Raw genomic sequence first — 101,712 nt, forward strand, 5'->3', positions numbered from 1 at the left:
TGGGACGTCCGTAGCGCTCGACCACACGCGTGGCAACAATTCCGATCACGCCGCGGTGCCAGCCGTCGCCATCGAGCACCAGGCAGTAAGGCTCGCGCTGCGCGGCATCGCCATCGAGCCGCTCCTGTAGTTCTTTAACAATGCGCGCCTCTTCGTTTTGCCGCTCGGCGTTGAGCTGGTTCAGCTTGGCAGAAATTTTTTGTGCCTGCTCCGTCTCGCGCGTAGTGAACAGTTCGATGACGTCGTTGGCTACATCCATGCGCCCAGCAGCATTGAGACGCGGAGCGATGCGAAAAGCCACATCCGATGCCGAGGGCGCGCTTCCGTTGCCGCCAACTGACGCCACTTCGAAGAGCGCTTTCAATCCGGCATTCACCGGTTTGCGCAAACCTGCCAGGCCGAGCTTCGCCAGTACGCGATTTTCGCCGATCAGCGGCACGGCATCGGCAATCGTCGCAATAGCGACCATCTTGATAAATGAAGGCAGCAGGCGTTCGAGTCCGGCGCCTTCGAGCAGAGCTTGCGCCAGCTTGAAGGCGACCCCGGCTCCGCACAGTTCCTTGCAGGGATATCCGCATCCTGGCTGGTTGGGATTCAGCACCGCAAGGGCCTGGGGAATTCCTGTAACTTCGGGCAGATGGTGATCGGTGACGATCAGGTCCAACCCCAGGCGGTGTGCGGTTTCGGCGGCGGCGAAGGCGCGTATGCCGGTATCAACACTGATGATGAGGCGCACATCAGCGGCGGCGGCCTGCTCGATCACATCGCTCTTCATGCCGTATCCATCTTTGATGCGGTGGGGCACGTGAAAATCGGCGACACCGCCGCAAAGTTCAATCGCCTTCTTAAGAATTACGATGGCCAGGGTGCCATCCACATCGTAGTCGCCGTAAATCAGGATGGTGTCTTTGCCGGCAATTGCGGCACGCAGCCGCTCGACAGCAGCGCTCATGCCCAGCATCAGGTAAGGCGAGTGCAAATGCGACAACGCCGGCTTCAGGAAGAGTTGCGCCTGCTCGGCGCTGGTGATTCCCCGCTGTAACAAGAGATGCGCGATCAGGGGCGAGACTTGCGCTTCTGAACTTAAACCCCTGGCAGCGGCGGGGTCCGGCGGCTTCACGATCCAGCGCATGTGAGGAATAGATTACAGCAGGAGTGCGACAGTAACACTGTGGAAAACGGGGATGCTCCCACTTGACCCCCACTTGCTGGAGTGCCCTAAACCACGTCTGACCCGCGTCTTTACTGGCGAAAATCGGTCAAGAGTGGGGGCTTGCTGGCTAGTACTCAGTCCTCAGTACTCAGAAAAGCAACCGAAAAATCTTTCACCGCAGATGAACGCGGATCAACGCTGATTTTCAGAGTGGGACTGTGCCCCCCACGCACTTGCTAGCTTATGGTTGACGTGCCCAAAATTGCGTCTGACCCGCGTCTTTACTGGCGAAAATCGAGCTGGGTTGGGGGACTTGCTGGGTAGTTAAAAACAGCTCCAAGTTGCAAACTTCAAGTTCCAAGGATCAGGCGGCTAACGTTCTTGCCATCGCTCGCGCTCGTCCGGCAGGCACCAAGTTTTCAAAGAGCTTTTAAGGGCTCAGCAAACCTCGACTCGTTCGAGGCAGGTTTCTCCCTTACCCTTGTTCTAAGGGTTCTGACACTTCAAGGGCAATGATGCGCCAAAACCGCTTAAAGACCAAGAGTTTGGTGCCAGAATGATATCAGTTTTTCCTGGTGATACCAGGGAAACAGGGTGAGATGAAATCTGCGGTCAGCAGTAAGCGATCACTCTTCCGGTTCGTCGATCATGAAGCCGCCGATTTCATCGGCGAGGTCCATGAGCCGCTGGTAGCGGTCATACCACTCGGTGGAGACTTCGTAGAGAAATACAACTCCCTGGCAGGGCCAGCCGAGCTGGATAAATCCGGTTTTGCCGCTGTAGACGCGCAGCATGCGCGCCTCTTCCTGGTCTTCGTCGCTGGGATATCCGCCGTTGCGCAGGCGTTCGATAAGGAAATCGAGCTCTTCCTTTTCCAACACCACGTCGCTCATGGTAAGAAAAGATGCGCCACCAGCCTTGGCGAGCTCGACAAAATCTTTCCAGGAATCGGGGTTGTCGCCCGGCTCCCAATTCACGGTCGAAATCTCTTCGGTCACATAGCCGAGGAAGCGCTTCAGCCCGTGACCTTCAATGAAGGCGGTCATGTCGTCTTTTACGCTATGCAGGTCGTCTAACATGCGCGGATGATGAGCAGGAAATCTCACAGAGGGTTACGCTAACACGCAGGCAGAGCAGGGGTCAATGTATTCCCCGCCTTAAATTATAAATTCTTGCACTCGCCTGAGAAGCGAAATTCCACCGCGGAGACGCGGAGGCGCTGAGAAAGACAAATGCTAACCACAAAGGGCACGATGTGGAGCCGGGAGGATTCTTTTTTGCAACGAGTCATGCCGTTGAACATCTGGGATAATCGTGGTGATGCTCTGTTGGCCTGATTAGACTGCAGGGTAGAACCGAAAATAAGGAGCCGACCTTGGCGAATCCCGAGTTCTTTGATGTTGCGGACAAATTCATTCATTTGGCTAATGAGTTGAGTAAAAAATGGCCAACTACTCGTATCAGTGCAGCCATCATGTACGCCTCGGCGAGGTACAATGCATTTAATTTCTTCGTCAAAGACGGCAAGGATGAAACCCAACAAAAGGCCATCGAATACTACTGTGAGCAGTACAAAAAAATGCTCAAGGAAAACATGGCCAACATCCAGAAAGAGTTTGAGGAAAAGGGAAATGACAGTGTAATGTGAGTTTTAATATGACAGGCCTGCCTGCACTTTCAATCCTCTGAAGGAATTAATGAATGTAAACGCGAAGCTGGGCTATGGCGAAAAACTATGAATCCTGATCGTCAGACAAAGAGTAAATCAGCCGATGCATAGAGCACTGTTGTTGTATTTTCTGCTGGCGACCGCTGCTTGGAGAGCAGAGGCTTCGCCTGCCACGCTTCAAGACGGCGATATCATCTTTCAAACGTCGCAATCATCCCAGAGTGTGGCCATTCAGCGGGCTACTGCTTCGCCGTACAGTCACATGGGGATCATTTTCTTCCGCAACGGCAAACCCTACGTGTTCGAGGCGATTGCAACGGTTCGCTACACTCCCCTCACAAGCTGGATTGCCAGAGGTAAAGGTGGCCACTACGTCATCAAGCGGCTCAAAGATGCGCCTACGCTCTTAACCAGCGACGGGCTCGCAAAACTTCGCGCAACGACCAGCCAATTCGAGGGCCGGCGCTATGACCTGACGTTTGAGTGGTCTGATGATCGAATCTATTGCTCTGAGCTGGTGTGGAAGCTTTACGACCGGGCCCTCAATATTCATATCGGCGAACTGCAACACCTCAAGGACTTCAACCTCAACGATCCAGTGGTCAAGGCCAAGATGCGGCAGCGCTACGGCAACCACGTTCCGCTGGAGGAACCAGTCATCTCACCGGGTGCAATGTTTCGGTCACCTCTTCTGGTGACGATCGCTGAGAATTGATCCCTCGCGATCTCCCGCTACTCTCACGCGGCGCGAGTTTTTCTTTGATACAGCGGAACAAATTGCTCGGCAACAAAGACTTCGTACGAAGTTGGGGTTGTGTTTCGCGGTGAGCGTGGTTCGAGCGTCCGCATGTGACCTGAATTCAAGGCTGCTGCCATCTCCAGGATGAGGTTCGCCATGTCCAGCGACATGCCCATCTGGACCATCGCCGCCCGAACTTGCTCGTCGGGAAGCTGTTTGTAGACGACGCCGGGTTTGCCGATAGCTTTCCCGATCGTCGCCGTGACTTCGGTCATGGTGAGGTCGCGCTGGCCCAGAAGTTCGCGCGTCTGCTTCTGCTGAAAACCCAGTTTCAGCAGCTCTTCGGCAGCGGCGGCGCCAATGTCGCGCGCGGCAATCATGGGCAGCTTCAAATCCGGACGCAGCGGGCCAGCGGTGATGCCCATGGCTTGAATGATGTCAATTTGCGAGAAAGTGTTCTCCATAAAATAACCGGGGCGCAGATGCAGAACATTCAGTCCAGCGATTTGGTTGAGTTTCTGCTCAAGATTGTGCAGCCCGACGACCGGGCCGGTCTTGTCGGGCTTATCGGCGCCGAAGCTGCTGAGCGTCACGGCGTATGGAACTTTTGCCGCGGACAGGGCGGCGGCAATGGCATCGCTGATGCGGTCCTGATACGCACGATAATCCTGGGTGTTGGCGCTGGGCGGCGGAACCATGGCATAGACCGCGCGCGCGCCGGTGAAGGCTTTGGTGAGGGCCTGCTTGTCAATTAGATCGGCTACGAAAGGTTCGGCGCCCTCGGCTGCGATGGCCTGCAGGCGGTCGGCACTGCGACCGACGGTTCGCACCTTCTGACCATTGACTAATAACTTCTGGGCGACGACGTGGCCGGTGTTTCCGGTAGCTCCAGTAACGACGTACATAATCACCTCCTAATGTTGCTATTGATGCAATCGGAGCTGGGGATGCTGCTTTAAAATTTTCGCGGGTGCTGCCTCTAAGGCTTTCGGATTTCCATGCTGCGGATCAGGCCGTCTGCAAAGAGATAGATGTGTTGGACCATCTGGTCTACCACGACGTTTCCCGCCGGGTCGCGGACAGTGGTGTGGACATCCACAACTGTTCGACCCGATTCGCCGGCATGAAAGCGCAGGGGTTCGACATGAGGATTGATGGCGGCCCATTGCCGCGTCCAGTATTCGCGGACGCCGTTGTGGCCGTGAACCCGGCCTCCCTCCCAGCCGTTGGGCCAATCCACATCAGGATGCATCGTGGTCAAAACCGTATCAATGTCCCGGGCGTTGAACGCATCATAGGCTTTCTTGAGGACCGACTGCTGGGTTGGCATCACTACGCTTGGTTTTGTAGACACAGAACTGCCTCTAAATTGAGTCTACATCGAACCGATCACCCCAGGGAAACCGCGGCCTGCGGAGACCGCACCCGGCCATCCACCTGCCCAGTATTGTCTCAGGTTGAATTTTGGCTACGAGAAGGGAGGCGCATGACGAGGTCGAGACGTTCAACGAAGGAAATGGCATTGCCATCGGGATCTCGTACGTGAAAATCAGTTCCACCCCAGGCCTGCTTGGTGAGTGGTTGCGCGAACTCCACGCCTCGCGCCTTGAATTCCTCAAATAAACCCTGCACGTTTGAGACTTCAATAGAAGCGCAGATCACCGATTTCTCCTGAACGGCGGCTTGTGCGAAGAAGGGTTGCTGCACGTAGCGGATGTGCAGACAAACGCCGTCTCGCGATACCGCGCCGTAAAACGGAGGAAGACCATGGAGGAAGTCGATCTCGAAGCCAAGCTTCTGTTGGAAGAAGGCGGCGCATGTCTTAACATCCCGCACGAGCAGGACCGGCCTCACATTCATCAGGAACTGCTGACCGGACGAAGTGCGCGGCGTCTTGGGTGCTCCGGCCGTTGCCGCTTTCAGCTCCGCCCAACTCTGATAACCGGCTTCCATCGCGACGATCTCCTGCGCCACGGTAAGAGTGAACTTAAGCGCCAATACTTCGCGGTCGGTCAAAGACTGGTAGCGTTCGAGCCTGCGTACCCTCCCGCCAATGGAATAGTCCCCTTCGCGATGCCAGCGGAGCAGCAGCTTCGCTTGCTTGCGGTATGTCTCGATGGTTGGCATAGGCACATTCCTGCTGAGATTTTTCAGCGGGCGGGCCTAGCCCTTTCGGCAGGGATGCCGACGTGCCCCACAGGGGAACAGATTTATGCTAGACCGGAACGCAACCTACTGTCAAAACAGCATAACTCGTTTTCCCGCCAACGTCTCAATGTGGCCGCTGAAATTCAAGCTGAGACATTATCACCTGCCCTGAGCGCCGCGCTGGCTGCTTGCCTGTGTTAAAATTTTTAATTCGGCACTACATCGCAAAACACCCATGCTCTTTTCTAAGGAATATGTGGGCTATCTGGCCCGTGAAACCGTAAAAAAACTAATTGCAACGGAGATGATTGAGACCTCCGACGTGGCCGGCGTTACTGAAAAAGTGCATGCCGCCATGCAGGATGAGCTGGGCCTGGAAGACCGCATCCATGACGAGGTGAGGGCCATCCTGGAGCAATATTCCGACGAAATGCGTAAATCTGGCGCCAGTTACCAGGAGATGTTCAAAAAGGTCAAGAACGAACTGGTGCGCAAATACAAGGCGGTGCTGTGAGGCTCTCGCGCGACAAGATGAACAAGGTGGCCCACGTTGTGGCCGATAAGCTGGCTGAAATTGACGGCGTGGAATTTGTAGAAGACCGCAACACCATCCGCATGGAGGTGCGCAAGATCCTGGAAGACCTGCTCGGCAAAGAAGCCAAAATTGACGCCGCCGCCCGCCAGAAGATCGAAAGCCAGAAACGCACCATCATGGAAGGCACTCCTGAGTGGGACATTCTCTATAGGAAGTATTACAACGAAGAAGTGAAGAAGCTCGGGATATAAACCTGATCACCGAGTACCCGTCTTGTTTCATGCATTCTGTTTTTCTGCCGCCAGCATAGAACGCCTACAATAGTTCTTCAGGCTTTTTCTCTTCCCCTCTTCGCTGCCTATGAAGCAGTTCTCCGAAGTCGCCAAACGCGCCGCTCAAGAGGCCGGCTTTGAGCTTTGTGGTGTGGTCGCGCTCGAGGGCACAGGGTTTGCTGAGCTTGAGTACTTCCCTTCCTGGATCGAAGCGGGCTACGCCGGCGAAATGGATTACCTCAAGACGCGGGATGAACAAGGCAAATTGAAGCGTGCTTCCTTGCAATCGGCGGTGCCCTGGGCGCGCTCGGTCATTGTTTGCGGCATCAACTACAACACTGCCCAGCCCTATTCCACCGAGGTAGCGCACAACAAAACTCGCGGCTGGATCGCGCGCTATGCCTGGAGCGCGGAAGACTACCACGATTCCCTCCTTCGCAAGCTGCGGCGGGTGGAGGCACGCATTCGCTCTGAGGCAGAGAGCGCGGGCGCGGACGAAGGCACAGAAATTTCCAAGATCACCACACGCTGCTACGTGGGTACCGGTCCGCTGGTCGAACGGGTTTACGCCAAGTACGCCGGGTTGGGCTGGATCGGAAAGAACACCTGCATTCTCAACCAGCAGTGGGGGTCGTGGATATTCCTGGGCGTGATTCTGACTTCAGTCGAACTTGATCCTGTTTTGCCGGTCCCGGATTCGCCTGTTCCCAATTTTCCTGTTCCCGATTTGCCTGTTGAAGACCGCTGCGGAAGCTGCACGCGTTGCATCGAGGCATGCCCTACGGGCGCCCTGGTGGAGCCTTATAAGCTCGATGCCACGCGCTGCATTTCTTATCTCACCATTGAAAAACGCGGGAGCATTCCCCAAGAGTTGCGCTCCGGCATGGGGAACCATATTTTCGGGTGCGACATTTGCCAGGACGTTTGCCCGTGGAACGGTGGGGCGACGAACCATTTGCCCAAGGCTCCGGCAACCGAAGCCACAGAATTCCAGCCGCGACCGGGATTGGTGAATCCGCCGCTGGAGCAGATCGCTGGCATGAGCCGGGAAGATTTTCAGAAGGCCTTTCGACGTTCGCCCATTAAGCGCGCCAAGTATTCCGGATTGCGCCGCAACGCGGTGATTGCCATGGGGAACAGCGGAGAGAGCAGCTTTTTACCCCAGCTTCGCGAGCTGGCGGAAGATTCGGATCCCGATGTGGCGCAACATGCGCAGTGGGCCATCGAACAAATTCAGAAAAAATAAACTCGCTGCAAGGCCCTAAAAATCATGCGGGCAAACTTCCTACGCGACAACCGGCGCTGCCCGGCCCGTCTTTCATGGTTTCTTCAGGAAGAATGTAAGTGTTTACTTACTTAGCGGCACAACTTACACGAAGCTAATTTGGCTCGAATGCTAACTCATCCACTATCAGTCCTTTACTCGCGCCAGCACTTTGGCACACCATCTGCACTAACAGGAGTAGTTTTTGAATTGGATTTACCCATAGGGAGGTTGATATGAAAAGTACATTGCTTCGTAACACGATTGTGACAGCAGCGCTGGCGATAGGCATGGCTTGCGCCATGCCGCTGAGTGCCGCGGCACAGGAGAGGGACGGCAACGGGCGCGGGAATGACGCGCGCTATTCGCAACGGGACGACTCTTATCGTAACCAGCGTGATCAAAGCCGCGACGCGAATGATTTTCGCCGTGACTGGCGATCCTCGCGCGACGACTCTTATCGGGCGCCACGTGAACGAGACGGCCGCGACCGTAACTGGGACCGGGGCCGGGGCGATGACTGGCAGCGCTCGGATTTTCGACACGACCGTGGCGAACACATCCGGGATGATGGCCGGCGCCCTTCGGGAGTCTTCTTCCGGGTAACCATTCACTAAAACCCCGGATCGGAGGGATAAAAAGCCTCTCGCAAGAGAGGCTTTTTTATTGGATTGCTCAGTTCATTGCAGGTGGCACCCTGCCCAACCAACCCAGCAGGCACCGCTTCAGCAATCCTTCAGAAAGAATGTAAGTGTTCACTTACTTACTGAGAACAACTTACATAGACGCGATTTCACTCGAAGGCTAACCTGTTCGCCATCAGCGGCTTGCTCATCCAGGCACTTTGGCACGCCGTCTGCACTAGCAGAAGGTAGTTTTTAGAATGGGATTCACCACAGGGAGGTTGATATGAAAAGCCCATTGTTTCGTAACGTGATTGTGACATCGCTCGTGGCTGGACTCTTGGCTTATGCCATGCCGCTGAGTGCCGCGCCGCGAGACCGGCAAAACGACGGCCGCAACGGAAATGATTCTTATTATTCGCAGCCGGACAGAAATTATGGCCAAGCGCAGAATGACTCTTATCGTGCTCCCCGTGACCAGCGCGACCAGGGTCAGGGCGGAGATGACTCACACTATTATTCTCAGCCGGACGACCGTGCCCGGCAGCGGGACGATTCTTATCGTACTCCACGTGGGCAAGACAGCCGCGACCGCAACGGGAACTGGAACCAGGGAGATGACAGGCAGCGCTCGTATGCTCAACCCACATATTCGCCGGATTATAACCAGCCGGCCCCCCAGCCGGTGTATCAGCAGCATCGTTCGCTGGGCAAATCTGTGCTGATTGTTGGCGGCTCGGCGGCGGCCGGAGCTGGAATCGGCGCACTGGCCGGCGGTGGCAAGGGCGCAGGTATCGGGGCGATCGTCGGGGGTCTTGGAGGTTTGATCTTTGACCGGGCAACCGCCCATCACTAAACCCCGGTTCGGAGGATAAAAAGCCTCTCGCAAGGGAGGCTTTTTATTTTGATCGCTTCGGCTCGTCCAAGGACAGCTCAATGCCGAACATGTTCCAAGAGGCTCCCTTTCAGCGATTTTTCAGAAAGAATGTAAGTGTTTACTTACTTAGTAGAACTTACATACTGCAGAGCCTCCCGCCGGCATTCAACCCGCCGGATATCAGCAACTTACCGGGAAGACAAATTTGGCATGGCAACTGCGATTATCCCTGGCAGTTGGATGGAGGTTGAATATGAAAAGCTCATTGGTTCGTACCGCGATTGTTACATCACTGGTAACGGCAATCACGGTTTGCGCACTGACTTTGTTCGCCTATCCACGGCTGATGAACAACAACCCCAATGATTCGCAGCCGCTGGCGAGCAACACTCCGACGCAAGACGACACTTACGTCACGCCGCCGCCGCATGCGCGGCTGCGCCGGGCGTATTACAATTCACAACCCACATATTCGCCGGCCTACTCCCAGCCAGCTCCTCAACCAGTGGTGAGTCATCACCGCTCGACGATGCACTCCGTGCTGATCGTCGCCGGCTCCTCGGCCGCTGGAGCTGGAATTGGCGCGCTGGCGGGTGGCAAGAAGGGCGCAGGCATTGGGGCGATAGCCGGTGGTCTGGGCGGTTTTATTTATGACCGCGCAACCGCTCATCACTAATCCGGCTGGATGTGGGTGAAAAAGCCCCTCGCAAGAGGGGCTTTTTTTATATTCATTAAAACTTCTCGCCAGGGATTCACACGGACCAATATGAATTTAAATATTTGTTCGCAAAGCAAGTTGACAGGCACGATGCCGGAACAGGCAATCAAGAAAACAAGCCATTGCAAAATTTTTGTATCCTCGCGAGCGAGGAGGTATCCTCTTGATGTAAGCTTTTATCTCCTCTCTCCTGGAGATGTAAGCCATGCTTGGAAACAAGCCTTTTGTAGCCGTTGTTCTCGCCGCACTTGTTCTGATTGCGCTTCCCTGCCGCGCCAAAGATCCAGACTGGATTGAGGTACATTCGCAGCATTTTTCCGTGGTCTCCGACGCCGGCGACCGGCGTGCCCGCGAGGTCGCCCTACGCTTTGAGCAGATGTACTTTGTGTTCGGGACGCTATTTTCCAAACAGACGGTCAACACTCCGGTGCCGCTCGAAATTGTTGCGTTTCGCAACACGCACGAGCTGCGTGATTTTGTTCCGCTCTGGAAAGGCAAGCCTGTCCAGGTCGCGGGACTCTACCAGGGGGGCCAGGACCGCAACTTCATCCTGCTAGATCTCTCGGTGGAAGACCCCTACCAGGTTGTGTTCCACGAGTATGCGCATTTACTTCTGAACGGAAATTATCCGCCCACGCAGCTCTGGTTCGACGAGGGTTTCGCCCAATATTTCTCAACCATCCAAGTGCAGGTGAAAGGGAACCAGGTACAGATGGGCCTTGCGCCTCAAGGCGCCTATGAAACGCTGCGGGGAAATCCTTTGTTTCACACCACCGACCTGTTCAGCGTGCGGCACGATTCCAAGGTCTACAACGAGAACGGCGATTACCGCTCGTTGTTCTACGAACAATCCTGGCTCTATGTCCACTACCTCTTCGACACCAAAAAAATGGACCAGGCCGCCAAATACTTTAGCCTGACGCAAAGCCAGCAGGTGCCTATTGCCCAGGCCCTGCAACAGGCGTTCGGGATGGATGCTGCGCACTTCGACCGTGAAATCCACGATTACCTCAACGGCGATCGCATGTACGGCTACACAATTGACCTGCCAGAGATGGAAACCATGATCTATACATCGGAGAAGCTGCGGCCGCTGGATTCACAGGCGATCCTGGCAGACGTTCACCTGCACTCTCCCGATTACATTGAGAAATCGGTCGACGAATTCCAGCAAATTCTCGGCGCCGATCCGGATAATGCCGTGGCTCATCGTGGCCTGGGCTATGCCTACCTGCTGCAAAATCAGTTCTCCAAAGCTGCGCCGCACTTCGAGCGGGCCGCGGTGCTGAACTCGAAAGATCCGCGGGTACACTATTACTCGGCTTACCTGATGCACGAGCAGGCGGAAGCTTCAGGCACCGAGGAGAATTGGCCGGGCATGCTGGCTCACCTGCAGACGGCGATCAGGCTTGACCCGCAGTTTCCCGATGCCTACAACCTGTTGGCTTCCGTGCAGATAGAGCAGGGCGCAACCGACGCGGCCCTGGAGAGCAGCAAAGCTGCTATCGGGCTCAGTCCGCGCAATCTGCAGTTTCAAACAGTCTTTGGCCAGTGTCTCATCGCCGCCGGCAAATGGGACGACGCCGAAGCTATCTTCCAACGGCTGAAACTGAGCGACGACCCGGTGATCAGCGCGAATGCCAGCAAAAACCTGGAGTTGATTGAGCAGTATAAGACTCACGGAGCGCCGTCCCACATGGTGAGGGATTATCCGGTTTATAAGGAGAAAGAGTGGGGGACAAACGGCACACAGATGACACAGGCCGGTTTCAAAACGACAGAAAATCCAGCGGAGACCTCGGCGGTTCCCACCGCGGCTTCAGCCCAGAAGCCAGCGCCGTTAAAAATAGACAAGCGCCCCATCAGGTTCCTCAAAGGCACGCTGGTTAATGTTGATTGCGCCAGAGATTCCTCCGCTCTGCTGCATGTGGCGGTTCACACCAGCACCGGTCAAAAAGTCTGGAGTATGTCGATTGCAGACCGCGACAAGCTGGTGCTGGTCGGCACCGATTCTTTCTCCTGCGAATGGAACGGCCAGAAGGTTGCGGTGAATTATCGCGAGGCCTCAAGCGATAAGGGCGATCTGGTGTCTTTAGAGATTCAATAGCAGAAATTCAACAGCCGAAAATACAGTAAACTTGCAGTATTGCGCTATGACTTCTCTTTCACAAACCTCAAGCGCCCGCTCCTGGCTGCAGATTGAGGACTATCGTTATCCCGGCGGCTGGAGCGCTTCTCAGCCCGCACAGCGCTCGCTGGAATATTGCCACGAGCTCGAAGCCGGACGCATCTTGTTCTTCCCCGGCGTGCCTTTTGATTTGCCGGCCGCGGATTGCGCTTTTCTCATCTCGCAAAAGCAAACCGGCTCGCGCTTTCACAAAAATATTTCTTATCGCCCCAAGCAGGATATTTTGCGCGGCGCTTCGGCAGAAAACTCCAGTGACCAGCAGCGCCTGCACAGCATCATGCGGGAATATTCCCGGCAGATTACGCAGTTCGTGGCTTCGTTTCTTGCGCCCTACGCGGGGAAGTTGGTCCTCGATTTCGCCAGCTTCCGCCCCCTGGAAGAGCAAGGACGCGATCTGCCCCTGCACAAGCGCAATGACCTGTTGCACGTGGATGCATTCCCCACGCGCCCTACACGCGGGGCGCGCATCCTGCGGGTTTTTAACAACCTGAATCCCACCGTGCCCCGCATCTGGCGGACAGGCGAACCCTTCCACGAACTGGCTCCCCGCTTCGCCAAAGATGCGGGATTGAGCTACTACGCCATGCAGTCGCGCTCGGCGCTCTTCCGTTTGCGCCGCAGTGCAACCCGTGCTTTTCGCGGACTGGGCCTGCCGCTCGCCGACCGCTCCGCTTATGACCTCTTCATGCTGCACTTCCACGATTGGCTGAAAGAAAATGGGCCGTATCAGAAGGAAGAGCATGCCCGCTCGGAGTTCCCGCCTAATTGCACCTGGATGGTTTACACCGATGGCGTCCCACATGCCGCTCTCAGCGGACAATACGCCCTGGAGCATACCTACATCGTGCCACGAGAGGCGCTGGTCGCGCCCGAAGTGGCGCCGATTGATGTGCTGGAAAAGATGAGCGAAACGGCGCTCGGGTAAAAACTCAGACGCTTAAGCATTCATGAAAGCAAATAAACCTGTACGCTCGGCTGTAGCGCTCTGCTTTGTTGTTCTGCTGTTGCTCACCGCCTGCAGCAAGAAAAAAGCGGAACCCGATCATCCCCGTCTCACTCCCAAAGTGGCTTTGCGCGACGTCACGTTTCATAGCGCCGCGCTCAATCGCGACATGCAGTATCGCGTTATCCTCCCGGCAAGCATCGCTCGCGGAGAAAAGCTGCCGGTGATCTATCTGCTCCATGGGGGCGGAGGCGGGTTTCACGACTGGTCGAACTACTCCGATGTTGCGTGCTACGCCGAGCACAACGTGATTCTGGTCATGCCGGAGGGCAACTCCTCGTACTACACAAACTCGGCCGAGCGACCGCAAGACCGCTACGAAGACTACATCGTGAACGATCTCATCACCGATGTTGAAAGCAAATTCCCGGTAGCAGCAGGCCGCAACAACCGCGCCATCGTCGGGGTTTCCATGGGAGGCTTCGGAGCAGTCAAGCTGGCTCTCCGCTATCCAGAGCTATTTGTCTTCGCTGCCGGCATCAGTCCTGCGGTTGATGTTCCCAGCCTCCCCTTCTCCATCAAACGAATTCAACAGTGGCGATTCCACAGCTCGATTTTTGGGCCATGGGGAAGCCAGACGCGGCACGATAACGATCCCTTTGTGCTCGCCCGCTCCGCCGATCCTGCAAAAATGCCGTACCTGTTTCTCACCTGCGGCGAACAGGAAGGCCTGCCGCCCTCGAACCGCGCCTTCGCAGCGCTGCTGGCCAAGCGCCAATTTCAATATGAGTTCCACACTACTCCCGGGGATCATAACTGGAACCAGTGCGAGGAGTGGCTGCCCAGCGTCTTTCGAAGCCTGTTCGAGCACGTCAATCCAAAAGGCTGATCTGCGCCTGGCTGGAAGTAAAACCTTCTCTGATGTGCCGGAAAAGCTGCGCGGACCGACATAGACGTAGGAACCCAAGAGCTAATGGCTAAAAGCTAATAGCTGAAAAACAAAAAACCCTCTCCGCCGGAGAGGGTGAGCAATTGAGTGGTTTGAGTTTTTGCGAGGTTCTATGCGCCGCGGCCGACGTTGGCCGCCTGGAAGCCCTTTGGCCCCTTGATGCATTCGAACTCTACCGTTTCGCCTTCGTTGAGTGTGCGATAGCCGTTCCCCTGGATGGCGGAGAAGTGCACAAACACATCCTCGCCGGTTGACCTTTGAATGAAGCCATATCCCTTGGCTCCGTTAAACCACTTCACTGTACCCTTCTCTTTCACAGACAACTCCTTTCGCCTCTCTCAAATGAAATCCTCTTCTACCGTGGTCGGTTTTGCCGCTCCTACGGAGACGAAGAGCTAGTGATCAATGGGCCGGCTCGCCTCCTAATCATCCCAGGAAGAGACTGCTCGCCGTGCGGAGCAGCTTGGCCAGTTCTTGCGATGAAAACTGGAGAGGAAAAGCCGAAACATCAATCACAACCGTCTGGCCTGTGGCCAGGTTTTGCGCCGGAACGAACGCAAAAACGAAAAGCGATGATACAAGAACCCTGAGTTTTGGCAATAGCTTTTGAGCAAACCTGAGCGGAGATTCAATGTAACATTTCAGTAATTACCGGTCGGGCCATTTTTTCTCATAGTCTGGTAACATCGCTTCGTGCCCCAGGCTGACTCGCGCCAAACCCCACCCAAGAAGCCCTTAGGAGGCCCCTGGCTCTCTCTTGGCCGGTATCTCATAACTCCGGAGGCGCAGACCTTCTCTTTGGCGGTGGCCGCCTATGCTGTGCTGGCCTTTTTCCCCTTCATGATCGTCATCATCATGATTGTCCGCAGGGTATTCGAGTCCAAGGCCATGAACTATGTGTTGCTGCAGATCCTGCGGGACCACCTTCCCATCGGCCAGGACCTCGTCATCAAGGCCCTGGACGACCTGGTAAACGCCCGTAAACAGGTGCAAATAGGTTCCTTGATCCTGTTGTTCCTGGCGACACGCGGGGTCTTTATGCCGCTGGAGGTGGCGCTCAACCACATCTGGAAATTTGAGGAGAGCCGCCCGTGGTGGCGCAACCAGATGGTAGGGGCCATGCTGGCCCTGGCGTGTGGGGCATTGGCGCTGCTTTCCATTGGCGTGACCGCTGTCGGAAACCACTACCTGATAGCCGAGTTCGTTGGGGGCCCCCGCCATAATCCCACCTTCCACCTGGGCGCATTCGTGGTCATGAAGCTGGTGACCACCACCGCCAGCATTGGCATGTTCTTTTTGATCTACTGGCTCGTGCCCAGCGGCAAAGTCAAGATTCGCCGCGTTCTGCCGGCGGCAATCATCTTCGGCATTCTCTGGGAGCTGATGAAATACGCCTACATAGCCGCCCTGCCCCACATGAATTTTCAGGAGGTCTATGGACCCTTCTCAGTCTCGGTAGCGCTGATCTTCTGGGCGTATTTATCGGGATTGCTGCTGCTCGCGGGGGCCTACAGCGCCGCCTATACGCCGGATTAGCTCGAAGCTCTCAGCTTTTAGCCCTTAGCTTTTAGCGTGTGGTCGGTGGAAGCCCCGTACCAAAACCTCATACCTTTGTTGCGCGCTTGTGCGCGCATCGGTGGGAGCCCCCGGCTTTAGCCGGGGGTAAGGCTCGTGGAGTTTTGGGCTTTAGCCCTGGTCTCTTTGTGAGCGGGACATTATTTCTGCAGCTATTTTCAATTACCCGATTGCCCAATTTGCAATTACACAATCACTTCAAGTACTGATCCACCCAACCATTTACTGTCTGGTACCACAGACGGCTGTTCTGAGGTTTGAGCACCCAGTGGCCCTCATCCGGGAAATATAGCATTTTGGATGGCACCTTCAAACGTTGCAGCGTTGTGAAGAGCTGGAAGCCCTCGGAGACATCCAGCCGGTAATCCTTCTGGCTGTGAATGACGAGCGTTGGCGTCTTGAAATTTGCAGCAAACAGATGCGGAGACCACTTGCGGTAGAGCGCGCGATTCGTCCAGGGCATGCCTTTAAACTCCCACTCGTTGAACCAAAGCTCTTCCGTGCTGCCGTAAGCGGACTCGGTATTGAACATACCATCATGTGAGACGATGCACTTGAAGCGGTTGGTGTGGCCCATGATCCAGTTCACCATGTATCCGCCATAGGAGGCGCCCAGGGCGCACTCGCGGTTCTTGTCAATGAACGGATAAGTACGCTCGGCATAGTCGAGTCCCAGCATCAAGTCCTGATACGGCTTGCCGCCCCAGTCGCCGCTGATTTCGTCAACAAACTTCTGGCCGTAGCCGGTAGAGCCGCGCGGATTGATCAGGACCACTACATAGCCGCTAGCCGCGAAGAGTTCGAAATTCCAGCGATAGGACCACCAGTTACCCCACATGGTCTGCGGCCCGCCATGAATGATGAACTTTACTGGATACTTCTTGCTGGGGTCAAAGCCCGGCGGCTTGAGGATGAAGCCCTCGACTTGGGTCTTCCCAGCGCCCGTGAACATGAACGGCTCCAACGGCTGCATGGAAATCTGGGAAAGCACGGAATCGTTGAGATGAGTAAGCTGCTTGCCCATTCCCGGCTTGAGCAATTCTTCCTCGGTTCCGGCGATGACCTTTAGCGCGCGAGTGTCTGCGATATTGACGCCGTAGATTTCGTTTGGCGCTTTAACCGACATGCGCGTGAATAGCAGCGTCTTTCCATCCGCGGTAATGGTTAGGTCGTCATTGTGTCCCGCCACGATCGCGACGAACGGCCCATTGCCTGCTGCCACATTAACTTCGAAGATTGGCGATTGGCCCGCCTGTTCCGACGTAAAGTAGATCATCTTCGAATCCAAAGCCCAGACGAACGAACCCACCCAAAGATCAAAATTCTCTGTCAGGTTTTTGATCTCGCCGCTCTTGCGGTCATAGATCACCAGATTGAACTTGTCGCTCTCGAATCCGGCGCGCTTCTGCATGCGCCAGGCGATGTACTTTCCGTCGGGTGAATAGAGCGGCGTGTCGTCACTGCCCGGACTGGTGGAAATCTTCTTCGCCTCTCCGCCCGTTATGGGAACGATGAAGATGTCGTTGTTGGTGCTGGCCGCTTCTACCTCGTCGTGGTTGCTGGTGTAGGCGACTTCTTGCCCGTCGGGAGAGATGGCGTACATGTCCTGCCCGCCAAGGTTGAACGGCGGCACCTCGTGATCGCCCGGAGTAATATCGTGCGGCGTTCCCCCATCGGCAGCAATTATAAAAAGATGGCTGCGCTTGAATGAGGTGTAGCTGTTCCAATGGCGGTAGAAGAGCCGGGTGAAGATCTTGGCCTGCACCTTGGATTTGGCGCGCTCGTCATCGCGCTGCTTGTTGCAGGCATCGTCCGGACAATCGGGATACACACTGGAGACGAACAGAATATTTTTGCCATCGGGCGACCAGACAGCGCCATCGGCTTCGGTGGAGATTGAAGTTAATCTGTGGGCGCCGCTCAGCGTGCCACTCTCAGCGTCAAAATCGGCGACCCAGATTTGCGAGTTGCCATCTTTGGCCGAGGTATAGATCAGCCGCTTGCCATCGGGCGAGAAGCGCGGACGGTCTTCCCCGGCAGGATCGTCGCTAATCTTTTTCGCGTCGCCGCCGGCGAGAGGAACAATCCAGATATGCGGGGTCTTCTTGTTCGCCTCCAGGTCAACATCCTGCGCGGCGAAGACCACCCACTTGCCATCGGGAGAAGGCACGGGCTCGGCTACGCGCTTGAGCGCCATCATGTCCTCAAAGGTGAATGGATGTTTGGATTGGGCAAAACCGGCAGAGCTGAGAAGCAGGAAGAAAACAACTGCAAAACGAAGTCTCATGGGAACTCCAGACAAACTTAGTAGTCTAGAAGAATCAGAGCAGCTTGTCATGCAACGCCCCTTGGTGACGTTCGGTTTCCGTTACGGAACAAAGAGCCTGCGGTTGGTGTCTACCGTTAGCATTGGTGGCGGTTGCCGCGCGTATGCTAAGAATTATGTGGATGACGAAAGATCGAAAACAAAAGCTGTTGCAGGCCGCGAGTTGTCTGCTGTGTGCGATCGTGGCATGGAGATACCCTAGCCTTCTTGAAGGAACCGAGTTTAGCGGAGGCAGGGTCACCGGCCCTGTGCTCGGCCTGTTCGACAGCGGAACCTGTCTGTTTGTTCTCGCGCTGTTCCTGACGTTTGTGGTTCGACGAGTTGCTGCGGCGATGGCGCTTACGGCCTCACTGCTCTGCTTGCCGCTTTATCTCTACTTCACAGCTCCCGGTCCTTTCCGTCGAGTTTTCAGGGGTGAATACTCGGTCCCGCTACAGGCGAGTTTCGTATGGGATGGGCGGACGATTGCGGGAATGCTCGCCATCGCGATTTTGGTATACGTTTGTCTTCGCAGTTTTTCCGCTATTGATCGTGAGTTCGTCCCAGAGCGACAGTAGCCCAGCGCGGCAAGCCGCGAGGAAGAAGAGCAGCGTTTCTGTAAAGCCTCCACGCGCCATGTTCCTCCCCTCTGTCATGTTGAGCGGAGCGCCACGACTCCATGGGCAAGCTTACAGAATCTCAAGCGCGCAGTCGAAACACCCCGAAAAGGTGCGGTCTAGATTCCGCATCAGGGAATTTTCCCGATGCCGCCGCCAGCGCAACAGGCTGGGCGCGCGCAACCGCTTCCCGCCCTACATTCCGGGATTATGCGCAACGATCGCCGCGAGTAGAAGTCACGACCTGCGGTTGCGGGGACACACTCTGGGGAGAATTCCCTACGGCGGCATTTCTTTCGCAAGGCTTTGTCGGGGCGTTTCGACTGCGCGCCCATCCCTCTCGAGGCTGCAGATTTTCTCCAGGCTCTCCGCTCAACATGACAGTAAGGAGATGGTTTGGCAGGTACCTATAGCCCAGTTTATCGGGTGATCGCGGTGCCGCTGCGGGTCACTCTGATCGCAAAGATCCGATCCATTTGTTTTTGCCCAGCCTCTGTTAGGCGTACAGCTCGGCTTGCCTTCCGCCGAACAATGGCCCGCGAGCGCAGTAGCCACTCCAGAAGGGCAGCTCCCAGAGCTCCGCCGAGATGGGGCACGCGGTGGCTCCAATCCAGGCAGGCGTAAGCGAAGCGCCGCCGTTGCGCCTGCGCACCGCTCGAGTCAATTCCCAAACCGCGCAAAAAATTCTCTCCGGCTCTGGTCAGGTGGAAGTCGCCGGTACGCTCGCGCAGGTAATCCTTGTCTTGCAGCCGGTGCAATATGGCTACGCTCAGTTCACCCGCCAGGTGGTCGTAGCAGGTACGCGCAAATACGAGTTCCGGGGCGGTGTGGTACGCGGCGCCATCGGAGGCTCTCTTGCCATGGACTGCAACGGCTAAAGATTCCAGGGCCGCGGCCACAGGTGGGCCGCCCAAGCTGTAGAACTTGTTCCGGCCCATCGCCTTCATCTTCACGAAACCGGCATCAAGAAGGAGCTTTAAGTGATTGCTGGCGGTTTGGGGAGAGACGTTGGCCAGCATGGCCAGCTCGCTGGCCGGCCGCGACTCGCCTCCCAGCAGGCTCCATAACATGGCTGCACGAGATGGCTCGCCAATCAAAGACCCGGCCCGAGATAAATAGTTGCCTGCATCCATACTTCGATCATACATGAACTATTGTGGAAGCGTGCACATGCAAAATAATTCAACGACATGCCGATCCCGCCGATCCCGATCCCAATTCCGATTCAAAGTCCCGCGAAGCTGCAAGACCCGGTCGCTGCCGTGACCGATCCAGATCCGTATCCTTACTATGCCGAGTTGGTTGCCTCGAGACCGATCTACTGGGAGGAATCCACGCAAACCTGGGTGGCTGCAAGTACCGAGGCAGTAACCGCAGTCTTGACCAATCATCTTTTACGGGTTCGTCCAACGGCGGAGCCGGTTCCCAAAGGGCTGCTGGGAACGCCGGCAGAGAATATCTTCCGGCACCTGGTGCGCATGAACGATGGCGCGGCGCACTGTCCCTTCAAGCAGGCGGTCGCGGCGACTTTGCATGCGGCTGCCTCAGTTCACGTGGAGGCAGTGGGCAGCAAGTGTGCGCAACAGCTTTGGAGAGAAATGCGAGGGGAAGAGATCGAGCCGCAATGTGATCTGCGGCGCATCGCGGATTTCGCCTTGCGGTTGCCGGCATATGTCATGGCGAGCTTGCTTGGCATTCCTGAAGACAAGCTACCCCAGACCGCTCAATGGACCGGGGAATTCGTACGCTGTCTTGCGCCTGCCGGCCGCCCCGAAGAAATCGAGCGCGGCAAAGTTGCCGCTGCTCACCTGCTTGATCTGTTCAGGTCTTTGTTGGCATCACGTCATGGGTTGGCATCGCGTTGCGGGTTCGCATCACAACCAGCCACGCCGGCAGGCTTGCTGGCCACGCTGGCCTTGGAAGCAAAACGCGTTGGAGAGGAAAACCTCGACGTAATTCTGGCCAACGGCATTGGCTTCCTCACCCAGGCATACGAGGCCACCGCGGGATTGATTGGCAATACGCTGCTGATGCTGGGCACGCACCACGATGTGCTTGAGCAGATTAAAGCAGACCGCAGTCTGCTGGAGAACGCCGTCGAAGAGACACTTCGCTACGATGCGCCAGTGCAGAACACGCGCCGCTTTGCTGCCCACAGCGGAATCATCGCCGGCCAGCCCATGAGCGCCGGTGACACAGTTCTTGTACTTCTGGCGGCCGCCAACCGGGACCCGGCGGCAAATCCAAATCCCGAGAAGTTCGACATCCACAGAAAGAACCGGCGCATATTCACGTTTGGTGCGGGCGTGCATGCCTGTCCGGGTGAAGCCTTCGCTAAAAAAATTGCCCAAGCCGGCGTCGCACAGTTGCTGGAATCAGGAGTTGATCCCAGGCAACTTGCCGCAACCGTGACCTACCGCCCCTCGGCCAACACCCGGGTTCCAATTTTCGTGGACGCGAACTGATCGTACATTCATGTTACCTTTGTGGTGGCTGACGACAGCACGGTGATGCGTCACGGCAAGCCGCTGAAAACCACATCCATGGACGTTCTCGAAAAGCTTTTTGAGCAGCACTTTCACGCACCGGTCAAGCGGTCGCAGCCGCTGCAGGGGCAACTGGGCGGGTCGGGGCGTCAAATCATCCGGCTGGCTGGGGAAAAACTCAGCGCCATCGGCATTCGCTACGGCGTGCGCGAAGAGAACATCGCTTTCCTCGAGTTCTCGCGGCATTTTCGCAGGCACGGCCTGCCCGTCCCGGAAATCTATGCGGAAGATTTGGGCCAGGGGGCGTACCTGGAAGAAGACCTGGGTGACATCACGCTTTTTGAGTTCCTCTCGCAGAACCGCGATGGCGACGACATTGCTCCTGAGGTCATTGAAGCCTATCGCAAGGTTGCGGCCACGTTGCCGCGCTTTCAGATCGAAGCCGGGCGCGACCTGAATTACAAGCGCTGCTATCCGCGCCACAGCTTTGATCGCCAGTCCATCGCCTGGGACCTGAACTATTTCAAATATTATTTTCTCAGGCTCGCCAGCATCCCCTTCAACGAGCAGGCGCTGGAAGATGATTTTGCCCGCCTGACCAGGTTCCTGTTGACCGCCGAGCGCGATTACTTTCTCTATCGCGATTTTCAGTCACGCAACGTCATGTTGCGCGACGGGCAGCCATTTTTTCTGGATTACCAGGGCGGCCGCAAAGGCGCGCTGCAATACGATATCGCTTCTCTTTTGTATGACGCCAAGGCCGATCTGCCGTCTGAGCTGCGCCAGCAACTGCTCAATCACTATCTCGACACGCTTGCCGGTTTTATCAAGCTGGAGCGGGAAGTATTCATGCGGCACTACTATGGCTACGTTTATGTCCGCATCATGCAGGCGCTGGGCGCTTATGGCTTTCGCGGCTTTTACGAGCGCAAGCCTCATTTTCTGCAAAGCGTGCCCTATGCGCTCAAGAACCTGCGCTGGCTGCTGCACAACGCCGAGCTGCCTATTGCACTGCCGGCGCTGATGGAAGCATTCAAAAACATGCTGGGGTCGGAGAAGTTACAGAGCCTGGCGCCCGAGGGAAACAACCTGACGGTGCGGATTTTCAGCTTCTCATTTCACCACGGGATGCCGACCGACGAGACCGGGCACGGTGGTGGATTCGTCTTCGATGCGCGCAGCATTCCCAATCCGGGACGCGAAGAGCGTTTCAAGGACCTCACCGGCAGAGATGTACCGGTGATCGAGTACCTCAATCAGCAGGAGAGCGTGCATCACTTTCTTGCCAGCGTGATGTCGCTGGTAGATGCGAGCGTGAGCGATTATCAGCGCCGCGGCTTTAAGAACCTGATGGTATCGTTCGGCTGCACCGGCGGCCAGCATCGCTCGGTGTACCTGGCGGAGCGGCTGGCAAAACATCTGCACGGCAAGAGTGGCGTGGAGGTCGTGGTGCGGCATCGTCAATTAGAGAAGCTGGGTCTGGAAAAGTTGAGCGTGGAGACGCCGGGCCAATGAAAGCCATGGTTCTGGCCGCCGGCCTGGGCACGCGCCTGCGGCCGCTCACCGACACCCGGCCCAAGGCGCTGGTGGAAGTCGGCGGGCGCACGCTGCTCGGGACCACGCTCGCCCGTCTGCGCGACTTTGGGATTGGCGAGGTGATCATCAATGTGCATCACTTTGCCGACATGATCGTTGACTACCTGAATGGCAACCATAACTTCGGCATGCGCATTGAAGTTTCGCGCGAAGAGGTTCTGCTCGATACCGGCGGCGGGCTGAAAAAGGCTGCCTGGTTTTTTCTCGAGGATTCCAGCCGCTTAGACACGCCGTTCATTTTGCACAATGTGGATGTCATCAGCACGATTGATCTGGCGCGCATGGTGCAATTCCACACTGAAAATCAGGCCCTGGCCACGCTCGCAGTACAGGAACGCCAGAGCTCCCGACACCTGCTCTTTGATGAGCAGCTTCAGCTTTGCGGCAGAGGGCGCGGGCAAAATCAGAAAGACGAATTGGTTGGGTCTTCATCGCAAGCGCAGATGAAAGCACTGGCGTTTTCGGGTATCCACGTTATCTCTCCTCGCCTTCTTACCATGATGACGGAAAACGGCGTCTTTTCCATCATTGACTCCTATTTGAATCTCGCTGCCCGTGGAGAAAAGATCATCGCGTTCCGGGCGGATGAATATCAATGGCGTGATCTCGGCAAGGTGGAAGATTTGAGGCAAGGCGGCAATTAATCCCCTATCTCTCTAAATAACAGGGGCATAGATTCTGGCCCTGTTAATGCGCTATAATTCGCGCTCCCCATCACTTCATAATTTCAAGGAGTCACAATATGACCCGGCCTTGCTCGCGCAACAGCCTTGTGGTTTCCCTGTTCGTTTTCCTGGCAGTTACGCTTTCTGCTGCCCAGATGCAGGTGGCCAGCCTGCATTCCGATAACGGATTGGTGTGGCAGCGCACGTCGCCCACGGCACAGAAACCGGATGGCCCGGTGCTCTACCAGTTGCTGTTCAGCACCGCAGGCATACCGAACCAGATTTCCAAGTTCGATACCAACCCGCGCCACCTGACCAACTCGCTGCTCAGCGACAACGGCAGCATTCGTGTGGGTACGGGCAATCTTTTCGCCATTGCCAGCAATGGCATCATCACCTTTGCCAGCGGCCAGACTTTTCCCGGCGGCGGTGCGGGTACGGTGACCAGCGTAGGTCTGGCAGCGCCGGTCTCGGATTTCATTGTCAGCGGATCGCCGGTCACCGGTACCGGCACACTGACCTTCAACTGGAACATAGCGCCAGCAACCGCCGACACCGCTAGCGCCATCGTCAAGCGGGACGCGAGCGGGAATTTCGGCGCAAACACAATCACGCTGGATGGCAACCTGGCGCTGCCTTCCACTGCTTCTGGCACTGTGGGCGTGCTCACCATCGGAGGTGCACCGTTCCTGCACAGCTTCGGGTCTCCGGCTAACACCTTCGTGGGCCTGGCGGCCGGGAACTTAAGCCTAACGGGAGCCCTGAATACAGTAGTGGGCAACGGTGCACTTTCCCATGAGACGAGCGGCGACAGCAACACAGCTATCGGCGTGAACGCTCTCTACACCAACACGATTGGCGTTGGCAACACTTCCACAGGAGTGAGCGCTCTCAACTCCAACACTCAGGGCGGCTTCAACACCGCCATCGGAATGGCGGCCCTCTTCTCCAATACGGCCGGGAACTACAATGTCGCCATCGGCCGCGATGCCGGATACACCGGGACTCCCGCCAATGCGAACACTACAGGCTCGCAAAACACGTTTGTCGGCTACAGCGCCGGCCCAGGGACATCCACCCAACTGACGAATGCCACCGCGATCGGCTCGAATGCCAAGGTTTCATCCAGCAACTCGCTGGTGCTGGGAGATGGCACTGTCAACGTAGGCGTCGGAACGCCCACTCCTGGAGCGAAGCTTGATGTCTCGGGTACAGTCCGCGTCGGCAATGCCACGACCACAGGCACAACCATCGGCGCTATTCAAGCTGGGACGGCGACGCTTGGGACGAGCCTCACCCAGGAAGCGCAATTCACGGTAACGTTCCCTTCGACTTTTGCCAGTGTTCCCCACGTCATCGTCACGGCGCGCGCTGCAGATGCCACCGTCGCCGACGTTTTTGCAGTTTCAACGCGGAGCATCTCGACCACTCAATTTGTGATCAACATCATACGGCTAGACATGAACGCAGGCTGGGGACAAAACCTGCAGCTCGATTGGTTCGCGTGGCAGTAAATATAAAAGCCCCGGCATTGCTGCCGGGGCCGTGATTCACGATGAGCGGCGTGATTTTTTTGGAACCACGCCGGCCTATCTCCCCGTGAAATCTGGCCTCTTGGAGCGCAGGGGAACTCTTCGTTCCCGTGGCTACCCCAGGAAACCAAGCTTGGGTGTACTGAAGTTCGCGAGGTTCGGGAAAATTGAATTAATCGAACCAGAGTGCCAGCGTGGTGGCACGAGCCGCCGAGCGTCTACCTGCGCCAGAACAGCCGCCGATCTCCCAATAAAAAACAACGCAGTGAATGCTGCGGCTGAACTCCATGGTCCCACAGTCGGCTCCGATTACCATTCTGTGATGTGGGCCGGGGGAAGCCAGAGCTTACGCTCATCACATCTTTAAAAACAGATACTAGTGTTGAAGAACAGATGCTAATGGAGTCTTCCTATCTGGCAAACATTACGTTGGTTTTCGTCCGCTGAGAATTAGGACGATGACTCAGTGGCCAGTGAGGTCCAGACACGTTATGCGCCGATGGGCCCGGTGCCCGGGCGGACTGCTCGTAGTGATATCTTGAGTTTCAGCCTGCTTTGTAGATTTGCCGCAAGGAATGCAGATATGCCTTTTGTCTCGATTACGCGTCTTCGTATACGATCATGGCGGTTTCTGCCCATATTCTTCATACAAGTCTTGCGAACGGCGCGACAGGCCAAGTCTGCTGAAGGCAGCCTCGCTGTCTCGATGCTCCGCGAAGCCAAGAACACCTTTTGGACGCGGACGGTGTGGAGCTCCGAGCAGGCCATGAAAGCGTATATGCTGTCCGGCGTTCACGGCAGAGTCATGCGCCGATTGATGAAATGGTGCGACGAGGCCGCCGTTATCCATTGGACCCAGGAATCGGCACAGCCACCCACCTGGGAGGAAGCGTATCAAAAGCTTCTGGAAACAGGGCGGCCATCCAAGGTCAATCATCCTACTGAAGCCCATCGCCTGCACCAGATTCCGTCGCCCAAGGTTCGGGCAAAATCGGAACTGCTGTTTAAGTAGCATTTTCCCTAACGCTGCGGAAAAACGTTTTTCTGGGCGCTTTGCTGCGCGCATGCCTGCGGCAGCAAGGAAGTGTTATTTCCCAACGACTTATGGCACAGTTAATCCGCAACCTCTAAATCCGTGCCCTGACACAACCTTGAATTATGAAACTAGTCTTTGCCAACAAATCTTTACATTGCCTGGCCGTCAACTCTGATGGAACATTACGCATCTAATCTTGGTAAAATTCCTTTAGGTACAATCTGCATGACTTACACGGCTTCATGGTGCTTTCGGAGTTTTGTCTTGGCGGCAATGGCTGCCCTGCTGTTCATCGTCGTCCCGGCGTTTGCCGATGAGGGTGAGGGTCCGCTGAAGCCGGCTGAGCCCACGGGCATAACTCCCGACGAAATCATCAAGAAGTTCGCGACGAAAGAAAAAGTGTTCAAACAGGCGCGCGACAACTATACCTACCGGCAATCGGTCACAGTCGAGACGCTGGATGGCGATACCGTGGATGGCGACTATCGGATCGTGACCGACATCCTGTTCGACGACAAGGGCCGGCGTATCGAAAATGTTGTCTTTGCGCCCCAGCCGACCTTAACCCGCATCGGAATGACCCGCGAAGATACGGATGACATTCAGAACCGCCTGCCTTTCGTGCTCACCAGCGACGAACTTCCGGAATACAGCATTCTGTATGTCGGCCAGCAGAAGGAAGATGATCTCGACACTTACGTTTTCGACGTCGCCCCCAAGCAGATGGAGAAGAACAAACGTTATTTCCAGGGGCGGATCTGGGTGGATAATCGCGACTTCCAGATCGTGAAGACTTACGGCAAGAACGTTCCCGATATCCACAAAGGCCAGGAAAATTTATTCCCCAAGTTCACCACCTACCGCGAGCAGATAGACGGCCAGTATTGGTTCCCGACCTACACCTACACGGATGACACCCTTCACTTCAAGAACCAGGATGTACACATCCGCCAGATCGTGAAGTACACCAACTACAAGCGCTTCGGATCGAAGAGCAAGATCATCTACGAGGGCCAGGAGCTGCCGCCGGGCGAGAAGCAAAATCCACCGCAACAGACTCCACCGCCAAGCACGAAGTAAGAAGTGGAATTTTTGTAGAGACGCAGCATGCTGCGTCTCTATTTCTTCTCCGATTTCTCCAGTTTGCTCAGCTCGCGCTTGAGGCGCACGTGTTTCACCGCCAGGAACGAGAGATAGGCGATGTGGATCACCCAGGTCACAGCATAAGCAAGATAAAGATGGCGTAACATCATCGCGCACCTCCTACGGCGGCGAGCGCGTGCAATTCTTCCACGCGCTGTTGTTGGCGCTCCAGCAGGTAACGCACCCAGACCAGCAGAGCGCCGAAAGCAGAAAAAGCAATAAGGTTGATGAAGAAAGCGTGCAGCATGGCGGGATCAAGCCCGCTGCCCGGCCCCCCGGCCAACACCGGCTGCGGGTGCTGCGTGCGGAACCAGCGGATGGACATATACACAAACCCGGTATCCACCGATCCGAAGATGGCGAGCACCGCCGCGAGCACCGGCATAGAGCCGGCGTGCGAGAAGCGGCGCAGCAGCAGATAACTCACATAGATCAACCAGAGCAGCAGCGTGCTGGTGAGGCGAACATCCTCCCAAGTCCACCAAATGCCCCACACCGGACGCGCCCACAGCGGCCCGGTGATCAGCACGATGGTGCAGAACACCACCCCCACCTGCGCCGAGGCCAAAGCCAGGGCGTCCATACGCGGGCTGCGGGTCTTCAAGTAAATCAGCGACGCCGCCAGGTTCACAAAGAAGCACGCAAAAGCCGCAAAGGCAGAAGGCACGTGATAGTAAAAAATTCTCTGGATGTTGCCCATGGTCGCCTCCGTAGGGGCTACGAACATGGCCTGATGGAATCCCCAGATGAGCAACCCAAGGGTAAGAAGAGAAAAAAGAATAAGAGCTGGTTTCATAAACAAATATTCAGGACGTACAGGAAGTCAGATTGGACTCAACCTACAGCAAAACCAGAAGAGGTGCGAATTCTAACGTTTTAATGAACGCAATGCAACTTACTCGGCGTGCAGCACGGTTTCAAACAGTAAAAGCGAAACCGTGGTGAAAACTATATCGTAAACCGCCAGAAACTTGAGTGGCAGGCTGGGAGAACCTTCCCCGGTAAAAATTGCGGTGGTTGCGCCCACCATGGCCAGCAGCGCGGGCACGGAGACGGGAAACAGCAGCAGCGGCAACATGAGTTCGCGGCTGCGCGTGCGCAACGACATAGCTGCAAAAAAAGTTCCGTTCACGATCAGCGCCCAGGTACCCAGCAAAAATACCAGGATCAGCAGGGGCGTATCTCCCAGGGCGCGCAGATTGAAGAACACCACAAACAGCGGCGCCACGACGGCTTCCAGCAGGCAAACAAAAATAAAGTTGCCGATGGTCTTTCCCAGAAAGAGCGCATTGGCTGGGGCGGGCGAACAGCGGAATGCGTCGAGCACCTGATTGCGCAGCTCACGCAGCCAGCTCTGATTGAGCGCCATGGTAGAGGCAAACAGAAACGCCATCCAGATCAGCCCGCCGGTAATGCGGCGCGCCTCTTCGGCAGTGAAATCAAAGGTGAAGCTAAAGACCACCACCACCAGCAAGGAAAAAAATAACATGCCGTTGGTGGCGTCTTTGGAGCGCCACTCCAGGCGCAGGTCCTTGGCCAGGGTCGCTCGGGTGATATCGAACAACTGGCTCATGACGCGGCCCCCTCATTTCGCGAAGCCCCGCCCGAGCTGCCATGTTTTGCCGCCGCTGTTCCTGCTTCGCTGCGCAGCAGTTGGCCCTGGGAAAACAACAGAGAGTAATCAGCTACCCCCTCGACGTGAGTCACCTGGTGCGTGACCACCAGAATGGTCTTGCCCTCGTCACGCAGTTTTTTTATCAGCGCCGCAATGTCGCGCGCCGAAGCCACGTCCAGGTTGGAAAAAGGTTCATCGAGAAGAAGGATTTCCGGGCCGTGCATCAGGGTGCGGGCCAGCGAGAGGCGCTGCCGCATCCCCTGGGAGTAATCACCGGCGTGGCGCTCCAGGTCAGGATCGAGTCCCACAGCCCGAATCGCCGCTACCATTTTCTGCTCTTCTTTGATGCCGTAGAGCGCGGCGAAGTAGCGCAGGTTTTCCATTGCCGAAAGCTCGTCATAGAGCATGCTGGCGTGCGCGACGTAGCCGATTCTCTGCCTCAGCGTTTCGGGCGGACCATCGAAGACCACTTTGCCGGAGGTCGGGCGCGCCAGGCCGGCGATCACCCGCAGTAGCGTGGATTTTCCTGCGCCATTTTCTCCGAAGATGGCATAACAGCGGCCACTGGAAAACTCTGCGGTAACCGAGCGCAAGGCGGCGAAGCGTCCGAAAAGTTTGGTTACCTGCTGGAGCTGGATCATGGGGAGAACATCATACTGGATTGGAGTGATTCGAACCGGTTGAACAGACAGCTTACATCTTTTGCGTGTTCCCTGTGGGATTCTGCCCATTTTGCGCGGGCGCGTACTTGGAGGCACACTTGGCTTGCAGGCCGGTGGCATGAAATACGCCGTCGCGTCCGAACTGGCCTTCGGCCAGTGCCTGCGCGCCGTCTTTGAATGTATCCGGGGGCGCTTCGGTTCCCTGATAAACCACCGGCAGAGTTTTATCCTGCTCAACTAGCTTGAACTCGATCCGCATGCCCTGGCGCTTGATGGATCCGGTGGCAACATTACCCGCTACACGCAGCCGCATTTTATAAATCGCATCACTCTGGCTGGCTTGGGTTTGTAACTCGGAAATAGTTTTGTAATAGCTTTTGCTCTCCTGCACACCGGTGTAGGCGAGGTACGCCAGCGCGAGCACAATGATGACGATCGCGGAGCCGAACTTCAGGTACTTGGAATACTGTGCAGACATTCGCCTAAGACTCTACGCCTCCGCAGCAGAGAGGTCAATTGGGCATTCGACCTCTTGAACTTACCTAAGTCTCATAAGTCCCATTGTCCGGCCGGTGGGCCCACAAACACGCCCAGTTTCAACATCGTATAATTGTCTTTTGCGAGGCTTACCATGACAGTCCCCAACGGCAGCAACGGAGTCAAGCAGAACGGAGCCAGTGTTCCCCAGCCGCGCGCGGAGTGGATCGCGCAACGCCGCACCCAGGCAGAAAAAGCCGGCGACCGGAATTTTTCCCAAATGCACTACGCCCGCAAAGGCATTGTGACCGAAGAGATGGTCTACATTGCCGCCAAGGAAAAGATTTCGCCCGAGCTGGTGCGTGATGAAGTGGCGGCGGGGCGCATGATCATCCCGGCCAACATCAACCACCCTGAGCTCGAACCCATGGCGATTGGTGTGGCTTCGTTGTGCAAGATCAACGCCAACATCGGTAACTCGGCCGTGACCTCGAACGTTGATGAAGAGCTGAAGAAGCTGCACACTGCCGTACACTTCGGCGCTGACACGGTAATGGACCTCTCCACCGGCGGCGATATCCATAATATTCGCGAGGCTATTCTGCGCCACTCGCCTGTGCCCATCGGCACGGTACCGATTTACGAGGCCATCTCGCGCGTGAAGCGCGTGGAAGACCTGAACGCCAGCGTAATGCTGGAAGTCATTGAAGAGCAGGCGGAGCAGGGCGTGGATTACATGACCATCCATGCCGGGGTGCTGATCCAGTACCTGCCGCTCATTACGAAACGTATTACCGGCATCGTGAGCCGCGGCGGCGCGATCCTGGCACAGTGGATGGCACACCACCACAAGCAGAATTTCTTGTACGAGTGCTTTGACGATATCACAAAAATTTTCGCCAAGCATGACGTTTCTTATTCCTTGGGCGACGGCCTGCGGCCAGGATGCATCGCCGACGCCAGCGACGAAGCCCAGTTCGCCGAGCTCAAGACTCTGGGTGAGCTTACAAAAAAAGCCTGGGAGCACGACGTTCAGGTCATGATTGAGGGACCAGGGCACGTCCCCATGGATAAGATCAAAGAGCAAGTGGATAAAGAGATCGAGTACTGCTACGCTGCACCTTTTTATACGCTTGGCCCGCTGGTCACCGATATCGCGCCTGGATACGACCACATCACCTCGGCCATCGGCGCGGCCATGATTGGATGGCATGGCGCTTCCATGCTGTGCTACGTCACACCGAAAGAGCACCTGGGCCTGCCCAACGACAAAGACGTGAAGGACGGCATCATCGCTTACAAAATCGCGGCGCATGCAGCAGACCTGGCGCGGCACAGGCCAGGAGCGCGCGACCGCGATGACGCCCTCAGCTATGCCCGCTACACCTTCGATTGGGAAAAGCAGTTCGCGCTGTCGCTTGACCCCGAAACCGCCCGCGCCATGCACGATGAGACCTTGCCTGACGATTTTTACAAGGAAGCCAAATTCTGCTCCATGTGCGGACCGAAGTTCTGCTCGATGAACTATTCACAGAAAGTCGATGAATACAACCGCACGGTGCACGGGGTGGAGAAGAAAGATTACTCCGAGCTGGTGGAAAAGCTGATCAGCCTCAAATAAAAATTCGCTCGCCTGAAATCACATACGGCTCACGGCCTTTTGCGCAAGAACCTTCTCTGCGTCGGTATTCGCTGTGGCTCCTTTAAGACCACTTACCGACAGATCCATTATTACCTTCGGCGTCAGTACATGCAGGTGACCATTGGGATCAACGTAAGCGTCCTTTCCCAGGCCTGTCACCGTGGTCAGGTTAGTCCCTTTATCTTGCCAGAGTTTTTTCTGCGCCTCCCACATGTTGCTTTCCGCGCCCATGCTGAGGGGACCAAGGTAAATGTAGACCATGGCCATCGAGGTAGAAGCTGTAGCTACGTATGCGCAGGCCTTCGCGCCCAGCGGCGTGGTCGTGTCTCCCTTTCCACGATCCAGCGGCTCGCCCAGCACCGCCTCTGCGTCGACTTTGGTGACCAAGGCACAGGCGTCGTAATCAGCAGGCCCTTGTTTATCGTTCAGCTGTTCGGTTTTGAATTGGTACTCGTAACCGGAATCGGAATTCTTACTGAAGTTGCAAGCCGCCAGCCCAAGCAGAATCATCAACATCAATATGGCAGTTTGATACTTAGTGTTGCGAGTCATGAGTTCGCCCTCCGAAAATTTATATTGGATTGTGACTTCAGGGCCACTGCTGGGAAGGTGCAGTGGGATTCAGCAAAACCGATTATAGAAGGAATCTTGCAATTGCGGAGTGTGTGTTCTCAATCCCGCACACGGGTCAATGAGCGCCATTTGCCGTGCAGCCATATCACCACGCCCAGGGCAACAATTTCGGTAGGACCGCCGTTCGGGAGCGTGACCTCAGACCAGGAAGTGAAATTTTTTGTAATGACGTGGACGGCAAGCACCATCCCGCCCGCTGCAATGAGACTGCCTATGATTGCCTCGCTTCGTGGAGCAATTCTCATACGCCCTCCCTGGATTTTGGGCGCAATGTATCACAAATTTCAGCGTGCAATAAAGTTAAGTGAGTGGATTGTTGACACTCTTGATTTCTGATTTGAATGCCATCCTTTCGTAGCGTTACATATATCTAGGGGCTCCGCGGTAACTGCTGCGCCCTCGCTCACCCTTGGGTATCTACTGAAAGCGATTACTGAAAGCTTTCCAGTTTCTCCGCGCCCCGATTGATGGCAGCGGCCAGTGCAGCAAGCTGCTGCTGGGTGCGGAGGTTATCGCCGGCATCAATGGCTTCATTCACGCCTGGAATCACCACCGCAGCGTAGCCGGTATATTCGCCCGGCGCATAGACCGCATGATGGAACCATGGACGATTAGGAAGGCCTTCAGGAATGAGTAATCCCCGCTCCGCCTCCAGCAGGACGCGGTTTAACCTGGTTGCATCTGTCGCAGCATCTTTCTGTTTTGCTCCGATAGCAGCACCGGCAGCAGCCAAACGTTTCGCGGCATTCAAAGCAGGGAGGAAATCAGGCCCATTCTTTCCCAGCTTTTCCGACGACTTTTTCTGCGCAGCCTCAAGGTAAGAGGTAATCTCCCTGCCATAGTTTTCGTAATCATAGGGCAGCACGTCGGCATCGGCCATGCGCAAGGCTTGCAGGCCGAACACCCGGGCCATCTGCTGCTCATATTCAAATGTCGGATCGCCGAATTTCTTGAACCAGGTAAAGTCGTCGAAGGCCGAGTGATACACCCCGTAATCTCCACCTGATGTGATGTCGCCGGAAGGCACACCCAGGTGTTGCAGAAAGGCGGTGAAGTCAGATCCACTGCCCAGATCGCCTACACGCACCTCGGCAGCAGCGGGCTGTCTGGGACTGCTGATCTCCTCGTGGCCAGCGTCGCGTGGGGCGCTGTCTTTTGTCCGCTTCTCCTTCCATGCGTCATACACAGTTCCCCCAGCCGGACTGGGAACAGCTTTAGTTACGTCACGCACAAACTGTTTCAAACTGGGAACAGCAGAGGCGTTGAAGTTCGGACCGGAGACACCCACATCCATGTTGAAATACACTACTGCGTTGGCCAGCTCTTTCTCATGCTGCTCGGCCCACTCGGTCGAGCCGATGAGCCCTTCTTCTTCCGCGTCCCAGCTTGCAAAGATGAGGGTGCGTTTGGGCTTCCATCCGCTCTTGAGCAACTCGCCGATGCCGTGTACCGCCTCCAGCATGGCGGCCGTGCCACTGTTGGGGTCTACCGCGCCGTAAACCCAGGCATCGCGGTGATTGCCGGCGATCACTAATTGATCGGGCTCCTCGGTTCCCTTCACCTTGGCGGTTACGTCCCAGATGGTGCGGTATTGATAATCCTGCTTCAGATGGATCTTCACGCGCACCGGTCCCGGACCGATGTGATAGGCAAACGGAAGAGCGCCTTGCCAGGGACGCGGCGAAAGCGGGCCGCGGAGGTTTTCCATGATGGGGCGTGCATCCTGATAGGAGAGCGGCGTCGCGGGAATGTGCGGAAGATTGACTGCCTTCTCGGGGGGCACTCTCTGGTTGTCGGGCAATGATGGTACTGACGCTACTCCGGGGGTCGTGGGGTCTCCGGGATACTTGAACATGTACATGATGGAGCCACGCTGCACCGCGCTATCAGGACGCCACGGTCCATCGGGATACTTGTCACCCTTGAAATAGCCATCATCGATGGGATCGGAGTAAATAATCATGCCGGCGGCGCCGTGCTGTTCGGCGATGTACTCTTTGACTCCCCGGTAGTTTTCGCCGTAACGCACAATGACGATCTTGCCGCGCACGTTGATCTTCATGTCTTCCAGCTTCTTGAAGTCTTCCGGACGGCCGTAGTTAGCAAACACAACTTCAGCCTCAACATCGCCCGAGGGTGAGTATTCGTTGAAGCCCGGCGTTACCCGCGGATCATCCTGGAAGGGGTCACCATTGACGTGCTCCGGCCTGGGAGCGTGGTAATCGGGCATCGGCGGATTGACGATGCTCACACTGACCTCGACCGGCAGGTTCATCCAGACTCTGTACTCGGTAATTTCGGCATCGAGTCCGGCTTCGCGGAATTTCTGGAGCACATACTCCGCTGTCTTTTTGTCTTCCGCAGAGCCCGCGATGTGCGGCTCGGCTGTGAGGATTCGCAGGTGCTCTTCCGCCAGCTTAGGATCGGGTACCGCGAGAAAGCGGATTTCTGCCTGCTGCTCGGCGCTGAAATTGCGAAATCCGGTTATCGTGGATACGGACGCCGGCTGTTGCGCTGAAATAACAGAAGCCAAAAAAAACATGGTGACCGGCAAACGCCCTAAAAGAGAAAGCTTCATGAAGTTTCCTGTTCTCGAACCTGAAACTATGAAGATTACACTAAATGCGAGGATCAAGACCATGCGTGACCGAGGAAAGACCGGATAAAACCCGCCGTGCCATCACTTCCCACAGGTTTCTGCACCGCCCTTCCGAATGTGACAATTTGTAGTTGAGGTCAGAGGTTTCCAGGCGCGCCGTCATGTTCGTGAATGAATGATTTAGGGTTAGCTCAACCAGCGCAGGGGGATTTGGAAGATAACGCTTGATTCCGGTCTATTTCCGCGGTGGGCAACGGCTTGATGAAGGACCTTCCAGAGTAGTCCAACCGTCGAAGAGGAGCATGGATGCCACGTGTTTCGAAAAATTCGTCTACCGCATTCCGTGCTCCCTTCCAGTAACCGTAATCGTCGAATTGAATTATTCCTCCGGGAACAACTTTGTCGTACAGGTTTTCCAGACAAGCCTTTACACTTTCGTACCAGTCTCCATCAATGTGTAGCAGGGCAATTTGTGGGATTGGGGCGGTGGGCAGGGAGTCTTGAAAGAGTCCCTTGACGAATTGCACCCGATCAGCCACTGAAAGCTGCTGGAATAAACGCTTTACTTCTTCAAGAGTACCGACGCAATCGCCGGTATAAAGGTTTGCAATTTCGTAATCAGGATCTTTTGTAGTAGGCGCCGGCAAGCCTTCAAAAGTATCAAACAACCAGACTGTACGTTGTGCTTCCAGCCTGCGAAGAGTCATGGCCATCAGCGCCGCGCTGCCACCCTTGGCACATCCGCATTCGACTAAGTCTCCCGGAACCTGTTGGCGTACGACATGGCGAACCCCCAGATACAAGGCCCGTAGCCGAGCATTGCTGCACATGGTATACGGGCGCACCTGGCGATACAGGAGAGAAAACTCGAGCGGGGAGACAAGATCCCACACATTCATCGCTCCCCTTATGGCTGTGTCCATCACGAGCCTGGGGTCCCGCACTCTGTAGAGAACTTCTCTCAACGAATGACGCACTGGCCTCCGCTCCGAGGCCCGCAGACTGCGATGCACTGTTTCGGCCGCTCAGGTTTCATCCGTGCCTCGGAATAAAGTAACCGGGGGGACAGGTTTTTTCTTTGCATTTCAACTCTCCGGGTTTCCGAGCGGAGCTCAACTCAGCCCATTACATCAGGAAATATTGGAAGCGTGCAACCGGGCAATAAAATGGAGCGAAGCCCCAAAAACAAAATCGAACGGCGGCGGATAAAGATTGAGATTGCGTTCCATCCTTTCCGGAAAAAGTTCCAGCTCCTTCCACGCTTGCGCCCAACGAGATCGATTCCAGTAGTTGTAAGGCAAACTCACTCCAAAGCGGGCATTCCCCACCCAATCCATCAACCGCAGCCGCGCTCCGGAAAATATCCCTTCGCGCTCATGGTCCTTGATCACGATAACCTTGCGAGATACCCTGCGCGCCTCGCGCAGCAACACCATGGGATCTTCGGTGTGGTGCAAAACGTCAGCGAACAGAACCGTCTCGAACGCGCCGTCGGGATAAGGAAGGGTGTATCCATCGAACGATCGTACGGGAATGCAGGTTTGTTGCCGGACCAGCACATCCACCCCTTCCAATACGAGATCGGGGCGCAAGGCGAGCAAGCACCCGGCAACCAGTCCGCTGCCACAACCTACATCCAGCACAGTCGCGTTGCGGGGAATAAGCTCAGCAAACCACTTGCTAAGAATACGAACGCGGCGTCCAATCACCAGGCGTTGGTGCATCGAACCTACAATATTCATTCGCGTTTCATACCCAGCACACTCAGAAAAAAACTGGAAAGGATTATTTCAAAACCAAGGGTAAGCGCAACTACGGAAGGACTCACCAGGCGCAACATTTGAAATGGGTTCAACGGGCCGAATTGCCGGGCGCTCCAATCCGACACCGCCAAGACTGAGCCCCCAAATCCCACCAACATCAGGAGAACGCCCACAAGCAAACCTGTTTCCAGCTTAATGTAACGGAACGCCTTCATGAGCCGCGGATCTTCCGGCAAAAGCCCTTCTGAAATTGCGAATACTTTAGTGAAGGTTGCAAATGCAATCGCCTGAAAGCCCAGCAAAATGCTCATCAATGCATAGAGCAGCGTGTGTATGTCGAATACAACTTGCCCCACACGCTGCGGCCCCGGCAAGAGCCAAAAGGTGCCTGCCGCGCCGAAAAGAATTAACAATATTCCCGGATACAAAAACAGCCAGCGCGGACTGTAAAGCAAAAGGAAGCGCAGCGTGCGCCACCCGTCATGCCAGGTGCGCAGATGGGGAGGCCGGTTGCGACCGTCGGGAGAGAGAGTGGTAGGAACCTCAGCGATCTTCATCTTCAGAAGAGTGGCCTTCACGACCATTTCGCAGGCGAACTCCATTCCGGTGGTACGCAGGCCCATTTGCTCGTAGGCAGACTTACGAAAGCCACGCATACCGCAATAAAAATCACCGCACGGTGAATGAAAGAACAACCGGCCGATTGCAGTGATTGCCGGATTTCCCAGGTAACGGTGTGAAAGCGGCATCGCGTTCCGCTTTATGCCTCCCCGAAACCGGTTGCCCATCACCAGATCAGGGCCGGTGCGCAGTTTTTCGACAAACATCGGGGTGTGCCCGAAATCATAGCTGTCATCGGAGTCCGCCATAACGATGAACCGACCGCGAGCAGCGGCGATGCCTCTTCGCAGCGCGTTGCCATACCCTTTGGCCTCAACATGAATTACCCGCGCCCCAGCTTGTTTTGCAATCTCCTGGGAACCGTCGCTTGATCCGTTATCCGCAACAATAATTTCGCCTGCAATATTCGCCTGCCGCAGGGCATCGGCAGCTTTTTTGATACAAATCGCCAGGGTCTCGGCTTCATTGAGGCAAGGCATCACGACAGAAACTTCCAATTCGTCTTCTGTCGCGCCGGTTTGCACCTCTGCGGCGGTCCGCTTTTCATTTTTTTCAAGAGTTTGCACGAAGTTCATTTTGCGTAATTTAGCATTGTAACAAGGTCTTCAGCGCGTCCTGTTCACTCTTGTTGCTTTGTGCAAAATCGGCAAGTATTGCAACAAAGACATAGTTCCAGCCGCTCCAGCAGCATTCCGAAGCGTCATTGCCATGGTATATAATTTCTGCACTTTGTCGCTGAAGGACACTCAAAACTCGCCCATTGGCCGGGAAGCGGCGCCTCGCGATTTGCGTTCATGAAGAATTCCCGCCGCATTCTTCTTTTCATTTGGATTGTTTTTGTTCTTCGCGGAGTATTCTATAGCGCCGTGTTCCCGATATGGGAAGGATACGACGAACCATTTCATTTCGCCTACCTGCAGCAGCTCATCCATCACGGCGAAATTCCCGGCATGTCTACTCCCATGTCGCGGGAACTGTTGCAATCTCTACACGTGCTGCCGCTGCCCTGGGTCCTTTCGCAGGAAGACCTGCCGCAACCGGCCTTTTCGCACGAAGCCTATTGGAAATTGTCCGGAACCGAACGTGAGCGTCTGCAAAAACAGTTCCGGGAGATTCCCCCCTCCTGGGGCGAAGAAGACTCCACCGAAAAGAAAATCAGTAATTATGAAACCCAGCAGATGCCTTTGTATTATCTTGTTTTCTATTTCCCGTTGAAGCTTATGCCAGGCTTTAGTCTGGCATTGCGCGTTTTGGTTTTGCGTTTCCTCAACGTTCTGCTTGCTTCCTGTATCGTCCCGCTCGGATACCTTGTGGCCACACGCGTCTTGAAGGACAAAAGTCCAGCCTTGTCCCTGATGCTGTTGATTGTTGCCTTGCCGGAATTATTCATCGATCTGTCGCGCGTGGGAAATGAGAGCCTTGCCCTGGTGCTTTATACGGCTGCAGTCTACCTGGCGCTGAGGATTGTGGAGGGCCCGCAGAATTTCAAATATTTCCCATGGCTCGGAGTTGTTCTAAGCCTCGGGCTTCTCACCAAGGCGTACTTCCTCACTGCCGTCCCCGCCTTATTTCCGATCATCGTTTGGTGTTACCGGCAATGGCCGCGGGAGAGAAATCGGCTGCTCAAATTTTCAACTTTGACCGGCGCGGCCCTGCTGATAATAGCCGGCCCGTGGTATTGGCGGGTCCATACTCTGACCGGATCGTGGTCGGGTGTAACCGATGATGTCGCCTTGCGGTCACTCTCCCGCTGGCAAATTCTAGCCCAGGTTCCTCATGTGAATTGGGCCGGCGGGATCGTTTCCATACTGCTTTCGCATGTGTGGTTTGGCGCCTGGAGCTTCCTGAAATTCAACAGACCCGTCTATTTATTCTTTGGTTTAATTATTCTTTTGGCGGTCCTGGGAATCTGCAGAGTTGTTCTGCTTCGTTTAAGAAAAAATTCTCCGGATTCTCAGGCAGAAGATAGGGGAGCGATAGAATCCGGCAAATTGCTGGTCCTGCTATCGTTCTATGCTTTCTTTTGGCTGGGATTGATCTACGACATATTGCTTGTCTATATCCATCTGGGTGTTTCTGCGAGCACAGGCTGGTACATGTATTCGCTGATCGTGCCGGAAGCAATTCTCCTGTATCTGGGATTATCTGCAGTTGTCACCAAAAAAAATCGCTCCTGGATTCTTCCGACTTTGACCAGCCTGTTTGTACTGCTCGATCTTTATGGATTGCATTTTCTGCTGGTTCCTTATTACACCGGCGTGATCTCTCACGTTGGTCAGAACCGCGTTGCCGCAGCCGGAGCCGGCCAGCTTATTCAGGTAGGCATTGCTGAATTTGCCCGGCGTTTGAGCATCAACAAGCCTGCTTTTCTGGGCCCTGCGGAAATGATTGTCTTGTGGATTATCTTTTTGTTGGCAACGGTATTCTTAATCTTTGCAGCTTTTGGATTGCGGAAGGCCAGCACTAATCTGGAGTAAGTCCAGGCAAAATCTCAACGGGAGCTGTGGGCGTTTACGTTTCCAAACTTCCCTGCTCAATCACCACATTCTCGCGCACAATCAGACGGTGCGATGCCATCTCGCGCAGCTTGGGTAAAACCCGTTGCACATGCTCTTCGCTATCTACAAAGACAATGACCACAGGCAGCTTGCCTCCGGCATCCACCAGGCTTGAGGTCTTCACCCGGCTGCGTCCGGTGAACCCGGCCACGGCATGAAACACCGTAGCGCCGGCCACGTTTTCTTCGCGCAAATATTTCAGGATTTCCAGATGCAACGGCCGGTGCTGCCACTGATCGGCTTCGTTGAGATAGATGGTGATCTGCACGGCCATACCGATGCCCATTGTATTGCGCCATTCTATAACTACCGCGCTATAGCCATCGCGCCAGGGCCGCTCCGCCGATGACGGCCGCCAGACACAAAATGTTGTTGGCCAGGATGTTGGCCGCCATCAAGTGCCACTGGCCCTGCTCCATGTAGGCGAAGGTCTCAAAGGCATAGCTGGAAAAGGTGGTAAACGATCCACAAAAGCCGATGGCAATGAAAAGACGCCAGCGCGGATCAGCCAGCACGCGCTCCGTGGTCCAGATCAGGAAGAAGCCAAGGACCAGGCTGCCGGAAACATTGATGATGAGCGTGCCGTACGGAAAAGTGGGTGAAAGGACCTTGGCCACATAACGGGAGAGAAAGTAGCGGAACCCAGCCCCTAGAATTGCGCCCAGAGAAACCCAAAGGTATGCCTGCACGATGAAGTCTCCGTCAAAAAATTGTAGGAGTCATCAGCCCGCTGCATCCATGGGCGGTTATGGCGAACCCCATCGCCAAAAGAATTATAGCAACAGGAATAGCTTCAAGCTCTCAGCTCCAAGCTGCAGCCGCACCTCTGAGAGTCTCAGGGCTTTAGCTAGTTTTAGTTATGCTAATCAACTTGTTTGAATTGTTCCCTTCGGCGAGCCGTAAGGGTGATCATAGCGATCCCGTAACCGCTAGGCTTGTTCGTCAAGAGCTCCAGTGTCTCGTCAATCCGGCCAGAAACGGTCCACTGATAACCAATTCGCTGGCACGCGGTAAGCAATTCATACACGACAGTTGACCATTCAGCCTTGACGGGAGTAAGTTGCCAACGAAATGTCCCGACCCAGCCACCGGTCTTCTCGTAGGGCGCCCACTCCGAGTCAGTGGGAGCGAACCCTGCGGCTTCAAGTCTTTGGGCGGCAAACCGTTCAGCCACTGTCCGGTCTTTCGCCGCTACAAAGTATCTAATTGAACAGTCGATCACTTCGGTCTTCATGCTCAACGCTTTCTTTATGAATGCGGAATCGCATAATAACCCTTCCGGGCCTGCACCTTGTAGCCATCCTTGCTGCGGATCTCAATCTTGCGGAAGGTGCCATCTTTTTTGCTGTTGGTGGGTGTATAGCCAACTCCGTATTGGGTGCGCAGCTCAGCAACGATCTGGTCGAAGGCGGTTTTCAGGTTTTCAACCCTGTCAATTTCGAAGACCCGGCCACCTGTATCTTCCGTCAGTTTTTTCATGTAACCCTCGCCTCGGAGCCCATAGATGCCTCTGGAAAACAAAAGAACATAACAGATGGCATCCGCCTTCTGGGCGCTCTCCACGGCTTCCTCCAGGCGCACTTTGCTGCCTTCATCCACCCCATCAGTCATGATAATCATGGCCTTGCGCCCGACCTCGCCCGTGAGCTTTTCCGTGGCCGCCAGGTAAATGCCGTCATAGAGGGCCGTGCCGCGCGCAGAGTTGGAACCGGGAAACGGCCCCCGTGTAATTGATGGACCCGAAGCAGGCTCAACCACCTTGACCGTTTCCATAGCATGCCTGAGTTCGCGAGCCGACGAGGTAAAGTCGTGCTCCAGGTTCACGTCAATATCAAAAGTCATGAAAAAAGCCAGGTCCTTCGGGGTCAGGACATCATTCAGGAAGGCGCCGCCTACCTCTTTTTCAGCGGGGATGACCTGCATCATGCTGCCGCTGGTGTCCATCAGGATGCCCAAGGTAAGCGGCTGATCGGTCTCGGTGCTGAAATACTTGATGTTCTGCTTCACGCCGTCTTCGGTAAGCTCAAAGTCCTCTTTTTTGAGGTTGGGAATCAGGGCGCCGTGTTTATCCTTTACATTGCAGTAAACACTGACCACGTCCACGTTGACTTTTAAGGTGCCCATGGACGGCTCTTCCGGCGTTTGTGCCTGGGATTGCGCCGGCGGGTTTTGGGCCGTACTGCCCTGGGTAGATTGCTGGGCCACGCAGACCAGTGGGCCAATGAGCAGGAGACACCAAAGATGCAACACCATTGTGCAAGAGCGTGCGATGCGTACCAATACCATAAGGGGCCTTTTCTGATAATTTAACAGTATCCTAAGGTTAATAGAGATAATCTAATTAGATGCAGCCATTCAGCCTGGGTTTAGGAAAAGCTGAGATTTTGGGCCCAAGGGACACCGCATATGAACTTTAAGTCGTTCGCGTATCATCTGGTAGTTATAGCCGCTTTTCTCGTGCCGGCATACCCGCAAACTCAGCCGAGCCAGCAGGGCCAAATACCCGATGCTCCTACGCCCAGCAACTCAGCCCCCTCATTCCCCACTACCACGGCGCCGGCTTCGAAGAACGGTGATCGTCCTGTGCCGCCTCCAACCTCGGCCGATGAGCCTCTTCCTCTGCCCCCGCCGCCGACAATGAGCCCAAAGCCCATGCCCACCTCAACCAAGCCGGCCAATGGGGAGAATGACAGTCGCGATGACTTCACCATTAAAAAAGTTGTTAACCTTGTTGTGGTCCCGGTCACGGTAAAAGATTCCGATGGCCGGTTGGTCGAAGGCCTGCTGAAGAAAGATTTCTCCGTTATGGAAGAGGGAGAACAGCAACAGATCAGGTATTTCACCAGCGATCCGTTTCCTTTGTCGGTGGCCCTTGTGCTCGATTCCAATCTGCCGGAGCAGACCATGCGCAAGGTCAAAGAAACCTTGCCGGCACTGGCTGGGGCTTTCAGCGATTTCGATGAGGTTGGGGTCTTTACCTACGGCAATTCAGTCACTGAGCGCCTGGATTTCAGTGGCGCCGGTGACCAGCTTTCAACCGCGCTAAGCCGCTCCGAGGTGGAGTTGCAGGGACGAAATGATGGCCCGCCGGTCGCCTCCGGACCCATGACCGGGGGTCCTTCGCCCTCAGTCAATGGCAAGCCCTTCGAGCCGGGTAAGCCGCACATTACCAATATCCGCCGCGAATCCAGCGTGCTGAATGATGCCATCCTGGCCGCCGCCACGGCCCTGGCCAAGCGCGAGAGCACCCGGCGCAAGATCATCTTCGTCATCAGTGACGGTATGGAATTGGGCAGTAATGCCAGCTATAGCGATGTGCTCAAAGTCTTGCTATCGAACGAAATCGCGGTGTACGCCATTGGCGTGGATTCTGCCGCCATCCCTGGCTACAACACCCTGCAAAACATCCGCATCCCCCGCATTGGGGCCAGCAATGTCCTCGGCAGGTACGTTAACGCCACCGGAGGCTGGCCATTCGCGGAATTTAGCAAGGAAGGGATTGAAGAGGCGTACTCTCGCGTAACGGAGCAGGCCCGTAACCAATACACCCTGGGCTATAGCGCACGGCTCACGGCTGCTAATAACTACCGTAGCATCGAAGTAGTTGTTCACCGCCCAGGGTTGTTAGTCCGCGCCAAAGCCGGATATTATCCGCTGCCTCCCGGGCGCTAGCGCAAGAAAGGTTTATTTTTAGTTATCAATATTAGACACAACCTGTGCATACGGCGCGATACGTATGGTATAAAACATATTCGGTTCGCGCCATATTCTCCAGGTTTTGTGCGGTGAGCTGTTCTCCGCGCCAGTACTCTTCCTTATGCAAGCTAGGCCCAGCCCGTGAGCCGGGACACAAGGCAAGGGTTTGGGCGCCAACTTATGTAAAAGGTCGGACAACGCATTGAGTTTTATTAACTTCGCGGCCCGCGAAATTAACTGCAAAATCGTCTACTACGGCGCCGGTCTTGGGGGCAAGACGACGAACCTGCAGTATATCTACGACAAGACGAACGATAAGGCCAAGGGCAAGATGATCTCTCTGGCCACCGAGACCGACCGAACTCTCTTCTTCGATTTTCTGCCCCTGGACCTCGGAACGGTGCGCGGATTCAAGACCCGCTTTCACCTGTATACCGTCCCCGGACAGGTCTTCTATGATGCCAGCCGCAAGCTAATTCTGCGCGGCGTGGATGGCGTGGTCTTCGTCGCCGATTCCCAGGAAGAACGCATGGACGCCAACCTGGAAGCCCTGGAAAACCTGCACAGTAATCTCAAGGACCACGGCTACGACCTCGTCAAAATCCCCTATGTCCTCCAGCTCAACAAACGTGACCTTCCTAACGTGCTCCCGGTTGACGCCTTGAAGAAAGAGCTGATGCGAAAAAACGAACCCACCTTCGAAGCCATAGCCTTCCAGGGACCCGGGGTGTTTGAAACCCTGAAAGAAGTCGCCCGCCAGGTCCTCATCGAACTGAGGAAAGGCTAGAGACGCGGGCTAGTTGCTCCAAAGGTTTTGAAACGGAATTCCCTCTGCGCTCCTCCGCGTCCTCTGCGGTAAAACCGTAACTACTTCCTGCCCAGAAACCTTATCCTGCCTGTAATTGCTCTCTTCTGAAATGAGCTGAAGGTCAAGAATTGTGGAGAGTCTATGTTGTTGTTGACCACAACAGGATTCCTGCTGTTGGTAATGTTGTTCGAACCGACGCGGAGAGCGAACTCGTATCCATGGAAGCGGAAGCGGCGCTCTACGTGCAAGTTAAGTGCGAAGTAGTCAGGAAAACGGTGGGAGTCGGGTGCTCCCCCAATCTGTTGTTGCTGGTTGACGACGTTGAAGGGAAACCCGGTGTGCCAATCCAATGAATAGGCCCAATCTATTTTCTTCGTGAGAGGAAACCATCCCCAGGAGACGAGGTGGTTCGGAGTGTCCCAGGGCAGCGCCCCTCCGGCCTGCCGCGCAAAAATAGGATTATCCAGCGAGAAATCCAGCACCGCGTTGGAGCGGGCCCGCGAGCGGGTATAGGAGATCATGAACTGGTGGTTCTGGGCAAATTTCTTCTCCGCGGCAATCTGGATTGAGTCATAGCGGCCATTTTGCACATTCAGCAACTGATACACCCCGCCGGTAGTTGCAACCGGATGCACGTTGAAAAAAGCAAAGCCTTCCCGGCCGCGCTTCTCGAGCGTCTCAATCCGCAGGTGAATGGACTTGGGCAACATGCGCTCGAAGCTCAGGCTGGCATTGACAAACTTTGATGGCTGCAAAGTATTGGTATTCACCTGGAACAGGGTCTGCGTGGCTGGTCCGAGGCGCGTAACCCCGTCGGCGGCAAAGTTCTGGTCCAGGCGCACCCCTTGCAGGGAGCGTGTAGCAAAATCAAGGTTCGTGGCATCGTAGAACAGCCCCACGCCGGCACTGATCTTGGTCATGGTGGGTCCATCAAAGAAATAGCTTGTGGCCAGGCGGGGCGAGAACCATGCATCGCGGATAATTTCATCCCAGTCGCCGCGTAATCCATATTCAACAATCCATCGTTCGGCGGGAGACCATCGGTCCTGGGCGTAAGCGCTGCCCTCAAAATTGCTTATCCTGAACCGTGGCGGGCCGGAAAAGGTAGAACGCCGTTCCAGTGTGCCGTCTTCCCGCAAAGTTCTGATGGGTCGGCGCGTATTGAACTGGTGATCTTCAATACTGTCCAGGTCTGCGCCTATGCGCATTTCATGCCGTCCGTGCCATTCCGTCGGGGAAAGATAAAGATTGGCATATCCCTGTACCCGCCGGGCGCGCGAGGCGGTGCGCTCAAAAAAACTGCCCGAGATACCCTCCGGACGAATCGTGAAGGGCAAGCCTCCACGGGGAAGGGTGTCAGTCATGAACTCGCTGACGCCAACCCCGGTTTCAAGTAAAGTCTGCCCGGAATAGGCCGAGTCTCTGATGTCGAACATCTTGATCGAAGCGTGCTGATCGGTAGTACTGGCCGGGGGCGTCAACAGCGACAACCCCAGCCGCTCTACTTTCTGGTGATTGATCAAGAAGCTGGCGGTGAGAATGTTCCCCGGGGTTGCGTTGATCTGCACTTTACTCAGGCTGTCGACACGCCACAAGGGGCTGCTATTGCGGCGTTTAAAGGGCAGGTCTTTATTAAAGTTGCTGTCGTATTCTCCACTGAGCCCTTCGAACCACCACACCCTGCCCTTCTTGATCGGACCGGAAAAGGTAAAACGCGGGGTCCAATTCTCAAAGGTCAAGCCCCTTTGAAGACTGACTCCAGGCGTAAAGTTAGTGGCCGAATATCGAAAGCGGTCGTCACCCATACCGGTTTCCAGGCGCAGCACGCCTCCGGAACCTTTGCCGTATTGTGCCGTATAGCGGCTCTGGTCAACCTCGATCAACCGCAGCGAATCCGGGCTTACGCGCAAATCCAGCAGCCCGGTCACAGGATGGGTGACGTTAAATCCGTCGAGCTGATGAAACAGCTCATATCCCGCCGAGCCTCCCACATGAATCTGTTGGCTGTTATCAACCACCACGCCGGGGATAAACGGCAGCACGTTGCGGAAGTCGCGCGTGGTGGGATAAGGCAACGTAAAGATCTCACGGTTGGTGAGCTGTTCGGTGGAGCTGGTTTTAGCCGGGTCTACGGCCGGCGCTGTATCGTATACGTCAACATTTTCCCGGAACTCCTGCACATGCCGCAACAGGACTGGAATTTCAGCTCCCGGAGCAAACTCCAGCTCTCCCACGGAAACCGGGTAAAATCCCTTCTTTTCCACCTCGAGCGCATATTTCCCGGGCATCATGCCGTAAAAACGATAGTGGCCGCCAAAATCTGTTTCTACCACCAGGGAAAAAGAAGATCCCGGCACAGTCAGGGTTACACGCGCACCGCTGACCGGGTCGTGGTTCTCATCGCGTACAACCACAAGAATGCTGGACTGTTTGGAAGAATGCTGGGGCACACCGCTTTGAGCAGGCTGGCCCTGTGCGAGCGCCATCCAGCTGCATGCCAGGAGAAATGCTGCGAGTTGGAAGCTGCGGTGCATTCAGTTCTCAATTCACGGCTCTCAGTTCTCAGAATCGCAACCAACGCAAAATTGTATACCGCAGCGGGCAGGTTTCCCGCCACAGTGCGGCAAGAAGTACGATTTTAGAATTGATAGACGGATCGGGAGTGGATCGGTTTGGAAAAACATAGCAGCATGAGTATGAGTTGATTTGTTTCCGTGTTGCCCGTTATTCAGAACGTTCGAGTCCTGCGGTAGCAGTTAGCGAGTCGGGAATGGCGAATTGCCGTTTCAGTAAGGTGGTTTTCCGGGGGAGTCGACCCACTGACCACCCTTGCACTCCGCGTATCCATCCGAAAGACGAAGTAAGGCACTGTTATCGAGTGCTACAAAATCATCGATCAGCCACCGATGGCTCTCTAGAATCACGGTCACAACGCCTTCATAATGCTCGTACGCTGTTGGATAGCCGCAGCAATATATTTGTTTGTGAGTGAATCCGAGGTGAACATCGACCCGGTTTTCTCCGATGGCTGTGCTGCCGAGAATCGAGAACTTCATTGGACTAAGTTTCGAGTCGCCCGTGATTCGGAGTCTCTAACGCGGCTTCCTTGCTGAGCACTCGACAACTTTCGGCGGGTGATCCCGCTGAAATCCGCTCTCGACGTTTTACACCGGAGCTGTACCGCCTAATTCACTTTGGCTCGATGATTGGGCCATTCGTGATGAGCTTCGAATCCACTATGCCGATCTCGACCCGGCGGTTGGCAGCACGCGCTTGGTCGCTGTCGCCCGGAACGCGCGGGTCGGACTTGCCAAAACCCTTGGCGCTCATGATTTTCGGGGAAATTCCGGCCTGTACCAAGAAGTCGCGGACAGCTTCGGCGCGACGCTGCGACAGTTGCAAGTTGTACTTCTGCGTGCCGATGTCGTCCGTATATCCGTAGACAGCAACCGAATATCCCTTAAGCGCCATCAGGATCCCGGCGATGCGATTGAGGATGTCGCGGTATTCCGGTTTAATGGCTGCCTTATCAAAGTCGAAGCGAATTGACTTGCTGTCCAGCGTCATCACCAAGCCCATCGCGGTACGACGCGTTTCGGCGATTTGCCCGAGAGCCTGTTGCAGCTGTTGAAGTTCCGCCTCTCGCTGCTGCCGATACTGTTCAGCCTGCTGTGTGGCTTGATCCGCCTTTTGCTGCTCAGCGGCGGCCTGCTGCCGCGCAAGTTCCGCCTGAGCCTCCGAGTTCGATTGAGCCTGCTTCGCCAAGTCGCGCTCTTGAGCGGCTGCTTGCGCGTTCGCAGCCGCTTGCGAAGCTTGCTGAGCGGACGTCTGCGATTGTTCCTGTACCCGCTCGACCTGCCGGCTGAGAGCCTCCGTCTGCTGGCTGAGAGCCTCCGTCTGCTGGCTGAGCTGTGCCACCTCGCGCTCCAGGCGACGAACCGATCTTAGATAAACAAACCCAAGAATCAAGCTGAGCGCGATTGCGATCACTCCCAGAGCCAACGCCAACTTCCCTTGAGACTTGCCAGGTGCATCCCCAAGTCCACGCTCATTCAGCTTTAGCGGCACTCGTGAAGAGTCCATCATTGGCCAATCTTAGCTTGGAATTCTAGATAGAAGCAAAACGAAATAGCTCGCGGATGGTCGGCAATCCGGGCCTCCTAAATTGACCACTACTACCGATCAAAAAGTGAAGCTAGAAGTTAGAAAGAAGTCACAAAGCAGGAGTTGGGGAAGGGTTAACGCAACCGCAAACTGCGAAGCATGGCCTCGAAAGTCCCATGCATCTGATTGAAATCGGGGTCAGGGGAAATGAACACCAGATAGAGTACGTGCTGGCCGTCGCTGAGTGGCAGGGTCACCAGCCAGTCGCGCTCGCGCAAGGGGTTGCCGCTCTGGTCTTTGACGGGTGACACGCCAACCAGGTCTGCCGATTTGGCTGCAATTCCGTTCACCCGTATATCTTCGTCGGTACCAATTTGCTTGAGCTGCGGATTCCCCTGGCGCAGCCGGGCTATCAGCTCATGTGTGGCCTGGTCGAGTGAATTTGAGTTTTCGGGCTGGAATCCACTCACAATCACGCCGTAGGCCACCTGGTCCTGGGTCACACCCGATTGCGGGGCAATGGTCACAGCCGTGGTATTGTCGCCGTAAACCTGCCAGTTATCGGGATAAGAAATCGTGTAAGCATCGTGCTGAAAATCGCGGACGTTCCCGCTGGGCGCCACCCCTTCGATAGCGGTGCTGGTAAGTTTGTTCCCCGATTTTTGCTGCTGTTGCTGAATCTGCTGCTGGGTAAGGGGCTTCATGCCCATGGCGCGCTGCTTGATTTGCGCGAACTCCGGGGTGCTGTCAGGCAGATATTGCTTGGCAGGCAGCGTGGCGACCTCCTTGGAGACATATTGATAACGGTTCGCAGGAATGGGGTGATCGCTGAAAAACTGCGAGGTGCTGGCCCCGCCCTGCTGCTGCAGTTTGCGGAAGAACTCGGCCATCCATCTGGGGTTGTAGCCGGTGTCATACATGATGTCCGTGCCCAGCAAGTCGGCCTCTTGCTCGTTCTGGCGTGAATTCTTGAGGAAGTAGGAGCCTGCTCCAAACTGAATCCCAAGCTGGGCAAGCTGGCTGCCGATGCCCTTGCCGAGAAAACCTCCTAAGATGGAAAGCGGAAGCTGGGCCTCCATCTGCTTGGTGGCCGCGCGCGTGGAGTGGCGCTGCACCACGTGCGAGATTTCATGCGCCATCACCGCCGCCACCTCGGCCTCGTTGTCCGCTGCCTGGATTGTCCCCAGATTGAGGTAGATCGGCCCGCCCGGCATGGCAAAGGCGTTGATCTCCTTCTGGTTGACCACGTGGAAGTTATACGGCCACTTTGCGCCGGGAGCATGCGCCGCCAGGTTGGCTCCCAGCCTTTGTACATATTTGGTGATGGGGTCAGAGTCACTCAGAAGCGGGAGCTGCTTGTTGGCATCAGCCGAGGCCTGCTGCCCCGCCGCGATTTCCTCTTGCGAGGAAAACAGGTTGAAGCCGCTGGTGGGTTTCACGCGCGCCTGCATCACGAGCGGAACCACCAGACCCAGGATTAGGATGACTGCCAGGCTTTGGGATAAAAAAGGTTTTCGGTTGTCAGTTGCCAGTTGCCGGAAGAGCTTTCCTCGTATGCGGTTCTTCATGATCTATCTCCTCGTACACATTACGAAGTAGGCATAGCTTTCACGTGGAGAATTATATAGTGCTTCCACAATTACTGTATCCACTACCGTGGAAGAGCACGGCTTTCAGAGTTTGTGGAAAAAGTCGGCTTTTTTGTCATTCCGAACACGCAGTGGAGGAATCCCTATTGTGCCGAGATTCTTTGCTTCTGCGTTTGTCAGGGCACGGGATTTTATCAGTGCCTCATGGGCTTTTAATGTAAATGTGTGGAAAACTCAATTTTGTGGGCACCTGAAGGGTGAACAACCCCGAAGGGGTGACGTATTATGCCCAGCGTTTCCAGCGCTGGGTATCGTAGGAAACGATTCGTAGTCCCGTTAGGGACGACGCTATCGCGCGTTATTTCTCAAGCCTACGAGAGCTATGGCAATGGTCCCCAAGAATCCTGTTATTCCTGACGACTGAGGACTAACGACTGAGGACTACTTGTTATTCGGGACGCTGAACTCGCGGGTTTTGGCCCCCGCACGGGCAGCGCGGGCCTGCGGAGGTGTGCCCACTTCCTGTCCGTACTTCTCAAGCATTACGGGAACCATGGCCCCCTCAGCTTCTTTGACGAAGGCCATCTTGCCTTCCGCATCCATATCAATGCGCACATAGTCGCCTAGCTTCACCTGGCTTGTAGCAACCAGGTTGGCCAGTGGAAAGACGATAAAACGCTCAATGGCACGCTTGAGGTGGCGTGCTCCGTACTTGAGGTCGGTGCCTTTTTCCAGCAGAAAGCTCTTCACCCGGGGCATGCAGTTAAAGACAAACTGGCTGTTCCCCGTCGCCTGCAGAATGCGCTGTTGCACCATGCCCAGCTCGATTTCGAGGATGCGCTCGAGGTGCGCGGGCTGCAACATCTTAAAGACCACCATCTTATCAATGCGGTTCATGAACTCAGGGGAGAACTTGCGCCGCGCCGCCTCCTGGGCGGTGCGGGTGATCTTGTCGTCGAGCTTGGAATCCACTAAGGCCGGTCTCTGGGCAAAACCCATGGCCCCGTGGATAAGCTCGTTCGTCTCACTGGCGCCGAGATTCGAGGTCATGATGATGATGCAATGGGAGAGGTCCACGCGGCGGTTGTCACCCAGGGTGAGTGTGGCTTTATCCAGTATCCCCAGCAGAAGCTGCCAGAGCGCGTCGCTGGCCTTTTCGATCTCGTCGAACAGCAGCAGGGAGAGGCGAAGTTTTTCCGTGTGCCACTCGTTCAGGGCCTCCTGGGTCAGCAGCGGATGGGTTTCGCGATGGCCGAGGTAGCCCGGTGGCGAGCCAATCAGCTTGGCAATCTCGTGGCTGTGCTGAAATTCAGCGCAATCAATCTTGATGCAGGCCTTGGGATCTCCGAAGAGCGCCTCGGCCATGGCCTCGACCACGCGCGTTTTGCCGGAGCCGGTGGGCCCCAGAAACAACAGATTGCCCACGGGGCGCCCTGGGGGAGTCAGGCCGGCCAGAAACATCTGGTAGATTTGTGTGACCTTCTCAATGGCGGCGTCCTGGCCCACGATTTTCCGCCGCAATGCCGCTTCAAAATCTAGTGCGTCGTTGCCGCGCCGGGTGGGATCCAACGCTGTATTCAATCCTGTCCTCATAATGCCTGTGCCCCTTCCTGTCGGGCAGTTATTCTGACTGCGTCTCTCTCCCTAATACATTTGATGCAAGATGGGCAGCTTTGGAATCACCCTTTTGGAAATCTTGGGTACACTGCCTTGACTGTCCGCTTGCCCGGTCTCCCCTGAACGAACATCTTTGCGAAATACAACCTGCTTCTAAGGTATACACCGGGGTTGCAGGCTGCTTGAGAAGTGCTAGTATGCGGATTCTCCCCGAGAAGAATTGGAAGTACTTTACATGGAGCCTCGCAAGTTATCTCTTGGTGTATCTCACGTCAATTCATTTTTTGTTTTTCTGATTCTGATTTTGCTCGGCGGATGCGGGTTTTCGCGTTCCCAAATCGGGCAAACCGGAAATCCTGCGCCGGCACAGGCAGCGGCCACCTCCGCTACGGTGGCAACCACCGGCCTTCCATCCGGAGCTGCGCCGTTCCATTACACCGTCAAGCGCGGTGAAAGCATTCCGGCAGTGGTGCGGCAATTTATTTCGCACACGTCGTATATGACAGGCGCCGAACTGGAAAGCGCCTTGCGCGAGGCCAACAACAAGCCTAAAGGAAATGGTCTGAAGCCGGGCGAAGACCTTATTATCCCCGGCTATGAGACGGAGCCGATTGTGGAGCACTCGGTTACGGTGCCGAAAAATTTTGAAGTGCGGGCCATTTACCTGACGGGAACGATGGCGGGCAGTGACCACGGCATACGCATCATCCGGCGATGGCACGATCTGGGCGGGAACGCCGTGGTCTTCGACATCAAAGACAGCGATGGTTCGGTAAATATTGCCTTCGACCATCCCCTGGCCCCCAAGGTCAAACACCATTCCATTGCCAACCTGCCTAAATTCATCCGGTTTCTGCATTCCGAAAACATGCATGCCATTGCGCGCATCGCTCTCTTCCGCGATGAACACATTGCGCGCGACTACCCGGAGCTGGCCGTGCAATCAAAGCGTGCTCTGGCAGGCACGCAGACTGCACCTAAGCCGAATAAGGCTGCGCAAGACAATGCAGCCGCGCAGAATAATGTAGTCGCGCAGACTCCAGCTAACCAGAATCAAACCACCCCGGACCAAAGCACGCAAGCTCAGGCAACCCAGACTCAGGCTGCGCAAAATGAATCCGCACAAAATCAAGCTGCGCAAGCCACGACTGTGCAGAAAGAAGCTCCGCAGAAGAAAGTTGCGCAAAAGAAACCTGCGCAGAACAAGACCGCCCCTCAGCCCTGGCGGGAGAACGGCAAATTGGTCTGGGCCGATACTTCAAATCCCAAAGTTCAGGAATATAACCTGGCGCTGGCGAAATTTGTTGCCGGCTCAGGGGCCGATGAAGTTCAATTTGACTATGTCCGCTTCCCCGCCGAAGGCGACCAGAAAGATGCTTGGTTTGCTTTCATGAAAAGCCATCCCGAGTGGCAGCGCGCCGATGTGATTGCCGATTTTCTGTCGCGCGCCTACTCAGAGCTGCATCCTGCAGGCGTGCTGCTCTCGCTCGATGTTTTTGGTGTGATGGCGTGGCAGCGCTCGGTTGACCTGAACCACACCGGCCAGGACATTGTTCGCATGGCAAAATATTGCGACGTGCTCTCGCCTATGATTTATCCTTCGCACTTCTTTGGCATGGATGGTTACAGGCGGCCGGGCGATGCGCCGGAACACTTTATCTCCAGTTCAATGCAGCGCTTCGAGAAGGTAACGCAGGGCAGCGGTGTAGTGCTGAGGCCGTGGCTGCAGGCCTTTGGCTGGCGCACCAGCACATATTCGCCACAGTACATCGAAACCCAGGTAAAAGTCGCCAAAAACAACGGCGGAGTCGGTTTCCTGTTCTGGAACGCGCGCAACGACTATGGCCGTCCCTTCACAGCCATGCCGGTGATGACCCACAAAATGGATGAGTACTTCCAGGCAGCCACCAAAAAATCATAACCGGAGCCGCTGTGAGCAAAGCGAACAGCAGCTATTGCGCCGGCTTGCGGCGCGCGGTGGGAGCCCCCGGCTTTAGCCGGGGGTAAGGTTGTAGCGTTTTGGGGCTTCAGCCCCGGCGTTTTTGTAAGTTAGGACATTTGCTATGCAGCCCCGAGGTAGTTCCTTCCTGCGCTCCAAGCGTTTATGAAGTGGCCCCATTGTGGTATCAAACTCTTGATTCCGGGAAAACACGGACTAACATATGTCTCAGAACTGTATTCAGCATTCCAGAAATGCGGAGGCTCTTGCCTTCAAGGATCTTTGAAAACTCGCCAACAATTCCCAGACCACCAAGCTAACAGGGGGTAGGGGCGCTAACTGGATACCGTCTCTCCGAAGGCGAATCCGGGGCTTTCCTGATGACTGAGGACTTTCTTTTTGAGCAGCCAGCTCCTTCGAGAACTGAGAACTGTTTTGAGGACTCACTCACGGCACTAGCTGCTAGTGCACCATATTTCCTCGATATGTCATTGATTACTAGTAACTTAGTTTCAATAAGGCTATTTCAGCAAGTGCGGTCTTCTGAGAACTGAGAACTCTCCTTTACCGACGACTGAGGACTCTCTGAAGGGCGAAGCCGGGTTGCTAAGGACTCACTTGACGGCACTACCTTGCTAGTGCACCATATTTCTTGGATATGCCATTGATTATAAGTGACTTAGTATCTATAAGACCTATTTCAGCAAGGGGGGTCTTCTGAGAACCAAGAACTGTTCTTTAGCTTGTAGCCTGGCTACGGATGTGGCGGATGGCGTTTTTGCCTTGATGTTTGACCGTGTACATGAGTTCGTCTGCCTTTTGCACCATCTGCTCGGCGCTCTCGGGCGCCACTTCATAGGTCACCAGGCCCATGCTGAAGGTGACCGGCGAGCCCTTTTCCTGCATGGCGGAGGTCAGCAGGCGATGCAGCTTGGTGATCACGAAGGCAGCCGCGGCGTGGCCAGACTCGGGGAGCAGCAGCGCAAACTCATCTCCTCCCAACCGGGCGGCAAAATCCTCGGCGCGCAGATTGTTTTGCAAGACGCTGGCAACGCTGACCAGCAGTTGATCGCCGGCCTCATGGCCACTGGTATCGTTGACCTGCTTGAAGTTGTCGAGGTCAATGTAGGCCAAGCTTAAAGGACGAGTATAACGAATGGCGCGCTTTCGTTCCGATTCGGCCCTTTCATAAAAGGCGCGGCGGTTGGCCAAACCGGTAAGAGCGTCGCAGCGCGCGAGTTTCCTCTCGGCTTCGATCCGCGCCTCCTGGCTTTCATGAAGCTTCTTCTGCATCTCTATCGTCTGAGTAATATCCTGGGCATGGCCCAACACATACGGAGCGGTGCCGGGTTCCTGGAACAGGCGGTTGGTGAAATACCAGATGTGCTTCTCCCCTTTGCTGTCCACGACGGCCATATTTCCTTTAGCAATCTGCTTTTGCTCGATCTCTTTCAGATAGAGGTCAAATTCGGGCCTGGCCCAGTGAATCATCATGTCTCGAAGGTTTTTTCCAATGCATTCCTCCACCGTATACTGCAGACCCCGGGCAGCAGCCGGGTTAATGGAAAGTATTTTGCCTTCCAGATCATGGGTGCAAATCAGGGCTGTGCTGTTTTCTACCAGGTTGCGATAGCGCTCCTGGGCAACAATAAGACGCTCTTGAAAAGAGACGATTCGCTCGGCCACCAAGAGCCGTGCTTCCAGTTCACCAGGGTCCGGAGGTTTGCAAATGTAGTCGTCGGCCCCCGAACCAAGACCTTCAATGATATGTTGCGGTTCATTCTTGGCGGTAAGCAGCAAGATGTAAGTGTAATGGCGCCGGTTGAGGCGCCGCACCCGGCGGCAAAGTTCAATGCCTTCCACTCCGGGCATGATCCAATCGAGAATGGCGATAGTGGGGGCGTCGCCGTACTGCAATAGATCCCAGGCCTCAGATCCATCTGACGCTAACGAGACATCGTATCCCCATCTCTCCATGAAGCGCCGCAGCAGCTCCCGAACGACAGCGCTGTCATCCGCCACAATTACGCGGAGTGGCCCAGTCGAGCGATTGAGCCGTGTCTCTCCCGAGGCCCCGGTTGAACCCGACCTGGAGTCAGTAGACATGCTGGACCAAAATATAGTGCATATTAGCACTGTTTTCTTCCGTTCTCGGTTCTCAGTTCTCAGCGATTGCTCAGGATGTCAACAAGTCTGAGCTATACTCCCGCCTATAGCAGCATGCTGCGCTCCGTTCTATAATTGTTCTTCAAGCTTAGACACTGAAAGCCGGTAAAATTGTTTGCATACGATTTTGGCAGCCAGCGTCTAAATGAAACACTGACCAGGCGAGGAGTCCCGGGAATGCCCATCAAAAAAAGCGAAAAAATATGGCACAACGGAAAGTTTATTAATTGGGATGATGCCAAGTTGCACGTCATGTCCCACGTGATCCACTATGGCACTTCGGTCTTTGAGGGGGTTCGATGTTATGCCCTGCCATCAGGGTCGGGAATCTTCCGCGCCCACGAGCACGCCCAGCGCCTGCTGGATTCAGCCAAAATCTATCGCATTGACGTGGAGTACAGCCGCGAAGATTTGGTAGCCGCCATGGTAGATCTCGTGAAGACGAACGGGGTCACACCTTGCTACATACGTCCGATCGTATTGCGTGGTTATGGTGATGCCGGGGTCTCGCCATTTAATTGCCCCGCCGAGGTTTACATCATCAACTACGAATGGGGACGCTATCTCGGCCACGGCAGTGATGAGGGCGTGGATGTTTGCGTCTCATCGTGGAACCGGCTCGCGCCCAATACCCTGCCGGCCATGGCCAAGGCAGGCGCCAATTACATGAACTCGCAGCTTATTAAGATGGAAGCTATTCTCAACGGCTACGTAGAAGGCATTGCCCTCGATGTGAATGGCTACGTGAGCGAAGGTTCGGGCGAAAATATTTTCCTGGTGCGCCAGGGCTCACTCTACACCGGACCGCTGGGCAACTCGGTGCTGCCCGGCATTACGCGCGATTCCGTGCTGCGCATCGCCAAAGACAAGGGTATTCCCGTGGTTGAGCAGATGATCCCGCGCGAGATGCTGTACATCGCTGACGAACTCTTCTTCACCGGCACCGCAGCCGAGATCACTGCCATCCGCTCGGTAGATAAGATCAGCATCAACAAGGGCGACGTCGGCCCGATTACCAAGGCCCTGCAAAAAGAGTTCTTCGGCATCGTGAACGGCACAGCGCCCGACCGCTTCAACTGGCTTACCCCTGTTCCCATTAGCGTGAAGCAGCCGGTCGGCGTGTAAGATCAATTCCCCGCGAGGGGCTTGCATGAAAGTATTTAACCCTCACTTCGATTTGGGTGAACAAGAGTGCGCCTGTGCACCCAGCACTGGAGTTCACCCGAAACCACTAACCAACGAACTCCCGAAAATACTAATTTAAGGAGAGATCATTATGAGCACTGCCGTAGCACCTTCCACTGATTTCGCAACTGGTTTTCGTGAGATGTTACTCGATGACTACACCCGGAAAGAAATGCCTACAACCAAAGCTGTGATTGACGCTATTCCCGAAAGCAGAAAGGAATACCGGCCTGATCCTAAAGCGCGCAGCGCCGGTCAATTGGCTTGGCACCTGGCTAACAGCGAGGTCTGGTTCCTGAAAGGAATTGCGGACCTGCAATTTCCCGACCCTACCGCCTTTGAAAAAGACACGCCAAAAACCATCGCGGAAATCTCACAGTGGTACGAGACCAACGCCAAGAAGGAACTGGAACGCCTGCGCAAATTAAGCCCGGAACAACTGGCGACCCCCGTTGATTTCTTCGGCGCCTTCAAGATGCCGGCCTTCGCCTATCTACTGTTCCAGAGCCGGCACTCCTGCCATCATCGCGGCCAGCTCGCGTCTTACCTGCGTCCCATGGGCTCCAAGTGCCCTGACATCTACGGCGGCAGCTACGACTTCCCCTGGAAGGGATAAACTTCGAACACATCGCACGAAAGAAGACGGTCCGATCGTAGAGACGTAGCATGCTACGTCTCTACACTTTTAGTGCGTCCGCTCAGATGGCATCAGTGCAACGTTGTCAGGCTTGCCTTCCACCACACCCACGGTATGCTGCCTATCGCGATAATGTTCCAGGCAAGCAGAGCGAAGCTCATCTGGCGAGGAGTGTAAGGCCGGTCACGCCAAAAGACAGTCGCATCGAGCAGGAACCATAGGGCACTGGCCAGCAGAAAGCTGCTCAGGAAGATATCGTGAAAGCAAACAAACACCAGGGCACATTCGGCGGCGAGCAAGGCAGCGATCAGAAATTTGGTGGGCACGCGTCCAATCACGGTGGCCGTGGTGCGGCGGCCGCTGGCGCGGTCAGGCTCGATATCCATGATTTCGCCGAACAGGTGTGCGTGCATGGCGAACATGACGCTAAACAGCATGGCCAGCCAGGGCAGTTGCGGAGCGCGGTTCAGCCAACTGCTGAGCACAAACACCAGCAAATATCCGCTCTGGTTCAGCAGCTCAAGCGGCGGGCGGCCCTTCCAGCCGTAGCGCGGCCAGTTGTAAAGCATGCCACCAATCAAAATCGATCCGGCAAAAAACAGCAGTACTCTGGCCCCTGCGAAATAAAGGAAGGCGAGCAGAAACGGTACTTGCACCAGCGCCATCGCCAACGGCAGTTTGTGCAACTGCTCACGCGATCCGCGCGCGCCGAACAGGAAAGTCCCTTTGCGGGGATTGATGCTGTCAATCTCGAAATCAACGTAGTCATTCCAGCCGTACAACAGCAATCCCAGGGGAAATGTGCAGTACAGCGCGCCAAGCCAGAAGGCCGCCGAATGAAATACGTTCCTCTGCCCCAGCGGCAGCAGATAAAACCACACTTGGGTGGACCAAAGTCCGGGCCGCGAGGCCTGCAGAATGAAAATCAAATCGGAAAAACGGGAGCGGGTTTCAGGCTGGTGGGCAAGTGTGGCGGCAGTTGCGGGCATCAGTTCTCAGCTCCCAGTGTACAGGCGCCGGTTGCCGGGGCGAAGGACAATAATTTTGAACACTGATCTCGGCACAGTCCCTTTATTGTTCCGGCGTCGTCTGAGGCTGCGCTTTCGACTTTGATGCAGACGAGTCTTTTTCAAAAAATTGGGGGAACTTGTCGCGCAATTTGGGTGTAATGCGATAGCCCGCATCTTCGAACGCGTCCCCAAAATCGTTGCGTTCGCCGCCCCCGCGCCCAACGTGGCAGAGGATGCACTTCCCGCGCAGCTCTGCTTTGGCGTATGGATCGCGGTTGTAGCGGTCCATGAAGGCAGGCTTGGCTGAAGCAGGTTCAACCAGGAAGCCCGTCTTCATAAATCCAAACACAGCAATCCCGGTGAATGCGGCGATCAGAATTGTTCGCAATCTCGGGCTCAACATATACCTTCCGTCTTCCATCTAGAATACATAAGCCACTGAGCCGGTGAATCCATTCTTTCCATACTCGAGATGGGGCAGCGGACTGACGCCAAAATTTGCGCCTCCGACTGCTGCCGTCACTCTCGGAACCGGTCCGAAGCTGTGGTTGAAAAGATAATTCATCTTGAAAATTACACTCGCGGTGGGAGCAACATTAAACCCGATAGACGTGCGTGAACGGTTGAGATAAAAATTTGGGATGGTACGGTCCAGACGCACCACTTCGTATCGGAACACCGGCGCAATGTAAGAGCCTTCATCGAACCCAAATTTCTTAGTCAGGAAGCGCGGAGAAAACTGATAGGCACCTTCCACGTAAAAGCCATCCTGTCCCGGGGAACGTTGTGCCACAAACTGCGCCAAGGCGTTCACGGTTGCCGGGTCATTTGGGTCAACGACCGGAGGCGCCGGGCTCCTGCGCGGAATCCCCCCACCCACGATGTTGGAGTGCGCATATTCTCCATTGATCGCCAGCGGCCCATGATGATAGGAGCCATCCAGGAACACGATCGTCGCCGATTGCGACGGGTCTCCCAGTTGACTGAACTTCCCGTTATAGACTGAACCGCCAAACTCCAGACCCGAGATCGGGGATATTCCAATGCGGCTGGCTACAGCTTTCGTGCGATTGGTGGACTGAAAGGCGATGCGACCCGGTTCAGCGGCGGAGGACTGCCCCAGCAACCTGGAGAAGGGGGTTGGAGTGCCATCGGCATTCAAACCCTGCATTCCGTTCAACACATCGGCTTCGTAGCTCAGTTTCATCTTGTGAGGCAAGGTGATACGGCCTCGAACTCCCATGCCGGCATCGCGATAGGCAGTAGGAACAATAAACTGGTTGATGAGCGGCCGTATGGTCAGCAGATTCAGGTTGGAATCATGATAAACGTTGAACCGGCCCAGCGCAGGCACGAAGATTCCGCCCCGGAAAGCGAATTCGGGGCGCACTTTCCATTCGACGAAAGCCTGCTCCAAATCAATTTCGCGCGACCCAAACTCATATTCAATCTCAGAGTTGAAGACGATGTTTTGTCTCTCGGCCAGCACGGCGGCAACCCCCAGCACAAAGCGCGTGTTCTGAAATGTTGGCGTACCGCCGCCGTCGGCGCGCTCGCTGATCGAAGATTCGCGAAACTGGAAGTCGCCATACCCGCCAATCGTGATCCGGTCGGTGCGAAGAAGATTTCCCGCTCCCGATAAATCTCCGCCTTGCGCCTTGGTGGCTATGGCGATGCGGGGATTTTCAGGCACAGCCGTGGATTGGGTTGTGCCTGTACCGTATTGCAGCGTCTCAGAAGTTTGCTGCGAGGGTTGTTGAGCAGTGCCTTCCTGTGGCTTTGCCTGCGATTCGATAATGGCTTCCAGGCGCTCGATCTGGACTTTTAAGGTCTTGACTTCGTTTTTTACTTCCTGGAGTTCAGACTTCGATGCGGTCCCCTCAGACGCTTCGCTCGCCTGCGCGGTTGCGTCGGCAACTCCTGAACTTGCACCTGGCCCATTGGGCAATGCAAAAACATTGCCACTCAAACTCAATAAAAATAAGAATGTGCTGATTGTGCGCAAGATTGACGGAGGAAAGAACCTGCGGCCCTTCTTGCTACGGCACAAAGAATCTGATAAGAAAAGAACAGCGCGGTATTGTCCAGGCATATCCACCTTGGCTTTCTGCGTTTTCAGGGCTTTCGCCGTTGCTGCGGCGGGAGCCCGTTCTATTTGGATTTTTGATTCCTACTTGCAACTGGTTTGCAAGTAGAAGTATTACAAATCAGCCTTGCTGTTCTGTCAATATATCGGGCAAAGATTTTGTTGCAGACTTATTGCAACACAGTTGCAATAAGAGAAGGGATGGGCTTTATCCCGATGTTGAACCGGCTATGGCTGCATGGAACTGCAATTTCCAGGATTGAATCGCATTCCCGGGATGCAACTGCAGGTGCCAGCCTATGGTTTGCCAGTGAAACCTAACGTCTACACTTGCAACACTGTTGCAAATGATTTTATATTTAAGATCAGATTCGATGCTTCTGTCAACGTACTGAGCAACATGTCGTTACAGAATGAACGCCACCGCTCGACGCAAGACCCCAAAAGGAGAACTGCTTTGCCTTTACCTCAGACCGAAACCCCCGGACGCTTGCATGATGAACTGATGGCCCGCGGAATTCGTCTCACCCGCCAACGCCGGACGATTCTCAGCATCATTGAAACCGCCAGCCAGCACCTGGATGCCGGCCAAATTCTACGGAAAGCCAAGAGGACCGACCCGGCAATAGACCGCGTAACCGTGTATCGCACCATAGGACTACTGAAGCGCCACGGATTAGTGGATGAGCTGGACCTAATGCATGTGCAAGGCGAGCGCCACTTTTATGAGCGCCGCACCCAACGTGATCACCTGCATATGACATGTCTGCGTTGCGGTAAAGTCACGGAATTTGAAAGCCTTTTATTTGAAAAGCTCAAGCATCAGGTGGAAAGAGAATGCCGGTTCCGTGTCGCCGTGGCCAGGCTGGAAATCGGGGGTTACTGCCCCAAGTGCCGCACGTAGTCAGCCGGCAGTCATCAGTCGTTCGTCCTCAGGATTGGCCGGAAGCCGATTTGTCAGCGACAGATCCATCGGTATCCAACGGTATGTACCGTAGCAATCTGCTTGGAGTCGGCCCCGAGATCAGACAGCTTTTTTCGTAACTGCACAATGAATTGATCAAGCGCTCGAGTTGTTCCGTAGTACTCATAGCCCCAAATCTCGTTGAGAATGCGGTCCCGCGAGAGCACTTCGCCGGGGTGGCTGATAAAAAGCTGGAAGAGCTTTACCTCCCGTCCCGAAAGCGGAACCGATTTTTTACCGCGCTTGAGTTCCAGGGTCTTGAGATCAAGCGTGCAATCCCCGAAGGTCACGCTGCCACCATCGGAAGAATGGGATGGGCGGTTTCGCCGCAGTAGCGCATGCACCCGTGCGGTCAGCTCGCGCAAACCGAAGGGTTTGGTCATGTAGTCATCGGCGCCTAAATCCAGGCCAATGACCTTATCCATCTCCTGGCCTTTGGCGGTAAGCATAAGAACCAGCCCCTGATACGCCTGGGCGCGGAGCTGCTTGCAAACCTCATAACCACTCAGGCCGGGCAGCATAATATCAAGCACGATGAGGCTGGGCCGGTGCTTCTCCACTGCCGCCAGAGCAAGATCGCCCCGCGCACAGGCTTCGACCGCGAAGCCCTCGCTGGTGAGAAGTTCAACCAGACCGAAGCGGATATTGGTGTCATCCTCGACCACCAGTATTTTCGTGTTGGCTGTGGTTTTCATCTGTCTTTGAATCGAACGTTTTCATTGGGCTTGTCATTCGACTGCGCCGCTGTGCTCAACGGCACCGTCAGCGTAAAGCAACTGCCACCACCGGCGCGAGGCGAATAGGTTACATCTCCGCCGTTGTCCCTCGCCATGCGCCGCGCCAGGGTGAGTCCCAGTCCCGAACCTGATACACCGCTGGCGAGAGAATCATCCAGGCGATGAAATGGCTGAAAGATTGCATCAAGCTTCTTAGGCGGAATGCCCGGCCCGCGGTCGAGCACATCAACACAACCAGAACCGGAGGAACCAAGTTGCTTCTCCCAGCGCACGCGGACAAGAATTTCATGCCCTCCATATTTTTCCGCATTGGAGAGAAGGTTAAGAACAACTTGCGCCAGGGCGTCGCGATCGGCGACGAGCGGCAGCGCTTCGGCTGTGTTATCCAGCGTAATTTCAAAGCCCAACGCAACCCCGACAGTTTCGAGGTGAGGCCGGCAGGTATCAACGACCTCACGCACAATTTCAACCAGGTCGCAACTACGGCGTTCGCCTGAAGGCGCGCCGCGCTCCATGCGCGCAAAATCGAGCACATTGTTGATGAGCCGCGTCAGACGCGCAGACTCCGCCGAGATGATGCGCAGATAGTTGGCTTGGCGATCAGGCTCGGCCACGCGGCCCTCGGCCAGCATGTCGGCAAACATCCGGATAGAAGTCAGGGGCGTTTTGAGTTCGTGCGAAACATTGCTGACGAAGTCGGTCTTCTGCTGGGCGAGAAGCATTTTGCGGCGAACGTCGGCTGCCATGAGCCAGCCTCCGAAAACAATGGCGGCCATCAGGGCCAAGACAATGAACCCCAAGGTGAATTGCAAAGTAGAGGCCGAGCGATTGATCTGCTGGGGGTCTACCAGATAGAGGGCAGCCTCCCAGTGGGGCAGTGCTTCGCCTATTTCGGTAGCGACAAACGGATGTTTCCAGTCTGCTTTAAAACCAGCCTTGGAAAGCGCAACCGGGTTTCCCCGGTCATCGAGAAGAGCAAGGCAATAGGTGGCATCAGCGTTGCGATGAAGCTCGGGCGACTGCAACAGGGGCTGCAGGCTGCGAATCAGGTTCGGCTGGCTGATCTGCGCCCCGAAGACCAGCGATCCCGCCGTGGGAGGGCGATACCACACCATTAAGCGCAGCTTGTCTTCGAGAAAGCGGGCCAGGGCACCGGTACTTTCTGTACCGATGACTCGGCGAAAGTCGGATTCGGCCGGAACCGCCGTTGAAACTGTGCTCTGCTGGGGCAAAAAATTCTTTTGTGGTATGACCTGGCGTTGCACTTGTTCCGCCTGTGCCATCTCGTTGCCGGATTGGACGCTTTGTTGCGCAGCGTTTCGTAACTGTGTGACATCCGCAGAGCGCATGGCTTGTTGCTGAACCTGCGCCATCTGCGCCTCATTCCCAGATTGGGCCTCTGGCGGAGGAGCTGTCTGAGCTTGCTGGGCTTCCTGGGCGTGGATAAGCTGCCGCTGAACCTGCTCCATCCGCCGATTCGCCCCGATCTGCTGCGGTATCGTCTGAGGTGGAGGTGCATTCTGCGCTTGCATCTGAGGCGGAGGGGCATTCACTGCGTTGTTCACGTTTTGTGTTGCGTTGGCCGACGCGGCCTGCTGCGGATATTGTGAAAATACGGGCACATTTTCACGGTTGCCGAGAAAGAGGCTGTTTTCCGTGCGAAACGTCTTAGCGACAGTCCCCTGATTGGGCGTGGGAGAATAGATGGTTCCATTCAGGTCTACCGCAAAACCGATCTCCGCCAGGTTCCAGTTGCTTTGCAGTTCATGGTTGAAATTCTTGGCCAACGTACTCGGAGATGAACTTTTTTGTAAAAGTTGTTGGGTTGTTTGTACAAAAGCCGAGCGTGAGCCATCCAGTTGGCCCTGGACTTTCTTGGCCAGCGCATCAGTAATATCCTGGCTGATGATTGCCTGCTGGTGTTCCAGCAGTACTTGCTGATCGCGCGCCGAGCGCACCGCCAGCCAGGCCAGCGCAAGGCTGGGCAACAAGATGGCGGCAAGAAAAATCCAGGCGGAGCGGCGCATTAGGAACAAACCTTCGCTGTGGTCCCGGTCACATCTTAATCCTATGTTGCAAGCGCAGCTCCGCCAAGAGTTTTTGTCACCTCGTTGCAGAAAGTGTCCCTAATTGCTTCTCTCCATTTTCATCAATTGCAGCAAAGACGTCTTTGGGCGCGAAACCCAACCATGGGTCTTGGCGGGGAGTCAGGAAAATCCCGGCATAGACCCAGTCGTTGATCTGCCCCAGCGACAAGGACTGCGTATTCGGACGGGCAAGAAAAGACAGTATTTTCGTGCGGCGCATATAGTTATTTTGCACCGTATCGAGGGAAACCGTGCGGCTCAAGCTGGAGAACAACCGCATCATTGGACTTTCGACCATCGCTTTGCTTACGGCCACACGTGCTGCCACGGGAGCGCTGGGGAATTTTCTGGCCATCAACTCGCGCACACCGCCATCAAAGGTCGCGTCATTAACGTGCAGTTGCGCCAGTTCTAGCCACTTCTGATCATCCATGCTGTGTTCGAGAGTTTCTGCGGTCAGCGCCTTGCTCGACGGCACGGTCGCATGGATGGCCGCCAGATCAGTAGCCCATGCTTGCAAGAGACGGGCTTGGGTTGATTTCATATGCTCCGCGTAGTCGGCGGTTCCCTTGCCACGAGCTTCTTTCACCACATCGGCCGCCTGTCGCAGCTCGGCGGTAAAAACCGGCGCACTGTAGAGACCAGGCAAGGCATCCACGATCTTGCCGTCCGAATCCAGAATGTAGTGGATGCTGTTGCCGGTGATGGTGCGCTGCAACGTGCGTCCGTCCCCAAAATCAATGGTCACCCGCGGCGCCGGGCGTACCGATTCCCAATGCAGGATGAACCCATTCTTCAAGAGCTGGTTAATTTCTGCGCTGGGATAGAGCGTGGTACGGAAGAAACGGCTATTGGCGCAGCTTAGGTCTTCATCCAGACGGCCGAGCAGGCGCAACGACAGGATAGGGCGTCCCGATGTCCGCGCCGCCGCTTTGGCCTTCTCGAAATCGGTATACCAGTACAAACCGCTGGCGTAATCATCGTACTGGCCGCTTACCCGGTCCAGTGCCGCGGCAATTCTCTTCCAGCGCTCATCGCCCGGCACGTCGATTCCATGCCCATGCGCAAAAATCTCCCTGGCAAAGCGCTGTTCGAGCAACTCGAGGCCCTGCGGTCCAATTTGGCGCAGTTGGCCTTGAGCTTTTTGAGCAACACTTCGGTCGGCTGATATTGATTGCTCCACCCAATCCGCGGGATGGTCTGCGGTTTGGGCAGAGGCTGCAATGTTGAAAATGACAATCAGAACACTACACGCGAGAAAGGAAAAGTTTTTCATGCGGCCATGGTGCCGCTTTTGGTGAAGTGGGTTGTCAGAAACCCCTGCGAAATTTGTAAGAAAAATGTATGGCTCTCACATAATTTCCAAGAAAAGCCCGACTCACTTGCCGGCGTGATCGATTTCAAATTGTATGAGGGTCTTGAGTTGGTCGTAGGGAATACCGGCGAGGCCGAGCACTCTTCGTCCGTTGATGAATACGGTTGGCGTTTGGTTGACATCTAAAGATTGCCCTAAATCCAGCGACTTCTTCACCCTGGCCTCGGCCAGCGGTGCTGCAGCACATGCGGCCACCTTCTGCGCGTCCAGGCCTGCTGCGGTAGCGAGTTCTTTCAGCTTGTCATCAGCCGTAGCCACGTTAATACTGTCCTGGTCCGCAAAAATGCTGTCTGTATATTTCCAGAAAGCATCGTTGTTGTTCATATGGGCGGCGCAGTCGGAATACTCGGCGGCCTTCAACGCCCAGGGATGCAGCGTCGCCGGAAGCGGGAACTGCTGGAAGACATAACGGACTTGGGGAAAATCGGCCGCTAACTTTTCCACGATGGGTTGGGCGGCCTTGCAATGCGGGCACTGCAAGTCGCTGAATTCAACGATGGAAATGGCCGGTGTCTGTGGACCGCGCGTGGGACCGTCGGCAGCCTGCAGCTTGGCCCTGGCGGGCGCAAAAGGATCCGCCCCAAAAGGAATCATTTCGCCAATAATCGCGTTCTGTCCATCAGGAGAGAGATATATGTGGTTGGCTGTCTGTTTGTTGATGGAAACAATGACCTCCGGAACGCCCATTACGGCCGAAGGCTGAATGGCCAGAATTTCCCACGAGGCCCCCGGATCGTAACCCAGGGTACGCTTCAAGGCGGCATCAACTTCATCTTTGCTGGGAAGCTTGGTATCAGTGGTGCTGGCAGAAGCGTGCGTTTTAGTCCCGAGTGTCGGTGCCGGAGACTGGGCGGAAACGAAGCCGAGCAAAAGAAAAACAATTGCAACAGTGGCGATGAGTTTGTTCATAAGATTTATACCGGCACTGATGATACATGTTTTGCAGCCTGCTGTTCACCTTCTGCAAAACTGATCTGCCACTTTTATGGATGCGGTGAGTTGTGTTTGCATTCATCATCCGTAATCAGCCGGGCTGCTTTTTCGAAGCGCAGATAGGCCCAGAGCCACTCCACGAGCACCACCAGGCGGTTGCGGAAGCCAATGAGATAGAGAATATGGATGAACAGCCAGGCCATCCATGCAAGCAGGCCGGAGAGATGCAGTTTGCCCATCATGGCTACCGCGGCTGCGCGGCCGATGGTCGCCATGCTGCCCTTATCGAGGTAGACAAACGGCTTGCGCGATTCATGGCGTAAATCGCGGCTGATATTGCGGGCCACGTTGCTCCCCATCTGTATGGCAACCGGGGCCACGCCGGGCAGGGTCTTTCCTTCCGAGTCAATAAACCAGGCCAGATCGCCGACGACAAAAACTTCGGGACGGCCTGCGAGGTTGAGATATTGATTCACCAGCACGCGGCCGGCCTTGTCGGTTTTTTCTCCCAGCATGGCGCCCAACGGAGATGCTTTTACTCCCGCGGCCCAAAGTGTGACAGCAGATGGAATTTCCTCATCTCCCACTTTCACACTATGAGGAGTAACTTCGGTGACCATGGCTCCCGTGCGCACCTCGACTCCCAATTTTCGCAGTTGTTTTTCGGCGGACTGGGAAAGGTCCTCAGGATAGCTGGTGAGCACCCGGGGAGCGTATTCCAGCAGCAGAACGCGCGCGCTGCGGGGATCAATAAAGTGAAAATCACTCACCAGCACACGGCGCGAAATCTCAGCAATGGCGCCGGCCAGCTCCACTCCGGTAGGGCCGCCGCCCACGATCACAAAATTGAGCGGATCGTGCTTTCCAAACACCGCCTTCTTGCGCTCGGCCTCTTCAAAGGCCAGGAGAATGCGGCGGCGGATTTCCAGCGCATCTTCCACCGTCTTCAGGCCGGGGGCAAAGTGCTCCCATTCAGGATGCGCCAGGTAAGAGTGCGTGGCCCCGGTGGCGACGATGAGATAGTCGTAGGGCACACTCACGTTTTCCAGCTTGACGCTCTTATTCTCCAGATCGAAACCAACCGCCTCGGCCATAAACACCCTGATGTTCTTGTTACTGCGCACAATGCGCCGGATGGGCGACGCAATGTCACCAGGATTAAGGCCGGCTGTCGCTACCTGGTACAACAGCGGTTGAAAGGTGTGATGGTTCTTGCGGTCCACCAGAGTCACGCGCACCGGCAGCTTGCCCAGCGCACGCGCCGCATACAACCCTGCAAAACCTGCCCCCAGAATCACAACATGAGGGCGTGCTTCTTCATCGCTTCTGGTTTCAGGCATAACTTTCTATTCTATTGATTGATCAGATTAACCACAAAGGACACAAAGGAAACACGAAGAAATTCTTTTTTCAACCGCAGAGGCGCGGAGAAGTAGAGGATTTCGATTTTACAAGGTACGATTCGTGATTTGAGCCACTAGCAGCTAGAAGCTATCTCACTACTTCCATGGCCTGTTTACGCTCGCTGGCGTTCATGTTGCTCCACAGCGAAGAGCGGTACTGCTCAAGCCAGGTATTGTTGGGTTGCGCCCGCATGGCGCGGGAAAAATACCGATACGCGGAGACCTTGTCCGTGGCCACGCAATTGCCGGTAGCATACAACGCGCCCAGTTTGATCTGCGCGCGGGGATTCCCCAAGTCAGAGGCCTTACGCAGAATGCCGAGCGCCTGGTCGCAGTTGCGCGTCGCACCCTTGCCCTGCAGATAGCTTTCCGCCTGCCGCACGGGCTGTTCCAGGTCTACCGGCGGTTTGCTGGTCGCGACTTCATGTCCTACGCGAATTGGGTCGGCTTGCGGCACGCTCTTGGCCGGGGTAGAGACCTTCTGAGAAGCCGCGAGGTCTGAAGCGTTGGTTGGCCTGGCTTCTGCCCTGAGTTGAGTGTCTTGCGCTTGCTGGGGGACGCTCGCGGCGCCACTTCCGGTCGTTTCTTTCGTGGCAACGGTGCTATTCGCCGGTGGTGTAGTAGGGCTCGGTGGAGTCACATCATTATTCGCCTGTGATGTCGGCGCATGTTGGGACGCCTGCACCGGATGGCTGGAGCGCCATTGCAGAAACATCAAGCCAGCGGCGAAGGCCAGAATTACAAAAACAACAAAGATGCGCATGCCCCAGTTAGTCTTATACAGATCGTCAGAATTCTTGGCACGACCTGCGATCGGATCGTCATTCAACCCAAGAACTGACAGGCCGCTCACTCGTATTGGAGCGCTCGCTTGTAATCTTTTTTCGCCCGCCTGTAATCTTTCTAAGCCCGGCGCCTGTGTTGCCGTCCGCTGCTGCTGTGGCGGGATTTGCGGTTGCGTTATCTTTTCAGGCGTACCTGGCCTTCCATTCACCGCTGGTTTTCCCGGTGAAGATGGAATCGCAGGTTGCGCTTGAGAAATCTGAGAGTACGACGGTTGGTTTGGCACTCTCCGGTTAGGAATCGCCGCGGTCGTTTGTTGTCCCAGAATTCCTTTGTTTTCAACCGCCGCCGTGGCTGACGGTTGCGGTCCAAGTGGAGCTCGCGGGAATGGCGCTTTTCTTTCGTCTGTAACTCCGCCTGTAACTCTTCTGTCATCCACCGGGGCTGATGCTTGCGGCCCGACTGGAACTGGACCCTGCGCCTTATTTTCAGGAACTACAGGAGCCCGCGGCACCACCGGATAAGGTGAAACAAAAGCTCTCTTTTCAGTGTCTTCCAGGATTGGTGGCCGCGGTCCGAGCCTTCTCTCCGGAGCCACAGATGTAGGCGGCGGCACCGATGGCGGCACTCGTCGTTCAGAAGTTACTGGTGCTGAAGCCGCTGGATTTGATGTTTGCGGCGGTGAAGCAACTGGCGGAAACTGTACTTTCTTTTCAGAGCTTACCGGCTTTTCAGAGCTTGCTGGAGCAGCCGTTTGCGGCTTAGGTGCAAGTGGCGGAATCGGGCCTACAGAGGCCGAACTTTGACGCAAGCCCAGCGTACCCGCCTGATTCGGACTGCTGCTGGGGATAGAGGTGGTAGCGCTTTTTACCTGGGGATAGGGTAAAGCTTGGCCACACATCCCACAAAACCGGTTTGTCTCCGGATTATTGTGCTGACAGTGCTTGCAGACCATGCAAACCTCCTGACGAAGTCCTAAATTCTCACCTGGTTGACCTTTCCAAACCAGCTGAACCCGGCCAGAGGTGCTTTAAATTAGACCTTTTTAAAGCCGCTGCAGGTTGTAAGACCTGGTTCTGAGGGTCCTGCAGGGATACAAATCATAACCTAAAAGTGTCATCTTTTATTGCGAAAATAGTACACTCCGTGATACCGTCAACGGGTATTAGGGAAGTAACTATAGTAACTATAGTAACCATATGCCCCATATAGACGACCTTTTGCGTATAGCCATGGAGCGCAAGGCGTCCGACTTGCACCTCAAAGTCGGTAACTATCCCTATCTTCGCGTGGATGGTGAACTGGTGCCCTTGACCGACCAGCCGCGCATCTCAGCCGAAGACATGCTGAATATGGCTTTCAGCATGATGTCCAACCGGCAAAAACAGAAGTTCAAAGAGGCCGCCGAACTCGATATGGCCTACGGCGTGGCCGGCCTGGGACGCTTCCGCGTCAACGTCTTTCAGCAGCGCGGCAACGTGGGCGTGGTTCTGCGCGTGATTCCCACCAAGATCCGCGCGCTCGATGAACTCTATCTTCCTAAGATTATTGAGCATATTTGCGAAGAGCAGCGCGGTATGGTGCTGGTGACCGGAGTAACCGGATCGGGCAAATCCACAACGCTCGCCGCTATGGTGGACCGCATCAACTCGCAGCGGCCGGAACACATTATCACCATCGAAGACCCCATCGAATTCCTGCACCGCGATAAAAAAGGGTTTGTGAACCAGCGCGAGGTGGAAGTGGATACCTCGTCGTTCGCTTCAGCTTTGCGCGCCAGCCTTCGCCAGGACCCGGATACCATCCTGGTCGGCGAAATGCGCGACCTGGAAACCATTGGCACGGCGCTGCACGCCGCCGAAACCGGTCACCTGGTTTTTTCCACGCTGCACACTTTGGACGCGACCGAAACCATTAACCGCATCATTTCTGTATTCCCGCCGCCCGAGCAGAAGCAAATCCGCCTGCAGATGGCGGCCGTGCTCAAGGCGGTCATCTCGCAGCGCCTGGTGCGCCGCGCTGACGGCACCGGCCGTGTGCCCGCGGTGGAAGTGCTGATCGCAACCGAGTATATCCGCGAGTGCATCATCGCCCCGGAAAAGACCCGGCTCATCCATGAAGCCTTGCAGGCCGGCGTTTCGCAGTACGGCATGCAGACCTTCGACCAGTCGCTCTACGACCTCTATCAGCAGGGACTCATCACCTACGAAACCGCGCTGGAGAACGCCAGCAAGCCCGACGACTTCAAGCTGCGCGTGCAGGGCATCGGCTCGACCGCCGATTCCTCGCGCGAGCAGATGGAATCCGCCGGCTTCGGCAGGTAGAGCTCTCGTTACTGATTCGCCATCCCTTACTCCGCTCCGGCGGCCCACACCACCCCCACTTGCAGCAAGTGGTCAGAACCTCCTGAAACAGCATGATCACCGTGTATTTACTGGGGAAAGTCATGGTCACGGGTGGACACTTGCTGGAAGTCCGCGATGTTTACTGGATATGAAACATCCGCAGCCGGTTCCTAGGTGTTGGGTGCCGCTTTTTGTGTAATGAATTTTCAAAGACCGTAAGGACGAGCCCGCATTCTTGAATGCCAGACACACTTCCAAGACAATGATGACCTAAAATCCCTGCGAAGTGAAGGTTTTGATATCACGGTGATATCAAAATTTAAAGTGCCGCCCCTCCTCTACCCCACCACACACAAAACCGGCGTGCGGCGGGGGGCCCGGCTCTGGGGCACGGTCTCCGTTTTCCAGCTCACCAATTCATCTCCGCGTCTCCGCGCCTCCGCGGTTGGGTTATCATCTTCCCGTGTCCTTCGCACGAAAACGCAATATCTTTGACGAAGCTACACTCTATGAATACGCGGTTGGGGCATTGTCGCGCAAAATGCGCACCGTGGCCGAACTGAAGCGCCTGCTGCGGCAAAAAACTGAAGAAGCGCTGCTGGTAGATCTCGTGATCGCCCGCTTGAAAGAGCAAAAATACCTCAACGATCACCAGTTTGCCGCCGCATATTCGGCGTATCGCCAGAGCAACGAGAAATTCGGAAAGCGCCGCGTCATCACCGACCTTAAAACCAAAGGCGTGCACAACGACGTGATTGAAAAAGTTGTGGGTGAAGCCTATTCCGGGGTAAATGAAGAAAAGCTGGCGCGCGAGCACCTGGCCCGCAAGCGTCTGCGCAAGCCGGAAAATCAGCGGGAGAGCGCGCGTGTTTTCCGTGCGCTGTTGCGTGCCGGCTTCAGTAGCCGCACGATCTTCGCGATTCTTAAGAAGTGGCATGTTCCCGATGAGACCCTGAGCGCGTTGGAATCAGAAGAACAAAGCTTAAGTGAAGAGTAAGGCTTTTTCTCATGAGAAGAATCATCTTTTGGCCACTGGTCTTTTTGTTCGCAATTACCTGGCTGACCGCAGCCGCCTGGGCGCAATCACAATCCAGCAAAGCGGAGCCCGAGACTGCTCCGAAGCCACTGCCGCTTGCGCCCGGCGCAAAGGTCATCAATCTCACTGCTGCACCGGGGTTCTTCAATGAGCCTTCGATTGCGGTGAATCCTAAAGATCCGCAGCAATTGGTGGTGGCCTGGCAAATCAATGCCAGCGTTGCCTACTCCCGCGACGGCGGCGGAAGTTGGAACACAGCCGAGAACACGGCCCCGAAGGACTACAAAGTCTCCGGCGATGTATCGGTTGCGTACGGCCCTGACGGCGCCGCTTATCTCTGCTACATCGCGTTCGACAAGCTGGGCACAACTAACTATTGGGGACACAACGCAACGCGCAACGGCGTTTTCGTGCGCCGCTCGCCCGATGGCGGCAAGAGCTGGGAGAAGATCGCGCACGCAGTCATCGAGCATCCGACAACGCCGGGAATTCCATTTGAGGACAAGCCTTACATCGTCGCCGACACCACCAGCAGCCCCTATTCCGGCAACCTCTACATAGGATGGACCGAGTTCTCGCTGGAAAAATCTGTGATCTTGTTTTCCCGCTCCAGCGATGGCGGCACAACCTGGTCAGCGCCGATTGAAATCAGCACCCACGAAGGCCTGCCGCGCGATGACAACGGATCGGTCGAAGGATTCACGGGTGCGGTCGCGCCCGACGGCACACTCTACGCAGTCTGGGCCGATGGGAACAATATTGCTTTCGCCTCATCGCGCGATGGCGGAAAAAGTTTTGCTCCCTCGCACAGTATCGTTGACACCGCTCCGCCGTACTTTGACGTCGCCGGCGTTGAGCGCAGCAACGGATTTCCCCAGATTGGCCTCGCCCCGGCCAGCGGCCTGCTTTCTACGCCATTGCTCTATGTAACCTGGTCCGATTACCGCAATGGCGATGTTGACGTCTTTTCCGCAACCTCAGCCAATCATGGTGAGAGTTGGAACCCGGCCGTGCGAGTCAACTCCGATGGGTTGCACGACGGCATTGACCAGTTCTTTCAGTGGCTGGCAGTTGATCCCAAAACGGGAGCAGCGAATGTGGTTTTTTATGACCGCAGGGGTGATCCTCAAAATAGCCGGACCACGGTCACGTTGGCCCGCTCCACCGACGGCGGCAAAACTTTTGTGAATTACGCCTGGACGAGGGAACCTTTTGAGGGAAACAAAGACTTCATCGGCGACTACACAGGAATTGCCGCCTGGGATGGCCGCATCTTTGGCGTATGGGCTGAGGAAGTTGCTTCCGCAAGCGCCGTTGCTTCCGCAGGCGATGGAGACAGGCATCGAGCGCCCCGCACCATCGTGCGCGTGGGGATTGCGGATTTTAACAAGACAGCTACTAGCCACTAGCTCCGGCCAATTTTCGATTTACGAATTACGATTGACGATTGAGGTGCTAGCCACTAGCTTCTAGCTGTGTTTGAGCATCGAGGCTGCCTGCAGTATCGAGTCCCAAAAACAGCTAGAGGCTAGGAGCTAGCAGCTCAATCACAATGGCTCAATGACCCGATGACTCAATGACTCAATCCCTCCGCGCCTCCGCGGTGAATTCCCTGCCTGTACACTGCTAGAATCAAAAGATATGACAGGCTCCGAAATCCGAGAGATGTTCCTGCGCTACTTCGAGCAGCAGGGACACCGGCGCGTGCACTCTTCGTCCCTTGTTCCGGCGAACGATCCCACGCTGCTGTTCACCAACGCCGGCATGAACCAGTTCAAAGACGTCTTCCTGGGGCTGGAAAAGCGCGACTACTTGCGCGCCACCAGCTCGCAAAAGTGCGTCCGCGCCGGGGGCAAGCACAACGACCTGGAAAACGTGGGCTTCACCAACCGTCACCATACGTTCTTCGAGATGCTGGGCAACTTCAGCTTTGGTGACTACTTCAAGAAAGACGCCATCCGCTTCGCCTGGGAGTTGGTCACCGGAAAAGATTGGTACAACATTCCCAAAGAGAAACTCTACGTAACCATCTTTAAGGGCGAGCAGGGCGTTCCGCGCGATGAAGAAGCCTACCAGTACTGGCTCGATCAGGGCGTGACCAAAGAACGCATTTTCGAACTGGGAATGAAAGATAACTTCTGGCAGATGGGCGATACCGGGCCGTGCGGGCCATGCAGCGAGATTCACTACGACATGGGCGTAGCAGCCTCTGATCAAGGCCACACCGACTGCAAATTCGGCTGCGAGTGCGGACGCTACGTAGAAATCTGGAACCTGGTCTTCATGCAGTTTGACCGCGACGCTTCAGGCAAACTGAATCCGCTGCCTAAGCCTTCGATTGATACCGGAATGGGATTGGAGCGCGTTGCCTCGGTGAAGCAGGGCGTAATTTCCAATTATGATACGGACTTGTTTGTGCCGCTCATGAAGCGTGCTGCCGAACTATGCGGCGTTGATCTGCAAAAAGAATTGAAGAACGAATCCAAGAGCAGTTCCGCAGCATCGTTGCGCGTCATTGCCGACCATGCTCGTGCCACGACTTTTCTCATCAGCGATGGTGTTATGCCTGCCAACGAGGGCCGTGGCTACGTGCTGCGCAAGATCATGCGACGCGGCATCCGGCACGGACGCATCCTCGGGGCCAACAAGCCCTTCATGTATGAGATGGTCCACGCCGTCCGCGACTTGATGAAGGACGCATACCCGGAATTGGTTGAGGGTGCAGAGCGTGTATCGAAGATTGTGTACACAGAGGAAACGCGTTTCGCGCACACAATCGACGTTGGACTTGGCGAACTTGAAAAATTAATTGCGGAGACAAAACCCCGTAACCCGCAACAACCGGTCCTTGAAGGCCCTTCAGCTTTCAAGCTCTATGACACATTCGGGTTGCCGCGCGATTTCATCGAAGACGCGGCGCGCGACCAGGGAGTCTCTTTCGACAGCGAAGGCTTCGACCGCGCCATGGCCGAACAGCGCGAGCGCGCCCGTGCGTCATGGAAGGGCGGGGCCGGCAAAGCAACGGCATCTCCCGCATATCGTGAGCTGAATAAAACCGTCTTCGAGGGTTACCGCCAGACGGAATCACGTAACTGTGAGGTGCTGGCAATCGTTCGCGAGGGCCAGGGGGTAAAAGAGCTGAAAGCAGGCGAGCACGGCGAAATCGTTCTCGACCACACGCCTTTCTATGCCGACTCCGGCGGTCAGGTGGGCGACACCGGCTGGTTCTATAACGATGAACACAACACCGTGGTCGCCGAGGTCCAGGGATGCTATGCGCCGGTGCAGGGTGTGCGCGCCCACAAAGCCATCGCCCGGCAGCTCATTCATGCCGGCCAGAAGATTGATGCCGTGGTCAACGCCGAAGTCCGCATGGAGACCATGCGCAACCACACTGCGACCCATCTTTTACACGCCGCTCTGCGCGAGACGCTGGGCAAGCATGTGAAGCAGGCAGGATCGCTGGTTGATCCTCAGCATCTGCGATTTGATTTCTCGCACTTCACCTCGGTAGCCGATGAAGAATTGCAGGACATTGAAGACATTGTGAACAAGGAAGTACTGAAGAACACCAAAGTCCAGACCATTGAAGACGTGCCCATAGACGTGGCCGTCAACGAATACAAGGCCATGGCGTTGTTCGGAGAAAAGTACGGCGAGCGCGTGCGCGTGATCAAGATCGGTGATTTCTCTACCGAACTCTGCGGCGGCACGCACACTGCACAAACCGGCGAGATCGGATTGATCAAAATCCTTAACGAGGGCAGCGTGTCTTCAGGTGTGCGTCGCGTTGAGGCCGTGACCGGCGAAGGCTCGCTGCATCACTTCCGTAAAGATCATGAACTCGAGCGGGTGGTCAGCAACCTGGTAAGCCGGCGCGAGGCCGCGGCAACACCCGCCGAAGCCCTGAAAGCCGGACTCGAAAAGCACGCCGCCGAGATCAAGCGACTGCAGAGAGAGCTCGACCAGGCGCGCATGAAGTCGGCTGCCTCTTCGGTCTCTTCGGCGGAGGATAACGTCAAAGTCGTCAACGGAATCAAAGTCCTGGCGCAGCGGGTGGATAATCTCGAGCGCCCGCAGATGCGCACTTTAGTCGACAATTTGCGCAACAAGCTGGGCTCAGGCGTGGTCGTGCTGGGTTCCACGGTAGAAGTTGAGAGCGACGGCGAAAACGGCGCCAAAACCAAAGAAAAAAAGGTCGCCCTCATCGTAGGCGTAACCAAAGACCTGACGGGAAGGATCCAGGCGGGCAAGATCATTTCCCCAATCGCACAGAAAGTAGGCGGCTCAGGCGGCGGCCGGCCTGATATGGCCGAAGCCGGCGGGAAAAATCCCGCAGCGCTGGATGCGGCATTGAACGAATCCTATGCCGTGGTGGAGTCGCTGACGAAATAGCTGGGGATTTACGATTGACGATTTACGAATTACGATTTGAGCTGCTGGCCGCTGCTTTCTAGCTGTTGAAGATTCTCTTTGCTTCTGCTTCGTGTTCCTTCGTCTGCCGTTGTGTCCTTTGTGGTTAGACTTTGACTTTGCGCTTTCTCAAAATCGTAAATCGACAATCATAAATCGTAAATTCTTCCTTCATAATTCGCACTTCTCCATTTACACTTATCCCCTCAAAAAAACACATCCAGGAGAACCCATATGATTCTGGTGACCGGAGCCGGGGGGAACGTTGGCAGCGAGCTGATAAAAAGACTGCTGGCCAGCGGCGCCAAAGTGCGCGGCATGTATTACACCATCGCCAAGCGTGATCTCGCGCCCAAGGGTGTGGAGGCCGTCGTGGGCGATTACGGCAGCCGCGTAGAGGTGGCCAAGGCCATGAAGGGCGTGGAGAAGGTTTATCTTGTCTGCTCGCCTCTGCCCCAGCTTCCTTCGCTTGAGGGCCACCTGATTGAAGAGGCGGTGCGCATGGGCGTGAAGCACATCGTAAAACAATCGGCCATCGGGGCCGACTCCGGCGGACGGCACATGTTCGGCACGTGGCATGCCCAAGCCGAGGAAAAGCTCATTGAATCGGACGTGCCCTACACCATCCTGCGGCCCAATACATTTATGCAGAACTTTTTGGGCTTTGCCGGAAGCATCAAGACCCAGGGAGCAATTTTTGGATGCTCGGGCGATGCGCCCGTGAGCTACGTTGACGCGCGCGATATCGCCAGCGTCGCCGCCCACATTCTGAGCAAAGGCGGGCACGAAGGCCAGGGCTACGAGCTCACTGGACCCGAGGCGGTGAACTACGACTGGGTTGCGGCGCTGATCTCAAAACTGATTGGCAAAAAGGTCAAATACGTGGACTTGCCTCCAGCCGAGCTCAAAAAGTTTTTATTACAAGTCGGCATGCAGGAGTGGCTGGCCGATGGCGTGCTCGATCTGCAGGCCTTCAACAAAGCCGGGTCGGCCGCCGAGGTATCGAGCGCTGTGGAACAGGTCACCGGCTACAAGCCCATTGCGTTTAAACAATTTGCCAGCGACTATGCCTCTGCATTTGCCCACGAGGCCGAAGCAGCGAGATAGGAATTTTCGATTTACGAATTACGATTTTACGATTGAGCTGCTAGCTCCTAGCCACTAGCTGTTTCTGGGACTCGATAATGCAGGCGTCTTCGATGCTCAAACACAGCTAGAAGCTAGCGACTAGCAGCTCAAATCGTAATTCGTAATTCACAAATCGTAAATCCTCTTCTGCAGCTCACGTGCGATCTGATCGGGATCGGTTCCGGGGGCGAACCTTACCGGCGGCCCAATTCTGACCGTAATTTTTCCTGGAGCGGCGAATTGTTTGCCGGCGCGCTTCAGCTCCCACAATCCATCAATCCGCATGGGAATCACTGGGATATTCAATCGCGTCGCCAGCAGTCCGATTCCTGAGCGAAATGGGTGCATCTTGCCGTCCGGCGTGCGTTCCCCTTCGGGGAAGACCAGCACGCTGTAGCCGCGATCTACGAGCTCTCCGGCAAAGGCAAAGCTGTCGCGGAACCCGGAGAGTTGGGGCAGCGGAAAAACATTGAACAACGCAACCGTCAGCACGTAGCCTGCACGGCGAATCCAGCGGTGCAGAAAAAACCAATCGCGCGGCGGGTGGCGCATGTTGAGCAGGCGCTCTCCCGCCATGGCGGTCGCGAGGCGGTGACGAAGCCGCATGGGCAAGGCCGCTAGAACAAAACCAACATCTACATACGCGGTGTGATTGCAGATGACCAGCGCCGGTCCCGGAAAGTTTTTCAGATTTTCTTTCCCTATCACACGCGGCGCGGCCAGCAACATATTGGCCGGCCAGATCAGCAGATAATAAACCGCAACGCGAATCCATCGCACCAACCAGCGTTGCGCCCAGCGCGGATATTCGTAATCTGACGTCTGCGGTGCGGAGCGGTGCAGGGCCTGCTCCAGTTCGCCCACAGTCCTTACCTCGTTGAAGGTCTTGTCATCCAGATCAACCTGGTAGCGGTCTTCCAGTGCGCTCATCAGCTCCACGCGGTCGAGCGAGCTGAGGTTGAGGTCATCTTCCAGGGCTGCGTCAGAAGAGAGCGTTTGCTGCGGCCGCCTGGTGATGCGGGCAATCAGTTCGCCCAGCGGACTTTGCCCGGCTGTAGTTATCGCTGCGCTTGTATCCAGTACGGTGAGTTGCTGCTGGGCAACTTCACGGACCAGATTAGCGCGTACTTTGTGCGTGGATGTTCGTGGGAAGTCCGGCTCGGGCCAAAGGAACCAGCGGCGAATTTGCTGGTGAGCAGCCAGAGTGGCGTTGGCGCGTTGCATAGCAATTTCCGGATCATTGGAACCAGCGGCAGAGTCGCGCAGCAGCAGCGCGGCACAAGGCTCGGCGTTGCCGTTGCGCTCGAGGCCCACGACCACGCAGTCGCGGATCTCCGGTTGCGAGCGCAGCGCCGCTTCCAGGTCTTCCGGATAGATGTTCATTCCCTCGGCATTGATGATCACCTGCTTCTTGCGTCCTTTGAAGTGCAGGTAGCCCTGGGCATCGAGTTCTCCCAGGTCGCCGGTGCGGAACCAGCCCTCATCGCTAGCCACTGTCTGCAGCTTGCTCGCTTGCCAATAACCGGCGGCCACGTTTTCGCCGCGTACTAGGATCTCGCCGCTCTCGTCGAGTTTGATTTCTTTTCCTGGCAGTGCTTTTCCAATCGAACCACGCCCCAGCCGGAAAGGATGGTTCACGCTGATGAGCGAAGTGGTCTCGGTGAGGCCGTATCCCTGGATCACCACAAAGCTCAGCCGCCGCCAGAACTCTTCGGTTTCAGCATCGAGCGTCGCCCCGCCCGAAACCAGCGCCCAGAACTTCCAGCCGAAGCGGTCATGAATTTTGCGGAAGCGCCACCAGCGGCGCACAAAGTGTTCGTGGTCGGCCTGCTCAAGCTGCGCGCGAAACCAATCTTTGCGCCCTGTTAATTCAAAGTCCCGTTCCAGTTTTTCTTTTAGCGAATGCAGGATGCGCGGCACCGCCACCAGCACCGAGATGCGCTCGCTTTTGATCGTGCGCAAGATCTCGGCTGGGTTCAGCGTGTCATTAAAATAGACGGTTCCCGCAATTAGCTGCGGAATAAGAATTCCCAGAAACTGCCCGAAGACGTGGCTCAAGGGCAGCAGGTTGAGAAAACGGATGGGATGAAAAACGCGCTCGTACTTTAGATATTTTTTAATCTCCGGCTCGAAAGTTTCCAGGTTAGCCAGAATGTTGCCGTGAGTGATGACCACGCCCTTGGGCTCGGCGGTAGCGCCGGAGGTGAAGACGATCTCGACTACATCGCTGCGCTGCACCTCCGGCCCGGTGTAACGCTCGCGGGGGCGCATCAGTTCGCGCAGATTTTCCAGTTGCAAAACGGGAACAGATTGCAGCTCGGAAGTAAGGTCTCCTGAGCAAACGGCCAGCTTCGGTGTAACTTGCTCCGCAACTCGTCGCACAAAATCAGGGGCAGAGGTGCGGTCCATTGGTACCACGACCACGCCGCGCAGCAGGCATCCCCAAAAGACTGCGATCCACTCAGCGCAGTTCTCGCCCCAGAGAAGAACGTATTCGCCCTTGCCGATTTGCCGGGCTTCCAGTTCACGCGCAAATTGCGCCGCAACTTCTGCGACCTCGCGATAGCTCCAGCGGTAGCTGCGGTAGCCGCGGCGATGCATATAGGCGATGTCTGATCGGTTGAAGTTTTCCAGGTATTCGAGGATGGAGCGCCGCGGCATGAGGTACGACTATAGCTTGTTGTACATCATGAAGGTTGTTTCGGGGCACGACATTGCACGACATTCCGCCGTGTTGCTCAACTTCTCCACTTCAGCACCACCGGCTCGCTCAGAGGATGCTTCATGGGCTCGCCCACGCGCCGCGCATCCAGCAGCGCCTGCTTGAGCGCGAAGTACCACTTGGCCGGCCGGTCGGCATCGTCAATCAGCATGAGGTTCGGATTGTACTTCAGCCCTTCGGCCTGCTGCTCCATGGTGAGCTGGTCCTGCCGGATAAATTTTTTTCCGAAATACCGTCCAATGGGCAGCACCAGCGGCGTGGCCCAGCGGAAGATGTTCCATGCTGCGCGCACGTCAATGCGGCAATGCGTTGCAGTAATCGGGGTGACGCTGGTGAGCGTCGAAAACCATCCCTCGCCATAACGCACGCTTTCAACCCGCAGGTTAGGCAGAACAAAATCAATCGTGGTTACGGTCTGGTCGCCGGGCTTGGCGTTTACACCCGCCATGCGCATGAGTTTATAAGGCGCGCTGTTGGAAGAGGGCGCATGCGCGCTCATGCGGAAGCCGTTAGGAATGGGCTCAAAGTGCTTCTGCTTTTCATGGATGCTGTGCTTGCTGCGCCACCACCACGATTGATGCACAAAAGGCCCGTGGGCCGGGTCCATCAGTCCGATGATTCCGTGGTCCACCGAGCAGGGCAGATCGGCCGCCAGATGCGTAAGCACATATTTTTCGCTAAAAGTCGGCACGCGTGGAACTAGAGGTAGCTCAGGCGGCAACTGGGTTTGTCCTCCAGTGCCTGAGGTGACCGATTCGGGAAGATAGACCCAGAAGAAACCATCCTGCTCTTCGCAAGGGAAGGCGCTGGCATAGATGCGGTCAATCTTCAGTTTGGCATCGGTGGTGAGCGATGGAATCTCGCGGCACTGTCCGCTCTTGGCTTCAAAGCACCAGCCGTGATAGGAGCATTGCACCTGCTCTCCGTCGAAGTGGCCGTAACTGAGGGGAATGCCGCGATGCGGACAGGCATCGCGCATGGCAAAAGCTTCGCCCGTGCGCTTGCGTCCCAGGACGAGTGGAATTCCCAGCAGCATGGCGGTAGCCATCGCGTCTCCGCGTACCTGGTCGCTGCGCAGCGCGGGATACCAGAAGCCGTAGAGCCAATCAGTCCGGGCAGGAGTGGATTCGGTACTCATGCAGTTAATTAATATAGAGTACCAAGTTAAGAGTTGCGAATCCGCAATTCGACTACGCGGTAACGGTCTCGTGCGTAAGCGCCTGATATTCCTCGCTGGAATTCTGCGACAACAAAACCCAGATGGTGTAGATGCCCAGCGCAGTTCCGAACGGAAGGTTGATCAGCGAGATAAATCCCAGGACCAGCGTGAGCATCCGGGCCCACGGAGAACGCTGCAGCAGACCGATTCCCGCCGCAATACCGGCAACAGACTTGATCAGGCTGACGATAGCCAGCGCGCTTAACACCGGCTGCAATATTGCCTGAAGCCCCGCCGGTATGTACGGCCAATGCGTGGTCTGGGCAAGAATAGTATGCGTCACGGCCAGCAGGATTATGCTGCGCAACAAGTTGAAGGTGGAATAAACCAGCCATAGAATCGCCAGGATATGAATGTGCTTCCGCACCTTGCTGCGCTGACTGGGCGTAACTGCCACGCCCACAGTCTTGCCGCACTTGCTGCAAAATTTCTGCTCCGCATCCAGCTCGCTACCGCATGCATTGCAAAACATGAAGATGCCTCCAGTAAGGACCTTAACAATTCTATCTGTTGTTGGATACGTGATCGCTGCATCAACGGTTCCGTATTTCTAAGAGCTTCGCAGCCACGATGGCACAGTCTCTTCGCCCAATGTTCATGCTATTTCGGCTTTCACATTTGGGGCTAACGCGGTTCCTAATCCCTGGTTCTCGGAAACGCGGCGTTGTGAAAGCTGTGTGATTGCACATTTTCCAATGCACTTCATTCTCGCCTGTCAATACCCTCGGAGATTACCTTAGTAATCTACATTAAACACCTGAAAGCGTCCTATTAACTTACGGTTTCTTCCGGTTTTCTCCCCATTCACTTCCCTGATTCCGCCTGTTTGCTCGCATTGCTCTTGGCGGGTGGGCGTCCTATAATGCACATACTCTGGACGAATCTCTGTCAGGGTTTGGGTTAGGTGGGGGCTGCGCTCACTTTTGGCGGCAGCTTCAACGGCGAACTTAATGACAAAACACCGAACTGCAGTCCTGATGACCTTTACTTTTCTGCTGCTGGTGACGAGGCCAGCCACGGCCGCGGACGGGATAACACTCGTACGCGATGCCGGGGGCCGGGTTGTTTACGTCAACGACAGCAGTTCACCGACCAACACATTGAACGCTTCCACCAACGCGGCTTCAGGCAGCATCTCCATGGACGGGCGGCAGGTGAAGTATGTCTATTGGAGCAACACTCAGCACCGCTGGAAAGCAGTGCCTGCGCCCAGCCTGACCGGCAACCGGGCCCGTTCGGCGGCAGCCGAGGTTTTGGCTGCGACCGAGACGGCAACGGCTGCCAGTAAGAGCACTTCGGAAACGCAAGGGGAAACCCAGCCCGGCGAGACGCAACCTGGCTCCAGCGCCACATATCTAACTACAGAAAAGGTCAATGCGGCGATCGAGAAGGCGGCGGCCAAGCACAACGTGGATCCGAACCTGGTACGCGCGGTCATCAAGGTGGAATCGAATTTCAACCCGCATGCAGTCTCGCGCAAGGGCGCTATGGGATTGATGCAGATCATGCCGAACACAGCACGCTCGCTCAAGGTGAACAACCCCTTTGACCCCACGGAAAACATTGATGCCGGGGTAAGGCACCTGAAGCAGCTTCTGGACAACTTCGGCGGTGATGTGCGGCTCTCTCTGGCGGCTTATAACGCGGGCGAGACCGCGGTGCACTCGCACAAAGGCATTCCGCCCTTCCGTGAGACGCGCAATTACGTGCGCCAGATCACGGAGATGTACGGCAACGGCTTCAATTTCATGGGCGGGCCGACGCGGGCTCCAATTCGAGTCACGCATGATGCTGCAGGTCACATGGCCTTCAGCAACGTGGACTGAGTCACCGGAAGCGGAGCAATGCGGCCGGAAGGTGAACGTTAACGAATCCCAGAGGACTTGTCTGACTGGTTGCGCTCCAATTCGTCTTTATTCCTACCGTGGTTTTCAACGCGCCCTCTTGCTGTGTGCTGTCGCTGCGGCGCTGGTTCCCTGCGCCCAGGCCAAGCGGACTCTGACACAAAAGAAACAGTTGGCCCAGGCGCAGTTCGAAACTGCCCAGAAGATGCGTGAGGCGCTGAACGGGCAACCGGAAAGAGAGCGCACGCGGCGTGATTACAACCGCGTCACCGAGGCCTTTCGCAAGGTTTATTCGATTTGTCCTAACTTCCGCCAGGCCGATGAGAGCATTGTGGATACGGCCGAGCTGCTGGCCGAGACCGGACGCGCCTTTCATGATCCCCAGGCATCGCAGGATGCCATTGCGCAATATCAGTTCCTGATGCAGCAGTACCCGGGCAGCGCGCACAACACCGCCGCCATGTTCACCATCGGCAAGATTTATCAGGAAGACCTGGAGCAAAACGACAAGGCCAAGGCCTCCTTTGAAGAATTTCTGAAACATCACCCTATGCATCGGCTGAGCGATGATGCGCGGCAGGCGCTGGATGATATTGCGCATCCGCAATTGGCTGCCGCAAGGAACAAAAAGAAACCTCGCGAAGCCAAGAAGGAAGCAAAGGCTGAGCAAGAAGTCAGCGCCGAAGCAGCGCGGTCCCGCGAAACTCAGAATGCAAAGCTCAAGCCGGTTGAAGCCGAGTCGCATCCCGACGACAATTCACGTAAGGGTAAGTTGCCGCTGGTGACCGGAATACGGCACTGGTCCACGCCCGATTACACGCGAGTGGCCATTGATCTGGAAGATGAGGTCAAATACGAGGCCGGGCGCATTCCTTCGCCCGATCGCGTTTTCTTCGATCTGCAGGATACCAAGCTCGCGCCCGAGCTGACGGGCAAGTCTTTTGAAGTGGATGACGGCTTCCTGCGCAAGATCCGCGTAGCCCAGTATCAGCGCGGCGTAACCCGCGTGGTGCTGGAAGTTGATCCGGTGAGCGAGTACTCGGCGTTTCTGCTGCCTAATCCCTACCGGCTGATTATTGATATTCACGGTAAGCCGCAGTCGCAAGTTTTGACGGCAAAGAATACGGCTCCGGCCAAATGGACCGATGCCGGCGATGTAGAAACTTCCGCAGGAAAGACGGTTGCCAGCACAAAGCCGGCAGTCACTGCGACGCAGCAGCCGGCGCCGCCGGTCGCAAACAACACGGCAAAAAACAGCTCTGCACCCAAAACCGGAGAGCAAGAAACCAAAACTGCAGAGCAGACACCGATCACAGTAAAACCCACGGCCAAACCGGCTGTGACACCTCCGCCGGTTGTGCATACGCGGAATTCCAACATGATTGCGGCCCTGTTCCCGCCGACGAAACCGACGGTACAGCGACCACCCGCCCAACTGTCCGACCTCCCGCAGCCCGAGAAGAAGACGGCGGTGACGACGACAGAAAAGTCTGCCGGCAAAAATTCTGATGTTGCCAGCAACGATCCGGCGACTTCGCTCGCCATGGGTAAATCGGATGAGCCGGTGGTCAAGGCCACCAGCAAGCCCACGACTGCGCCTACTTTTGAAGAAGTTGTTCCGCGCGGTGAGCGCGATGGCGAAGCGACGCGCAGCTCCCAGAAAGAAGCCAGTGCAGATACAACACGATCCCACAAAATAGACGATGAAGAAGCAGCTCCGCTCAATGGGAAAGTAGAAGTGTCGCGAAGCTCTCACAAAAAAGGAAAAGAGGAGGACGATTCCGATATCGTCAGCCACGAGGCCCAGCCGTCCTCTGACGGGCAGCGGTCACTGATCCGCGCGCTCGGACTGAAGATCGGACGCATCGTGGTAGATGCCGGCCACGGCGGACATGACACCGGCACGGTCGGTCCGAATGGGCTGCAGGAAAAAGACCTGGTGCTCGACGTGGCGCTGCGCCTGGGCAAGCTTCTGCAGAAGAAGATGGGCGCCGAGGTGGTCTATACCCGCAGCGACGATACTTTCGTTCCCCTGGAAACGCGCACGGCCATCGCCAACCAGGAGCAGGCGGACCTGTTCATCTCGGTACATGCCAACTCCAGCCACGATCCCAGCGCGCGCGGCGTGGAAACCTATTACCTGAACTTCACCTCCTCGACCGATGCGCTCGAGGTCGCTGCCCGTGAAAACGCGGTCTCGGAAAAATCAATCCATGAGCTACAGGACCTGGTGAAGAAGATCGCCCTCAAGGAAAAGATCGAAGAGTCGCGGGAGTTTGCCTCGGATGTGCAGAACGCCATGTACACCGGACTTTCCACCAAGAGTTCGAAAATGCGCAACCGCGGCGTGAAAAAAGCTCCCTTCATTGTTCTCATCGGAGCGAATATGCCCTCGATTCTGGCAGAGATCTCGTTTGTCAGCAATCCCAACGACGAACGCAAGCTCCAGACCCCGGAGTATCGCCAGAAGATCGCCGAATCACTCTACCGCGGCGTTTCCAAATACGTCGGCGGATTGAGCGGGATCAAGCTGGCTCTGAATCGTGGTAACCAGGGCGAGTAGTAGCAGTCCTCAGTCCTCAGTTGTCAGTCCTCAGTAAAAGCAACGGCAAAGGCTTTTCGCCGCAGATGAACGCGGATCAACGCTGATTTTCGGAGGTTTGTGGGATCCCCCCACCCCCACTTGCTCGCAGGTCTTTGAAGGGCCCCGAATCGCGTCTGACCCGCGTCATTACTGGTGAAAATCTCTCCGGGGCGAGGGACTTGCTGAAGCAGTTCTCAGTTCCCGGTTCTCAGTTCTCAGCAAAAGCAACCGCAAAACCTTTCGCCGCAGATCAACGCTGATTGTCGGAGATTTGTGGGATCCCCCACCCCCACTTGCTGGCAGATGTTTTGAGTGCCCAAAACCGCGCCTGACCCGCGTCATTACTGGTGAAAATCTCTCCGGGGCGAGGGACTTGCTGAAGCATTTCTCAGTTCTCAGTTCCCGGTTCTCAGTTCTCAGCAAAAGCAACTGCAAAACCTTTCGCCGCTGATCAACGCTGATTGTCGGAGATTTGTGGGATCCCCCACCCCCACTTGCTAGCAGGTGTTTTGAGTGTCCAAAACCGTGTCTGACCCGCGTCATTGCTGGAGAAAAGCCATCCGAAGTGAGGGACTAGCTGCTAGTGCGGTAACAACTCTAGACTCGAGTCCTCAGTCCTCTGAATTGCGCATCTCTCGAATTTTCAAAGACCTAAATGGACTGTACAAGTCCCAGCATTCTTGAATGCTGCCTTTGTCCTTTTGCGGTTGTTTTTCACTGGCCACTGGTCGCAACCGCTTCTCCATGATGGCCTGCACTTTCTCAGGAAGCAAGGTTTTGGGGCCAGAGTGATATCACTTTCGTGTGAAGTGGCATCATTTCCGATGAAGGTCATGGCAGCGAGGGCCAGGGTTTTTTGCCGCACGCCAGCGCTTTCCCTTCAGAAAAGGAGTAATCTATGTATCGTAATTCCTGTTGTTCAAGCTGAGATGCGGGCAGCCGGTCGGAGGCGAGCAGTTTGCCGAGAGACCTAAAAATCGATCCCCAGTTGAAGCTGGTGCGTTCCATCTTTTACGGAGAACTGGAAGACCGCGATTTATCGGAACAGCACCTGCAAGTAGCCGCTCATCCCGACTTCAGGCCGTATTTCTCCTACATACTCGATCTCACCGGCGTGACAAAACTTAAAGTATCAAATGCAGCGGTGCGTGATTGCGCCACCAGTCCGAGCCTGTTTGATCGGGACGTGATTCGCGTCATGGTAGCGCCCGCCGGGGCGGTTTTTGGTATGTCACGGATGTATCAAGTGCTGGCCTCGGAGACCCGGCCCAATCTTGAGATCGTCCGCACCCTCGAAGAAGCTTATAAACTCGTGGAAACCCGCGGCAAGAGAGCGGCTGTTCACCGGGGCTAAAGCCCAATTTTATTTCATCCCTACCCCGGCCTAAAGGCCGGGGCTCCCACCGACGCCGCTTCGCTTCGCTCGCAGCGATCAAGCTGCTCTCTTAGATTAGCTATGTCATACTCACAAGCTCACTGCGCTCATCAAGGACATTTGCAAATGGCGCACAGCGGACGAGAAGCATTCAATGGTTGAGGGCGCCTACACTCCTCGGTGGATTGGCAGGTTGCCTCTGGCAATCCTGCCGCTGGGGGCTCTGGCGGTTGGCAATCGGTTGCCTGCCTGGGCATTCATGTGGGCTCTGGCGTTCGCCATCTACGCGGGGCTCAAGTGGGAGAGTTGGTGGAGAGCGCGGACGCAAATCCCTCATGCAGAAGCCTGGCGTTCTGCCGCATATCTCGTGGCGTGGCCGGGGATGGATGCGGAATCGTTCTTGCATGCAGGCCCGCCTGTTCCCTTGCCGGGATTGCTCGCCTGGATTGGAGCGGTTTCTGAGACTTTACTTGGTGTGATCTTGCTTTGGGTGGTGGCGCGGCGGATTCCTGAGGGCCAGCCACTGGTGCGCGGATGGGTGGGAATGGCCGGCCTTATCCTGCTTCTGCACTTTGGCGCTTTCAAGATTGCGGCCCTGTTCTGGCAGAGGCTCGGAGTTGATGCCAGGCCGATCATGGATGCGCCTCTGGGCTCGACGTCGCTGAGCGAGTTCTGGGGAAGACGGTGGAACCTCGGATTCCATCAAGTGGCCTACAACATGATCTTCGCTCCGCTCCACAAAAGATTGGGGGTTGGCGCCGCAGGTTTCCTGGTATTCGTCGTGTCGGGATTGGTTCACGATCTGGTGATCTCGCTGCCGGCGCGCGGTGGTTACGGCCTGCCTACAACGTACTTTGTTGTTCAAGGCGTGGGAGCAGCCCTGGAGCGGTCCGTCTTCGGCAAAAAGCTGGGCCTGCGGCGTGGTCTACGTGGGTGGTTGTTCACGGCAGCCTTTACTGCCGGACCCGCCTTCTGGCTTTTTCATCCTCCGTTTGTGCTGCGTGTCATACTTCCTTTTATGCAGGCGATCCACGCACTATGACGACATCATTCGCTGAGCGATTTTTTGACCTGGACCTGTGGCTGGCCGGCGCCGGACATTTCCTCATCTTATTTGCCAGCTTTCAGGTGCCCTACCAGCTCGGCTGGCGCGAGGACTTGAAGCAACTGATGCCTTTTAACCGCAAACTGCTTTGGGTACAGGGCGGGTTTACGGTGCTGACCATCCTCGCTTTCGGCACGCTCACCTTGACGCTGCATGCGGAGCTGCTGCGAGGCGACCGCGCGGCCCTGGGCCTGGCTTTATTTATCGGCACGTATTGGACGGTCCGCATCCTAGTGGACGCATTCTATTTTTCCCACGAGGACTGGCCCCGAGGGAGACGGTTTGCCCTTGGGCACGTTCTGCTGACTTCGTTATTTGTGGCGCTGGCGGTGAGCTACCTTGGATTGTTTCTATGGCATGTATGGGCGAGTGGAAAGTAATCGGCACGGATAGACAGGTTGCGGAAAAAGTTTTTTGAGCGCTCCACTTCGTTACGCGCTGGCCTTCAGCAGAGTGGGTTTTTTATATTCGCTTACCCAGCACTGGAAGTGCTGGGCTATAATGCGCCGCCCCTTTGGGGCTGTGAATGTTTTATCCCTCGCAAATCTGCGTCTATCGGTAGTGAGTTTTGTTTTTGGCTAAAAGCTAAGAGCGAAAAGCTTCTTCTTGGAGTTTGGAGCTGCGAGCTTGGAGCTGTTTTTTTTATTGAGTGCCGCTTTTGTCAACTTATCCTCTTGACTTCGCCTTTTATTCGCTTCATAATCCTGGCATGGCGCTTACTAAACGGCAACGGCAGGTTTACGACTACATTGCGGAGTTTGTGCAGAAGAAGGGGTACTCGCCTTCCTTTGAGGAAATCGGCGACGGTATGGGGCTGAGTTCGCTGGCCACCGTGCACAAGCACATCACCAACCTTGAAAAGAAAGGGCTGCTACGGCGCGACTACAACCGCAGCCGCTCGCTCGATATTCTCGCCCCCAAGGGAAAGCTCAAGCTGGCCATGCAGGCGGCGGCTTCGGCAGCGAATCTTTCTGTGGCCAAGGCCGCGGCGGCGAGCCTGGCGCTGCCGCTCGTCGGGCGCATTGCCGCCGGCAAGCCGGTGGAGACGCTGGAACATCAGGAGACCATCTCACTGCATGACGTCACGCGCTCGCGCGACGTTTTTGTGCTCGAAGTGCGGGGCGATTCCATGCAGGAAGAGCACATCGTAGACGGCGACTATGTACTGGTGGAGAAGATCAAGACTGCCAGGAACGGCGAGATCGTGGTCGCCCTGGTGAACGATAGCGAAACTACGCTGAAGCGCTTCTACCGCGAAGGCAACCGGGTACGGCTGCAGCCGGCCAACGCCCAGATGCAGCCGATCATGGTGGCGGCGGATGCGGTACAGATTCAGGGACGGGTGGTCGGGGTTTTGCGCAAATACTAGTTTTCACCGCGGAGGCGAGGAGACGCCGAGAAAAACAAAAACGCTTGCCACGGATGTGCGATTGTTTTCGAGCGAGAAGTGCAACGTAGACACCACCAGTCATGCACTGCGCACGTTATTCTCAGATTCTTCGCTGCTCTCAGAATGACAACCTCCAGGAACGATTACCGCGGCAGAAACCAAGAATTCTTCTAAGTGAAAAAATACCCAGCCTTGCGGCTGGGTATTTTCAGAAGTGAGGGTTTTTTCAAAAATTTGATTTTCGCGGCGGGGGTTTCGCGTTTTAGGTTTCGCGTCTCCAGCTTTCGCGTTTCGCGCTTTCCGTTTTTTTACGCTTCGGCTTTTACGGCCTGCGTGGCTTGAGCCACGAGCTTATCCACGGCCTTCTGGATGGTTTCTTTGGGTACGTAGCCGACAATCTGCTCTTTGACCACTCCATCCTTGAAAATGAGCAAGGTCGGGATGCCACGGACGCCGTAGCGGCCGGGGGTGGCGCAGTTCTTATCCACGTCCATTTTGACGACCTTCAGTTTACCCTCATAGTTTTGCGCGATTTCATCCACTACGGGCGCAAGCGCCTTGCAGGGGCCGCACCAGGCTGCCCAAAAATCAATCATTACCGGTTGCGACGACTTCAGAACCTCTTGCTCGAAGTTGCCGTCTGTTACTTCAAAAACTGCGTTGCCTGCCATTACTCCTCCAGATCCTTTGTGGTTTATGCGGGCGCTTTCTCGAACCTGTTTGCCCGCGAATCGAACCCACTAATGTAACATTTTTCTTCTAGTTTAGATGCACCAGTTGAGTTAAAGATACATTCAGCCAAGGCAAGGCTATTCTCACCGCGGAGGCGCGGAGACGCGGAGAAAAATTGAGTCATTGAGTCATCGGATCATTGAGTCATTGCGTAATCGGGTAATTGTTGAATTGAGTAATTGTGTTTTCCACAATCTCTAAACTCGTGCCCTGATAAAGAACTGAGGACTGACACCTGAGGACTAAGGACTGCTTTTAATACCTTCCGCTATTGCGGCGTTCGCGGGCCAGGGTTTCGAGGAGCGTTTCCGGGTCGGGGCGGCCTTGGGGCGGGATTTCCAGGGTGCGGCTGACGCGCGCGGCGATCTGGATCGCTGTCTGTATGCGGAGCTGTGGCGGCAGTTCATAGCGGCGCTGCAGGAAAGCTTCGATGAGTTGCAGCTCATCCACGGTTAGGCGTGAGCTGTTGTAAACCGAGACCGGAGCTTCTGCCGCCGGCCTAGTGGGCACGCTCAAGATGGGCTGCATCTCGGCCAGCGGGCGCTCGTGCACGACGACCGTGCCGGCAACCATATCCCCGAGGCGCTTGTTCTGCTTGTTCAGCAGCGCGGCTACGATCCCGACTCCATAAAAGGCCGGGAGCCAGTCAACCGCACGCAGCAGGTTTCGCCCGATGGCTTCGTAGGCGCCGATGGGAGCGCCGGAATCTTTGATGACGCGCAGGTTGAGCTGGCGCTTGCCGAAGGTCTGGCCTTTCATCAGGATTTCGCTGATGGCGAAGTATCCCCAATAGATGAGGAAGAATACAAAAAAGGCAATGGCGGACACCCAGTTGGAGGCGCTGGAAGAGAACAACTGAAAGCTCGCGGCAACGATTGCGTAAATGATCCCCACAACCGCGTAGATGAGCAACATGATGAGTGAGTCGAGCATCATGGCCAAGGCACGGCTGCCGACACCGGCGAGAGAAAATTCCAGAGGAATTTGTTCCGGGGTATCAATGATAAGCTTGTCGTTGGCGTAAACCATGATCTCCACACGCTGGATGGAAAAACGCAGACCGCTCTGGACACGGCTGGAAAACCTGGTGGACCGCGTCAGCCGAGGCGGCATCTCTGCGCTGAACCATGCCGAACTACAGGAATTAAGCCTATTGTACCGCCAGACCGCCGCCGATTTGGCGACGGTGCGCGAAGATGCCAGCGGACGCGCCAGCGCGGAATACTTGAACCGGCTGCTGGGCCGCGCCCACAACATTGTGTACAGCGGCAGCAAACGCGGGGGCGGGCGCAATGTGCTGCAGTTTTATTGGGAAGAGTATCCGCGCATCTTTCGGGAAACTTTTTCTTATAGCTTTGCCGCCTTCACCGTGTTTGTGGTCTCGGCGGTCGCCGGCATGCTGGTGGCGATGAAAGACCCGGGATTCGTGCTGCATGTGATCGGCCCGCGCATGGTGGAAACCATTGACCGGCATGAGATGTGGACCCACTCCATTGTCGCCATCAAACCGGTGGCGGCGAGCGAGATCATGACCAACAACCTCAGCGTCTCATTTATGACGTTTGCCATGGGAATCACGGCTGGCGCGGGAACGCTCCTGATGCTGGCTTTCAATGGCCTGCTGATCGGCGTTATCGGCACCGCGTGCTGGCAGGCAAATATGAGCCTGGGACTATGGAGTTTTGTGGCGCCACACGGCGTGCTGGAGCTGCCCGCCATCTTTATTGCGGGCGGAGCAGGCCTGATGCTGGGGCGCGGGATGCTGTTTCCGGGAATTCTTCCGCGGATGCAATCGCTTGTGCTGGCGGGAAACAAAGCCGTGAAGCTGGTCCTGGGCATCATTCCATTGTTGATCGTGGCAGGAACTATTGAAGGATTCTTCTCGCCTTCAAGCCTGCCGGTGGGATTGAAGTTTATCTTCGCTGCCTGCATGTTTGCTTTGCTGGTCGCGTATTTAAGTGGCGGGTTTTTGGGGAAGCAGAGGACAGCAACAGACTAAACGGTTTCTTTACCACAGACGCAGAGACACAGAGAAGAATTGGGGCATCAGGAAATTTACGATTTATGATTTACGAATTACGATTTTACGAATTCTAAAATCATAAATCGTAAATCGAAAATCAATTCTTCTCTGTGGTTAATGCTGGCTTCTTTGTCTTGCGGCCTCGTACAGAATCAGCGACGCCGCCACCCCGGCGTTGAGCGACTCCACCTTTTCTGAGTGCGGGATCACTACGCGCTCATCGGCCTGGGCGAGAGCTTCGCGGGAGACGCCAGCGCCTTCGTTGCCGATCAGCAGGGCTACCCCTCCTTTAAGGTCGGCTTCAGGAAGTAGGGTTCCTTTATGGGAAGAGGTCGCAATTACACGCAGGTTGTGGCTGCGCAACACCGGCAAGACTTCCGCAAAGGTTGCAGAAACGCAGGGGAGACGGAAGAGTGATCCGGCGGCGGCGCGTATGACTTTAGAGTTGAAGGCGCTTACGGTCCCTTCTGCGAGAATTACGCTGCTCGCCCCGAAGGCTTCGGCCGAGCGCAGCAGGGTGCCGAGGTTTCCCGGGTCCTGGATTCCCATGACGACAACCAGTAGTGCGCCGGGAGCGACCACGTCATCCAGCCGGAATTTTTTGGGCGTAACCAGCGCCGCCACGCCCTGACTATGCTCGGTAGCAACTGCGCTGGCGAAGACTTCGTCGGGCAACACCAGGGTCTCTACGTTCTTGCCTACCTGGAGCAGCAGCCGCTCGGCGCGCTGGCCGGCGGATTTGCTGAAAAAGATGGCGTGCAGGCGGAGTCCGCTGCGAATGGCCTCTTCGATCAGGCGGACGCCCTCGATCGCGATGTGGCCGTCGGGGGTAGGCTCAGCCTGGGTGAAGGCGCGGCGCAACTGCTTGACCAGCGGATTCTGGCGGCTGGTTACGGAGTTCAGGCGGCGGCGTGACAGAGTTTCCATGCGTGGGGTCTCCACAAGACTATCATCCTATGCTAGCGTTATTATTTCCATCGTGGCGGATTTAGAATGATGTGTTAGGGTTAACAGTTTCAGATACACCGCCAAGCGACGCAAGGAACTGAATTGTCCGCTGAAATCGTAAAAATCAATAGCAACAACCCGGAACCCGCCCTGATCAGCTACGTAGCCCAACGCATTCAATCGGGCCATGTCATGGGCCTGCCCACCGACACCTTTTACGGACTGGCCGCCGATCCTTATAACCTGCGCGCGGTTGAGCTGATCTATCACGTGAAATCGCGCTCCAAACACAAGCCGCTCTCGCTTTTGGTCGAGAGCGTGGACCAAGCCGAAGAGCTGGCCGATGTGAACTCTTCCGATCTGTTCGACATCCTGGCGCGCAAGTACTGGCCGGGACCGCTCACGATTATTGTCAAAGCAGCGGGGCGAGTGCCGCTCAAAGTCACGGCCAATACGGGCAACGTCGCCCTACGAGTACCGTCGGCGAGCATTCCGTTGGCGGTGATCCGAGCGGCTGGAGTCCCGATCACTGCGACCTCGGCCAACGTCAGCGGCGCCAGCGAGTGTACCACCGCCGAAGGCGTGCGTCAGCAGCTCGGAAACCTCATTCCCCTCATCGTGGATGGAGGCCCCTCGCCGCGCGAGGTCGCTTCAACTATCGTTGACCTTAGCGGCGATCACTGGCGAGTCCTGCGAGAAGGGACCATTCCCACGCAAGAGCTGACGCAACTGCTGGGAGAGTGAGAAGAAATTGGGTGATTGGGTAATTGGGCAATTGCAGCTCGAAACTTGAAACCGCTTTTTAATTCTGCGTTTATCTGCGTTCATCTGCGGCGAAAAGCTTTTTTTATGAAACCAACTCCAGACGGCGGCCAATTCAAACCGGGAAGGAAGCGCAGGCTCTTCTGGCGATTGCTTGCGTTGCTGCTGGTCGTCTTCCTGGCGTACTGCGGGCTGCTGTACTGGCGCATCGCGCAACAGTCGGGCGTGGATGAAGCCCGCCAAGCCGACGTGATCGTCGTCCTGGGTGCGGCGGAGTATGGCGGCAAACCTTCTCCGGTGTATCGCGCGCGGCTGGAGCACGCGGCTGAGCTATTTGAAAAAAGCCTGGCGCCCTTTGTGATTACCAGCGGTGGGACGGGCGGCGAGGTGAGCTTCAGCGAAGGCCAGGTAGGGCGGGATTATCTGGCGGAACACGGCATCCCAGAGAGCCAACTCATTGCCGAGACCCAGAGCCACGATACTAACGAATCGGCCCAACGCGTGGCCGCCATCATGCGCGAGAACGGAATGAAGAGCTGTATCGCAGTGAGCGATGACTACCATATGTATCGCGTGAAAAAGATGCTGGAGGCGCAGGGCGTGGTGGTGTATGGGTCTCCGCGGCTGGAGTCGAGGCCGGTTTCATGGGTCGAGCATACGAAAATGATTGGGGAAGAGATTGTTAAATATATTTTGTGGAAATTGCACTTGAGTTGAGAAAAAAGATTAACCACAAAGGGCACAAAGGATAGATTAGTTTGTGTACCTTTTTTCCTTGGCGATCCTTCCGCCAACCCTCCAACACGCGCTCAGGAACTAGTGCGGTTTAGGCGATTTGTATTGCACTACGGCCGGCGATTCTGGACTGACGAGATAATTTCCGTCGCCGTTGTACCTAGCAGTAAAGGAGTGACGGCCGATCTTCCACTGGCTGCTGGTGAAGATGGCCTGGGTGCCGCTGAGCGGGCTGGTGCCCAGCGGAACCCCTCCATCGAAAAAGCTCACATCACCGGTGGGCGTTCCCGCGGCAGGTGGGGTGACATGCACATTGGCAGTCAACGTAATTGACTTGCGAAAGGTGAATTGCTTGGACAAGGGAGCAAGCGAGACGGTTGTGGCGCCGGCAGTGACATTGACCACGGGGCTGGTCCCGAAGGATTGCTGGAAATCATCACTTGCGGTGACGCTTTGCAATCCAACATTAAAGAAGGTAACACCGTTGTTGAAAGTATGTGTCCCGTTATCTCCACCAATAAAAAAATAATTGCCCGGCAGGGTCGCGCTCCCATCGGTGCTGGTGAAACGCACCGGATGGCCCAGCGTGGTGGTGTAGCTGGTCTGAAGGTTTTCACAGGCATCTCTGGCGCTCACGGTAATGCTAATGGGTTGGCCGACAGCCGTAGTGAGCGAAGACGGGCTGACATCGAAATGCAAAGAACCAGTGTTGATCATAATTGTGGTGCCACCGGTGACGGAGCTTGAGACCGTGTCTGTTGCCGTCAGGCTCTGCGTGCCCGTGGTTATCAACTTTGCATTGAAGGTGCCGGTACCGCTGTTGAGAGTCGCTGGAGCGGGCAGGCTCCGGCAACCATTTAGGTCGGAGCTGGTGAATTTTACGGTTCCGGCGTAGTCGGGGACATGGTTTCCAAAAGCGTCCATGGCGGTCACGGTAAAGTTAAACGGAGTGCCTGCGAAAACTGCTCCTGGGGCAGAGACTACAAATGTGGATGCGGCGGCGTGATTCACCAGAATGTCGCTACTACGGCCGTTGATGAGAGAGGTATCGTGCACGCCAATCGTCTGGACAAGCGGAGCCGGGTCCGCTGTTTTCAAAATTACGTTGAATGTATGAACACCGTTATCCAAGCCCAAGCCCGACGTGAACGGGTAATCAACCGGGAGTACGGCCTGACCGTCGGAGCTGTCGAAGTGCACTGTTCCGACGTAACCTGTAGCAATTTTCTGATAAGCATCGTAAGCGGTAACTGTAATTTGAAATGAGACACCTGCCGTGGTCGACGGGTTCCCTTCCGGCGTGAGCGGGCCTGCGCTCTGCACGGTGATACCAAAGTGCGTGGCCAGCCCCGGGGTTGAGGGTGGGAAAGTGGTTCCGTTGAGCAAAATGGAAATGTCATTCGTAGAAAAATCGGCCAGAGCAATGTCAGGTTTGCCGTCTCCGTTGAAGTCGCCTATGGCAATGTCTCGGGGAGAAGAAGCCATCTCGGATGCAGTTGTGGTGAAGGAATTAAAGCTGCCGGCAGCGTCATTCATCAGCGCGGTCACGGTACCCTCGCCGTAGTTGACCACGGCCAAGTCCAGATAACCGTCGCCGTTCAAGTCGGCAGAGGCAACGGCGATGGGCATAGGAGAACCCGTGTTGCCCACAGTAAAAGGACTTCCACTGGCGGGCGTAAAATTCCCCACACTGTCTGCCAAAAACACGCCAACAGTGTTCGTACCTGAATTCGGCACCGCGATGCCGGGGGTGGGATTCCCCTGAGAGTTGGTGAACAGGCCGGCAGTAATTCCGTGGGGGGTTAGCCCGGCATTGTAGTTGGTTGCATCCGCGAAAGAGAGCATACCTGGGCCGCTCGAAGTATTCAGGAAAATACTGATCCTGTCTCCCGTGGTACCGCCTCCTGAGTTGACCACAGCGAGGTCGGGCCTATTATCGTTGTTGAAATCGAAAGCGACCAATGAAGAGGGAGAGAGAGAATTGGTCGAGAACGGAAGCGGCGCCCCAAAGGTCCCATTGCCGTTGCCCAACAAGACTTTCACATTATTCGATGTAAATGGCGGGGTAAGGGGAGCAATCGCCACAGCCAGGTCCTTTTTTCCGTCACCATCAAAATCGGCTGCGATCACCGCTTGTGGATGAGTACCGGCGGCAAACGTAGTTCCCGCCCCGAAGGTACCATCTCCATTGCCTAGAAGGATAGTCACGCTTGCGTTTCCAACGCCATCCCCTCCGTTTGAAACTGCGAGATCGAGATTGGCGTCATTGTTGAAATCGGCGACAGCGATGGAATTGGGACTGTTAAAACCCGCAATGGGACTGCCGGCGGCGGGCGTAAAGTGCCCGAGACCATCACCCAGCAAGATGGTAACGGTGTTACTGTCTCTATTCGCTACAGCAAGATCGAGCTTGCCATCTTTGTTGAAATCTCCCGCCACCACTGCGAATGGATGCGTACCCACTGCAATGGGTGGTTGTAGCGTAAACATTGCCGGCGCAGGCAGCACGCGCACGGTCCCAATCATGTTCGAATCATGCACGGTGCAGAAATATGGAAACACGCCTGGGTTATTGAAGATACGATTAAAGCTGTGCGCGGGAGTGTTTGTAAACTCGCCTGAGTTCCAAAATGGTGTGGTCTGGCAGACCGCGCCTATACAGGTGCCTGAGGTGGTGGAGTGGGACATGTTATTGTCGCCCCAAACCCAGCTTATGGTGTCCCCTAGAGCAATGGTTGACTGGTTGCTGCAAACGCCTACGCTATCTACAAAGCTCAAACCGCCATTACAGGCATTATCCCCTACAGTAACCGTGTGGGTGGCACCTTGGCACAGGCTTAAAGACACGAAAAGAAAGGCCAGCAGGAAAACTATAAACCGCATGAACCGAGGTATTGCATTCATGCCATGGCTCTCTGACGTCTTGAACAAATCTTGCCTCATTCAAAAGAAGGCTATCGCCGTGCGATCTAATAGTGGGCCCGGGAGCTTATCTTTAAAACTTACGAATTGCGGGGAGGGTTAGGTTCTATTAAACCGATTGCAGTGAGGGAATGCAAGAAAAACAGTGGCCAGTAAGAATTTGGTCATTGGGGCATTGAATCATTGGGGATTTACGATTTGTGAAGTACGATTTACGATTTTCGTGCTCCTCGCCGCCCTCGCGCTATTTTGATCGTTTGTGCTGCGCGGTTTTGTTGGACACCGCTTGGTGTTGCAAGGCGAAGCTGAACCACAGTGAATTGACTCCGTTGTAATCCACCGGGCGTTCGGAGGAGCCGTAGCCCAGGCGCTCCACATGCAGCGTGCAATGGGCGCACGGCGATTCGTACAGGATGGCATAGCGGCCATCGTAGCGGGTTTTGAAGGTGCCCACGGTTTTCCCGGATGAATCCTTAAGCTCAATGCTGACGCGTCCAACCGGCCAGCCCTGCTCGTCGGTGATGACACCCTGGATTTTCCCCGGGATGGGACCATCGTCGGAGAAGCGCCGCCCCAACCATCCGGGACCGTGCAGCGGGCGGCCACCAAGCTGTCCGGTCACATGGCCGTGCTCCAGCGACAAAACCCCGTTGACGAATACATACTCGATGCCCTCCGAGGGCCGGTTGGGATCATCAAAGGTGGCAACATCGTGCACCGTTTCAGGATTAAAAATTGTGATGTCGGCAAAATAATCGGAGCGGAGCAGGCCACGCTTTTCCAGCTTCATGCGCAGCGCCGGCAACGAGGTGAATTTGCGGATGGCATCTTCCAGGCGCAACACATGTTCCTCACGCACATACTTACCCAGAATGCGCGGGAATGTGCCGAAGGCGCGGGGATGCGACTTGCTTTCACCCAGTGGCCCCTCGGTATTGATGGCGCCGTAGTCGTTATCCACGCTCACCCAGGGCTGTTGCATGGCCAGCTTGACGTCATCTTCACTCATCACGAAATAAATGGCGCCGGTGTTGTCGTGGTCGGCGATGACGAAGTCGAAGAGCGCATCCATGGGATCTTTATTTTCTGCGGCGGCGATCTGCGCGATGGTTTTGCCCTCATACTTCTTCAGCTCAGAATTGAGGACGGAGGTCACCAGGATTCCCTGGGGGCCGCTGGCGCCATGCCACATATTTTCCACCCCTTTGCCTGAAGGGGACTCCAATTCTTTGCGGATGGCAGCCCTCGTCGCCGGATCCTGCAGCCGCGCGATGAAGGCATCTGTACCGCCGGCGTGATAGGTGGCGGGAATGGTCGCTCCGAGAGAAGTTGCTGATGCAATATACGGATACTGATCGGCAGACACATCAATGCCCTCGGCGCGCGCCTTTTCAATAGCAGCGATCACCTGCGGCATCTTTCCCCAATTGGGACGGCCGGCACTTTTCAAATGGAAAATTTCTACGGGGATGTGGGCTTCGCGTCCGATGCGAAAGGCTTCGTTAAGGGCCTCCATCTCGGTATCGCTTTCATTGCGAATGTGGGAGGCATAAATGCCGCCGTGCTGGGCTGCGGTCTGGGCGAGCGCGATCAGTTCGTCGGTCTGAGCGTAGCTGCCGGGAGCGTAAATCAATGCGGTGGAAAGGCCCATGGCGCCATCATCCATGGCATCTTCCACCATCTGTTGCATCTGCTTGAGCTCGTCGGCGGTGGGCGGACGGTTGTCGCGCCCGATCACAACTTCGCGCAACTGGGCCGCGCCAACGTATGTACCCAGGTTAATCCCGGAACCTTGTTTTTCCAGGCGGCGGAAGTAGCTGTCGAGTCCGGTCCAATCTACGGTGAGCTTATAGTGATCGAGAAAATCCTTATCGGCCGCGATTGTGCTGTCGGTCTGTGGGCTGATGGATTCGCCCTCGCCGGTGATTTCCGTCGTAATGCCCTGAGTCAGCTTGCTGACGGCCTGCCGGTCAATCAGCAGGTTCAGCTCAGATTGGCCGAGCATATCAATGAAACCGGGCGCAACCACAAGACCGGTGGCATCAATGGTGCGCTTGGCCGTGACTTTTTCATCGGCGTGGCCGATAAAGGCGATGCGGTCGCCGATAATGCCAATGTCTGCGGAAGTCCAGGGATTGCCGCTGCCATCCATCACGCGGCCGTTGCGAATCAGAAAGTCGTATTGTGGGGCTTGCGCGAAGGCGCACGAAGAGAGAAGCAGCACAGCCAATAACAATTTCATGGATGGCCTCATGAGATGAAAAAATGTTATATCAGAATTTAACAGGGATGAGGCCCAGAAAGGACACTCTCGATCGAGGAAAAATCTCCAACGGTCCAATTAAAGCCGCAGGTGATTCCCATCTCCATCCGAGGTCCTTCGCCCAAAAACAGGGCTCAGGATGACAGATCAAAAAAAGGAATGTAGAACTACAGCTCATCGGGTCATTGAGCCACTGCCTTTCTGCGTCCCGAACCAGTTCCCGGTTTCGAATAAAATATCTTTAGAGTCATGTCTACTCCCACGAGTCCGGTTTCGCAGCTCGATGAGAGCAGCGCATCCAGCGACATCCACGAGACCACTTGCTGCATAGTAGGCGGTGGACCGGGCGGGGTGGTGCTGGCGCTGCTGCTGGCGCGGCAAGGAATCCAAGTCACGCTGCTGGAAGCACACCAAAATTTTGACCGCCAGTTTCGCGGAGATACTATTCATCCTTCGGTGATGGAAATTCTGGATGAAATTGGATTGACCCAGCGCCTGCACGAGTTCCCTCACGCCAAGGTTTACGGGCCAACCATTATGACAACCAACGGCCCCTTCACCCCATTTGACCTTCGCCGCCTCAAGACGCCATTCCCCTACATCATGCTTCTTCCGCAAACGGTTTTTCTCGAATTCCTGACCCGCGAGGCAAGCAAGTATCCCAACTTCCGCATGCGGATGGGTGCAAACGTGCAAAAGTTGATCGAAGAAGGAGAAACCATCCGCGGCGTGCGCTATATGGATGACGCCGGGTGGCATGACGTGCGTGCCGTGCTGACGGTGGGAGCAGACGGCCGCTTCTCGCAGGTGCGGCGCCTGGCAGGGATCCAGCCGGTGCAAAGCGCGCCGCAGATTGACGTGCTTTGGTTTTGCTTGCCACATTTGCCGGAAGACCCGGAGACGCCCAGCGGCCTGCTGGCTCGTATCGGCAGAGGCCGGATACTGGCGATGTTTGAGCGCGGCGACCACTGGCAAGCGGCTTACGTTTTTCCTAAAGGAGAATACCAGGAGCTGCGTGCGGCAGGACTGGAGGCAATGCACCGTTCCATTTTGGAGCTGGAGCCGCGGCTCGCTGCGCACATGCAACATCTGAACGACTGGCGCCAGTTCTCACTGCTTTCTGTGGAGGCCAGCCGCTGCAGGAAGTGGTACCGGCCGGGCCTGCTCCTGATCGGCGATGCGGCGCACGTGATGTCGCCCGTGGGCGGCGTGGGCATCAACTACGCAATCCAGGACGCGGTAGTCACAGCCAATGTGCTTGGGGAGCCGTTGAAGGCCGGCCGGGCTGAGCTGCGGGAGCTCGCCGAGGTGCAGCGCCAGCGGGAGTGGCCAACGCGGTTCATCCAGGCATTGCAATCATTGGCGCAAAAGCAGATTGGCAGGGGCGTGCGCCGCAGCGAACAGATTATGCGAATTCCATGGTATGTGCGGCTGCTCGCCCGCG

At 55.8% G+C, this 101,712-nt stretch carries 88 protein-coding genes and 1 riboswitch; of the genes, 43 read left to right on the plus strand and 45 right to left on the minus strand.

Annotation, left to right across the window (positions count from 1 at the left end):
- A partial coding sequence (locus tag VK738_16950; GenBank protein HTD24348.1) for a DHH family phosphoesterase occupies positions 1–1,120 on the minus strand: 1,120 nt, incomplete at its 3' end.
- Between the two features lie 659 nt (positions 1,121–1,779).
- Complete coding sequence (locus tag VK738_16955; protein ID HTD24349.1) at positions 1,780–2,259, minus strand: hypothetical protein; 480 nt, start codon at positions 2,257–2,259, stop codon at positions 1,780–1,782.
- A 269-nt stretch (positions 2,260–2,528) separates the two neighbouring features.
- On the opposite strand from VK738_16955, the gene VK738_16960 reads away from it, so the two are divergent.
- Entirely contained in the window at positions 2,529–2,801 is a 273-nt protein-coding gene (locus VK738_16960; protein ID HTD24350.1) for a DUF3144 domain-containing protein, read from the plus strand.
- Positions 2,802–2,925: 124 nt separating this feature from the next.
- Positions 2,926–3,537: a YiiX family permuted papain-like enzyme gene (locus VK738_16965; protein ID HTD24351.1), complete on the plus strand. Its 612-nt coding sequence runs from the start codon at positions 2,926–2,928 to the stop codon at positions 3,535–3,537.
- 23 nt (positions 3,538–3,560) lie between these two features.
- Here VK738_16965 and VK738_16970 read toward each other — a convergent pair whose 3' ends face one another.
- From VK738_16970 to VK738_16980, 3 genes are all read right to left on the minus strand, one after another.
- Entirely contained in the window at positions 3,561–4,466 is a 906-nt protein-coding gene (locus tag VK738_16970) for an NmrA family NAD(P)-binding protein (protein ID HTD24352.1), read from the minus strand.
- A gap of 74 nt (positions 4,467–4,540) precedes the next feature.
- On the minus strand, positions 4,541–4,915 hold the full coding sequence (locus VK738_16975; protein ID HTD24353.1) for a nuclear transport factor 2 family protein: 375 nt from the start codon (positions 4,913–4,915) through the stop codon (positions 4,541–4,543).
- 98 nt (positions 4,916–5,013) lie between these two features.
- Positions 5,014–5,688: a glyoxalase superfamily protein gene (locus VK738_16980; protein ID HTD24354.1), complete on the minus strand. Its 675-nt coding sequence runs from the start codon at positions 5,686–5,688 to the stop codon at positions 5,014–5,016.
- 256 nt (positions 5,689–5,944) lie between these two features.
- On the opposite strand from VK738_16980, the gene VK738_16985 reads away from it, so the two are divergent.
- From VK738_16985 to VK738_17025, 9 genes are all read left to right on the plus strand, one after another.
- The gene (locus VK738_16985; protein ID HTD24355.1) at positions 5,945–6,223 is read left to right on the plus strand and encodes a DUF507 family protein; all 279 of its coding nucleotides are present in this window, start codon (positions 5,945–5,947) and stop codon (positions 6,221–6,223) included.
- Positions 6,220–6,495 carry a DUF507 family protein gene (locus VK738_16990; protein HTD24356.1) on the plus strand — a complete coding sequence of 92 codons (276 nt, stop codon included), beginning with the start codon at positions 6,220–6,222 and terminating at the stop codon, positions 6,493–6,495. The genes VK738_16985 and VK738_16990 overlap by 4 nt, the downstream gene beginning before the upstream one ends.
- A gap of 109 nt (positions 6,496–6,604) precedes the next feature.
- Positions 6,605–7,762 (plus strand): tRNA epoxyqueuosine(34) reductase QueG, encoded by a 1,158-nt coding sequence (gene queG, locus VK738_16995; protein HTD24357.1) that lies wholly within the window; start codon positions 6,605–6,607, stop codon positions 7,760–7,762.
- A gap of 254 nt (positions 7,763–8,016) precedes the next feature.
- On the plus strand, positions 8,017–8,397 hold the full coding sequence (locus VK738_17000) for a hypothetical protein (protein ID HTD24358.1): 381 nt from the start codon (positions 8,017–8,019) through the stop codon (positions 8,395–8,397).
- Between the two features lie 292 nt (positions 8,398–8,689).
- Positions 8,690–9,259, plus strand: coding sequence for a hypothetical protein (locus VK738_17005; protein HTD24359.1), 570 nt, complete (start codon positions 8,690–8,692; stop codon positions 9,257–9,259).
- A gap of 274 nt (positions 9,260–9,533) precedes the next feature.
- Positions 9,534–9,956, plus strand: coding sequence for a hypothetical protein (locus VK738_17010; GenBank protein HTD24360.1), 423 nt, complete (start codon positions 9,534–9,536; stop codon positions 9,954–9,956).
- Positions 9,957–10,203: 247 nt separating this feature from the next.
- Complete coding sequence (locus tag VK738_17015; GenBank protein ID HTD24361.1) at positions 10,204–12,105, plus strand: tetratricopeptide repeat protein; 1,902 nt, start codon at positions 10,204–10,206, stop codon at positions 12,103–12,105.
- Positions 12,106–12,151: 46 nt separating this feature from the next.
- Positions 12,152–13,111 carry a Kdo hydroxylase family protein gene (locus tag VK738_17020; protein HTD24362.1) on the plus strand — a complete coding sequence of 320 codons (960 nt, stop codon included), beginning with the start codon at positions 12,152–12,154 and terminating at the stop codon, positions 13,109–13,111.
- A 22-nt stretch (positions 13,112–13,133) separates the two neighbouring features.
- Positions 13,134–14,018 (plus strand): alpha/beta hydrolase family protein, encoded by an 885-nt coding sequence (locus VK738_17025; GenBank protein HTD24363.1) that lies wholly within the window; start codon positions 13,134–13,136, stop codon positions 14,016–14,018.
- Positions 14,019–14,188: 170 nt separating this feature from the next.
- Here VK738_17025 and VK738_17030 read toward each other — a convergent pair whose 3' ends face one another.
- On the minus strand, positions 14,189–14,395 hold the full coding sequence (locus tag VK738_17030; protein ID HTD24364.1) for a cold-shock protein: 207 nt from the start codon (positions 14,393–14,395) through the stop codon (positions 14,189–14,191).
- Between the two features lie 376 nt (positions 14,396–14,771).
- On the opposite strand from VK738_17030, the gene VK738_17035 reads away from it, so the two are divergent.
- Positions 14,772–15,614 (plus strand): YihY/virulence factor BrkB family protein, encoded by an 843-nt coding sequence (locus VK738_17035; protein HTD24365.1) that lies wholly within the window; start codon positions 14,772–14,774, stop codon positions 15,612–15,614.
- Positions 15,615–15,846: 232 nt separating this feature from the next.
- On the opposite strand, the gene VK738_17040 is transcribed toward VK738_17035, so the two are convergent.
- Positions 15,847–17,940, minus strand: a complete 2,094-nt coding sequence (locus tag VK738_17040; protein HTD24366.1) for a S9 family peptidase — start codon at positions 17,938–17,940, stop codon at positions 15,847–15,849.
- A 161-nt stretch (positions 17,941–18,101) separates the two neighbouring features.
- Here VK738_17040 and VK738_17045 point away from each other — a divergent pair, with 161 nt between their 5' ends.
- A complete protein-coding gene (locus VK738_17045) occupies positions 18,102–18,536 on the plus strand; it encodes a hypothetical protein (GenBank protein HTD24367.1) in 435 nt (144 codons plus the stop codon).
- Between the two features lie 458 nt (positions 18,537–18,994).
- Here the strand turns inward: VK738_17045 and VK738_17050 are convergent, their stop codons facing one another.
- Positions 18,995–19,723 (minus strand): helix-turn-helix domain-containing protein, encoded by a 729-nt coding sequence (locus tag VK738_17050; GenBank protein ID HTD24368.1) that lies wholly within the window; start codon positions 19,721–19,723, stop codon positions 18,995–18,997.
- A gap of 42 nt (positions 19,724–19,765) precedes the next feature.
- Here VK738_17050 and VK738_17055 point away from each other — a divergent pair, with 42 nt between their 5' ends.
- The 6 genes from VK738_17055 (at position 19,766) to VK738_17080 (ending at position 26,970) form a co-directional block, all read left to right on the plus strand.
- Positions 19,766–21,040: a cytochrome P450 gene (locus VK738_17055; protein HTD24369.1), complete on the plus strand. Its 1,275-nt coding sequence runs from the start codon at positions 19,766–19,768 to the stop codon at positions 21,038–21,040.
- A 24-nt stretch (positions 21,041–21,064) separates the two neighbouring features.
- Complete coding sequence (locus VK738_17060; GenBank protein HTD24370.1) at positions 21,065–22,576, plus strand: RNase adapter RapZ; 1,512 nt, start codon at positions 21,065–21,067, stop codon at positions 22,574–22,576.
- The gene (locus tag VK738_17065; GenBank protein HTD24371.1) at positions 22,573–23,301 is read left to right on the plus strand and encodes a nucleotidyltransferase family protein; all 729 of its coding nucleotides are present in this window, start codon (positions 22,573–22,575) and stop codon (positions 23,299–23,301) included. Before VK738_17060 ends, VK738_17065 begins: the two co-directional genes overlap by 4 nt.
- Before the next feature lie 98 nt (positions 23,302–23,399).
- On the plus strand, positions 23,400–24,836 hold the full coding sequence (locus tag VK738_17070; protein ID HTD24372.1) for an H-type lectin domain-containing protein: 1,437 nt from the start codon (positions 23,400–23,402) through the stop codon (positions 24,834–24,836).
- 601 nt (positions 24,837–25,437) lie between these two features.
- On the plus strand, positions 25,438–25,866 hold the full coding sequence (locus VK738_17075; protein ID HTD24373.1) for a DUF3291 domain-containing protein: 429 nt from the start codon (positions 25,438–25,440) through the stop codon (positions 25,864–25,866).
- 288 nt (positions 25,867–26,154) lie between these two features.
- On the plus strand, positions 26,155–26,970 hold the full coding sequence (locus tag VK738_17080) for a hypothetical protein (protein ID HTD24374.1): 816 nt from the start codon (positions 26,155–26,157) through the stop codon (positions 26,968–26,970).
- A 38-nt stretch (positions 26,971–27,008) separates the two neighbouring features.
- Here the strand turns inward: VK738_17080 and VK738_17085 are convergent, their stop codons facing one another.
- From VK738_17085 to VK738_17105, 5 genes are all read right to left on the minus strand, one after another.
- Complete coding sequence (locus VK738_17085) at positions 27,009–27,143, minus strand: CcmD family protein (GenBank protein ID HTD24375.1); 135 nt, start codon at positions 27,141–27,143, stop codon at positions 27,009–27,011.
- The gene (locus VK738_17090; GenBank protein ID HTD24376.1) at positions 27,140–27,829 is read right to left on the minus strand and encodes a cytochrome c biogenesis protein; all 690 of its coding nucleotides are present in this window, start codon (positions 27,827–27,829) and stop codon (positions 27,140–27,142) included. Before VK738_17090 ends, VK738_17085 begins: the two co-directional genes overlap by 4 nt.
- A 99-nt stretch (positions 27,830–27,928) precedes the next feature.
- On the minus strand, positions 27,929–28,606 hold the full coding sequence (locus VK738_17095) for a heme exporter protein CcmB (GenBank protein HTD24377.1): 678 nt from the start codon (positions 28,604–28,606) through the stop codon (positions 27,929–27,931).
- Positions 28,603–29,289, minus strand: a complete 687-nt coding sequence (gene ccmA, locus VK738_17100; GenBank protein ID HTD24378.1) for a heme ABC exporter ATP-binding protein CcmA — start codon at positions 29,287–29,289, stop codon at positions 28,603–28,605. The genes VK738_17095 and ccmA overlap by 4 nt, the downstream gene beginning before the upstream one ends.
- Before the next feature lie 52 nt (positions 29,290–29,341).
- Positions 29,342–29,788, minus strand: coding sequence for a cytochrome c maturation protein CcmE (locus tag VK738_17105; protein ID HTD24379.1), 447 nt, complete (start codon positions 29,786–29,788; stop codon positions 29,342–29,344).
- Positions 29,789–29,941: 153 nt separating this feature from the next.
- Between VK738_17105 and thiC the strand changes: the two genes are divergently transcribed.
- Positions 29,942–31,408 carry a phosphomethylpyrimidine synthase ThiC gene (gene thiC / locus VK738_17110; protein ID HTD24380.1) on the plus strand — a complete coding sequence of 489 codons (1,467 nt, stop codon included), beginning with the start codon at positions 29,942–29,944 and terminating at the stop codon, positions 31,406–31,408.
- Between the two features lie 18 nt (positions 31,409–31,426).
- Here thiC and VK738_17115 read toward each other — a convergent pair whose 3' ends face one another.
- The 6 genes from VK738_17115 to VK738_17140 form a co-directional block, all read right to left on the minus strand.
- A complete protein-coding gene (locus tag VK738_17115; GenBank protein ID HTD24381.1) occupies positions 31,427–31,981 on the minus strand; it encodes a hypothetical protein in 555 nt (184 codons plus the stop codon).
- Positions 31,982–32,100: 119 nt separating this feature from the next.
- Entirely contained in the window at positions 32,101–32,307 is a 207-nt protein-coding gene (locus tag VK738_17120; protein HTD24382.1) for a hypothetical protein, read from the minus strand.
- A gap of 185 nt (positions 32,308–32,492) precedes the next feature.
- The gene (locus VK738_17125) at positions 32,493–34,640 is read right to left on the minus strand and encodes a M28 family metallopeptidase (GenBank protein HTD24383.1); all 2,148 of its coding nucleotides are present in this window, start codon (positions 34,638–34,640) and stop codon (positions 32,493–32,495) included.
- 212 nt (positions 34,641–34,852) lie between these two features.
- Complete coding sequence (locus VK738_17130; GenBank protein HTD24384.1) at positions 34,853–35,554, minus strand: TylF/MycF/NovP-related O-methyltransferase; 702 nt, start codon at positions 35,552–35,554, stop codon at positions 34,853–34,855.
- Positions 35,555–35,791: 237 nt separating this feature from the next.
- Entirely contained in the window at positions 35,792–36,403 is a 612-nt protein-coding gene (locus VK738_17135) for a class I SAM-dependent methyltransferase (protein ID HTD24385.1), read from the minus strand.
- Complete coding sequence (locus VK738_17140) at positions 36,400–37,620, minus strand: glycosyltransferase family 2 protein (protein HTD24386.1); 1,221 nt, start codon at positions 37,618–37,620, stop codon at positions 36,400–36,402. Before VK738_17140 ends, VK738_17135 begins: the two co-directional genes overlap by 4 nt.
- A 219-nt stretch (positions 37,621–37,839) precedes the next feature.
- Between VK738_17140 and VK738_17145 the strand changes: the two genes are divergently transcribed.
- The gene (locus tag VK738_17145; GenBank protein ID HTD24387.1) at positions 37,840–39,522 is read left to right on the plus strand and encodes a glycosyltransferase family 39 protein; all 1,683 of its coding nucleotides are present in this window, start codon (positions 37,840–37,842) and stop codon (positions 39,520–39,522) included.
- A 34-nt stretch (positions 39,523–39,556) separates the two neighbouring features.
- On the opposite strand, the gene VK738_17150 is transcribed toward VK738_17145, so the two are convergent.
- The 4 genes from VK738_17150 to VK738_17165 form a co-directional block, all read right to left on the minus strand.
- Positions 39,557–39,889 carry a DUF190 domain-containing protein gene (locus VK738_17150; GenBank protein HTD24388.1) on the minus strand — a complete coding sequence of 111 codons (333 nt, stop codon included), beginning with the start codon at positions 39,887–39,889 and terminating at the stop codon, positions 39,557–39,559.
- A 28-nt stretch (positions 39,890–39,917) separates the two neighbouring features.
- Entirely contained in the window at positions 39,918–40,292 is a 375-nt protein-coding gene (gene crcB, locus VK738_17155) for a fluoride efflux transporter CrcB (GenBank protein ID HTD24389.1), read from the minus strand.
- Positions 40,293–40,309: 17 nt separating this feature from the next.
- Positions 40,310–40,378: riboswitch (Fluoride riboswitch) on the minus strand.
- 87 nt (positions 40,379–40,465) lie between these two features.
- Positions 40,466–40,777 (minus strand): hypothetical protein, encoded by a 312-nt coding sequence (locus VK738_17160; protein HTD24390.1) that lies wholly within the window; start codon positions 40,775–40,777, stop codon positions 40,466–40,468.
- 74 nt (positions 40,778–40,851) lie between these two features.
- Complete coding sequence (locus VK738_17165) at positions 40,852–41,889, minus strand: VWA domain-containing protein (protein HTD24391.1); 1,038 nt, start codon at positions 41,887–41,889, stop codon at positions 40,852–40,854.
- 120 nt (positions 41,890–42,009) lie between these two features.
- Between VK738_17165 and VK738_17170 the strand changes: the two genes are divergently transcribed.
- On the plus strand, positions 42,010–43,275 hold the full coding sequence (locus VK738_17170) for a VWA domain-containing protein (GenBank protein ID HTD24392.1): 1,266 nt from the start codon (positions 42,010–42,012) through the stop codon (positions 43,273–43,275).
- Between the two features lie 226 nt (positions 43,276–43,501).
- Positions 43,502–44,086, plus strand: coding sequence for a GTPase domain-containing protein (locus tag VK738_17175; protein HTD24393.1), 585 nt, complete (start codon positions 43,502–43,504; stop codon positions 44,084–44,086).
- An 80-nt stretch (positions 44,087–44,166) separates the two neighbouring features.
- Here the strand turns inward: VK738_17175 and VK738_17180 are convergent, their stop codons facing one another.
- From VK738_17180 to VK738_17195, 4 genes are all read right to left on the minus strand, one after another.
- Positions 44,167–46,641 (minus strand): carboxypeptidase regulatory-like domain-containing protein, encoded by a 2,475-nt coding sequence (locus VK738_17180; protein HTD24394.1) that lies wholly within the window; start codon positions 46,639–46,641, stop codon positions 44,167–44,169.
- Between the two features lie 655 nt (positions 46,642–47,296).
- Entirely contained in the window at positions 47,297–48,193 is an 897-nt protein-coding gene (locus VK738_17185) for an OmpA family protein (GenBank protein ID HTD24395.1), read from the minus strand.
- Between the two features lie 152 nt (positions 48,194–48,345).
- Positions 48,346–49,779, minus strand: coding sequence for a M48 family metallopeptidase (locus VK738_17190; GenBank protein ID HTD24396.1), 1,434 nt, complete (start codon positions 49,777–49,779; stop codon positions 48,346–48,348).
- 462 nt (positions 49,780–50,241) lie between these two features.
- Entirely contained in the window at positions 50,242–51,381 is a 1,140-nt protein-coding gene (locus VK738_17195) for an AAA family ATPase (GenBank protein ID HTD24397.1), read from the minus strand.
- A gap of 271 nt (positions 51,382–51,652) precedes the next feature.
- Here VK738_17195 and VK738_17200 point away from each other — a divergent pair, with 271 nt between their 5' ends.
- Positions 51,653–53,338: a putative glycoside hydrolase gene (locus VK738_17200; protein HTD24398.1), complete on the plus strand. Its 1,686-nt coding sequence runs from the start codon at positions 51,653–51,655 to the stop codon at positions 53,336–53,338.
- Positions 53,339–54,094: 756 nt separating this feature from the next.
- Here the strand turns inward: VK738_17200 and VK738_17205 are convergent.
- Positions 54,095–55,462, minus strand: coding sequence for a diguanylate cyclase (locus tag VK738_17205; protein ID HTD24399.1), 1,368 nt, complete (start codon positions 55,460–55,462; stop codon positions 54,095–54,097).
- Positions 55,463–55,699: 237 nt separating this feature from the next.
- Here VK738_17205 and VK738_17210 point away from each other — a divergent pair, with 237 nt between their 5' ends.
- Positions 55,700–56,647 (plus strand): branched-chain amino acid transaminase, encoded by a 948-nt coding sequence (locus VK738_17210; GenBank protein ID HTD24400.1) that lies wholly within the window; start codon positions 55,700–55,702, stop codon positions 56,645–56,647.
- A gap of 151 nt (positions 56,648–56,798) precedes the next feature.
- On the plus strand, positions 56,799–57,323 hold the full coding sequence (locus VK738_17215) for a DinB family protein (protein HTD24401.1): 525 nt from the start codon (positions 56,799–56,801) through the stop codon (positions 57,321–57,323).
- A gap of 92 nt (positions 57,324–57,415) precedes the next feature.
- Here the strand turns inward: VK738_17215 and VK738_17220 are convergent, their stop codons facing one another.
- The 3 genes from VK738_17220 to VK738_17230 form a co-directional block, all read right to left on the minus strand.
- Positions 57,416–58,333, minus strand: coding sequence for a UbiA family prenyltransferase (locus VK738_17220; GenBank protein HTD24402.1), 918 nt, complete (start codon positions 58,331–58,333; stop codon positions 57,416–57,418).
- A gap of 82 nt (positions 58,334–58,415) precedes the next feature.
- Positions 58,416–58,742, minus strand: coding sequence for a hypothetical protein (locus tag VK738_17225; protein HTD24403.1), 327 nt, complete (start codon positions 58,740–58,742; stop codon positions 58,416–58,418).
- Positions 58,743–58,775: 33 nt separating this feature from the next.
- The gene (locus tag VK738_17230; protein ID HTD24404.1) at positions 58,776–60,323 is read right to left on the minus strand and encodes a hypothetical protein; all 1,548 of its coding nucleotides are present in this window, start codon (positions 60,321–60,323) and stop codon (positions 58,776–58,778) included.
- A gap of 574 nt (positions 60,324–60,897) precedes the next feature.
- On the opposite strand from VK738_17230, the gene VK738_17235 reads away from it, so the two are divergent.
- Positions 60,898–61,344 (plus strand): Fur family transcriptional regulator, encoded by a 447-nt coding sequence (locus VK738_17235; protein ID HTD24405.1) that lies wholly within the window; start codon positions 60,898–60,900, stop codon positions 61,342–61,344.
- 53 nt (positions 61,345–61,397) lie between these two features.
- Here the strand turns inward: VK738_17235 and VK738_17240 are convergent, their stop codons facing one another.
- The 6 genes from VK738_17240 to VK738_17265 form a co-directional block, all read right to left on the minus strand.
- Positions 61,398–62,099, minus strand: a complete 702-nt coding sequence (locus VK738_17240) for a response regulator transcription factor (protein ID HTD24406.1) — start codon at positions 62,097–62,099, stop codon at positions 61,398–61,400.
- The gene (locus VK738_17245; GenBank protein HTD24407.1) at positions 62,096–64,168 is read right to left on the minus strand and encodes an ATP-binding protein; all 2,073 of its coding nucleotides are present in this window, start codon (positions 64,166–64,168) and stop codon (positions 62,096–62,098) included. The genes VK738_17240 and VK738_17245 overlap by 4 nt, the downstream gene beginning before the upstream one ends.
- A 76-nt stretch (positions 64,169–64,244) precedes the next feature.
- A complete protein-coding gene (locus tag VK738_17250; GenBank protein HTD24408.1) occupies positions 64,245–65,504 on the minus strand; it encodes a hypothetical protein in 1,260 nt (419 codons plus the stop codon).
- A 102-nt stretch (positions 65,505–65,606) separates the two neighbouring features.
- Complete coding sequence (locus VK738_17255; protein ID HTD24409.1) at positions 65,607–66,512, minus strand: thioredoxin domain-containing protein; 906 nt, start codon at positions 66,510–66,512, stop codon at positions 65,607–65,609.
- Positions 66,513–66,586: 74 nt separating this feature from the next.
- Positions 66,587–67,876, minus strand: a complete 1,290-nt coding sequence (locus VK738_17260; GenBank protein HTD24410.1) for an NAD(P)/FAD-dependent oxidoreductase — start codon at positions 67,874–67,876, stop codon at positions 66,587–66,589.
- 151 nt (positions 67,877–68,027) lie between these two features.
- Complete coding sequence (locus tag VK738_17265) at positions 68,028–68,792, minus strand: hypothetical protein (protein ID HTD24411.1); 765 nt, start codon at positions 68,790–68,792, stop codon at positions 68,028–68,030.
- 548 nt (positions 68,793–69,340) lie between these two features.
- On the opposite strand from VK738_17265, the gene VK738_17270 reads away from it, so the two are divergent.
- The 6 genes from VK738_17270 to VK738_17295 all read left to right on the plus strand — a co-directional run bounded on the left by VK738_17270 (position 69,341) and on the right by VK738_17295 (position 77,623).
- Positions 69,341–69,487 carry a hypothetical protein gene (locus VK738_17270; protein ID HTD24412.1) on the plus strand — a complete coding sequence of 49 codons (147 nt, stop codon included), beginning with the start codon at positions 69,341–69,343 and terminating at the stop codon, positions 69,485–69,487.
- A gap of 434 nt (positions 69,488–69,921) precedes the next feature.
- Positions 69,922–71,046 (plus strand): type IV pilus twitching motility protein PilT, encoded by a 1,125-nt coding sequence (locus VK738_17275; GenBank protein ID HTD24413.1) that lies wholly within the window; start codon positions 69,922–69,924, stop codon positions 71,044–71,046.
- 484 nt (positions 71,047–71,530) lie between these two features.
- Positions 71,531–72,064 carry a regulatory protein RecX gene (locus tag VK738_17280; GenBank protein ID HTD24414.1) on the plus strand — a complete coding sequence of 178 codons (534 nt, stop codon included), beginning with the start codon at positions 71,531–71,533 and terminating at the stop codon, positions 72,062–72,064.
- Positions 72,065–72,075: 11 nt separating this feature from the next.
- Positions 72,076–73,512 (plus strand): sialidase family protein, encoded by a 1,437-nt coding sequence (locus VK738_17285; GenBank protein HTD24415.1) that lies wholly within the window; start codon positions 72,076–72,078, stop codon positions 73,510–73,512.
- Positions 73,513–73,744: 232 nt separating this feature from the next.
- Complete coding sequence (gene alaS / locus VK738_17290) at positions 73,745–76,498, plus strand: alanine--tRNA ligase (GenBank protein ID HTD24416.1); 2,754 nt, start codon at positions 73,745–73,747, stop codon at positions 76,496–76,498.
- Between the two features lie 252 nt (positions 76,499–76,750).
- Positions 76,751–77,623 carry an SDR family oxidoreductase gene (locus VK738_17295; GenBank protein ID HTD24417.1) on the plus strand — a complete coding sequence of 291 codons (873 nt, stop codon included), beginning with the start codon at positions 76,751–76,753 and terminating at the stop codon, positions 77,621–77,623.
- Between the two features lie 147 nt (positions 77,624–77,770).
- Here VK738_17295 and VK738_17300 read toward each other — a convergent pair whose 3' ends face one another.
- The 3 genes from VK738_17300 to VK738_17310 all read right to left on the minus strand — a co-directional run bounded on the left by VK738_17300 (position 77,771) and on the right by VK738_17310 (position 82,057).
- Complete coding sequence (locus VK738_17300; protein ID HTD24418.1) at positions 77,771–80,305, minus strand: AMP-binding protein; 2,535 nt, start codon at positions 80,303–80,305, stop codon at positions 77,771–77,773.
- 77 nt (positions 80,306–80,382) lie between these two features.
- Entirely contained in the window at positions 80,383–81,504 is a 1,122-nt protein-coding gene (locus VK738_17305; GenBank protein HTD24419.1) for a Rieske 2Fe-2S domain-containing protein, read from the minus strand.
- A 52-nt stretch (positions 81,505–81,556) separates the two neighbouring features.
- Positions 81,557–82,057: a zinc ribbon domain-containing protein gene (locus VK738_17310; GenBank protein ID HTD24420.1), complete on the minus strand. Its 501-nt coding sequence runs from the start codon at positions 82,055–82,057 to the stop codon at positions 81,557–81,559.
- A 478-nt stretch (positions 82,058–82,535) separates the two neighbouring features.
- Here VK738_17310 and VK738_17315 point away from each other — a divergent pair, with 478 nt between their 5' ends.
- The 6 genes from VK738_17315 to lexA all read left to right on the plus strand — a co-directional run bounded on the left by VK738_17315 (position 82,536) and on the right by lexA (position 89,862).
- Complete coding sequence (locus VK738_17315; GenBank protein ID HTD24421.1) at positions 82,536–83,411, plus strand: lytic transglycosylase domain-containing protein; 876 nt, start codon at positions 82,536–82,538, stop codon at positions 83,409–83,411.
- The gene (locus VK738_17320) at positions 83,371–85,992 is read left to right on the plus strand and encodes an N-acetylmuramoyl-L-alanine amidase (GenBank protein ID HTD24422.1); all 2,622 of its coding nucleotides are present in this window, start codon (positions 83,371–83,373) and stop codon (positions 85,990–85,992) included. Before VK738_17315 ends, VK738_17320 begins: the two co-directional genes overlap by 41 nt.
- Before the next feature lie 979 nt (positions 85,993–86,971).
- Positions 86,972–87,367: a hypothetical protein gene (locus VK738_17325; GenBank protein HTD24423.1), complete on the plus strand. Its 396-nt coding sequence runs from the start codon at positions 86,972–86,974 to the stop codon at positions 87,365–87,367.
- A gap of 175 nt (positions 87,368–87,542) precedes the next feature.
- Entirely contained in the window at positions 87,543–88,430 is an 888-nt protein-coding gene (locus VK738_17330; GenBank protein HTD24424.1) for an MBOAT family protein, read from the plus strand.
- Positions 88,427–88,873: a hypothetical protein gene (locus tag VK738_17335; protein HTD24425.1), complete on the plus strand. Its 447-nt coding sequence runs from the start codon at positions 88,427–88,429 to the stop codon at positions 88,871–88,873. Before VK738_17330 ends, VK738_17335 begins: the two co-directional genes overlap by 4 nt.
- A 329-nt stretch (positions 88,874–89,202) precedes the next feature.
- The gene (lexA, locus tag VK738_17340) at positions 89,203–89,862 is read left to right on the plus strand and encodes a transcriptional repressor LexA (protein ID HTD24426.1); all 660 of its coding nucleotides are present in this window, start codon (positions 89,203–89,205) and stop codon (positions 89,860–89,862) included.
- A gap of 329 nt (positions 89,863–90,191) precedes the next feature.
- Here the strand turns inward: lexA and trxA are convergent, their stop codons facing one another.
- Both trxA and VK738_17350 read right to left on the minus strand, forming a co-directional pair.
- Positions 90,192–90,554 carry a thioredoxin gene (gene trxA, locus VK738_17345; protein HTD24427.1) on the minus strand — a complete coding sequence of 121 codons (363 nt, stop codon included), beginning with the start codon at positions 90,552–90,554 and terminating at the stop codon, positions 90,192–90,194.
- 316 nt (positions 90,555–90,870) lie between these two features.
- On the minus strand, positions 90,871–91,644 hold the full coding sequence (locus VK738_17350; protein ID HTD24428.1) for an RDD family protein: 774 nt from the start codon (positions 91,642–91,644) through the stop codon (positions 90,871–90,873).
- Between VK738_17350 and VK738_17355 the strand changes: the two genes are divergently transcribed.
- The gene (locus VK738_17355; protein HTD24429.1) at positions 91,643–92,614 is read left to right on the plus strand and encodes a stage II sporulation protein M; all 972 of its coding nucleotides are present in this window, start codon (positions 91,643–91,645) and stop codon (positions 92,612–92,614) included. The two genes, VK738_17350 and VK738_17355, sit on opposite strands and share 2 nt — an antisense overlap.
- 138 nt (positions 92,615–92,752) lie before the next feature.
- Here the strand turns inward: VK738_17355 and VK738_17360 are convergent, their stop codons facing one another.
- Positions 92,753–93,565, minus strand: a complete 813-nt coding sequence (locus VK738_17360) for an RNA methyltransferase (GenBank protein ID HTD24430.1) — start codon at positions 93,563–93,565, stop codon at positions 92,753–92,755.
- 123 nt (positions 93,566–93,688) lie between these two features.
- On the opposite strand from VK738_17360, the gene VK738_17365 reads away from it, so the two are divergent.
- Together VK738_17365 and VK738_17370 are read left to right on the plus strand one after the other, a co-directional pair.
- On the plus strand, positions 93,689–94,330 hold the full coding sequence (locus VK738_17365) for an L-threonylcarbamoyladenylate synthase (protein ID HTD24431.1): 642 nt from the start codon (positions 93,689–93,691) through the stop codon (positions 94,328–94,330).
- A 105-nt stretch (positions 94,331–94,435) separates the two neighbouring features.
- Positions 94,436–95,065: a YdcF family protein gene (locus VK738_17370; protein HTD24432.1), complete on the plus strand. Its 630-nt coding sequence runs from the start codon at positions 94,436–94,438 to the stop codon at positions 95,063–95,065.
- A 99-nt stretch (positions 95,066–95,164) separates the two neighbouring features.
- Here the strand turns inward: VK738_17370 and VK738_17375 are convergent, their stop codons facing one another.
- Positions 95,165–97,987, minus strand: a complete 2,823-nt coding sequence (locus VK738_17375) for an FG-GAP-like repeat-containing protein (protein HTD24433.1) — start codon at positions 97,985–97,987, stop codon at positions 95,165–95,167.
- 262 nt (positions 97,988–98,249) lie between these two features.
- Entirely contained in the window at positions 98,250–100,247 is a 1,998-nt protein-coding gene (locus VK738_17380; GenBank protein ID HTD24434.1) for an amidohydrolase family protein, read from the minus strand.
- A gap of 270 nt (positions 100,248–100,517) precedes the next feature.
- Between VK738_17380 and VK738_17385 the strand changes: the two genes are divergently transcribed.
- Positions 100,518–101,712: FAD-dependent oxidoreductase (locus VK738_17385; GenBank protein HTD24435.1), on the plus strand; the 1,195-nt coding region annotated here is incomplete at its 3' end.

It is taken from the genome of Terriglobales bacterium (assembly GCA_035487355.1).
In the GTDB taxonomy this organism is placed as follows: Bacteria; Acidobacteriota; Terriglobia; order Terriglobales; family Acidobacteriaceae; genus QIAW01.

Excerpts from the sequence above, each read along its gene's own strand:
- VK738_17115 (HTD24381.1), bottom strand. The coding sequence starts at position 31,981 with ATGACTCGCAACACTAAGTATCAAACTGCCATATTGATGTTGATGATT.
- VK738_17310 (HTD24420.1), bottom strand. The coding sequence starts at position 82,057 with ATGTTTTGCAATGCATGCGGTAGCGAGCTGGATGCGGAGCAGAAATTT.
- VK738_17360 (HTD24430.1), bottom strand. The coding sequence starts at position 93,565 with ATGGAAACTCTGTCACGCCGCCGCCTGAACTCCGTAACCAGCCGCCAG.
- VK738_17170 (HTD24392.1), top strand. The coding sequence starts at position 42,010 with ATGAACTTTAAGTCGTTCGCGTATCATCTGGTAGTTATAGCCGCTTTT.
- VK738_17250 (HTD24408.1), bottom strand. The coding sequence starts at position 65,504 with ATGAAAAACTTTTCCTTTCTCGCGTGTAGTGTTCTGATTGTCATTTTC.
- VK738_17185 (HTD24395.1), bottom strand. The coding sequence starts at position 48,193 with ATGATGGACTCTTCACGAGTGCCGCTAAAGCTGAATGAGCGTGGACTT.
- trxA (HTD24427.1), bottom strand. The coding sequence starts at position 90,554 with ATGGCAGGCAACGCAGTTTTTGAAGTAACAGACGGCAACTTCGAGCAA.
- VK738_17255 (HTD24409.1), bottom strand. The coding sequence starts at position 66,512 with ATGAACAAACTCATCGCCACTGTTGCAATTGTTTTTCTTTTGCTCGGC.
- alaS (HTD24416.1), top strand. The coding sequence starts at position 73,745 with ATGACAGGCTCCGAAATCCGAGAGATGTTCCTGCGCTACTTCGAGCAG.
- VK738_17330 (HTD24424.1), top strand. The coding sequence starts at position 87,543 with ATGGTTGAGGGCGCCTACACTCCTCGGTGGATTGGCAGGTTGCCTCTG.
- queG (HTD24357.1), top strand. The coding sequence starts at position 6,605 with ATGAAGCAGTTCTCCGAAGTCGCCAAACGCGCCGCTCAAGAGGCCGGC.
- VK738_17320 (HTD24422.1), top strand. The coding sequence starts at position 83,371 with ATGATGCTGCAGGTCACATGGCCTTCAGCAACGTGGACTGAGTCACCG.
- VK738_17070 (HTD24372.1), top strand. The coding sequence starts at position 23,400 with ATGACCCGGCCTTGCTCGCGCAACAGCCTTGTGGTTTCCCTGTTCGTT.
- VK738_17025 (HTD24363.1), top strand. The coding sequence starts at position 13,134 with ATGAAAGCAAATAAACCTGTACGCTCGGCTGTAGCGCTCTGCTTTGTT.
- ccmA (HTD24378.1), bottom strand. The coding sequence starts at position 29,289 with ATGATCCAGCTCCAGCAGGTAACCAAACTTTTCGGACGCTTCGCCGCC.
- VK738_16970 (HTD24352.1), bottom strand. The coding sequence starts at position 4,466 with ATGTACGTCGTTACTGGAGCTACCGGAAACACCGGCCACGTCGTCGCC.
- VK738_17145 (HTD24387.1), top strand. The coding sequence starts at position 37,840 with ATGAAGAATTCCCGCCGCATTCTTCTTTTCATTTGGATTGTTTTTGTT.
- VK738_17015 (HTD24361.1), top strand. The coding sequence starts at position 10,204 with ATGCTTGGAAACAAGCCTTTTGTAGCCGTTGTTCTCGCCGCACTTGTT.
- VK738_17055 (HTD24369.1), top strand. The coding sequence starts at position 19,766 with ATGCCGATCCCGCCGATCCCGATCCCAATTCCGATTCAAAGTCCCGCG.
- VK738_17270 (HTD24412.1), top strand. The coding sequence starts at position 69,341 with ATGGCGGCACTCGTCGTTCAGAAGTTACTGGTGCTGAAGCCGCTGGAT.
- VK738_17215 (HTD24401.1), top strand. The coding sequence starts at position 56,799 with ATGAGCACTGCCGTAGCACCTTCCACTGATTTCGCAACTGGTTTTCGT.
- VK738_17020 (HTD24362.1), top strand. The coding sequence starts at position 12,152 with ATGACTTCTCTTTCACAAACCTCAAGCGCCCGCTCCTGGCTGCAGATT.
- VK738_17220 (HTD24402.1), bottom strand. The coding sequence starts at position 58,333 with ATGCCCGCAACTGCCGCCACACTTGCCCACCAGCCTGAAACCCGCTCC.
- VK738_16985 (HTD24355.1), top strand. The coding sequence starts at position 5,945 with ATGCTCTTTTCTAAGGAATATGTGGGCTATCTGGCCCGTGAAACCGTA.
- VK738_17120 (HTD24382.1), bottom strand. The coding sequence starts at position 32,307 with ATGAGAATTGCTCCACGAAGCGAGGCAATCATAGGCAGTCTCATTGCA.
- VK738_17355 (HTD24429.1), top strand. The coding sequence starts at position 91,643 with ATGATCTCCACACGCTGGATGGAAAAACGCAGACCGCTCTGGACACGG.
- thiC (HTD24380.1), top strand. The coding sequence starts at position 29,942 with ATGACAGTCCCCAACGGCAGCAACGGAGTCAAGCAGAACGGAGCCAGT.
- VK738_17350 (HTD24428.1), bottom strand. The coding sequence starts at position 91,644 with ATGGTTTACGCCAACGACAAGCTTATCATTGATACCCCGGAACAAATT.
- VK738_17140 (HTD24386.1), bottom strand. The coding sequence starts at position 37,620 with ATGAACTTCGTGCAAACTCTTGAAAAAAATGAAAAGCGGACCGCCGCA.
- VK738_17010 (HTD24360.1), top strand. The coding sequence starts at position 9,534 with ATGAAAAGCTCATTGGTTCGTACCGCGATTGTTACATCACTGGTAACG.
- VK738_17085 (HTD24375.1), bottom strand. The coding sequence starts at position 27,143 with ATGATGTTACGCCATCTTTATCTTGCTTATGCTGTGACCTGGGTGATC.
- VK738_17090 (HTD24376.1), bottom strand. The coding sequence starts at position 27,829 with ATGAAACCAGCTCTTATTCTTTTTTCTCTTCTTACCCTTGGGTTGCTC.
- VK738_17165 (HTD24391.1), bottom strand. The coding sequence starts at position 41,889 with ATGGTATTGGTACGCATCGCACGCTCTTGCACAATGGTGTTGCATCTT.
- VK738_17000 (HTD24358.1), top strand. The coding sequence starts at position 8,017 with ATGAAAAGTACATTGCTTCGTAACACGATTGTGACAGCAGCGCTGGCG.
- VK738_17075 (HTD24373.1), top strand. The coding sequence starts at position 25,438 with ATGCCTTTTGTCTCGATTACGCGTCTTCGTATACGATCATGGCGGTTT.
- VK738_17375 (HTD24433.1), bottom strand. The coding sequence starts at position 97,987 with ATGAATGCAATACCTCGGTTCATGCGGTTTATAGTTTTCCTGCTGGCC.
- VK738_17180 (HTD24394.1), bottom strand. The coding sequence starts at position 46,641 with ATGCACCGCAGCTTCCAACTCGCAGCATTTCTCCTGGCATGCAGCTGG.
- VK738_17065 (HTD24371.1), top strand. The coding sequence starts at position 22,573 with ATGAAAGCCATGGTTCTGGCCGCCGGCCTGGGCACGCGCCTGCGGCCG.
- VK738_17040 (HTD24366.1), bottom strand. The coding sequence starts at position 17,940 with ATGAGACTTCGTTTTGCAGTTGTTTTCTTCCTGCTTCTCAGCTCTGCC.
- VK738_17260 (HTD24410.1), bottom strand. The coding sequence starts at position 67,876 with ATGCCTGAAACCAGAAGCGATGAAGAAGCACGCCCTCATGTTGTGATT.
- VK738_17305 (HTD24419.1), bottom strand. The coding sequence starts at position 81,504 with ATGAGTACCGAATCCACTCCTGCCCGGACTGATTGGCTCTACGGCTTC.
- VK738_17095 (HTD24377.1), bottom strand. The coding sequence starts at position 28,606 with ATGAGCCAGTTGTTCGATATCACCCGAGCGACCCTGGCCAAGGACCTG.
- VK738_17370 (HTD24432.1), top strand. The coding sequence starts at position 94,436 with ATGAAACCAACTCCAGACGGCGGCCAATTCAAACCGGGAAGGAAGCGC.
- VK738_16980 (HTD24354.1), bottom strand. The coding sequence starts at position 5,688 with ATGCCAACCATCGAGACATACCGCAAGCAAGCGAAGCTGCTGCTCCGC.
- VK738_17205 (HTD24399.1), bottom strand. The coding sequence starts at position 55,462 with ATGTCTACTGACTCCAGGTCGGGTTCAACCGGGGCCTCGGGAGAGACA.
- VK738_16965 (HTD24351.1), top strand. The coding sequence starts at position 2,926 with ATGCATAGAGCACTGTTGTTGTATTTTCTGCTGGCGACCGCTGCTTGG.
- VK738_17150 (HTD24388.1), bottom strand. The coding sequence starts at position 39,889 with ATGGGCATCGGTATGGCCGTGCAGATCACCATCTATCTCAACGAAGCC.
- VK738_17050 (HTD24368.1), bottom strand. The coding sequence starts at position 19,723 with ATGTATGATCGAAGTATGGATGCAGGCAACTATTTATCTCGGGCCGGG.
- VK738_17200 (HTD24398.1), top strand. The coding sequence starts at position 51,653 with ATGGAGCCTCGCAAGTTATCTCTTGGTGTATCTCACGTCAATTCATTT.
- VK738_17245 (HTD24407.1), bottom strand. The coding sequence starts at position 64,168 with ATGCGCCGCTCCGCCTGGATTTTTCTTGCCGCCATCTTGTTGCCCAGC.
- VK738_17315 (HTD24421.1), top strand. The coding sequence starts at position 82,536 with ATGACAAAACACCGAACTGCAGTCCTGATGACCTTTACTTTTCTGCTG.
- VK738_17210 (HTD24400.1), top strand. The coding sequence starts at position 55,700 with ATGCCCATCAAAAAAAGCGAAAAAATATGGCACAACGGAAAGTTTATT.
- VK738_17125 (HTD24383.1), bottom strand. The coding sequence starts at position 34,640 with ATGAAGCTTTCTCTTTTAGGGCGTTTGCCGGTCACCATGTTTTTTTTG.
- VK738_17045 (HTD24367.1), top strand. The coding sequence starts at position 18,102 with ATGACGAAAGATCGAAAACAAAAGCTGTTGCAGGCCGCGAGTTGTCTG.
- VK738_17135 (HTD24385.1), bottom strand. The coding sequence starts at position 36,403 with ATGAATATTGTAGGTTCGATGCACCAACGCCTGGTGATTGGACGCCGC.
- VK738_17275 (HTD24413.1), top strand. The coding sequence starts at position 69,922 with ATGCCCCATATAGACGACCTTTTGCGTATAGCCATGGAGCGCAAGGCG.
- VK738_17380 (HTD24434.1), bottom strand. The coding sequence starts at position 100,247 with ATGAAATTGTTATTGGCTGTGCTGCTTCTCTCTTCGTGCGCCTTCGCG.
- VK738_17190 (HTD24396.1), bottom strand. The coding sequence starts at position 49,779 with ATGAAGAACCGCATACGAGGAAAGCTCTTCCGGCAACTGGCAACTGAC.
- VK738_17105 (HTD24379.1), bottom strand. The coding sequence starts at position 29,788 with ATGTCTGCACAGTATTCCAAGTACCTGAAGTTCGGCTCCGCGATCGTC.
- VK738_17295 (HTD24417.1), top strand. The coding sequence starts at position 76,751 with ATGATTCTGGTGACCGGAGCCGGGGGGAACGTTGGCAGCGAGCTGATA.
- VK738_17285 (HTD24415.1), top strand. The coding sequence starts at position 72,076 with ATGAGAAGAATCATCTTTTGGCCACTGGTCTTTTTGTTCGCAATTACC.
- VK738_17240 (HTD24406.1), bottom strand. The coding sequence starts at position 62,099 with ATGAAAACCACAGCCAACACGAAAATACTGGTGGTCGAGGATGACACC.
- VK738_17005 (HTD24359.1), top strand. The coding sequence starts at position 8,690 with ATGAAAAGCCCATTGTTTCGTAACGTGATTGTGACATCGCTCGTGGCT.
- VK738_17300 (HTD24418.1), bottom strand. The coding sequence starts at position 80,305 with ATGCCGCGGCGCTCCATCCTCGAATACCTGGAAAACTTCAACCGATCA.
- lexA (HTD24426.1), top strand. The coding sequence starts at position 89,203 with ATGGCGCTTACTAAACGGCAACGGCAGGTTTACGACTACATTGCGGAG.
- VK738_17335 (HTD24425.1), top strand. The coding sequence starts at position 88,427 with ATGACGACATCATTCGCTGAGCGATTTTTTGACCTGGACCTGTGGCTG.